This window comes from Virgibacillus sp. AGTR (assembly GCF_016919725.2).
Taxonomy (GTDB): domain Bacteria; phylum Bacillota; class Bacilli; order Bacillales; family Amphibacillaceae; genus Virgibacillus; species Virgibacillus salarius.
Map to the genome: position 1 here is coordinate 1 of NZ_JAJERH010000007.1, position 115343 is coordinate 115343.

Below are 115343 nucleotides of genomic sequence, written 5' to 3' on the forward strand. Positions count from 1 at the left end.
AATGATAAAAACAAAGAAATTATTGTTAAAACTACTGATATTAATAGAGTAAAAATTAAAAAGTCACCGGATAAATTTAATTCATCAACTATTATATTCTGGAGCAAATTCATATTAAGTATTAAAAGTCAAAACTTCCTTTTACATTAATACTTCTAGTATTTGTAGATGGAGTACGGATGGCAATATAATATGTACCACTAGGTCCACTTAGTATAAAACTACCACTTGTTTTCCTCCCACCACCATAACTTTTTGTCCAATATTGTTTACCATTACTAGCATTAATAAATCCCAATTGTATTTTTTGTGATGAGGGCTTCCATGTAATTACACCAACCTTTACTTTTTGATTTTTTGACATTTTATACTTGTTTTTAGATTTAACATGTTTATTTATACCAAGAGAAGAATGTCTAACCGTAAAATTTAAAAATGGTGATATTTTGTCAATAGATTCTTCTTCAGTAGATTGATCCTTTTCATACACAAGTTCAGCAACAAAATCTTCTGAATCCATATTCGAAATTGAACTTTCCTCTGCACTTGCAGTACCCACATGAAATAAAAACATAAAAAACAGACTAAACACCATTACAAAATACTTCTTAACCATTGTTACAGCTCCTTTTTAAGCATTACGTTTTACCTATCACTAGTAATTTAAAGATATAACCTATGAATAATTAACTGTGATTATTCTATTATAATAGCTATATTTACTTTTTACTACATGCATGTAGTAAAAATATATTCATTTAGCTTAATTTAAATATGCTTTAAAAAAGTATGGTGTAGTTTTAATAAATAATCTAGACAGTCTTTAAATTTAGAATTAATTTATTAACGATTTATTAGCATCTTTTAAAAATATATTCGTTTTAACCTACGCTAAATTCATTCTTTTCGGATAGTTAATATTTACAATGAATCACTACGATGGTATAGTGATAATTGTACTACATAATTGTAGTTCATAATTTATTTTTGTAATTGCACGTCTTTTTAATTACAAAATGAATGTTGATAACTAGTAAAAGGAGGATAGTTAATAAGGAAACTTTAAACGAATGCTGATTTGGAAAAAGAAAATCATAGGTTTAAAGATTCCCGTAATTTTATTTATATTTATGTACAGGGGGGTTTTAATTTTGAAAAAATCACTCAATTCATTTTTAATTATTGGTTTATTATTAAGCCTAGTATCGCCTTTAAGCGTATTCGCATCTGATTTAACATCGGAAAATACAATGGAGAAAGATTATAAAGAATTGATGGGATTGATTGAGTCCTCAGAGAAAGAAAAATATAAAAAGGAAATGTCTAATTTAACTCAAGAAGAAATATATGAAAACTTTATAAAAATTGATCAAGAATATGATATTGGGGAGGAATTTTCACTAAAAGACCAAGCTTTTATTGAAATGTATGCAAAACCAGTTGATTCTTGGGAAATAACTCCGTTTAAATCAAAGAAAATTTTCTGGATCTAAGAGTCAAAATGGCGTAACCGTTAAAGTAAGTGGTACAATTAAAGATGACATTCAAAATGTTATTAATCAAAGCTTTGGAGCTTCTAACCTAAAAACTAGTACAACAAAAGGTGCTAGTAAAGTAAAGTCTGTAAAAACAACAGTTCATCATACTGCTTATGGTTTAATAGGAAGTGGAGGAGTTGGTAAAGTATATTCTGGAACTTTATCTACTTCTGGAAAAAATAGTACATTGACTGGAACTAAGAGATACACTGCAGTTGTTGCATATGCTTCAACATGGGCTACTGCTACTGTTAAGCATTCTGGCGGTACTTTTACAGTTACTCCAAAATAAAATAGTGGGAGGATAATCATGTTAAGTAGTTTTGGGATTATTGGATCTATTATTACATTTTCAGTTTTGGCTGGATTAATTTATTTGTTTAGAAGACTGATTAAAAGAGATAATAGGAGTATGATTGACCAAAAAGAGTAACTTAAAAGTTACTCTTTTTGATTAGGTATCATTATAATTATGATAAGAACTAATGTATCTTGCATAAAACCCCTCCTAAGTTCTATTTTTGGGTAGAAATTAGGGAATAAGAAATATTTAGGGGAATAAACTCATTATATAGTATAAAGTAAGGATAAGTGGCCAAGGATTTAGCCTAAATAAAGAGAATGGTTTATGACGGAGAAAAAAACGAAGTCTTTTTGTCGTGAAGAATCCCCCTGCTACACTTTTGAGGCCAGTCGGTGCACCCTTGTAGTTGCCGAAACTGCTACTGTTAGTGAAAATAACTCAGATTCTGTTTCAACATTTGCTAGTCATAGTGGAAAACCAGGTTCAAAATGGAAAACAAGTTATAAAGTTGACTTTTGGGGAGTTTATTTAGCGGCCAGAGCTAAAATAAATACTAGTTACACAGTCAACAAAGGTTCTATTAAGATAACTGACGTTACTAAAGCTGGCACAAAAGCAAATGCACCAACAACCATAGTAGTTGACTCTTTGAAAAAAGTCATTAATAATAAGAAAACAGTAAAAAGTCGAGGTTCATTTACTAAAGTAAATGGGATAGTTATTGGAGGTCAACCAATCGGGTTTAGCGATTCTTTTGATTTAACAACTACTTTAAAAATCACAAGTGCTACTAATTCAAAAGTGAAATGGACTTCTAGCTCTAAATCTTCAAAATAAAAGGAGTTATTTTTATGGGTGGTTTTGAACTCAATACGTTCTTTTCTCAAATAATATTTGTAGGGGTAGGGGCTTTAATAGTTTTTTTCCTATTTCGTTATTTGTTAACTAAAAAAAGAAAAAAAAAGAAAAGATAAAACTTCAACCCTTTGTGAGCAAATGTTGCTGGTAGATAGATAATACTAAAAAGAAGGCGACTTATGCAATGCATGTATAAGCCGCTTTCTTTGAGTATTAAAGAATATGATTTCTCGTATAAGTGATTTATTATAATTAATGATGTTTTACTTTATTCTATTCATTCGTCTTCTAAAACTATTTCACCATTTTCAACTTGTTTAAGAATTTCTTCCCAATCTTCTCTCGAGAATTTAGATTCATCAGATTTCTTGACTGAATTTATTTCATAATTACTCCCTTCTTCTTGTTCTTCTGTTGACTTGTCAATACCAGCTTTAAAAAGCACCACTTCTGATACTCTATTTATATTTTTGTGAATTAAGTTAGCACTTACAACACTACCGCTTCCGATAGCTATAAATATTATGAAGGATAGGAATACAATAGATTTACTAACCTTTTTTGCTTCTAATATTCTCAATAATCTTTTTCTTAAATTGACTTGACCTGTCGCAAAAAAAGTACCCAAAAGATATGGGTTTGTCTCTTGATTGGAACGGTAGATCATATTTAAAATGGTTTCACCATATTTTTTTCTCTCTCTGTGAGACATTTTTATCACGACATCTTCATCGCAGGAAAGTTCACTCCATTTATTGATTTCTTTTTGTAATATATAAACAAATGGGTTATACCAATGGAGTATGGTTGCGAGCAACGCAGCTCTCTTTACCCATAAATCTTTTCGCTTATAATGTATTAATTCATGCTTAATTATCATTTCTAACTCATCTGGTAGAATATCATGCATCGGTAATACAATAGTAGGCTTAAAAACACCAATAATTATGGGACTGATATTTAAACGACAAAATACGATTTCGACAGGAGAGTTTAGATTCATATTCTCCATCTGTTTGCGTAGAACATCGTATACAATATTTTCTTTTGGAACAGAAAAGCAACTCGCTTTAAGTTTTTTCGTGAATCGCATAAATATATATATAAATCTTAAACTACTAATCGTTACGCCAATAACCCAAACTACAACAACGACTTGAAAAAAAGCCGTTGTTAAAGATAAGACAGGTTGAAAAATAATAGATTGTTCTATATATTGAGTAGTCACATCTTCGCTGTTAATTACCGATAATAAATCTGACACTAGAAAGACTGGAACAAGAAAAAAGAATAAAGATAATTTTCTATTCCGATAATACCACTTTGATGAAAGAGTCCTTTTAGAAAGATATGTTATAAATAGTGAAAATAACAATACACTGCTTCCTGCTATAGATAGACCAATAATTATAGTTAGATATTCCACCATTATCAAACCTACTTATCATCAAACCATTTTTTGATTTCATCCAATTCTTCAGAATTAATATCGTCATCATAAAGTGTCGCTAAAAAATTTTTCACAGATCCTTTATACATCGTATTTAAAAAACCCTGTGCTTTCTTTTTTTCGTACATTTCAAACGATAATCTTGGGCTATAAACATTTGACCGTCCTTCTCTCTTTACAGCAAGCATCCCTTTATCTTCTAACCTAGAAAGAAAGGTTGCGATTGTTTGCCCTTTCCATTTTTTACCTTCTTTTACTAGAAAAACTTCCAATAATTCATTCGATTTAAAGGGACGATTTATTTTCCAAATTTCTTTCATTATTTTCATTTCCGTTTCAGATAGACTTTGGAAATCATTCAATTTATACACCTCGTATTAAATTGCATTTTACATTATAATTAATTACTACATCAATATAGTAACATGCTACTATATTATCTTTAATCTTGTCAATTTGCTATATTTCATAGTTTATAAGAGCTTAACTATAATATGATTATTCTGGATGCATAAAAAATGTAATTACTGCACCGATTGCTAATATTAAGCCACCCATTCCAAATGCATAAGAGTAATCTCCACTTATTGTTCGAAGGTACCCACCAAGGAATACACCTAATGCAGCAAATATTTGGTGAAGAAGCCAACTAAACCCTAGAATACTTCCCATTGCATTTTTACCAAATCGATCACCAATAATCCCCGTAACTAGTGGAATGATTGGCATTGATGAAACTCCATAAACAATTGAAAATACATATAACTGCCATATCCCCGGTGATATTGCTAGCCAAATAAATGCTATCAGGCGAATAATATAAAGCATAATCAACAAATTTTTCTTTCCAAAATTACGAGTTAATTGTCCTGTTACAAACATTGAAACTGCACTCGCAAAAGCAGCAATACCAAGTAATTGCCCCCCAAGTGAGGTATCCCCCCCTAGATCAACTGCGAAATTTGGAAGATGCATGGTTACTAAGTATAGTGTAAAACCACAAGAAGCAAATCCTAGGCTTGCAATCCAAAACTGACCACTTCTTAATGCCTCTGACAATTTTGCACTCTGAGGTGGTGAAAATATTGCCGTAGAATCTCCATCTGGCAATTGACCAACATCTTCTGGATTATTTTTAACTGCAAATAAAACTAAAGGCACGACAACAACCAGAATAATCATTCCAAGTACCACAAATGCAGAGCGGAAACCAGTGTTAGCAATTAGATAACCAGTTAAAGGTAATAGTAAAAGTTGACCAATGTTCATTCCCATTGAACTTCTTGAAAGCATTTTAGCCCGTTTCTTCACAAACCATCTTGATACTAATACTGAGTTGGCCATAGAACCACAGCCTGCAAAACCAATTGCGGTAAAAACCCCATAATAAATAAAGAATTGCCATACTTCAGTGATTGTTGCGGATAACAAAAATGCAATTCCCATTAACGCTGCACTACTAGCAATTACTGACTTAGGACCAAACCTATCAATCAATTTTCCCATAATCGGTTGGAAAATTCCCCAAGTTATCATATTGAGAGACACTGCTAAACTAAGTGTTGTTAAGTCCCATCCGTAGGTGTTATTCAGTGGAGCAAAAAATTGCCCTGCTGTCAGGTTTAGACCAAATGCTCCCATAAGTGTGATAAATGTAATCAGAATAACTCGATTACCCATAAAAGAATGTTGCAAAAAATCTCCTCCTATAAATGTATTAACCATTAAATTTCGGTTTTAATGGTTAATACAATATACAATTATAATTAACCTGTCAAGTATGCTACAATAGGTTAATATTAAAATAATTATAGAAATGAGGGATTATAATGGTTAGTGAAAGTAACTTCCCACTAATTTCTGGTTATCTATCTTTGGATTTGGTAAATACAGAAGTGGTTCGGAATGGAACCCGATATGATTTGTTGACAAAATCAGAAGATGTAATTAATTGGGTGAATACTTTACTAGAGGAGAATATTCTTCTAACTAAACAAATTTCAGATAATGTACAAGAGTGGTCTAGTCAGGTCTTACCAATCTTAAGAGAGATTCGCTCATTTTTGCGTAAGGGATATGAAAGTTTAGCCGATGGAGAAGATCTTTCTGAAGGGTGGATTAATTATCTGGAAACAGTTATTGAAAAGGCACCATTCACTTATAAGGTAGAAAATAATGAGTTAATACCTGTCCCCATTGGACAACCATCTAATGTTTTAATTTCGCTAGTAGCACTGGATGCTATTAAACTTTATACAAGCAATAAATTATCCTCTATACATCGTTGTGCGAATCCAAGTTGCGTTTTATTGTTTATCGATACTCGTGGAAGGCGAAAATGGTGTTCAATGAGAATATGCGGAAATCGTGAAAAAGTTACTCGCTTTCAAAGGCGACAAAAACAAGAATGAAAGTAATTATTCTAAAAGAAGACTTAAGATTAATATAATTGGAGTGACTTACGCAAAGGGCTATTAAAGGATATGATTATAATGAATCACAAATTAATCTGAACATATCCTAACTTTAAACTTAATCATGAGTAAGGAAAGCAATGTATCCACTGCCCGCTCAGAGGTCACCTATATTATTAACGCCTATACCATGTACTTCTTTTAAGCAATCATTAAAAAATAAAGTCAATACTTCCTTAAAGAGCCTCGTACAGAATATCTAGAGAAGAAATTCGCCATTCACCAACTTCGCCTTTCCGTTAAGTTGCAGTGATTGAATGAATAAAATAGTCCTTGAATCTCCACCTACTGGATAATGTATTGTTTATATTAGCAAGCAGCTAGCATTTGAAGCTAGAAGCTAACGTAAACGAGGAGGTTCTATGCATATGAGATTTTTTGAGATAGTCGTTATTGTCTTCAACCTTTTGCTGATCGGTTGGATTCTAGTTGCCAAGAAAAAGCCTGTGCCTTGGTTGCTTATTGGTTTCGGTGTTTCCGCCATTCTAATACTGATACATGGAGTTATTGAAGGCTGGCGCTGGCAGATGATTCCGGCTTATGTTATGACAGTAGTTCCGTTAGTGGCTGTAGCCGGTAGATTGCTGTTCAAATCCGAACAGTCTGCTGAGCGAGTGGTGACAAAAGCATCCCGCGTAAAACGAATAGCACTGATAACGTTAGCTGTAATCTATTCTTCCGTGGCCGTTGCGCTGCCGCTTATACTTCCGGTCTTCACCTTTGAGGAGCCGACAGGTCCGTACAAAATCGGCACCGTTACCTACGACTGGAAGGATCAGGCGCGGGATGAAACCTTCACGCCAGATCCGGGTGACAAGCGAGAGTTAATGGTGCAGATCTGGTATCCTGCAGATGCTCAAGCAGAAGGAGAAACAGAGCTCTATTTTTCTAACCCAGATGTGTTTGTGGAGGGGTATAGTAAGCTTCTGAATATGCCGAAACTGTTGTTTACGACGTTCGCTTATGTTAAAACACATGCCATTGAGAACGCGGCGATTTCCAATCGGGAGCCATCTTATCCGGTTCTTATTTTCTCGCATGGATTTAGTGGGCATAAGAATCAGAATACTTTTCAGATCGAGCATTTAGTGAGTCATGGATATATAGTGGTGGGCATAGATCATACGTACAGTAGTACAGCATCTGTTTTTGCTGATGGTCGTGTTGCAAACTTTGTGCCACAAGATACCGAATCAATCGCTTACTTGGATAAAGCGAATGAAGGCTGGGTAGCAGATGCCAAGTTTGTGCTGGATCAAGTAGAGAAGCTAGCCAATAATGATCCGGATCGTCGTTTTACGGGTCGCATGGATATGAGCAATGTAGGGATGTTTGGCCACTCTTTTGGAGGGGCGACAAGTGCACAGATGCTAATGTCGGATTCTAGAATAAAGGCTGCAATTAATATGGCATTTTATATGGAAAACAACGGATTCCAGCAGAAGGGATGAAAAAGCCCTTTATGATGATGAGTGCCGATGACTCCATAGAGGTGAAAAACACCGCAGATACAGTGTCTGTCCAAATTATAGAGGAAACGTTACCGCGGTATAAACATGTGGCTGTAGGTGGAAATTACTGGATGAAAATAAAAGACATGAAGCATATGGGCTTCTCTGATTTATATCTGTTTTCACCAATATATGAAAAACTGGAGGGGGTTGATGCCCGAAAGGCTCATCGGCTCATTAACGATTACACGCAGGATTTCTTCGATCATTATTTAAAGCAGCAGCCATTTAAGCTATTGGAGCAAAATATGGGTGAACACCAGGCGTTTGAGCTGGAAAAAGGCTAAATGGTACAGGTGAACAGCCAGGGGACGTTAGCCTTCAGGCTGTTCGCATGATTGATCTGACAGTTGCTCTAGCTTTAGCTGTAAGCTCTGATAAAGTACGAGATTACCTTTTGCAAGCAAATGAAATGAAGGACTTATAATGGAACATAGTGTATTGCAGCGTTCGAGCAGTGGCGCCCTCGTTTGCTGAACATATTCTGCAAAAGAACGGATAAAATCTTCCTTATTAAATGCTTGCTCTGTATTGACATAAAGCATAATCATATCCTCGACAATGGCCTGTACATAAGGACTGTCGGCAGCATGTTTTTTATCCACCGCATGATTCAATCGATATTGTATATTCTCAAGCTTTTTCATCCATGTGGCTACACTGTAACGAGGTTTATAACCTGTATGTAAGAAGAAAAACTCAATATTATTCAGTTCCTTGATAAATTGGGGATCGTTTATCAGCTCCTGAAGCTCATTCCAAGCGGCTGTTTGTTTTGCTGTTACCCTCGCTTGATTGACAATATATTTATTGAAAAAATATAACATTGGCTCCTTCCATTCTGAAGGAATCTCTGCAAAAATGTTCAAGGTTTCCACCTTCTCAGAAATGAACTGTTTTCGTTTCTCGATAGTTAATTCTTTTTCATGAACGAGGTCGTAAACATAACGCAGTGAATCCCCTTGGTGCTGCTTCGCCTGACGTAAAATCTCAATCATATTGGTGAGTGCGCTAGCCTGTGTCGAAAGCGATTCGATCTGCCAATCGAGTGCCTTTTCAACCGGCAATTCCCCAGAAATGAGCTGGCTTATTTCATCAATACTAAAATCAAGATAGCGCAAGGTAATCGTTAACTCTAAACGCCATATATCTTCTGCCGTATATAATCGATGTCCACCATCCGTATGACTCGTAGGCTTTATTAACCCAATTTCATCGTAATAACGGACGGTTCTGACCTTAGTTCCAATCATTTTCGCCACTTGCCCAATGGAAAACGTATCCGTCACAGCTTTAGAATCTAAAACCTTCTGAAAATCCATGCCGCTGTTTGCATGCACATGACTCACCTCCAATATCTTATTTTACGTTCTCCAGTTACTGGAGATTCAACCTGATTATACTACGTAAGCATGTCCCGGAAAGGGAGTTGCTTTGATAATACCATCATTGTATCCTTCCAAAGGGTGTGTCTTACAAATACTATTGTACTAGAAAAAATAGAATTGTACTGTACGATATACAACTATATACGGCCTTTTTCAAAACTAAACTGCCTTCCCCCTGTTCCATTCAGGGCAAAGGCAGTATAGGTGCGTTTTCTTGTCTCATATTACTAGGTTAGTTCATTACAATAGAGGGTTTTATTTGTTTAGTCCTTTGCAACAAGTGTCAGGATCGAATCTTTTTCTTTTACTTGATTTTCAGCTGTAGCATCGACCGTACTGTATTGGTTCGAGTTGGTGACAATGATTGGAGTTGTTACATCATAACCGGCCTCCTTGATTTTATTTATATCAAATGCTACTAAAACATCACCAATGTTCACTACATCTCCCTGTTGGATGTGAGAAGTGAAGTACTGCCCATCTAACTGTACGGTATCTATACCAACGTGGATCAATAGTTCAGCACCATTCTCCGAAACGATACCAATCGCATGCTTGGTTTTAAAGGCAACGGAGATGGTTCCATTAACTGGAGAAACAACCCGACCTGTCTGAGGCTTAATCGCAATCCCTTGACCCATTGCCTCTGAAGCGAAGGTAGGATCAGCTACATTGGTCAATGCAATTGCCTCTCCTTCCAATGGGCTAAAAATTTGCTCATCTACCGATTCTATATTATCGTCTTTTATAGCTGTGTTTGCTTCCTCAACAGTTTCTTCCACTGGATCATCAAAGCCTAGCATATAGGTTAGCACGGCAGAGATTATGAAGGAAGCGGTAATTCCAAGAATTAAGGCGAAAAATCCTTCGCCACCTGGCCCGTAGAAGATCGGTAGGGTTAATAACCCTGGTGCACCGGAGGCAAATGCTTGTGTACCACCGTATCCGATAATTGCCCCACCAACGGCCCCACCGATAATGCCGGCGATAAAGGGTTTCTTCAATCGTAAGGTTACTCCGTAAACCGCAGGCTCGGTAATCCCGAATAATGCGGTAACCGTGGCTGAACCGGAAAGTGCTTTTAATTTTTTGTTTTTCGTTTTTAAGAATACCCCAAAGGCTGCTCCAGTTTGAGCGAATACCGAAGCGGTAGCTGCTGGTTTAATTCCATCCTGTCCGTAAACAGCGATGTTATTGATAAAGACAGGAACAAGTCCCCAGTGCACCCCAAAGATAACGAATAGTTGCCAGCCAGCCCCTAATGCTGCTCCTGCAAGTAATGGGCTAAAATTAAATCCAGCAAGTAGTGCGTCGGCAATCCCATTACCAATCGATACACCGATTGGTCCGAAGACAATTAAGGTAATTGGCACCATTACGACTAAAGAGATTAACGGTGTTAAAAAGTTTTTCACGCTTTGGTGAATATAGCGATTCGAGAGCTTTTCTACATAACTCATCATAATTACAGATAGAATAATCGGTATAACCGTTGATGAATAAGGCATCATCACGACAGGAATGCCGAAGAAATCGATAGCAGCATCCTGTGCTTCTAATTCTACAATGGTTGGATAGACAAGTGCGCCAGCTACTGTCAATGCGGTAAAAACATTCGCACCAAATTTACGTGCGGTGGTTACCGCTAATAGTAGTGGTAGGAAATAAAATAAGCTATCTGAAGCTGCATATAAAATCGTGTAGGTGCTTCCGGCTGGGTCTAACCAATTTAGGTTATCAGCAATTAATAGTAGCCCCTTCAAAATACCTGCTCCAGCCATTACGCCTAACAATGGTGCAAAAATACTAGAAATGACATCTACGACACGTCCGACAATATTCCCCTTTGATTCATTAGTGGAAGCATCTGTCGTTTTTTTATCATCTTCTAGAATATTAGAAATCGCACCAATTGCTTGGTACACTTCGGGCACGGTGTTTCCGATAACCACTTGGAATTGTCCACCGCTCTCCTTCACTGTAATAATACCCTCTGTATTTTCTAATTTGTCCTTATTAGGCTTCGAAGGATCCTGTAAGGTAAAGCGTAGACGCGTAGCACAATGAACAAGTGATTGTACATTATCCTCGCCGCCCACATGATGTATAATTTCTTTAGCTAATGCTTGGTTATCCATAGTAAACCTCCTCTAGGCGTTTGAGCGAAAAGAGTATGAAAAAAACCTAAGCCAATAGAAGAGCTAGAACATACTCGTGTTCCTCTTCCATGACTTAGGTTTTGCCTGCTTAATCAGTAACAATCCTAATCGCTTTTATGATTTATTTGTTAAGATATTTCATGATGACAGGGCTATCCATCTGGATTTTAACGGTTCACGACACGTTCGATATGAATCGTTAAATAAAGCATTTCTTCATTTGTCAGCTCGTGATTATATTGCCTTTTAATATAGCTTTTAATCTTCTCGGTGCATTTGGATGCTTCTTTATGCTTTTGCTTAATCATGATATATAAGTAATCATCATCATTTTTATAATGAGAACCATTAAATACACGTTGGGCAAAATATTTGAGGTGTGTAATAAAGCGTCCGTAGTTCAACGAATCTTCATTGAACTCCACATTAAAATGATATTTGACGATATTGATAATCTGTTGAATAAACTTCGTCGTGTTAAACGTATTTTCTGTGTCCTCATTCATATTTGCTTCAATAATATGAATGGCGATAAACGCTGCCTCATCCTCGGGCAGCTCGACATCAAACCGTTGATTAATGCGTGCTACTGCTCTTTTTCCAACCGCAAATTCATCCTTATACAACTGCTTAATTTCCCAAAGAATACCATTTTGTATGGTAATCCCTTGCTGATAACGCTCGATAGAAAAATGAATATGGTCTGGAAGGGATAAATAAATTTTTTCATTGAGCTCTGTATTCAAGGCTTCCTTAGCATCCTTAATGATCAGCTCAACCTCAGACATGAGCTCAGCCGGAATTTCTCGTAGCAATAGCTTAAAGTTATCAAAGGTTTGCTGATCCTTTAAGGTGAACACCTTTTCAATTTTATCCGCTTCGATTTCTTGACCAGCTTTCTTTTGAAATGCTAGCCCTCTTCCCATGACAACCAATTCCATGCCTTCTTCATCAAATGCACTGACAACATTGTTATTTAGTACTTTATGAATCTTCATTCGCTATCCTTCCTTCACATACAACGTTCGTGAAAAGTAAAAGAACCTAAGCCACTTTGAAATAAACCTAATACAGGTCTATAAAAGGTGACTTAGGTTTTGCCTGCTGACCAGTTACAACCCTAATCATCATATCTATAGTTATTAATAACTTACTAGTATTATAAGCCTATTTCTTTTCATACGTCAACGCTTTCATAAAAGAAAGAGCATACCAAAGTTCTTATTCGTTAAAATGCTAATCAAGTTGCTGACCATTAGATGAAATAACGCGTTTATACCAGTCAAAGCTCTTCTTTTTGATTCGCTTACCAGTACCATTTCCTTCATTGTCGCGATCGACATAAATATAGCCATATCGCTTTTTCATTTCTCCGGAAGAGGCACTGACAATATCGATAGGCCCCCAGTTTGTATAACCAATAATTGGTACGCCATCTTCGATCGCTTCAGCCATTTCGGCAATGTGTCTACGTAAATATGCAATACGGTAATCATCTTCAATCGTTCCAGCCTCAGTTACTTGGTCAATAGCACCTAAGCCATTTTCTACTACGAACAACGGTTTTTGATAGCGATCATACAATTGATTTGCGGTGATGCGAAATCCAACTGGGTCAATCGTCCAGCCCCATTCTGATTTAGATACATAAGGGTTCACTGCTGAACCGAATACGTTCCCGCTTGTCGCTTTTTTCATCACTTCTTTGTCAGAGCTGATCGTTCTACTGGAATAATAGCTAAATCCGATGTAATCGACTGTATGATTCTTGAGGATTTCAAGATCTCCAGGCTCCATCGCAATGTGAATGTTATTTTCGTTGAAGAAGCGGTTTGCATAGCCTGGATATTCCCCACGTGCTTGTACATCGATAAAGAAGAAGGATTCACGATCCTTATCCATCGCCAGCTTTACATCTTCTGGATTACAACTGTATGGATAGAACATCCCTGCTGCTAGCATACAGCCAATTTGTGCATCTGGAATGATTTCATGACATGCTTTTACTGCTAAGGCACTAGCCACTAATTGATGATGGGCTGCTTGATATTGAATTTGTTTTTGATTATCTCCTTCAGCGAAGACCAGTCCAGCACCGAGGAATGGAAGGTGAAGCAGCATGTTTATTTCATTAAAGGTCATCCAATATTTCACCTTGTCTTGGTAACGTTCGAACACCGTTTTTGCATAGCGTTCGAATAGGCTCACAAGCTCACGAGAGCGCCAGCTTCCATACGTATCAATTAAGTGAACAGGCACATCAAAGTGTGCAAGCGTTACGACTGGCTCTATATCATGCTTTCGTAGCTCGTCGAATAACGAATCATAGAATGCTAATCCTGCTTCATTTGGTGTTGCATCTTCTCCAGTTGGAAAGATCCGTGCCCAAGCAATTGACACACGTAGTGCTTTAAAGCCCATTTCTGCAAATAAAGCAATATCCTCTTTATAATTATGATAAAAATCAATCGCCTCATGAGCCGGATAGAACTCGCCAGCCAATGGTTGTAAGGAAGGAACATCCCCCTTCATGATTGCGCGACGACTATCTCCTGTCGGCAATAAATCAACAATGGTTAAGCCCTTATTATCTGTTTGATAAGCCCCTTCAGCTTGGTTTGCTGCAATTGCGCCACCCCATAAGAACCCATCTGGAAATGTATAATTTTCCATTATCTCTGCTCCTTTACGTTCCATATTTTCATAACGGCAATAAAAAAACCTGACGAATGCAAGGGACACAGCAATGGTGCTCCTTATTCGTCAGGTTATGCCCACTAAAGGTAACATTCCTTTTCGTTACGTATATGAATTACCTATAATCTAGCAGAAGCGATAATAGAAGTCAATTGGAATAGGTTACATCTATACCATCTGCTTTTGTTCTACAATATAAAAATCCGCTTTTCGTTCTTAATGGAACTTTTACGTAAAGCGGAGAAAGTCACATTTGTATTCTTTTTGCTTTTTTTCAACTACCAGTAATAACTCCTTCTTCAACCATTCCTCTAAACTCCATGGCTTTCCCGCCTCTTACATAAACACGTGGGACGCGTTTCCCCATTAAACAGGCTGTTTCATAATGAATAGTTCCCATTAAATCAGCAACCTCCTCCATGGCGACATAGCCTTCGCTAGGCTCACCAAAAATGGTAATCACATCCTCTAAGCTGACATTCTTATTAACCTCGGTAATATCAATCATTGATTGATCCATACAGATTCTGCCGACGATCGGTACGCGTTTTCCGTGGACGGTTACATCGCCACGATTGGATAGTAAGCGCGAAAAGCCATCTGCATAGCCAACGGGAATGGTTGCTATCTTACTTTCCCTTGTAGTCTGAAAGGTTAGTCCATAACTTATCAATTCATTGCGAGCTAATGTCTTGATATGGATAGGCTTGGTTTTGAAGCTCATGGCCTGGGTCAAGTTAATCTTTTCCTTGAGATGTTTCTCTGGATATAAACCATAAAGCCCAATACCGACACGTACCATGTCTAGATGCATAGCTGGATAGGCGATGGTTGCTGCGGTATTACAGCAGTGAATAATTGGAATATGGCGGTATTGCTTGAGAAATGAAATAACCAAACAAAATTGATGGAATTGCTTCTCTGTATAAGTTGGATCGGTATTATCTGCATCGGCAAAGTGTGTGAAGGCACCCTCCAGTATGACATAGTCGGATGTAGCTGCTTCGACTACTTGAATGGCTTTTTCTTTACTGTTCACACCAATTCGATTCATGCCACTTTCGATCTTTAAGTGAATACGTGCGGGCTTCTGCAGCACCTCTGCTTCATGCTTCACTTTCATAGCTGCTTCTTCTGTGAAAATTGTCAAGGTAATATCCAGCTCGATCGCTGTTCTCACACCAGCTGGGTGTGTATATCCAAGTACGAGAATAGGGAAATCAATTCCTGCTCGCCGCAACTGAATCGCCTCATCTAATAAGGCGACAGCGAGATAGTCAGCACCGGCTGCAATGGCTTCATTTGCAACTTCTACGGCTCCGTGCCCATAGCCATCTGCCTTGACGACAGCCATCAGTTTGGTTTGCTTGCCGATATGATTTCTAAAGGCGCTGACATTATTCTTAATCGCATCTAACGAAACTTCTGCCCATGTATCGCGGTAACTTCCAAGCTTCATTTTGCATCTCTCCTTAGGTGACTACCGATGTTGAATTTCTGCAATGAGGCAACGCACTTTTCGATCATACCTAATATAAAGTAAAACTTCAATCAGTTGGGGGGTATCCCCCCCCACGGATAGTTCGTACGACAAGGATATGACCTAAAGGCCCTAGAACCAATCGTACATTTACTGGCAGTTAGTTATATGTGAATAAAAGCACCCTTCATACCAAGGTAGAAGGGCACATAGCTGCTATTTACTTATGCGTCTTTCAATACATCTTCCGGTGATACGAAATCGTACCCAAGATCTGCTGCGACTGCTTCGTATGTTACTTTTCCATTCATCACATTGACACCGGAAAGGATTGCTGGATTATCCTGAATCGCTTTCACAGCGCCCTTCGATGCAATTTGTACAGCATATGGAACGGTTACGTTTGTCAAGCCAACCGTGGACGCACGTGGTACGGAACCAGGGATGTTGGCAACCGCATAATGGAGAACATCATGCTTTACATAGATTGGATCATCATGCGTGGTCGGGTGGTCCACTGTTTCAAAGTTACCTCCCTGATCGATGGCAACGTCAACAATCACAGAACCTGGCTGCATGGATTGAACCATTTTATCTGTTACTAATTTGGGAGCCTTTCTTCCTGGAATGAGCACAGAACCGATAACGAGATCCGATTCTTTCACCGCTTCTGCGATATTGTACGGATTTGACATTAATGTTTGGATGCTTGAACCAAAGATATCGTCTAGTTGACGAAGACGTACTGGGTTTAAGTCGATGATGGTTACTTCTGCACCAAAGCCAAGTGCAATTTTTGCAGCATTTGTCCCAACAACGCCCCCACCAATGACGGTTACTTTTCCGCGTTTTACCCCGGGAATTCCACCAAGGAGGATGCCTTTTCCGCCTTCCGATTTTTCAAGATATTGTGCGCCAATTTGTGTAGCCATTCGTCCAGCTACTTCGCTCATTGGTGTCAACAATGGCAATGTGCCGTTTGCTGTAATGGTTTCATAAGCGATGGCAGTTACTCCAGTTTCCACTAATGCTTTGGCTAGTTCTGGTTCTGCAGCCAAATGAAGGTATGTGAATAGAATAAGTCCTTTGCGGAAGTATTTGTATTCTGATGCAAGTGGTTCTTTTACCTTCATAATCATATCTGCTTTTTCCCAAACATCTGCAGCGTTAGCGATCATCTCTGCTCCAGCTTCTTGGTATTCCGCATCTGTAAAATTACTTCCCATACCTGCGTCTTTTTCGATATAGACGGTATGACCAGCATTTATTAAGTGAATCACCCCAGCGGGTGTCATAGCAACACGGTTCTCGTTGTTTTTAATTTCTTTTGGTACACCGATAATCATCATTATCCAACTCCTTCTCAATCAATCTGTTCTTGTATCATAACGTTTATGTAAAACGGTTTCATTATGAAAAAATATAAAAGGAAAAAACATGATTTGTGTAAATGCACAAATCATGCTTTTCGTATGCTTTCTATAATTAGATCAAGATAGGAATTTGCTTTTTGGTTTGGGTCTTTTAAATCAATGCCACTAACCTCTTTAATTCGCTTTAAGCGATAATTCATTGTATTGGGATGAATAAATAGCCTTTTGGCTGTGTTATAGACATTGCTATCACAGTGAAAATACATTTCTAATGTCGTTAGAAGGGAAGTCCCGTGAATTTGGTCATAAGCCCGTAGTTTTTCGATAAATGGGTTCTTGTATTGATTCATCTTCCGTGCAGCTGCTAATTGCTCGATAAATTGGTACACCCCTAAATCTTCGTAGAGTTTTACAGGAGCGATGGTATCTGGTAGCTTTTCTTGTAGTTTTAATACTTCTCTAGCCTGTTGGTAGGAGTTTTGGATCTGTTGCGCCGGTTGATAAACTAGTCCTGCTGCTGCAAATATGTCCGCTAAGTCTAGTTGTTGGCTAATTAGTGTAATGAAGTCGTCCATAAAGGCATACATCGTTTGCTTGTAATCGAATGCATCCTTTAGATGTACGAGCATAATAAAATCATTATTGTCAAAGAGACTTGTAATCACATGTAGCTTGACCTGCGATTCTGATAAGTAAAAGGCATGCTTTTCCATTTGTTCGGTTATTTCATCTGTAAAGCGAATAATGACAATCGCTTTATTACCATCCAAGTGCATATTGTATTTCTTTTCCCGTTGTTTAATAGCGTCCGTATCTTGCAAATCTCCACGCAACAGCTGCCAAAAGAAGTCTCGATATCCTTCTTCCAGCTTGCGATGGCGCTGTAGATCTTTGATGAAGAATTTCTTCACGTAAGCAGCCGCTTCTTTGAATAATATTAAATCCTCGTCTGTAAAGGCTTTGTCGGATGTGTGGGCCCACACAAATCCTAATATTTCATTTTGGTTGCGTACGGAAATAGCAACGCGATTGCCAAGACCAATCTCGTTAATTTTGGGAATGCGAACAGGATTATCACTGTCAATTAATTTTGGCATCACACCCTTTTTCCACAATGCATTTATTACCTTATCTGGGACCTTTCGGTTGATAATCGTGGAAATGCGGACTTGGTCGATATTGTCTTTATGTTTGCTGTAGGATACGACATGATGATTGGAATCTTCTATTGTAATTGGACATCCGAAGATATCTGCAATCTGGTCTGCAAGCTGATCGAGGGATGTTATCTTTTCCTTTAAGCTATTCAGTATATCTTTCTGTTGGGACATAGACCTTATTCCTCCGTGTATGGTTTGAACAAATAAACAAAATTTTATTCTATTATTTTAGTATATACACAAATCGATTTCATAGTGAAGATGTTATAGTAATCATGCAACACGATGGGAGGAAATACAATGAAAAAAATCCTGTTAATTGGAAGCGCTTTTATTGGGGTGATTGTTGGTGCAGGTTTCGCTTCTGGACAGGAAGTGCTACAATACTTTACTAGCTTCGGCCTGATGGGGATTATTGGGGGAGTTATTGCAACCGCTTTATTTGCGTATGTTGGGATGGCACTCGTCTGGGTCGGCAGTAAAATGAAAACGAATTCACACAAGGATGTTATTTATACAATAAGTGGGGAGACCATTTTTGGTCGCGTGATAGGGACAGTTATTGATTATATTCTTATTTTTACTCTATTTGGTGTTGGTGTGGTTATGTTGGCTGGGGCGGGTTCTAACTTAGCTCAACAATTTGGACTGCCAGCAATTTTAGGTACGATCCTTATGACAGTACTTGTCTTGGTACTTGGGATGATGAATGTGGACAAGGTTGTTTCTGTTATTGGTGGGATTACTCCTTTCTTAATTCTATTTATTGTGATGATTTCAGTCTATAGCTTTTTAACGATGGATGTGTCGTTCAGTTCCTTGGATGACTTAGCGAAGCAACAGCCGACAACATTGCCAAATTGGTTTATTGCAGGGGTGAATTATGCATCCTTCAATACAGCAGTAGGTGCATCGATGGCATTAGTAATGGGTGGTGCTGAAAAAGATAGAAGGGCAGCAGCTTTAGGAGGACTAGTTGGTGGCTTCGTGCTTGGATTACTTATTATTTTGAGTTATCTAGCCATCTTCTCTAAAATCGAGGAGGTTGGCGATATGGATATGCCAATGCTTGCGATTGTCAACGATATCTCGCCAATACTAGGTACAATTATGGCAATTGTGATCTTTGCTATGATATTTAATACAGCGATAAGTATGTTTTATTCGTTTGCTGCTCGCTTTACGAAAGTAGAGACAAGCAAGTTTAAAATCTTTTATACGATCATCCTACTCGTTGGATTTATCGTAAGTTTTATCGGGTTTACCGATCTAGTCTCTCTTTTCTATCCAACCATTGGATATATGGGACTTGTATTAATATTAGGTTTGATCTATGCGCCGATAAAACTTAAAAGAGAAGCGAAGCAAAAGCAAATAGAAGAAGCGTAAATAATGCAAAATGATGCAGGGTATCACAGGGTTGAAACACAGACCAACATCATAAAGTGAAACTTCAATCAGGGGTTCTGTTTATGGGGTATGTCTGCCAGTTATATAGAATAAATAGAATTTCGAATCTAGTCGGTGCAGCTTCAACGTTTTAGCACTCTAGTCCGCTTGTTACCTCCTTATAATTACCAAATAAAATTTAAATATTTCTTTAATAGTGGTAAACTAGAGAGTGGGTTAAATATTTCTAGGAAAGATTTGTAACGAGATACGTCTTGTTTGATGTATCATTCAACAAGAGCGATTACATCTTTTCTGTTGAAAATAGGGAGAATGAATGGGAATGAGCAAAAACTATACGAAAACAGATGTTATGTTAATTGGTGCAGGTATCATGAGTGCAACGTTAGGATCATTGTTGAAAGAATTGGTACCAGATTGGAACATTCGTGTGTTTGAAAAGCTGGAAAGAGCAGGAGAAGAGAGTTCAAACGTTTGGAATAATGCAGGTACGGGGCATGCTGCATTGTGCGAGCTGAACTATACGCATGAACAACCTGACGGCTCGATAGATATGACGAAAGCAATTAAAGTAAACGAGCAATTCCAGGTTTCAAAACAATTTTGGTCTTACCTTGTAAACAGTAATCTGATACGTAATCCAAAGGATTTTATTATGCCTTTGCCTCACATGAGTTTTGTGCAAGGGGAGAAGAACGTAGAATTTTTAAGAAAGCGCTACAAAACCATGTCAGATCATCCGTTGTTTCAGGATATGGAGTTTTCCGATGATCAGGAACAGCTTAAGAAGTGGATTCCACTCATGATGAAAGATAGGATAGCGGATGAACCAATTGCAGCAACAAAGATTGATTCTGGAACCGATGTCAATTTTGGAGAAATAACACGTAAAATGTTCGATCACTTAGAAAGTCAAGACGTTGAGGTGAACTATAGACATACGGTTGAGGACATTCAACGTTTGAGTGACGGTACATGGGAAGTAAAAGTCCATGACATCGATAATGGGAAAATCGAGTACCATACGACAGACTTTCTTTTTATCGGCGGTGGTGGAGGCAGTCTGCATTTACTGCAAAAAACCGGGATTCCTGAATCGAAGCATATTGGTGGCTTCCCTGTAAGTGGACTATTCATGGTATGTAATAACCAAGAGGTGATCGCACAGCATCATGCAAAAGTGTATGGTAAAGCTAAGGTAGGAGCTCCACCGATGTCTATGCCACACCTTGATACAAGATTTATCGACCATGAAAAATCATTGCTTTTCGGACCGTTCGCAGGCTTTTCACCGAAGTTCTTGAAAACGGGATCCATGCTAGACCTGTTAGCTTCGGTTAAAACAGATAATCTCGTGACAATGTCAGCGGCTGGTGTGAAAAATGCTTCCTTGACAAAATATTTGATTGAACAAGTGATATCTTCGAAAGAAAAGCGCATGGAAGAATTACGGGCATTTATTCCGGATGCTAAGAGTGAGGACTGGGGTCTAGTAGTAGCTGGGCAACGGGTGCAAGTGATCAAGGATACGGAGAATGGCAAAGGAACACTTCAATTTGGTACGGAGGTTGTCAGCTCTGCAGATGGCTCGATAGCTGCATTGCTAGGAGCTTCGCCAGGTGCGTCTACTGCGGTTCACGTCATGCTTGAGGTAATCGAAAAATGTTTCTCTCAACATGTAAAAGACTGGGAGCCAAAAATAAAAGAGATGATTCCTTCTTATGGTGTCTCACTAGCAGAAAATCCGGAGCTTCTTCAAGAGGTTCATACATCAACAGCACAGACACTTGGACTTGGTGAAAAAGAAAAGGTGCATAGTTAAGCTGGAACATCCATTCACATAAAGTGAAACTTCAATCAGTAGGGGGCTATGTTTATCCCCACTTATTCATATTGGCTGTGTATACTGGGATTCTGATAACAGGACAGCATTTAACGTAAACGCAGAACCTTTGATCTATGTTAAGATTAAAGGTTCTGCGTTTACATTGTAAGGGATGAGTTCTAAAACCATATTGTCAAGATTCTAGCAACTTTTTAATGAGTTCATAAGGTACAATTAAGATAGCATTCATTCATACAAGGCAAAGGGTGGAGCTGGAGAAGGATATCCCCCATTACAAAAGGAGAATTAGCAATGAATACATTTCCAATCATTGAAACGGAACGGCTTATTTTAAGGGAAGTAACAAATGAAGATGCACTAGCTATGTTTGACTACTTATCTGATCAAGACGTGGTCAAACATATGGGCTTGGAGCCATATAAAACACCAACCGAAGTTCTGGAGGAAATTAACTGGTATCAGTTAATACGAGAAGAAGGAACGGGAATTCGCTGGGGTATAACTCTAAAAAATATGGATACAGTTATCGGCAGCTGTGTTTTTTTGAACATGCATCCCAAGCATTATCGTGCAGAGGTAGGATTTGAGTTAAGTAAGCTGTATTGGGGAAAGGGCATTGCTAAAGAAGCACTAAAAGCTGTCCTAGACTATGGGTATAAGCATTTTGAACTGGAGCGAATTGAGGCTTTAATTGAACCTCTAAATCGTCCGTCCCAACGATTAGTGGAAAAACAGGGATTTATAAGGGAAGGCTTATTGCGACATTACGAATTTACATGTGGAAAGTTTGATGATTTGTATATGTATTCCATTCTGAAAGAATCGTTTTTTAAATCATGAGACAAACGAATGAGAAACAAATAAAAATGAGCGATAATTAGTTGAAATTAATTATCGCTCGTATTTTGATTAGAATCATTCATATAGTACCTGAAATAAGCGAGACTCCGGCGGGAACAGCACGAGTCCGAAGATCCACTTGGTAACGTGCTTTTCTTTACCAAGTTAGCTGAGGCCGTGCTCGCGGAAAGAGCGTATAGTTTCACGGTGCGGCGTGATAACATGATTATTCGTATTTTGAGGAAAGAAGTTGTGTTTTGTCTCAGCCGCTAATTTATTCCGGCTGATTATCTACGTTTCCGTTGTCTTGATAAAATGCTTTAAAGTTATTATAGTTGACCATGCTTACCATTCCATTGGAAGCGTGGTGTAGGTCGTGACAGTGAAACAACCAATTTCCTGGATTATCTGCTAGAAATGCTACCTCGTAAGTTTCTCCTGGTTTTACGTTTAACGTATCCTTCATAATAGGTGAATGGCTAAGTGGTTCTCCGTTCTTACTTAAAACTTGAAAAAAGTGTCCATGAAGATGCATGGGGTGCGTAGCTTTATCCATACTATTATTTGTTAAGGTAACCTTCACTTTATCCCCCTTATTTACTTTTAAAGGAGATACATCTGGGAAGGTCTTCCCATTAATTGTCCAAACCATGCCCATCTCAGCATCCATGTTCATCTGTGTAGCTAAATCCATTTCATATTCTACATCAAAGTTATCATTAATGGAGAATTGGGATTCCCTTTGTTTTCCAAGCTGGGTAATATCCACTGTATTGGTCGTTGTTTCATGCTTGTTATCCTGAACGTTTCTGTCCTCATATACAACATCTATTTTCATGGCCTGTGATGCTTCTGCCTCTCCATGACGGTCAATGGTAAAGTTACTACTGCCATCAGCTGTAAATTCAACGTCTATACGCTCTCCGGGGGCAATTTCAAACAACGATTTGTTTACGGATTGCGGTTTATTCACCTTTTGTCCATCTACATGAGTAATTTTGTAGTCTATTGGAATATGTATTTGATGAACCATGTACCCTGCATTTATGAAACGAAGCTTTACTAAATCCCCTTTTCTCACCTTTAGTGGTTTACTATTTTCATAGGATCTGCCGTTAATAGTAAAGATGTCATAGGAAGACATGTCATGTCCCATTCCTTTTCCATCCATCATTCCGCTCTTATTGTTCATGTCCATGTTATCGTGATCTGTATTATCTGTATTCTCTACTTGATAATTTCCAGATTCCCACTCATCGAGTACTAATGTATAATCTCGATCTATGTCAGCTTCTTCTTTAGGATCTGTAGGTTCTACAATGATCGTTCCATACAATCCCTTATCAAGCTGGTCTACGCCATTTTGATGGGAATGGTACCAATAGGTTCCGGGATCGTTTGCAACAAACTCATATGTGTAAGATTCACCTGGTAAAACAGCATCCTGTGTTATCCCTGGAATACCATCCTCTGTATTGGGTACAGGGATGCCATGCCAATGGATAGAAACCGGCTCCTGTAATTCGTTCGTTAGATTAACTTTAACGACTTCCCCTTCTTTGACACGTAGTTGTTCACCTGGAACAGTGTCATTATAGGTCCAAGCATTTATTGTATTTTCAGCAGTTAATTTCCATGTGGTCTCCATAGCTGTCAAATCGAATTCATTTACTTTCTTTCCGGTAAAATTCTCCTCTTTAACGTGTGCCGTATCCCCTTTTTCTTGATTCGCATTGGTTTCTGATCCCTGTTGCGAACACGCAGACAAAAAACTAATCAGTAAAATAGCAATAAGTAAGTGAGTGATTCTCAAAGTATCTCCTCCTTCTAGTTATCCGCATATAACTGCTAGTGAGACCCCACTTCAAGTAATAAAGTGAAATCAATATGGATAAGTGTGGGATCAATAAAACTTCCACTGATTGAAGCTTCACTCTATAAAGTCTAAAAAAAATGTGTGAAGAAACGATGCATAAAATCAAAATTTTCTGTGACAACTACGATTGATTTATTATCCTGCATATAACTGGCAGTAAGCCCCCACCTCAAGCAATAAAATGAAATCGAAATTGGTAAGCGGGGATCGACTGCCAGTAAATGTCCGATTAGTTGAACTTTATAGTGAATGAATAGCTTAACGATTCATATAATGAAGCAATAGGACAAGTTTGCGAGGAGAATGGAAAATGACAATTTCAATGTTTGTAACCATACTAGTTATTGCTTTACTTTCAACCTTCATTATCTGGAATACAATATATTATCGAAATAAGATTGCTGTGATGTCTGGGATGATGGTGGCAATGGCCCTTGGAATGAGTGCTGGATTAGCTATTGGTGTAATCATAGGAGCCTTTCTATCTGGGAATTTGTTTGATTCGACAGTGATTGGAATACTAGTAGGAATGGCTACTGGTTATTTGGCTGGTATGCCAATAAGCATGATGGCAGTAATTGATGGGGCTTTAGCGGGTATCATGGGAGGGATGATGGGAGCGATGCTAGGGGATATGATTGCTGCAGAAAACCAGGAGGCAATGATTCGAATCATAGTTGCATTGTTTGTAGGTACCATGCTCATTCTTTATTATTTAATCAAGCAAGAATCTACTACAAAAGCAAGTGGCTGGTTCCTCCATCCCTTAACACTTATTGTGATAAGTTCCCTATTTTTTATGGCGTATCAGCAATTAGGTCCGGTTATGCCTTATTCAGCCAATGATTATAACAATAGCTATAGCCAGCTTCAGGAAAAGCATCTACAGATAGAGGCTGATGAATATACGTTTTTGCCAAACCGAGCGACGGTAGCAGTTGGAGAAACAATAAATCTTGTCTTAGCTAACCGTGGGACGATGGAGCATCATTTAGTAATTATCGGATTGAAAGCACAGGGTACATCCTCTGCTCATCATCAGGAATCGAATTATTCGATTCAGCTGCATAGTGATGCGGGTGAGAATCAAGTTACTACATTTACCCCGCTTATACCAGGTACATATCGTTATATTTGCACGATCCCCGGACATAAAGAAGCGGGGATGGAAGGTGAGATAGAGGTGACACTATAAGAGAATTTGATAATTGTCATGAACGTTATACTTATTGTATGGTATGATCATATTAACTATAAAACTAATGTTGATAAGTGTGGGATCAACTGCGTAAATGTCGGTCATACCCTTGAGGTACGAACAATCCGTGGGAGCTAACAAAACTCCTGCAGATTGAAGTTTCACTTTATACGAAAATAAATTTAAATAAGTAAACGAAGCTTAAAAGAAAAGGAGAGGTTTGTTTGCAGAAGCTACTGTTATCCGTTACTGTAATCCTATTCCTTTTTGGTTGCTCCAATGAAGAAAGTAATGATCATACCAAAAATGAAAGCGTTGTATCTGAGGGTGTAGATGAAAATGCTTCTGAAACGCTCTCTTTCGAGGAGCAAATTCAAAAAGTAATAAAAGCAAATAGCTATAATCCCGAAGATATTGTCGATTATGATCTTAAACAAGACTACATTTATGTATTTTTGTATAATCCTACAAATGGATTAAGTCCAGCGATTTTAAAAAATGAAAAAGACAAGCTTGTTTGGATAAAGAGCTGGGATGCTATTCAAACAAGTTCCCTTAGCGCAGGGGATGCACCGATTGTTACTATCGTTCAACCAGAGGACGCCGATGTGAAAGATGTTAAAATCTTTGGCAAATCAGCAAGAATGACTAAGTTCACAATAGAAATTACGGAGGATTTTTCAAAAGAAGTCAAGTATTGGGTTTATTATTCAAAGCAACCTGACGAAGTCCTTGATAATATTACTGAAGACATTGAATATATGAAATGATAATTAATACGTCGCAAATTAAATAATAGATTGATAGTTAAGACGGATTAGTACTTTCTTAATGTTGTTAAACATGGGAAAAGTGTCTTGTTGTAAATTCACAATCCTGACGATTCCCCAAAAAGGTTTTCCTTTTTGGGCCTAATTATACTTTTATTTCATTCTTCTTTACATGCCCATGCATCAACATCCACTTTAAATGGAGGAGCGGCTAAAGCTACTACAAACACCATTGTTGTTCAAGGTAAATACTCCCCTAGGAATTCACCAATCATCTCTCTTCTTTTGCCTGCATCCATTTCTCCAACAATATAAAACACAAGTTTAGTGAGATCCTTTACATCCATATTTGCCTCTTGTAAATTAAGTTTTATATTTTGAAAAGCCAATTTTAACTGTTCTGAGGAATCTTCTGGTACATTCCCCTTAACGTCCATACCAAGTTGACCGGATAAAGTCAGCCACCTCATATTGCCTGTTGTTTCTATTTGATGGTTATATGGTGCTAACGGTTTATGAACGCTTTCAGGATTTCTAAATACTTTCATTTTAAATCCGCCTATTATTAATAGATTTTTAAATTATTGTATATTACTTTCTTTACTCAGAAAACATATGGCACTAAAGTATTATCCCTTTAAATTTATATCTAAAATTTGCTTATGCAATATTGGTTCTCCATATTCTCCTTCATATTGAGTACCCTCTTTTTTATGTAGTCAAATTTTAGTCATCGGCTTGAACAATCCGTCAACCTGTAGCTTTCACAACTGACTCCTTTTTTTACCAATATGCTGTAAGTTAATATCTCATCTGTTATCACTATTAGAACGTTAGGTAACAACCTTTGCATATGATACAATCTTACTTAGTAATAAATGGACGTTAGAGAGAAGCAGGCGATACTAGTGGATATCAAACTAACTCATAAAAAAATAGAAGAAATGTGCGGAACATCCTCCTTGAAAAAAGGAGTCTCTTTTTTTCGAGCAAATAAAGTGACCTTAAACACCTATACGGACAATTACTGTGAGGCAACAGTTACTGGTAACGAAGACTTTCAGGTATCCATCGAAAGAACAGATAAAAATGAAGTACATACAAGCTGTAGCTGTCCGTCGTTAGCCTCATTTTCAAAGAATTGTCAGCATATTGCCGCTGTCTTGCTGGCGATAGCTGATCGACAGCAGGAGAAGCAGGCGAATCTTTCGAACCAACAGCTAGCAGAAGGATTTATCAATATGTTTGATCAGCGTACTGCTAGGCCTAGTGGTAGACAACGGCATTTTGAAGATAGACAGGTGCTTTCTCTTGGCTTTAATTGTGAAATAATCTCAAATAGCAAAGGGCAGAGCATGATTGGTATTGGCATACAGTTAGGTGCGGAGCGAATACAACATGTTCGCGATTTTCTGTCGGCTGTGGGAGAAGGAAATCCCTATTTTCTACCTTCTTATGATCCAGAGCTTCATTGTTTTACCATTGATAAAGATGCAGTGCTGCAGCAGTTGATTCAGGTGATGACGGATGAGAATGTCTATGTAAGTACCGCACACATGCAAAGGGAGGATCTCTTACCGATTCCTACGACTGCTTGGCAACAATTGCTGCCATTACTTACCGGATTATCAGATGTAACACTTCATATGAATGGAAAAGCATTCGTAGGTCTGCGTATAGAAAGGGAGGCCCTGCCAATCCAATTTTCTGTGAAAGAAACGAATACTGGCGATGGTTTTCTGCTAGAAATAGACGGGCTTAATCGTGTAGAAATCCTAACTATATATCAAATGGTTCTGTTTGATCGCAGTTTCATGCCTTTGGATCGGGAGGATATGACGTATTTGGGAGAGCTTAAGCAAATGCTACATGCAACAAAAGCAAAGCATATATTGATCACTACTGAACAGGTTGCAGTATTTATGGAAAACGTCGTTCCTAGACTACGAAAATTAGGTTCCTTACATTTGTCTGCTAAATTATCATCTGTTCTAACCCAAACACCACTTCGTGGCAAGCTGTATTTGGATCGTGTAAAAAATAGACTATTGGCAAGTATCGAGTTTCATTATGAAAATATCGTGATTAATCCGTTAGAGAATCGTCCTATTCCAACGGGTACGATGATTATTAGGGATAGGGAGAAGGAGGAGGCTATCCTCCAATGGATGGAGGACAGTCAATTTGCTGTTACAGAAGAAGGATACTACCTGCATAATGAAGCACTCGAATATGAATTTTTATATCATAAACTCCCGAAGCTACAGAAGCTGGTCAACGTCTATGCGACGTCAGCGGTTCGAGCTCGGGTTATAAAGAGCCCTATTCCGCCAAGAATTAAAGTGAAGGCACATAAGGATAGGATGAATTGGCTGGAATTTAAGTTTGAAATTGAAGGTTTTCCGGAACAAGATATTCGCGATTTGTTAGCGACGCTTGAAGAAAAAAGAAAGTATTATCGGTTACGAGATGGTTCTCTACTCACGTTAGAAACAAGTGAATTTGAAGAAATACAGCGATTTTTACAGGCAGTTCCAAATCAGGATGATGATCTAGAAGCAGGACTACATGTACCAGTAACCAAAGGATTTGAACTATTGGATGCTGCTTCCGATATAGTCTTTACCTTAGAGGAATCGTTCCGGCAGTTTTTGAAGAGGATAGAGAATCCTGATCTAAATCAATATCCGATCCCAGCACGTTTACAGTCGGTGTTACGTGAATATCAAAAGTATGGATTTCGTTGGATGAAAACACTGTCCAGCTATGGATTTGGTGGGGTTTTGGCAGATGATATGGGGCTAGGGAAAACGATGCAAAGTATGACGTTTATACAGTCAGAGCTTAACACAATTCGAAAACGTGGTCTTCCCGTATTAATCATTTGTCCATCTTCGTTAACCTATAATTGGCTTCATGAATTGAATACGTTTACCCCGGAGATCCAAGCAGCTATTATCGATGGCAATCAAAAGACGCGCGTGGAAAAACGTAAACGGATTATGGGAATGGATGTTGTGATTACCTCGTATCCGCTTTTACGCAGAGATATACATTGGTTTGAGAAGCAGCTCTTTCACACTATATTTTTTGATGAAGCACAAGCGTTTAAGAATCCAGTGACGCAGACAGCTAGGGCGGTAAAGAAACTTCAGGCCGATTATCGTTTTGCTCTAACGGGAACACCAATGGAAAATAACCTAGAGGAATTATGGTCCATTTTTCACGTCGTCTTTCCTGTGCTTTTTCAGGGATTGAAGGACTTTCACAATCTAACGAGGAAACAGATTATCCGACGAATGCGCCCATTTTTACTTCGTAGAATAAAAAAAGATGTGTTAGCAGAGCTACCGGAAAAAATGGAGGCGATAGAATCTATAGAGTTGTTGCCTGATCAAAAAAGGCTTTATGCAGCTTACTTAGCGAAGCTGCGGCAGGATACCTTAAAGCACTTAGATAGAGATACATTACGGAAAAATCGTATCAAAATACTTGCCGGATTAACAAGGCTCCGTCAGATTTGCTGCCATCCAGGATTATTTGTTGAAGGCTATAAAGGTTCCTCAGCAAAATTAGAGCAGCTTAAACAGCTGATCAAAGAGTCAAGTCTTGCCGGTAGAAGGGTATTGATCTTTTCTCAGTTTACGAAAATGCTAGATCTGATAGGGAAAGAATTAGTATATCAAGGGATTCCTTATTTTTATCTAGATGGAGAGACGCCGTCAAAAGAACGAGTGGACCGATGTCGCCGGTTTAATATGGGAGAACGTGATTTCTTTCTTATCTCTATGAAAGCAGGGGGAACGGGTCTTAATTTAACAGGTGCTGATACAGTGATATTATATGATATGTGGTGGAATCCAGCAGTAGAACAGCAAGCTGCTGACCGCGCTCACCGCATGGGACAAGAGAATGTCGTGCAGGTGATTAAGCTAGTTTCAAAGGGTACCATTGAGGAAAAAATGAATGAACTACAAGCGAAGAAAAAGCATCTGATTGAAGAAATGATTGATCCCCAGAATAAATCAGCCTCATCCATTACTGAGGAAGATATTCGTGAGATACTGATGTTCTAGGAAATCAAGTATATAGGAACTTATTTGAGAACAAAAGCGCAAGCGCCCGATTAGAAATGTAACGACTGGAGCGCGGTGATAAAAGGAATCAAGGTGAGCTTGCGAACCGCTGATGACTTAGTTTAGGGCGATTCGTGAAGTAGACTAGTTTCTGGGTGCTGGCGCTGGACGTGGCTTAACACACGTCCATGTATCCACACGTGAAAATTTTATAAATTCCTAGGCTACAAAAAAAAGCTGGGACAAAACACAACTTCTTTGCTCAAAATACGAATAATCATGTTATCCATAGGAGTATTATCGCTCACCGTGAAACTATACGCGCTTTCAGCGGGCACGGCCTCAGCTAACTTGGTAAAGAAAAACACGTTACCACGTGGAGCTTCGGACTCATGCTGTTCCCGCCGGAGTCTCGCTTATTTCAGGTGCTAAATGAATGATTCTAATCAAAAAACGAACGATAATTAATTTCAACTAATTATCGTTCGTTTTAATTGTTTCTTTATTCGTTTGTCTCAGCCTCTTTGTTCCACCTAAGCTTTTTGAACGCTAGCAGCTTGCGGTCCGCGAGCACCTTGCTCAACATCAAAAGTAACTTTTTGACCTTCGTCTAAAGATTTAAACCCTTCACTTTGGATTGCAGAGAAGTGTACGAATACATCGTCATTACCTTCGCGCTCGATAAAACCAAACCCTTTTTCTGCGTTAAACCATTTAACAATACCTTGTTCCATTATGTTGCCTCCTAGTGCGTTCTCGCACATTATATTACTATCCTTGCCCAAAGCGAATCTCAAGACGAAAAGTGATTACTCATGCTATCCTTTACACCGAACAAAAATAATTAAATCTTATTATATCATTTGATTATTAAAAAAGCAATAGAGGAACTGATTTACCGTATTAAAAATTAGTAATGGGATAAGGGTTTTGAGGATTCATTGAAGAAAGAGATGAAATTACGATCAACCGAACCGATATTCATGTGCTATCATTTAAGCTCACAGGCAACAGGTTAGTTTGATGATGATATATTGCAATAGAAAAAGCTACTCCTCTTTTAAAGAAGTAGCTCGTTGTGGTGTTGGGCAATAAAGAGTTCGTTTTTGCTAATGTTTTGCCTTTGTTCCACCTATTCTTATTGCAAGTTAGTTCCTTGTTGAGGAACGGTTGTGTAGCTGTTTAGCATTTGGTTCATATCCTGTTGGCTTAGCTGAGGTACTTGGTAGTACCCATGCTTGTTTTGATAAAGGAATATTTCATAACTTAGCTCAATAAAGTTCGGAACGGTATCGGCGATTACACGGCGTAAGACCGGGTTGGTCATTTCCACCGCAGTCATCGCTAGTAGAGAAGTTAGGGATTTTGTTTGTCCTAGCATGTAAGCGGAAAGCCCTTGATCAGAAAGCTCATTAATTGAGGCGTTTGGTTTTTTAGGCTGCCCTGGCTTGATGCCATAGACGGTATTGTTGTTCTGCTCCATTTCGTATTGTTGTGTCGGGACTTGTGGATCTTGTCCTGTCTGGAACGCTTGTACAATTGTATTGTATGCTTGTGTAACAAATGTCGATTGGCGTTGTAGGATTTCCTTTAACTCCGGATCTTGAATGTGCTGATCGTACATTTGATATTGATCGAGCATGCTAATGATGCCAGCAATTACCTCATGTGCATCAAATAATTCATGTCCTCCATGGTTTTGCATCGGCTGATTTTGTGGCATGTTGCCGGGCTGCTGTTGATTTCCTTGTTGATTCATATTATTCATATTTTCCATCCTAATACCTCCTATGTTAATTTTGTCCATGCTTAGATTCTCCGATTTAGGAATTTTCATGTATAAATGTCATTTTTTCTTTTCGGTATATCCACCACATAAATTTTTTTCGAGTTGGAAACGATAAGATGAATACATAATAGAAGGTAGGATATGCCATGTTAGCATTTGAGCCTAATTGTTGGTCGGAGCATGATGTGTTGGAAACGGTGCTAGTATGTGCACCATCAATGGTAAGTATTCCAGATATAAAGACAGCTGAGGAAGTACAGTGGAGTGCGCCTGTTAATTATAAAAAAGCACATGAAAATTTTCTTGAATTGAAAGCAGCTTTACAAAATGCCGGCGTTCAGGTTATTGATTATTCAGCGTATTTAACTAAAGAGGATCAACAGCTAAGTGACCAACTCATCAATCGTTTTTTTGTGAGAGATTTAGCCTGTGTATTTGGGAATACCATTCTACCTGGAGAAGCAGGTACGTCGATGAGACGTCCAGAATATGTACAAGCACATGTATTAATGGACAAATGGTTTCCAAATTCCTTTAGAATGCATGAAAATAACTACATAAAAGCACTAGAGTATGGGGATGTGCTTTTGCTTAATCGAGATGCCGTTTGGATTAATGTTGGCATGCGGACAAGTATAGAAAGTGTGGAGCAGATAAAGCAGAGTATATTTGCTGCGGGTTTTTCTGAAATAGGAATTATTAGCTTACCAAGACGTACAGATACACTACATTTAGATATGAATTGCAATGTAGCTAGTAAGGATGTGGTCGTGTCCAAAAGCTTCGTTCGCCATTTTCCTATTCATGTTTGGACAGAGCGAGCATCAAGATATGAGATGCCAGAGCAATTCCTAAATCGTCATGGTTTTGAGGTTTACTGGCTTGAAGAATATAATACGATTCCTGATATTAATTTTCTTAATCTTAATCCAGAAACCATTCTTATTAGTAAGCAAGCACATAAACAAAGGTTAAGAAGTCATCCGAAATTACAAAGGAAGAACATCATCGAAATTGAAGTTACTGAGTTAGAAAAGGCTGGTGGAGGCATACGTTGCATGACGCTCCCCCTTCAACGGAAAAGCTCAATGTAATAATTTTATGGGGGGTGACGCTGTTGATGCGTAGAAGTAGGGGGAATATGAAGTGGTGGCAGCTGTCTCTGCTTGGCGTAGGCTGCACCATAGGAACGGGCTTTTTTCTTGGCTCCAGTATTGCGATCCAAAAAAGCGGCCCAGCTGTTTTAATTCCATTTATTTTGGCGGCAATAGGAACGTACATCGTGTATGATGCATTAGCAAAGATGTCTGTGGAGCATCCAGATAAGGGTTCGTTTCGCGCTTATGCCAGACGAGCCTTTGGGAGATGGGCCGGATTCAGTAATGGCTGGGTGTATTGCATATCTGAAATGTTGATTATGGGCAGTCAGCTCATTGCATTAGGCATCTTTACGCAATTCTGGTTTCCTAGCATACCCTTATGGTTGCTGGCTGCGATTTATTCGGTACTAGGGTTGCTTGTTATTCTAACTGGTATGAAAGGCTTTGAGAAGTTTGAGAACGTATTTGGCGTTATGAAGACAGCAGCTATTCTCATGTTTATTATTGTCGCCATTACGCTTATTATCCGGGGATCGATCGGTGAAGCAACGCTTCTTGAAAAAGATGGTAATTTCTTTTCCGAGGGTACCTTGGGAATGTGGAATGCTATGCTTTATGCGTTTTACGCTTTTGGAGGAATAGAGGTTATGGGTCTATTAGTTGTTGATTTAAAAGAGCCAAAGTCTGCGCCGAAAGCAGGCAGAATTATGATAATAGGACTTACATTTATTTATGTAATGTCGCTTGCACTTGCTTTGTCGCTAGTTTCCTGGCACAAAATAAACCCAGATGAAAGCCCGTTTATAACAGCGCTTTCCACTTTTCATGTCCCTTACGTAACAGACATATTAAATGGGATCTTAATCATTGCTGGTTTTTCAACAATGGTAGCAGCTCTTTATGCAGTAGTAACGATTTTAACATCCCTTGCAGAGGATCGCGATGCACCAGCACGGATCGCTAAAAAGGGGAAGTGGAAAATTCCGATACCAGCTTTTTTATTTACCGCAGCAGGTCTTTTTATTTCAACGATTATTGCAATTTTATTGCCAGAGAAAATCTTTGAATATGTGACGACTGCTGCTGGCTTAATGCTGATTTATAATTGGGTATTTATTTTAGCGACGTATACGAAGCTAATGCAGCCATCAGTGATGGATTGGATCAAAACAACAATAGGTATGCTACTCATTACTGTCACAGTTTTGGGCACCGTGATGGAGAAGGCAAGTAGGGTAGGGTTTATCGTGAGCTTGATTTTTCTGTTACTCATTGCCATTGCTGCTAGTATCATTCATAAACGAAGGCAATATTGAACCATGAGGACTAAAGTGTTTGCATCAAAAAAACGATCAACTAGCAAGAATGGTTCACATATGAAAGTGTCTCCGGAAACTATACTCTGCTTTCATCGGTCGGCTGGTGAGCCTTCTCATGGTGCGAGCTTTAGGGTTTCATCACAGCCTTTCCTTCTGCACTTCTCTACGTTTCCGGAGATAGCGTAGTTGATTGTTCGTCTTTAGAATGGAGCTTAAGGAATTATGTGTCCCTAACAGATTATCAATCTCTTTCGCGAAATTTCTGGTAGAATCTGTAACAGAATATGAAATAAAGCAAAAGATATAAATTATCGTGGCTGCTCGTATTAATATCATCAGACAAATAATACATTAAGAGAGCTTTTGCGTTGAATTGACTTTCACTGTATCTTCATATTTTATCTTTGTTGATAACCATATCAAAATAGCAGCCATAATCGTAAAGATAAGCAACGTATGGCCATTTTCTATACTCCAGCCAATCAAAAGAGATATTATCGCTCCACCAAAACTAGCAGCGGCTATAAATATACTCGTAACCTCATCAACATATTTCCCAATGATAATAGAGCTCAATGTCAAAACGATAGGGAATATCCCCGCAATACTGAATGCGATTAGGAAAATATTTACTAACTGTAGTAACGGGTATGCAATATAAGGAAAAAGATTCAAGAAAACGATCAATAACAAACAGCTTACAATTAGATAGTTTGAATAAGTAATCTTTTTACTCAAATTCCCGATAACTAATCTCCCTAATACAATCCCACTCCAGAAAACAGATACACTAATTAAGCTATAATTCTCAAAGCCTAGATTTATCATGATTACGGGTAAAAAATTCGCCAGGTTCGTTTCAATTCCTGCATATAAAAAAGCAAAACATGCAATTAAAAATAAAAATTTAAATTTTATCGGATGATGAATAAAGTGTTGAATAACTTTATTATTATCCGGTGCTATATGAAATTGATGTTTCAAGTCGTTTATTTCAAATTGATTTTTTGACAATAAGATAGACCATCCGACTAGCATTACTAGTAGTAGGGCAAAAAGAACGTAGAAAGGTAAGAACCAGTTTTCTATGTCTATAAAAATGTGTACCAAAATAGGGAAAGTAAATGCACCTAACCCGAAAAATACTTCTAATTTACTCATTTTTTCTACATTATCTTTGTGAGTTGCTATGATTAAAGAGCCTATTGTCGTTTCTAGAGTTCCAGCACCATACCCTAATAAAAACATCATGATACCAATATAGTACCAATCCTTTATAATAAAGAATCCGCTCAATACAAGGATTAAAACGATTAAACCAAACGTAATGACCTGAAGATGGTTATATCTTTTTACGATCATTGGAGATAGTATTACCCCATTTACAAAACCGAAAAACTGAAAAAATATAATAACAGATAGGTCATTTGCTGCAATGTTGAAATAATCTAATAAGTATGGTGTGAGGCTTCCTATACTTATATGAATTACACCAACTACGAAGTAAAACATACATCCGAAGATGAATATCCCTCTCACGGTATCACTCCTATTGAAAAAACAGGGACTTTTAAATCCCTGTTTTTTATTGGTTCAGGAAATTATAAAATTTGCCTGTGTGGATACATAGGCGCGTATTGAGCTGCGTCCAGTTCCAGCGCCCAGAAACGATGCGAATTCACGAAACCCCTAATCTAAATCAACATCGGCTCGCAAGCTCACTGTGATTCCTTTACCTTCGTTGATTCGCTCCAGTCCTACGTTTCGCTTGTGCTTTTGTTCTTTAACTCGTTACAAGCTCCTGATATTTGTTTGTTTTTTCCTTCTGGAAGAACATCTCTAATATTTCTTGAGAACGATATCCATCTGCAAAAGTTGGTATATCGACTAAAGGTTTCTGGTTTGCTTTGTTAATCCATGCAATTAACTCATTTCTAAATGAATCAGCCCACCCATAAAACTCAGTTGGAGGGTTGTATAGTAAAGTAGGTGGTACGGAATATTCTTCCTTGTCTATACCAGCTTTTAATTCATATACAAGAGGATTTTTGGTATGATATTTAAATTCCTTTTTATGACCAATAACCTCTATTCCAAAACCGCATTCTTCTATATCAGATATTTTCGAAGTAATTAAGTTAACAAAAACTTGGTTTTCCAGCTGTCCGAAGACTTCAGCATAATCATCTACGTGTACATGTTTATCTTCTTTTGTTTTAACATTTGTTTCTATTTTGACATTTACGGTTTCTTCTTTGAAGTTACTTTTAAATAAGTACCAAATTAAATCAATAAGGTGAATCCCCAGATCTCCTAGCGTTCCACTTGTTTTTTTACTATTAGCGTCGTCTCTCCAAGTATACTTTTTTCTCCTTAATGCACTGTTCTTTTTAAAATGAATTTTAATTGCTAGTACGTGCCCCAGTTCGTTACTGATAATTAGGCTTCTAAGGATGTTAACTATTTCTAAATAGCGGTAGTTAAAACCCATAACAGCTAAGGCGCTGTTTTGTTCTGCCGTTTTTCTCATTAGGTTCGCTTCTTCAATAGATATTGCCATGGGCTTTTCGCATAATACATGCTTATTTTCATACAATGCCTGTAATGTATGTTCCTTATGACAAAAGTTCGGAGATGCAACGATAATACCATCTACATCTTGCATCAGCTCAGCGTAATCAGGATATGATTTTCCACCGAAGCTTCTTACAAATTGTTCAGAATGATGATTATTTATGTCATGTACACCAACTAGTTCAACATCTTTAATAGTAGATAATGCTATTGCATGTGCTTTAGCTATACCTCCAGCCCCAACTATCCCGATTCTTTTCATCATTATTCCTCCTAATTATTTAACGTACTGTCAAAAGTTTCCTTATAAAAACGTACTGCTAATAAACGAGGTTATTTATGAGGTGACCCGCAATCCAATAAAAGGATGTAACTAATAGTACCTTCATGTAATGAACCCGTTCGTAAATCATTTCCAAAAATAGAAATCGATTAACGTCAAGACGCTGCCGTTTGCGTCTGTCATGTTGTTTTCATAAAACTTTTTACACTACCTTATTGAATAATTGATTTTAAAGCATTCATGATACCTTGAGAATATGGACCAGTAGATATATGCGTGTGATTATCCTTAGCCTCTTTAACTGCATTTTCTACTAAGTAACCATGTTTTACCGCTTTTAGCATTTTTAAGTCGTTTCCACTATCACCAAATGCAATAGCATATTCTGGATGTACTTTATATTTTTCTAACATAAACCTCACAATTTCATCCTTCCCAGTACCTGTTGGGATGAAATCTATATCGTAACTGTCTTCCGGATCCCCAGCAAGCGGGTTGCAACGGTTGATATTTACGTTAAGACCAAATTTCTTAACAACTTCTTTAATCTTTGATAAATTCCTCTTATCCATCTTTGTATCCATGGAAGATCGATAGTAAAAATTTTTTTTATAACGAGAACTTCCTAATTGGGTTTGTGGACTTAATTCAATGTCTTCCTTGTTTAATAGAGATATGATCTCATCAATATTTTTTTTGTTAAAGTTTGTTTGGTCGATGGTTGACTGCCAATCCAGATCCTGTAGAAGAAAATTATGGTCAAGAAAATAGGTGATTTCTGTTCCTAGATCACTAGCGATAAAATGAGGAAATGACCTGAATTTCCCTTTTTCCATTTTATGCAATACAGATTCCAAGCTGCTTCCTGTAACCCATCCAATTAATAGTAATCCTTGCTGGCTTTTCTCCTCTAAGTAATCTTCAAGTTCATACAATGCCTTTTGTCTTTCATTAGTCATTTCATGAGGGTAATATGTCTCATCAAAATCACTGAAAACAATGTATTTAGGAGAATCAACAGTCGGTAATAGTCTAAATCCCCCTTTACTACTTGATAACATGGTATAAACCTTCCAATACCAAGTTTTGCTCTTCTACGGCTAAGTCAGGATATAGTGGTAAATGCACTATCTCCCTATGTGCTAATTCTGTCTTAGGTAAATGCACTTCCTGATAATTTACTTTAACTAAATCCGTATCTTGTTTGTGTGCCAATACTGGATAGAATAAGTCAGTTTCAACATTGAATTTCTCTTTCATTGCTTTCATAACGTGATCCCTACGATCGTTTTTAATTTTGATCGGAAACAAGTGCCAAACGTTATCTCCATTTAATTCAGGAATTTCTATTAGTCCCTCATTCTGTAAGGTACTCAATTTAGTAATATATCTATTTGCCAACAAAAGTCGCTTAAAATTATTTAATGATAAATACTTGATTCTCTGTAATCCGATAGCTGCTTGTAAATTATCCATTTTTGAATTTAAACCGTAATCTATTGCTTTCACATTTTTTTTACCTGCTGCAAATCCATGATAGCTATATTGGATACATTTCTCAGCAAGTTCTTTATTGTCTGTGGCAATTGCTCCACCTTTTCCACATACTCCAATGTTTTTATAGGGATTAAAACTTAATGTGGTAATGTCTGCCTTTTCACCTAGATTAGCTATACCTATTGCTTGACATGCATCTTCAACGACCTTTAAGTTAAACTGATCAGCTATATTTCTAATAGAAAGCATATCTGCATGTTTGCCATAAATATGTACTGGCAAGATAAACTTCGTTTTACCCGTAATAGCTGATTCAATTCTATTGCTATCGATGCAATAAGTGTGCGGATGTATATCTACATATACTGGTACACCTCCAGTTGCAAGCACGGCATTCTCGGTGGCGGCGAAGCTATTAGCTGGCATTATAACTTCGTCTCCTTGCTTTAGACCGGATGCTAATAAGCTAATCATTAACGCATCTGTACCACTACTTGTTGCTATCACATACTTTTTTTGTAAGTAAGATGATAAGACGTCTTCAAATTCTGTTAAATATGGACCACTTGTATATTGTCCAGTCGGTAATACGTTTGATAAAGTTTCTAGAATATCATTTACCTCATCTTCAGATATCAGACGATTTACAGGCATGAATGGAACCTTATCTAGTGGTTCTGATTTATGATTCAAAATATCCTTTTCCAAATCAAAATCTTTTTCACTACAAAATGTTGCATGTAACTTCTGATTTACGATGCTATCTTGAATCTCAAAATGATCTCCTTGTAATTTACTACTTAGATTCTTTAATAACCACAAATTTGTGTCGCTTTTACCAGTAACTTGGACAATAGTTTTCAACAACTGCTCCCTCCCTATATAATATGATTAAGTCGTATTTATCCTAATATATGGAATCGATATCATGTCAACAACTTTTTTTAAGGAGGGAAATAATGGCTACAATAAATGAAATAGCTAGATTGTGTAATGTATCTAGAACCACGGTATCACGAGTACTGAATAATCAGCCTTATGTTTCCAAGGAAAAGCGTGAACAGATATTACATGTAATAAATCAGCTTGATTATACGCCAAGTGGTCTTGCTCGTAATTTTCGGGCCAAAAAGAACTATATTATTGCAATATCTATTCCGAGAATAGATCATCCCTTCTTTGCCCAATTAATCAAAGGTGCTGTCTCCTTTAATGCATTAGAGAAAAATTATAAAGTTCTTATCTTTCAAACTTTTTATAACAAAAAAATAGAATTAAAAGTCTTGGATTTACTAAAAAAGAAAGAGATTGATGGGGTAATTTTGTGTTCTTTAGAAAATAAATGGGGACTTATTGAACCTTATTTAAAAGAGGGTCCAATTTTATTGTGTAATGAGTATCACGATTCAGCTCCAATCCCAATTATAGGGTATGATGAATTTGATGCCTCCTATAAAGCAGTTAAATATTTAATCAAAAAGGGACATAGAAAAATTGGGTTTTGCTATGATCTGTCTTATAGTCAAGCGCAAAAAGAAAGAAAAGCAGGCTATTTAAAAGCTTTATCCGATTATGATCTTCCGTATGTAGATGAATGGTTTTTTGGTAAGGCATTTAATATTGAAGATGGCTTACGAATTTTTGAAGAGCTGATAAATGTAAAAGAAAAACCTACAGCTTTGTATACAGGGAATGATCAGGTTGCTGCAGGTGTTATTAAAAAAGCAATTTTATCCGGATACAAAGTCCCTGATGACTTAGCTGTTATTGGCTATGATAATCAGCTGATTTGTGAGGTTACAACTCCAACAATTACAACTATCGAAATACCAATAATAGAACTAGGTCAACAGGTTGTTTTAGAATTACTAAAACATATTGAAGAGGGTGTTGAACTGAAGCGTGAAGTTATGAAGCTTCCCACTAAACTAATCATAAGAGAATCAACATAATCATTCTAGGTTCACCTAACCATCCGTGGGAAAAATAAAACCCCCCACGGATGGAAGGTTCACTTTATTTAAAAAAACGTTGTAAGCTTGCTTTTCATACGTTGAAATGGACAATTGTTCGGGCTCGTGTCATCATCATTTAGAAAGTACTGCTTCCACTCATGGTTATCCTCTTGGCCATACCATTTGAGATCAGGATGCCCAGGAATGCCGTCATAGTCTGTGAGTCGCTTGCGGATAATGCTTTTCATTTTACGTCCAAAAGCAGTGGACTCGTTCATTTCTGCAAATACCCATCTTGGCTGAAAAGCCATGAGGAAAAAGGGGAAGTGGCGGCTTTTCCTTTGATGGTGAGCTGGTGTAGCACAAAAGGCAAAGTACGGCTCGCCATGAAAGCAAAATTCCCATTTATGATGAGCGGGATCTGTCGGAATATCCTTGGGCCATGCTGCTTCATCAAATGCTGTTACATGATTTAAAATGGACCAGAACAGCTCTCGATAATCCGCTTCCGCGTAACGATTTCTAATTTCCTTAGAGGTTTGAAAAAATACGGCTAACGATGTATAGTTTCCTGCATTTCGTGAACAATCGCTATACTCTCTTAAAGCATCAGCAAGCTGCTTTACAGTACTTTCTTTGTTTGGATCACCTGCAAAAAGAAATCGTAAATGATTAGCTAGAAACCCTTGACGTGCAGGGACACATGGATAGGTGTTTGTATCAGCAATCATGGAAGAGAAGGATTGAAAGGCTTCCTGTTGCCATTTCGGAAGTATTTCCAGCTGTTCATCTAGCTGCTGCTTATCATAAAGTAATCCCATTTGTTTTTCCTCCTTCTACCATACTGTATTATCGAAGGAGAAATTGGGTGCATGCCTATGCTAATTCGCTAAAAGAATATATGCTTGATACCCGAAATATAAACCAAACCCAATTAGAATGATGCCGGCAATCACCGATATGTAATTAAGGGTCTTTGATTGAAAAAACTTACGAAACGTACTTGCTAGCCCAGCCATAAACACGTCCCATATGAGGATTCCTAGAAATATGCCGCTACTAAATAGGAGAAGCTGCTGATTGCTATATTGGTCACTAGTCTTCGCTAATACTGCTCCGTAAATCCCCAACCAAAAAACGATATTTAGCGGATTAGAGATTGCCATAAAAAAGCCTGTCCTAAATGATTTTCCTTTTGTTGATGCAGCCAGCGCTTTATCTTCTCGTAAAGCTTTTCTAGCACTTAAAATACTTTCAATACCCGTATAGATTAAAATGAAGAAGCCAAATAACCAGAGAAAGGTTTTCATCAAGGGTGTAGTCAAAAACTGGGCAACACCAAAATAGATAAGCACCATAAATAGGAGGTCACCAAGCATTGCTCCCAAGCCGACGAGCCAAGCATGAAGAAAGCCATGATGTATTCCTTTATTTAATTGAGCAGCGTTAATAGGACCTACTGGAGCAGATAAAGATAGTCCAAGAAGTATATAGCTAAAAAAGGTGTTCATAAGTGGCTCCCCTCCCTATTTAAAAAATGCGGTTTACAATTTTTGGGTGGTATTATTTAATGAAAAGCTTGTTGTATAGCTATCGAGAAGTTCTTAATAGCTTATAATACTATTCTATTCCAAAATGAAGCTTGTACAACCTTTAATTACCAGAAAAGAAGAGTAAATGAAGAGTAACCATATATGAAATATTCCAGATCCATCAATGCTTCCATTAGTTTTTTCCTTTTTCTTCCTAAAAAACAACTTCGGTATCATACCGAAGCTGTATCTGTTCATATTTCATCAAATTTCTTTTATATCAAACGATATCACTTTATCTGTTTTTGGATTATAAACGACGGTCCCTCTAACGGTGATTTTATCCTGCGGTGCTTGTAACACATATTCATATACTTCCTCTGTTCGTGTTGCGGAAACCTCTGTTTTTCTTACCTTACTATACTCTGTTATTTGGTAATTAGGGTAAGCAGTTTGTGTTATTTCCAACAGATATTTCCCCCATTTTTCTTCATCTAATTCAGGAGAGGGTATAATGTCAATATGAATGACACCCATATTTACATTTGCTCCTAATGTTTCGAATGCTTTGCGATGAAGATTAATCCTATTTGGAGGATAGTTTGGAACCTGGTCAACGACCGTTACTAGAATTTCTCGTTGACCAGGTATGGATAGATTTCTTATTTTTAGCGTTTGTCCGCATTGGTAAGGAGAGTTTTCCCCTACCGCCGCCGTCATATACAGATTATCTGACCATGGAATACCACATTGTGTAATTTGTCCTCCATCCGTCCATGTAGCCTGCCCTCTAACTGGCTGCTGCCGATCTTGGTTATATGGGGGTGCGGTGTATATGTCGCTATAGCTATAATATGGAGCTTGTGTAAAAGGATAGGCTGGATGGGGACGTTTACTCTTATAGTGATCATTTGGATAATACATCTTTCTTCCTCCCCTCTAGACTCATGTACCGTTACTAACATATGAGTGATGAAGGTTGACCGGTGACATTCCCCTTTTGCCTAAATTAGTCTGATTATTCTTTACAACCCATTTCCTAAATCCATAACAGCTTTATAGTAGCGTCCTAGATACATAGTATCTTTACATGTATTATCTTGTTTCTCTTACTTTGACAAATCGATAAGCTACATAAATTAAATAGATAGGTGTTGCTACATAAAGTAAATATGGAAATCGGCCATGTGACTCGATATTCACTATAATTAATAATGCACCTAAAAAGACAGTCACAATAGTTCCGTAGCGAGGTAAAGGAATTTTTTTAAAGCTTGGAATTTTAATCGTACTAATCATTAAAAAACATAAAGCAGTAAAGACAACCGTTGTTACAATACTAGGAACTTCATTATTAAACAAGGTTAATAGTGCTAATATGCCGCCAGCAGCGGTGATTGGTACACCAGTGAAATGATTCATGGATTGTTGCTCAGATGTAATATTAAATCGTGCTAATCGGTATGCGCCGAATAAGGGAAATAATCCGGAAACTGCAAATCCTAGCATGCCATTATTAAAAAATACCGTATAGTATACTAAAAAGCATGGAGCTACACCAAAAGTTACTATATCGGCTAAAGAGTCTAATTCTTTACCTAATGAACTTTCAGCATGAAGCATTCTAGCGATCCGGCCATCCATGCTGTCTAGCATCATGCCGATAAGAACGAGAACAGCAGCATTTTTATATTGACCTGAAGCGGCATAACCAATGGATAGAAAGCCGCAATAAAGATTTCCTAGTGTAAAGATATTTGGTATTTGTTTCCTTATATTCATGATGTCCTCCTAATAAGTCTATCAATATAGTTGGGTGAATTTCGTCATGTAACTAGTCTTGTAGAATCTAAAAATCTGTATGTAACTAGTGAAAATATAGTTGATGGCCACTACAAGTCAATTACTTTCTGTGTGTGGCTTCGCGAGTTTCCACGTTGCTTCTACGGGGGCTTGTCTGAACGCGCTATACCGTAGGAATAACCGCCTATCGTTTGTATGTATGGAATGAGCGTCATTGCTCGTGCACGAATAATTGAAATTAATTCATTTAAAAACAGAATACAACGCGTTCCCCATTTACTTTGCTGTTAAAGAAAATTATACTATATTTTGTCGAAAGAGATTTACAAAGTTGCTTTATCCCGCATATAACTGGCAGTAAGATCCGCACTTCAAGCAATAAAGTGAAACAATAAGGGTAAGTGAGGATCAACTGCCAGTAAATGTCCGATTGGTTTAACTACCAATTCGTGGTGGATAAAGAAAACCCTACGGATGGAAGTTTTCACTTTATGGTATTGGAGGGACACACATTGTTAAAGGCACTACTTAAGCTACTTGTAGAACTAACCGGAAATCGATATATATCTAAGTTACTAATAGCTGTGACAACATCAAAATCTAGTCGAATGCTAATTCCTTTGTTTGTAAAAGTGTATCGGATTAATCTAGCAGAGATCAAGCTTCCACTTTCAGAATACCAGAGTCTTCATCATTTTTTTACTAGAGTACTGAAGCCGGGAAGTCGACCAATCGACAATCATGAAGGGGCTCTTGTCAGCCCAGTTGATGGTGTTATTCGTGCGTTTGGCTCGATAAGCGAGACAGAAACATATGAGGTGAAAGATAGGCAGATTTTATTAGAAGAAATGCTGGGAAGTAAAGAAAAAGCTAATCAATATAAGGACGGAAAGTATATCATTCTATATTTATCTCCGCAGCATTATCACAGAATTCATAGTCCAATCAAAGGGCATATTAAAGGGAACTGGACACTTGGAGGTAAATCCTATCCAGTAAATAGGATTGGTATAAAATATGGAAATCGCCCATTATCTACAAATTACCGCATCATTACAGAAATAGAAAGTAACAAGAAAAATATTGCAGTTGTTAAGGTTGGCGCTCTAAATGTAAATAGTATCCATCTTACCAATCAACATGAACAAGTAGAACCGGGAGAAGAGTTAGCTTATTTCTCATTTGGGTCCACCGTCATATTATTAATAGAAAACGACAACTTTCAGTTTGCAGAAGATGTATCAGCATGGCGTGAAATAAAATATGGAGAAAGTCTTGGGGTTATTGCTAACTAGCTTTCTCCCTTTTTTTCGCCCATCTTTTCCCATAAATATAAAGAATAATGATAAAAAGCATGATCCAGAATATTTTGGTGCTATGAAGAAAGACGTGCTTGATAACTTCCCAGTTATTACCTAAAATCATTCCTAAAAAAATAAATGTCGATACCCATATCATTGCACCAATATAAGCAAAAATAGAAAAATATAAATAGCGGTAGCTTGTTATACCTGCCATATAGGCGGTAATATGTCTAACCCCAGGGATGAAATAGCCGGTTAAAAGAAAAAATCCACCAAATTTTCTAAAGCTATGTTGCACCCATGTAATATTTTTTTCCGTTATATGTACTTTAGGACCAAATCGTTTAATAAACGGTAGCCCTAGTTTTTGCCCAAGAAAATAACTAATCGAGATACCTATGACAGACCCTAATATTGCTACAAGAAGTGATAAGGATAGTGACATACGACCTGCAAATACGCTGTAACCAACGTAAGTGAGTAAAAACTCATCAGGTATTGGTAACCCAATAATACCTAAGATAAGAACAATAAAGATCCCTATATAACCGTAATGTGCAACAAAGCTCCCTAAGTCTGACATGTCCATCCTCCATCTCTATTGGCTGTTTCAATTCATTAGCTGTCTATCTGTCTATTTATCCCACATATAACTGGTAGTAAGCCCCGGTTATGCAATAAAGTGAAACCAAAATGGATAAGTATGGATCAACTGCCCGTAAATGTCCGATTGGTTCCAAGGCCTTTAGATCATACTTCTGTGGTACAAACAATCGGTGAGGGATAAACAAAACTCCCCACGCATTGAAGTTTCACTTTATTTGATAATAATCGCTTAATTTCCATTATAGATTATAACATGGACTCTATCATACTTACTATGTTGAAATAGGATTGAATAGTATGAAAGATGGTGACGGTGGCTAATAATAACGGCGGTTTTGGACTAAACATCGCGGAGAGGATAGTTAGCCTTATCAACTATACTTTTTAATAAGTTTTTAATTAATTAGGTCAATAATAAGATGATAGGTGCTTAAAGAAGGTGTAATAAAAGCGTTCGATATTAAATATTTATACCTTCTAAAGGTAGTAAGGCATTTTAATGTTGTTTCAACCTCGATATGAACATTGCAAATGGAATAATGTTTACTAACCTCCATTAGAATACTAACTATGAAATTACATTAATCTATATGGAATAATCATCATTCCATCGTCTTCTAGCCATTCAGCAAAGAGAACATTTTCAAATTTATCTATCCCTTTGCTTAATAATTGATCGTTAAGCCAGTGCATGTCTTTGTTTATCTCTTCTAGATTTTCTTTAATCAATTTCCCATCAGAAATTAACGTTATAGGCAGATAAATGGTGAAAGCAGGGAGGTTGAAATCTTGTAAGGTTGTCTTTTGATATTTTGCTTTTTTTAATACACTAATAGAACCATTTGGTTCAATAAATGCAAATGATACTTCCCGAATGGAGAAGATTTCACTTTGACGGAGTAAACTTTGTAATTGGTTTATATTCATTCGACATTTTTTTAACTGCTGATAGTCAACTTGTCCATTTCGAATTACCATGGAAGGCTTACCTTCAAATAATTTTCTTAAAAATAGAGATTTTTGACCGATGTAATCAAGGAGAGATAGTAAACCTCCCCAAATAAGGATTGCTACAAAGATATGCAAGATAGGGACCCTTTCTTCATAAATTGCATTTCCCAACAACTCGCTTAGCACGATTGCAGAAATAAAGTGGAAGGGTGTAAACTGATCGATTAACTTTTTACCTAATATGCTGATAAAGACAAATAGAAATAAGAAACCTATCGCTAGCTTCATAGACATTTGAATGATTTCCACAGTTTATTCTCCCATCTATTGTTCCGTACTCATATATTCATAGTTTTACCAAGATTGTTTCGATACATACAGAAATATAAGATAAAAAGCTTTATCTCATCCGTTTATATGTTGCTTTATTTCAATATATGAAAAGGAAGGGGTGTCCAATGTTTTTAGCAAGCGTATGTAGAGTAGTTTCTATCGAGGCTACAAAATTTGCTGAAAAAAGCCGTACTCATTATGAATGAGCGCGGCTTAATTTGCTATGAATAACAAGGTAAATGGCAATACCAACGAAGCTGATGGATGTTCCTAAAAGGAGGTGAAGCGTTTCAGAAATATGAAAGGAATGCAAAACGGTATCTGGTAAGATTAGTAATGCTAGAATAATCAACATGGCCCACGTTTTTGCCCAATATGAAATAGCTAGTAGTAAGGCGAGTGTAAGGATTGCAGTAATTATCATACCAAGCATTTCTAGATGGATAACGGGTGTTTCTATTACTTCGTTTAAAAAGATTAAACCTATGTACAAACTAATTGGCAATAGGCCAAGTACGTAAAAAATGACATATTCGACTATTTTGGAAAGATTATGTGCAGCAATATATTTAAATGCTTGAAATACACAAATGATAAAAACAGTAGCAATACTTAAGTAACCAATGATTTCTAATAGAGAATAGGACACGCTCCCCTGAAACAGGTCATTCATGATAATAAAACCAAAGGAGCCAAAAACAATAATAACAATATACGTAAACCATTCCTGATAGTCTGTTAGCATTTCATCAGAGATTTGATCCATATATGCCTTAGGCGATTGCCCAACAATGTTATCAATTGACTTGCCATCTCGCTCTGCCTCGATGAGGTGCACTTGTAATTCCTCTACGATATCCTCAATTTCATCTGCGTTTTTTCCACTTGAGAATAAATAGATGCGTAAATCTTCTAAGAATCGTTTACTCTTTTTCGAAAGTACAATACGATTTGTATTCATTTCAACATCCCCTTTATGTAAATAAGCTTTATTTTGTCTCATCGCTCAGTACACGGTTTACGCTTGCTTGCAACGTTTGCCACCGCTCCATAAAATGTTGTAATTCGCTTTCACCTTTTTCTGTCAGTGAGTAATATTTTCTTCTTGGTCCAGCAGTTGATTTTTTTAAGGTTGAAGTTACTAGCTCTTCTTTTTGCATGCGCATAAGTAATGGATAGATCGTTCCTTCGCTAAATGAATGGAAGCCGTAGTCTTCAAGCTTTTCAGCTAGCTCATATCCATATACCTCTGTATCCTTAATAATTGCTAGCAGACAACCATCGAGAATACCTTTCATCATTTGAGTTGTAGACAATGGAGTAACACCTCTTTCTTTACCTTGTATTACAAGGTAATGCAAATATATGATTATTTACCTTGTAATGCAAGGTATTTGTTTTTGTAGTTAAAAAATAATGGGAAAGTGCATTACACAGTAGCCAGTGGAAGAGTAATTTTCATGTAAATGATATACTAGTGGAAGAAAGGAAGAGGTGGTTAACATGCAACGTTTAGTCTTTGAAAAGGCGTGGGACAAGACAATTGATTCACAGGATAGACAGGACCTCTTGAAAGCATTTGAAAAAGCAAATCAAGCAGATCATCCGGAACGGTTTATTCCATTTTGGCAAGCGCGTAATCACCGTGATGACCTTCTTATTACAGTAATCATTCAAAATCTAACGGACGATATTCTGACATTGGATGGTGTGCGTTTGACCTACGATGAAAAAGGTTATGCAATTGCTACCCATACCTTTTCAGATGCAAGGTTAACGCTTGAGCCTAGATGTAGTATGCCGTGGACATTTATTTTTCCTAAGTCTACGATACAACAAGAGCCTGAATTAGAGTCTGGTTATGTAAGAGAACGGAACTAAAGTAACTATTTCTTTAAACTAGAGGGGCCGGCTAGCCACTTCATATAGGAGGAAATGATGAAGAAGCGAACCTTAGTGATAAATCTTGATTTGGACGAAACACAGATAAACACAATAAAAGAAATAATACCAGAATGGAGGGTAGTGGCAGATAAACATCCTGAGAACGTATTGGAGCAATTATCAGAGGCGGAAGTGATTCTGCATTGGAAGAAAGCGATTGCCCCAACCATACTGGAGCAAAATACGAATTTGCAATGGGTACAAACATGGAGTGCAGGGGTGAACAGTCTTCCGCTTGCGACTTTAAAAGAAAGGAATATTGTAGTAACAAGTGCGAATGGTGTGCATGCTTATCCAATTTCAGAGACTATATTTGCTTTAATGCTTGGACTTACTCGTAAAATTCATACGTATGTTCGTCAGCAGCAAGCAAAGCTATGGCATCATGCTCACCTCAACCAAGAGATTCATGGCAAGACCATTGGAATCATCGGCGTTGGAGCAATCGGTTTAGAAACAGCTAAAATTGCAAAGGCATTTGGGATGCGTGTGCTTGGTGTACGACATTCCGGAAAGCCGACAGATGATGTGGAGCAGATGTATCGAGCTGATCAATTAGCTGAAGTTCTGCCGCAATGTGATTTTGTCGTAATAACCTTACCGTTAACCGAGGAGACGCAGCAGATGTTTGCAGCTCAGCAATTCCAACAGATGAAGGAAACCGCCATATTAATTAATATAGGACGTGGTCCAATTATTAATGAGCAGGATCTTGTCCATGCTCTGCAACAAAAGCAAATTGCTGGAGCGGGGCTGGATGTATTTACAACGGAGCCATTACCATCAGAAAGCCCACTTTGGTATATGGAAAACGTCATTATAACACCACATACAGCTGGTTCTACTGAGCATTATGCTAAGCGCGTCATCGATGATATTTTTTTGCCCAACTTACAGCGCTATGCCAAGGGAGAATTACCAAATATGAATGTTGTTAACCTGGAAAAAGGGTATTAATGTCGCCATCGTTTAGCAGCCGATTAAGAAGCAAAGGAATGATTTAATTGAATATATTATGGGATTTTGATGGTACATTAATAGATACATACCCTCGTTATACGGAATGTTTTAAGGAGGTATTACAGGACAAAGCGGATGAACACGAAATTTATCAACAATTAAAGATTTCATTTGGTCATGCTATTACCTATTTTAGGATGACAAGAGAACAAGAAGAAGAGGTGAGACGTCTCATAGATCATATCTCGCCCGAAGAAGTAAATCCTTTTAAGGGGTTAGAACATGTCTTGCAATTTGCTGATACCAATGTCATTATGACGCATAAGGATCGTAAAAATTTGCTACGTGTATTAAACTACCATGGTTTAGCGTCATATTTCACGGATATGGTGACGATCGATGATGGTTTTCCTCGTAAGCCGAATACTTCCTCATATGTTTATTTACATGAGAAATATCTGCTTGATTTAGCTGTAGGTGATCGCGAAATTGATCTGATCCCAGCAAAGAAACTAGGAATAAAAACATGCAGCTTCCAAAATCAATATATTTCAGCTGATTTCTACCTTACTAGTTATACTGATTTTTTTGAGGTTGTAAAATAGTCGTAGCACATACCCTCCTGAACGAATGGTGATATAACACCCGCCCGTTTAGATAAGTCTGTTGTACAAGGATTTATCCCACATATAACTGGCAGTAAGAACCACACTTCATGCAAGTGAAGCTAATATGGATAAGTGGGGAATCGACAGTAAATATCCGATTGGTTTAAAGGCCTTTAGGTCATACCCTTGTGGTACAAACAATCCGTTGGGGTCAACAAAACCCTTACGGATTGAATCTTCACTTTATTAACCAATAGGATGGATGGTTATAACTTTTCCATGGTTTAGCTTCTTATGGATGGAAATACATTATATACTTCCACCCGCACTGTTTGTGGAACTTGACTGTTTCCTTTTTTCAATTGCATTCACTCCCATGACTACAATGACGAGTTCTGCCATGCTTATATGGTTCGTGTGTTTAACTAGTTCATAAGCAGGGGAAGAAAAGAAATGATTCATTCGCTTAAACATAGCAATTTCATTACCCTTCGTATCGACAACAGTGAATGCTTTTGAGAAGGTAGGAGAAGTTATCATATAAGTCCCCCTGCCAGTAGTTTTGTAGCTATATTTTTTTGAGAATGAGAACCAGCTTGTTTTTAATACAATTCCGAAAGAAGTCTCCATCTTCTAGCGTGTGAAGGGCGTATCCCAACGGTAAGGGTGGTAAGTGGTGGGAGTAGTTCACTACACCAAGCACTTCGCATTGTGATCATATACCGTCCATTGATTAGAAAAGGACGCAAGCTTTCCTGAGGCTTGTTTGACTTGCTTGTCATCATATACGGCAACTCCAGAGCGAGAAAGCAGTCTTTAAATCAAGATAGCCTATCTCCTCATTATGCTTATTCTTCATAGTAGTATAGCCGGATGATAAAAAGTTATCGGAAATAAAAACATTATTGTTCTCCATAACTGTCACCTTCCATATCTAATGCTGGTTTACGTCCGGTATACCAAATAAACGCTCCCTTTGCCTGATCATAGGATAGATCATCTAATGTCTCCACATGGATTGGTTTCCCTCGGTTTGTTGTTGTAATGGTGGCAAGTCCTAAACGTTTTTTTAGTAGTGATTGAGATAAGTCAAATTCGATAATTTTTTCACGAGTTGTTATGACAGTAGTTAACGAAAAGCCACCGGAACGAATCTGTAGAAATTCCTCATGAATCAAAAAGCGTGTAAAATAGAAATCTAATATACGAGAAGTATATGTTAATACAAAGAGAATCGGCGAAATAATCCACCATTCAGGCTTCCAAATCATTAGTATTGCTGTAACAATTAACCAAAGCCACGGAATGCGACATAATCGTACGATAAGTGACTTCTTCGGTAAACGTTCCATTTCTGTTTTCACTTCAAAATCAGGAAGCAGCTCTTCGATTAGTGTAATCGCTCGTTTAGTTGGCAAGAATGGATACAAGGAATTAACCTCATCCCCGGAAAAATCAACTCCACCTGCGCTAATGAGCTTAACTTCTGCTAGATGTAGTATTCGTTTAAATAAGGATTGTTCGATATGGACAGCTTGCACGTTTTGTTTTCGTATCGAAAAATGCTGTTCATTGAGTATGCCCTTTCTAATATAAATACGGTTTTCATCAGAAGCTATTTCATATTTTCCATACTGAAGGTAGGTTCGTACTAATCCAAAGACTACAGCAGCAAGAATAACCAACATAATAACGATTGTTAACAATAGCCAAGAATGGATGAGGAAGTCGAAGGTCCCCTCAGCGAAGTCTGTCAGATCGTAAACCTCATTGATATTCTGAAAGACGGAAATGAGTAAAGGAATAAGCAATAAATAACTAAAGGACAACACGGAGGCCTTCAAAATATCATTCTTGCTTGGATTAAAATGGATCGTTCTTTTTTCATGATTAACCAAGTCCTCAGAGGACTCTATTCTCACACAATCTTTTTCTGCATCTTGTTGTTTAAATTGATCCAACGTATCTTCCATACGTTGTGCTTCTTTTATTGCTAGAGCGGTAAATGTAAATGAAGCATCATTACTTTCAGCCCCAGTTTCTAACGTTATGGACGTTAATTGAAACATGCGTAAATAAAATGGCGTATGTGATTGGACATTTTGGACACGTTGGTATGGAATAGTGTGGTGTTTTTTGGTAAATACGCCTTCCTCTATTTCAACAGCATCCTTTTTTAGCGTATAGGTTGTTTTCCACCATTTTAGAATAATAGAAAATAATGCGTAAACCAAATAAACGATAAATAGAATTCTGCCTATTTTCACCCACATAGCATCATTGGATAAGTTAATAATAAATAAAATAAAGAATATGAAGAATGTATTCTTTAGAGATTTAATATAGGAAACGGGTATCATCAGTGGATGCATTCGCTTGCTTAAATCCATTAGTATTCCACTTCCTTTATCCGCGCTAGTGTTGCAATTTGATTTCTTAGCGATGTTGCCTCTTGTTCGGATAGTGCAGGAATCTGGTGGGTGGACGCCATCGTCCCAATAGAAATCGTATACAAATTGTATTTTCGTAATAATGGACCTTGTTCCAATCCGACATACTGTACTTTGGTCATCGGAATCACTTGATTATGAATGTGCCATTTACCGTGCCGTAATTTTACATACGCTTCGTCTACCCCGTATCGCCAATATTTTTGTAGCAATACAGGCTCGAAAAAGATGGACCAGATCGCAGTGATAATATCTAAAGTAAGAACAATCCATAGGACATAAGTGACCCAATTATACCAGTCAAAATAATTATCAAGTATAAGTAGGATTATTGCTATCAGTATAAAGCTTATATGGATCATGCAATTAGAGATCCGCCAGACGCGAATGGCGTCTTTGGAAATGTGTTGATCAGGTTCTTTCATGTTTGCATACATATGTTTGTCACCTTCTATCATCGAAATAATAAAATTGCTTGTCTTTTATTACGAATATGATGTCCGATTTGTTTCAATAGATTTGCGAAAGACGGTAACCGCAAGATTGAGGACGATAAACAAGTGAATTTTTTGTTAAACTAGGAATAAGGTAGAAACGTGAAGGGAGTGAGCTTTCCATGATCGATCTTTCCTTTGAAGAAATGTGGGAGCGGATCGTCGCTTGTGATCGAATATATGATGGACAATTTTACACAGCTGTCAAGACCACAAAGATTTATTGTCGCCCATCTTGTAGATCGCGTAAGCCCAAAAAATGTAATGTAGAATTTTATGATCGAATGGATCAAGTAGAAGCGGCGGGATATAGGCCATGTAAAAGATGTCAGCCAGAGGTAGAGCACTCCCCGCATGTGGCACTTGTGCAGAGCGTTATCTCGTATTTGCTACAGCATTATAGGCAACGAATTGTCTTGCAGGATATTGCTGATCACATTGGTATGAGCTCCTTTTATTTAGAACGAGTGTTCAAAGAGGAAACATCGGAAACACCTCGCACGTATTTAGAAAAAATTCGGATGGATAAGGCGGCGTATTTATTAAAAAATACTGATTTGAAGAATTTGGAAATTTGTTATCGAGTAGGGTTTTATAGTCCATCTAATTTTTATAAAGTCTTTCGTAAACGTCAGCATTGTTCACCTAGTGAATATCGAGACGGCCTAATTCAGCAAGGAGGGGAACAATAAGAATGAAATGGTGCGATTGCCAAACATATATAGAAATAACCCCTCCGGAACATTTTAATTTTCATGAATGTTTGCTATTCCTTAACAGGTCAGATCAAGAGATTGTACATGTTATTCATGAGGAAGGTGTATATAAGCTGTTAAAAATAAACGATTCTATAATACTATGTCGCATTGTTTATAATGATCAGGTATTAGCCGTCCATTTTCCAATAGAGGTTCCTTCTACCGAAGAAAAGCGAGAGGTAGTGCGCTTTATTTGTGAATGGTTTGATTTAGATAGGAACGTAGAATTGTTTTATCAAGCTGCAGAACAGGATCAGTTGCTCAGCCGACTTACATTAACGTATCGGGGCTTACGCATGATTGGTATTCCCGATCTCTTTGAAGCATTAACCTGGGCAATTATTGGTCAGCAAATTAATTTAACCTTTGCTTACAAATTAAAAAGGCGATTTATAGAGAAGTATGGGGAATATATGACATTTAAGGGAAAAACGTTCTGGCTGTTTCCACAGCCAGAAAAGATTGCTATACTAACTGTCAAAGAGCTAAGAGCCCTGCAATTTTCTACTAGAAAGGCAGAATATGTTATCGGAGTTGCTAGGTTAATACGTGATGGTTATGTAACCAAGGATGACTTACAGGGAAAGGATTACGATACGATAAAGCAGGAGCTAGTAGCGATTAGAGGTATTGGGAATTGGACAGCCGACTATGTGTTGATGAAATGTTTTCGGAGAGCCAATGCATTACCAATCGCCGATGTCGGCTTGCACAATGCTCTAAAAATTCAGCTAGGCTTAGATAAAAAGCCATCAATAAAGGAAATTGAAGTAATAGCAACGAATTGGGAAGGCTGGCAGGCTTATGCTACCTTCTATCTTTGGAGGTCTTTATATGATGAACCTGTATAAAGTTGATTTTCCATCACCGATTGGTGTAATAGAGATTGCTGGAACAAAAGACACTGTTTATTCCGTGTTATTTGCTGATCGTGAAATTGTTGAATATGCTCGAACTTCGGATACGCCACAAGCTATTGAAATTTGCTATCAGCAGCTAGAGGAGTACTTTGCTGGAAAACGATTGGAATTCACGTTTCCTTATGAAGTGAGCGGAACAGCGTTTCAAAGAGAGGTATGGCAGGCATTGACGACCATTCCATATGCAAAGACGGCTAGTTATCGTGATATTGCACGGACTATCGGTAGAGAAAAGGCTGTTCGCGCAGTTGGAAGTGCCAATGGTAAAAATAAAATTAGTATTGCCATCCCATGTCATCGAATTATTGGAGCAAATGGGAAGCTAACAGGCTATGCTGGTGGTTTATGGCGGAAGGAATGGCTATTGGAGCATGAGCAACGAATCAGCTCTAGTGAAAAAATGGATTTGCTATCATGAGCAAAATAAAATTTTTTGGGTGTTATCAGAGTATATCCAACGTTTATTCGATGAACATATGGATAAAGGAAGGGTAAGGCGTTTATTTAACCCGCATATAAATTAGCAGTAAGACCTCATTTCAAGCAATAGGGTAAATTGCCAGTAAATGTCCGATGGATTTAAAGGCCTTAGATCATATCCTTATGGTACTAGCAATCAGTGGGGGTTTAACCAAAGCCTCCTACTAGCTAATTGCATTCATCATAAAATCAAATAGGTTGTTCCACGAAGTTGGTCATATACTTCTTGGCAATGCCCATTTGGCTAGTCCCACACTTTCCGTCTTTTGCATTATCACCTAAACCCAATAAAACGATAACGGAGTTCATTCAATATATTGTAAATTATTACGTCTCTACATCATAAATGTTCATGATAAAATGATATATGTAAAACCTTTGATACTATTGAAAGGGGCTGATATATATGCAAACCAGTTTGCTTGAAAAATCACCTCATGGTAGAGAGCGTATATCCCATGAGCTGTATGCCCTACTAGAAGAAATTGGTTCAAAGAAAAAAATGTATAAGGACTCCCATCTTTTTCATGAAGGAATGGAAGCTCATGAAATTTACCTGATTAAGTCTGGTCTGATTCAAATTAATAAGCTTACTGCAGACGGCAAGGAATTATCTCTTCGTATATGTAATCATGACGATATTGTAGGCGAGCTTACATTATTTAGTGAGAATGCTAGGTACTTTCTCAGCGCGAAGGTTGTGGAGTCTGGTGAGGTCGTAATCATTAATAAGGATAGATTGGAAAAAGAACTCCTCTCTAATGCTGCCTTAACACTTGAATTTATGAAGTGGTCGGGAAACCATATGCGGAAATTCCAATCTAAAATTAGAGATCTGCTCTTGAATGGCAAAAAAGGTGCATTATACTCTACGCTTATTCGTTTATCAAACAGCTATGGTGTAACTTGTTCTAATGGTATTCTTATTGACATGGCTTTTACTAATCAAGAGATGGCTTTGTTTTGCGCAGCAAGTAGGGAAAGCGTCAATCGGATGCTTAGTAGACTTAGGAAAATGGACATCATATCCATTAATAGTAGCGGAAAAATTCTCATAAAGGATATTCAGTTCCTAAGAGATGAAATTGGCTGTGAGGATTGTCCGATTGAAATATGCAACATTAACTAAATAGATGAGTGTTTTTAATGTTTATGGTAAGTGAGGACAACACCGAGTCGCTTCTGGAAAATTATATAGCACAGTATTACGCTAGTACAGGCTGATGAAGAATGGCATGCCTATTGCCTGTATTGGCGATCACACTGTGCTATTCTTTAATCAAAGTTATTAAGAAGCCAACTCATGAACGCCTCGATATGATTAAATATTGGATACGGATCGGAGCGTTGCTGTAATGGTAGTGATGTTATGACTGCCTGAATGTTTGTCATTTGATCCAAGAGGTGAAGGTCTTGTTCACTCCTAATGAAGACAATTTTGCTATAGTTCGCTTGCTTGTATCCTTCTATGATCAACAGCTCTATCCCCATCATTTGATAGATTTTCACTATTTGATCTACATATACAGGATTTTGATAAGATAATTGAAGCATACCATCTCCTTCCACTCCTGAGATAATTGCGCCTGCCTTTACGTGTTTTTCACTATCTTTGTTCTCCATTCCCAATGGATAACCACCATGGCCGTGATGTTTTAAGGAGGCTACTCGGAATCCTTGTTTGGAGAACGTTTTAATCATTCTGGATACAAGGGTTGTTTTTCCGCTGTTTTTATATCCGACAACTTGAATAATTTTCATATGAATCCTCCTCAACCACTGCTTACAGATGGGATGAAAGCAACCGTATCCCAGATTTTACTACGCCTTCGTTTCTAGCATATCCTTCGTTAATCGCTACATTGTTTGATCTAATCCGAGAGGATACATGTTCTTTAGTTTTTCTTTAAAATCTGTAATTGTTATTTGTCTAACCGTAAGCTTGATATTCCAAATAAAGGGTACGTTCCCTCTGCCCATTCTCGGACAGTACCAATAAATGTTGTTATTGCATCAGCTTTCCTTTTAACTAAGGCATCGACCTGAATTGGTTATTCTACAATATTAAAATAATACTTACATATCATCTAATAAAATTACCGAAATTTCACTACCCTGTTTGTATCCCCTTGTACCAGCAGGAAATTCGATAAATACATTGGCAGCCCCAAGCGAGGAGACAACGTTGGATTTATCCAACCCAATTGGTGTCGCGACTAACTTTCCTTGATGAAAAGTTAGACGGCCCCTGACAAATCTGTCAAACGGATTTGGTTTGGAGAAATCAGCACCCAATATTGCCGTTTCCTTTTTTAAAAGTGGATGAAAAGCATGGAGAAATTTTCGAATTGCCGGCCTTGTAAAAAGTTCAAAACCTACAAAACAGGCAGATGGATTCCCTGATAAACCAAATAACAGCTTGCCTGTTTTTTTTGCAACAGTTGTGACACTGCCAGGACGCATTCCCACTTTATTAAATAGAATTTCTGCTCCCAGTTCTTTATAGATATCCTGCATATAATCGTAATCTCCGACTGAAACACCACCGGTAGTTATTAAAATATCGACCTGATCCAATGCCTGTTTCACTTGCTCAAAGCATGCTGTGAAATGATCACTGAACTGACCAAAATAATAGGGTTCCCCTCCTGCACGTATTACTTGTGATTGAACCATATAAGCATTACTATTTCTAATTTTACCTGGCTGTATTTCTTCATCTAACTCTAATAGTTCACTACCAGTTGCGATAATTCCGACAGTTGGTTTTTTGCTTGTGGGAACATGCTTATAACCGAAGGTGGCTAATAAGGCAACTATTCCTGGACTGATATAGGTGCCTTTTTTAGCTAGAACCTCTCCAGATTTGGCATCCTCACCGGTAAAGGAAATATTCTCTCCTTGTTGTAGCCTTCGTTTAATTTGGATGTATCGTTTTTCACAAGCTTCATACTCTTTTACAGATTCAAACATAATAACGGCATCGCAACCATTGGGGACTTGCGCACCTGTCATGATTCGTACGGCTTGCATTTTGCCAACCTTCCCAGTAAACACGCTCCCGGCACCAATCTCTGCAATAACTTCATAGTTTTGAGGATTGGTACTAGCAGCAGCTTCTGTATCCTTAGAACGAACTGCAAACCCATCATAGGGCGAGCGATCAAAAGGAGGGATGGGATGATCAGCTACCAAATCGTCTCCAAGGAAATGTCCGTAGCTTTGATGGATAGGGATGTAATGGATACTTCCCTGGGGAGCATATTTGATCACACGTTTTAATGCTTCGTTCACTTTAATTGGTTTTCGACGTTCAACCATTTAATGTAACCTCCTAAACGATTAGTTTCTTATAGAAATTTTGTGCTTGTGTCATAGAATTCGTTCCATGAATGAGGCTCCTGCCATCTTTAAAAAAGACAATGCGTTAGAGTTCCTATTTCATGAAAAGCAAAAGGAATTTACCCCCTTACTAAATTGATAGCCTAATTGAATTGTTTTTGTACTAAGTTAAGAAAGTATAAAATCAGTGCAATGACTGCGTTAAGCCAAGTAGTTATTTTGAAATGTTTGTGTATATTGGCAATGCTCCGACTAATTACTTCGCTTTCGGCGGGCACGGCCTCAACTAACTTTGCAAAGAAGAACACGTTACAAAGTGGATTTTCGGCTCGCGCTAATCCCGCAGGAGTCTACGTAATTAGTCTCCGCTATGAGAATGTGCAACAATTCTTGTCATAAGTAATAGGTTGACTTTTTTTACAATGGGTAAAGTGAAAATCGTTATCCGTAAGTATAAAAACAGCTGTGTTACTTCATGCTAGCGTTGTAGAGCCTGATAATAGCGAAGGCCGGCTACTTCAACTCCTGTGGGAAATGTTTGACCTGAAGATCCACTTTTTTGAGCGGGTTTTGCTAAAAAAGTTAGCTGAAGGACAAACCCCACGGAAAGGGAAGTGGGCAGCCGGAGTGATTCCATAATAGCTACTAGAGGAAGCGTAAATCTGAGCATTTAGTGATAAGGACTGAGCGAATTTTGCTCAGTTTTTCTTATTTTTTCTTTTGTTATATTCATGAACTGGTTACCCCCGACGGATTGAAGTTTCACTTTATCCCGCATATAACTGGCAGTAAGTCTCCACTTTAGGTACTAAGAGTGAAACCAATAATAAAGTGCTTTTTGTATCTGTAATTTAAGTTAATCATAGCGCATTATGCGAAGTTGTGAAAAACATCACTCTATACTTATGGTATGTCACTGCTTTCTCTGTGAATTACTACAGGATAAATCTGTGATGTTTTTCACAGCCAATCATCAAGTAAATCGATATCGTAAAGATGTCGAGATCAACTTGGAGAAAGGGGAAATTATTCCTATGAAAAAGCCTGGTATACAGTTATCGATGCAAACATCTAGCCTAATTGTTGGATTTATGATCTGGGTTTTAATCTCATCTTTAATGCCTAGTATTCGGGAAGATATTGTTTTAACATCAGGTCAGGCTTCACTAGTAACTGCAATTCCTGTGATTCTTGGGTCTATATTACGTATTCCTATTGGATTTTATGCCAATCGATTTGGCGCACGATGGGTATTCATAGTTAGCTTTATCATCCTACTATTCCCTGTCTATTATTTGAGTATTGCAAGCTCCTTTACAGATTTATTAATAGGTGGATTACTTCTCGGGGTTAGTGGTGCTACATTTTCTATTGGGGTCACATCGCTACCTAAGTATTATCCAAAAGAAAAACATGGTTTTATTAATGGTATTTATGCGGTTGGGAATGCAGGTACGGCCATTACAACTTTTGCAGCGCCTGTTATCGCTCAGTCTCTGGGCTGGCAAAGCACTATTCGATTATATATCCTTTTAATAATCCTTTTTATTGGATTGAATTTTTTGTTTGGTGATAAACAGGAAACAAAGGTCAAAAATTCGATGTCTGAGCAAATAAAGGGTGTGTATCGTAATGCTACACTTTGGTTTTTAAGTCTGTTTTATTTTGTAACATTCGGTGCCTTTGTCGCTTTTACGGTATTTCTTCCAAACTTTTTAGTGAATAATTATCATTTAGATACAGTAGATGCGGGTTTGAGGACGGCTGGATTCATTGTGTTAGCCACGCTCTTTCGCCCTTTAGGCGGCTGGCTGGCAGACAAATTCAATGCGTATATTATGTTAATGATTACCTTTATCGGTATCGCATTTTCGGGGATTTTATTGTCCTTTTCCCCAGGAATTGGCTGGTACACCATAGGGTCTATTGCTGTTGCTATGAGCGTGGGTATTGGGAATGGAACCGTCTTTAAACTTGTTCCTTTATACTTCTCTAAACAAGCAGGTATTGTAAATGGCATCGTCTCTGCAATGGGGGGATTAGGTGGCTTTTTTCCGCCAATCATACTAACAGCTGTTTATACGATAACAGACCATTATTCTATCGGTTTTATGGCTTTATCTCAATTTGCATTCATATGTTTAGTGATCGTCCTGTTTTTATATTACCAAGATCAGATGAATATTGAACGGAAAATTATTGAAAGTACTGCAGAAGCAATTATTATAACCAATAAGGATGGTGTTATCCAAAACGTGAATCCTGCTTTTACTCGTGTTACCGGTTTTACAAAAGAAAATGTAATTGGCAAAAAACCAAGTATACTACATTCTGGAAAACAGGATGCTGCCTTTTATAAGAAAATGTGGGTCCATATCCATCAAAAGGGATTCTGGGAAGGAGAAATTTGGAACAAACGAAAAAATGGAGAAATATACAAGGAGTGGCTCAATATAAGTGCCGTTAAGAATAATGTTGGTGATGTTAAATATTATGTAGGCATGTTTAATGATCTGACAGAATTCAATCAGTCGAAATATAGAGATCATCATAGTTAATAAGTGATAATTTTGCTTTTTTGTAAAAGTGATTTCTATCACTGACTCTAGAAAGGAAATAGCTTACATTGGAGATAAGTTAGGTATTGGAGGTAATCATAATGAATACATTTACGAAAGATCACACACCAGCTCATATTGTAAAGATGTTCTCGAAGGCCAGTGACTTGTTTAAGGAGCATCAGATTGACTTTTGCTGTAACGGAGACCGCCCTCTTAAGGAAGCATTTGCTCAAAACAATCTTGATGGAGATGCGATTTTAAAGGAATTAAATACCAATTATCAAGGATGGCAGGCAAATGATTCTACTGTCGATTGGGGTACGTTCTCTATATCAGAACTAGTAGATCACATCGTTCATACACATCATGCCTATTTGTTAGAGGAACTCCCTGCATTAGGGGAATTTGTTACAAAGGTTTTTCGTCGACATGGAGCAGATCAACCACATTTAATAGAATTGCATCGATTATACAATCATTTCAAAGTAGAAATGGAGGAGCATACTTTAAAAGAAGAGAATGAACTTTTTCCTTTATTGAAGGAATACGAATTAAACCCGAATGAAAAGCTGTTACAGCAAATTTATGAGACAATTCATAAATTAGAAAAAGAGCATGACGTTGTTGGAGAAGACTTGAAGGAAATGCGGGCCATTACCGATGGATATCAACCTCCTGTGAATGCATGCGGTACGTATCAAATTACCTATGCTAGATTAGCTGAATTGGAAGATGATACATTCCAGCATGTTCATTTGGAGAATAATATCTTGTTTAAGCGAATATAAACGACACAAAAACCGAGAATGACATATCTTTTGTCGTTCTCGGTTTTTGGTAGTCTAGGAAATTAAAAAATTTGCCGATGTGGATAAATAAGCGCATGTTGAGCTGCGTCCGGCTTCAGATTACTCTGAAGCAAAGACGCTTTCCTGGATCTTCAGCTCGCGCTTTTCCTGTAAGGTGTGATTCGGATACATCGCACATAGAAAAAGATAAGCGCTCTTTTTACTATTTTATCGTTCCGCTTTTGCTATCTATTTTAGTTATGTATCCGATCCATGTGTTTCGTATTAGCTCCGTGGGTAAACAAATTCATTTAGGAAATAAGGCACAATGCTTCTATGAGATGCTTTTCTTTCCTCTACAAAATGCTTTATCTCTGTAAAAAATGCCTCATCTAGCAATGGATATTGCACTGTTCGAACTTGGTCTAAGATTGAGTTATGTTCAATTACTGCGTCAACACTTGCGATTAATTGATCAACAAGTTTTTTGCTTGGTGTGATTCCCATAACATCTTTATATATTTGTGCATCTTCTTCTATATCTAATACATGATATGGCAGCTTCATATCGATATGGATGCCATCAACAAGGTTTTCCGCGTATAATGCACGAACCTTTTGGTAATAAATTCCGCTAGTTGTTACAATTATTCTTCCACCAAAAAGTGCTCTCACTTGTTGCAATAGGTCACGCACTTCATCTAATGGGTTAATCAGAAATTCGCCTCCACTGAACATTATAGCATCGAATAAAAAGCCACTTTTCTTCAAATAGTCATATAAATCATTTGTGGTCTTATATTCTTTTGGTGTGTTAGCGATGATTTCCTCATAATTATGACAGCCCAAACAATGAAGGGGACAGCCTGACAATGAATGAATCAATAATGTGGTATGATTAGGCAAGTCAGTAAATGTGCGAATAAAGTTATTGTATAATTTCATTGTGATGTTATCACCGCTAATTAACGGTGGACAGCCTCCTTCAACGCAGCTTCTTTTAATCGTTTTCTCATCGCCCAATCGTATCTTCTCGCTTTTGACCAGAAGTTATATCTCCCTTCATAATATCCCTTATCATCTACATGGACGTTGTTTCTGGAGATCATTTTCAAATAACCAATAACTCTGCTGAAAGTTGCAATGTCTTTTGATTCACAGACGGGACAACGATGAATGTTCTTAGCATCTTCAGCAATGATTTTCTGACCGCAACTCATACAAGACGTAATCGTTGGTGTCAATGTAATATAATTAATCGGTTTTTCAAAAATTTTATCCAAGTATTTGGCTAAGGCTTCTGGTTTTACTTTTACTTCAAGAAAATGATGTAATACACTGCCGGATGTAGCATAGCCTTGGAATTCAGCACTGTTTTCTAATTGTTCTGCGAAATCATCTTCAGAAAATGGAGTCATACAGCCGCTAGTCAAGTAAGGATTATCTCCTTCACCTTGTACATAGATTTCACGATTATTTGCTTTTGCCCATTTAAGGTCATGGCGTGCAAGTTTAATGGCAGCATTTTCGGCAGGGGCATACTCAATTCCACATGCCACGTTATCTCTCACAATAAATTCATTTACAATCTCTGTCATGTATTGCATAATTTCGTGAGCAATCATTTTACCATTTTTATCTTTAATTCCATCCTTATAGCCTAAATTAATGAGACCTTCATTCATACCAGTAAGGGCGAATACATTAAAATAGTTTTTCAAGTTTTTATTAAAGGCGAAAAAAGTCGGATATAATTCTTTGTTTTGTTCAATCCACTTTCTCTTTTCCATGTGGGCTTCCTGCATAACTTCCATATACTCACGTATCTTCACTTTGACGAGATTCATATCATGTCCGAATTCCAAAAGCACCCTGTTCATGTTTAAATTGAGCACCTGTACAGCACCTGTGGAGCCTGTTGATGATCCGAAAACACCACCACCGGCTTTCGATAGTGTCTCTAAGTTGATTTGCAGCCTACAACAGAGACTCCTACTCACTTCTGGATCCTTTGCTTGAATGAGTGGATTTAATGCTTTGTAATATGGATCCTTAAATGGCTTTGTTTTAAAGTTCTCAAAATATACACCACCCCAATGATACATTTTATCCAGTAGTTCGATAAATAATGGGTTTTGGTAATCAAAATGATCATCAATTTGGACTGTCAATAATGGGAAAGTAAAAGGAATTCCATCACTGCCTGTTCCATTTTTCATTACATTAATAATTGCTTGGTTGATACGATCAAAGTAAGTTGCTGGTATATCCTTATACTGGATATTTCGTCCTTCACCACCGATAATGATATATTGTTCTTTTATTTCTTCAGAAGGTTTCCCAAACTCTAATGTAATATTAGAAAAACTACTTTGTGCCCCAGATCTAAGTGGCATATTTAGTTCCCAGATAAGACTTTGAAATAGCCCTACGAGTTCTTCATCTGTATACGTAATACTACGGCGCTCCTCATCAAACAAATAAGAAGCTGCAATGGTTGATAGTTGTGCTAACATAACTGCACCTGAGACTTGCTGTGATACTAGTGTAACAACATTACTAAAATGTCGTAATAAAGTTGACATCCGCTTAGTTGGTTTGGATGAGATCATATTTTTAGCCAGCGATGGTATACCTTTTGTAGCAATATCCTTACAGCTAATGGATACACAATATGGTGCAAGCTGTTTATCGTGTACATAGACAATTCCCTCATCATATAACTCTTTTATTTTTAATGGGAGAATATGATTAAAAAGAAATTCTTCCTCCGCATGATTGGTTAAATTATGCCTTAAAAGTGGTAAGGAATAAACATAATTACTGTTTTCGTGCCTAAGATAATCTGTTTGCTTGTTTTCTTGTTGCAATGTAAATTTGTCGATAATATCAATCGTATTTTGGAACATGCATAAACCTCTCCTTTAGACTTATGTATCTTGTTAATCTTCTATCATCCTAACACAATATATAGCGTTTGTTTGTGATTGAAGTCACTATATATTGATGTGATTATAGAAGCAACAGGTAAAAATGATCAAAGTCTTAAGCCCCCTACTGATTGAAGTTTCACTTTATTATGAGTGATTTTTAAATAATGTGATGAAAGTCATTGCTAAGTAGTATGAAAGATTATAGATTATTATCTATAGAATAGAGGTGGAAGCATGAAAAGGATTACGTTAGGCATTACGCTTATTCTTATTCTTATGATTATTACGGCGTGTTCCAATAAACAGAGTACAGGTCCATCTTCAGATAAGAAGGGAAATGTTGAGTTAACTGCCTCAGCAGCAGCAAGTTTGAGGGATGGAATGGAAGTTATTCAACATACCTATCAAGAAGCGCATCCAGAGGTGGATTTAAAAATTAATTTTGGAGGGTCTGGTTCTCTGCAACGTCAGATCTCTCAAGGAGCACCGGTGGATATTTTTTTCTCAGCAGCAGTAGATAAATTTGATCGATTAATCGATGAAGGAAAAATTGCAAAAGAAGATGGCGTAGATCTTCTTGGGAATGAACTTGTATTGGTTGTTCCCAAAATTAAAAGGTCTACTATTACAAGCTTTCAAGATCTTGTAAAGAAAGAAGTAGGTAAAATTTCCATAGGTATACCTGAATCCGTGCCAGCTGGGAATTATGCCAAGGAATCTTTAAAAGAGATGAATATATGGAAAGATATAGAATCAAAAATAGTTTATGCAAAAGACGTTCGGCAAGTATTGTCTTATGTTGAAACGGGTAATGTTGATGCTGGAATGGTATATAAAACAGATGCTATCGTTTCTAATAAAGTGAATATTGTCTCAAAAGCCAATTCAGAGACACATTCCCCTATTACTTATCCAATTGGAATCATCAAGACTTCAAAAGATAACAAAGCAGCAAAAGATTTTTATAATTATTTACAAACCAACAAGGCATTGAAGGTATTTGAGGAATATGGATTTACTACAAAATGAGGTAGTTATGCAAAAATTTTTGAGTCCAATATGGTTGTCTATAAAGGTGACGGCCATATCTGGTGTTGTAGTTATTTTAATCGGGACAATAGTAGGACGATTTTTGGCCAGAAAGACGTTTAAAGGAAAAGCATTATTAGAAACCATCATTATGCTTCCAATGGTTCTACCTCCCACGGTCGTCGGATTTTTGCTAATCATCCTATTTGGAAAGAATAGCATAGTTGGACAGGCTACTGAATGGCTGTTTAAGCAACCCCTTATATTTACATGGTGGGCTGCTGTTATAGCTTCTGCAGTTGTTGCCTTCCCACTTGTGTATCAGTCTGCCAAAACGGGCTTTCAAGGGATCGATCTTAGTATTGAGGAAGCAGCAAGGGTAGACGGAGCAAATGAATGGAAGATTTTCTTTCTGATTTCCATTCCGTTGGCTTTCCGCTCTCTGGTATCAGGGAGTATATTAAGCTTTGCGCGTGCCTTAGGCGAATTTGGCGCGACGTTAATGTTTGCTGGTAATATTCCAGGAGTAACACAGACCATTCCTATGGCAATTTATATAGCGCTTGATTCAGGGAATATCGAATTGGCATGGCTATGGGTGATCTCGATAGTTATCATCTCCTTTTACATGTTACTAATGGTCCGAATAAAACAAGAATAATGAGTGTAAAAGTAAAAAATGAGGCATGAGTTAAGCGGACCTGAGCCTCCTTAAGAATTTTATGGTAGGTTACTTTCAGAAAAGGATTTTATTCCCTTCATCTTTTAAGCTGACTTAACAGTTTAAAAGAAATCGCATCGTTAACTACCTGAATGTGGAGGGATTAATTGCCCATAAGAGCTCGATTAGTTTAACTAGCCATTGGTAGAGGCTCCCCCTCTGATGGATGTTGAATGTTAAGTTACTAGGATAACTAGTTCATATCTACGAATAATTATAAGTTGGTGTAAACATGACAAAATTATTGCTTAATATATGTGGAACTTTTTCACTCGGATTAGGGGTGTTAGGCATTGTTGTTCCAATTCTTCCAACAACCCCATTCCTTTTACTATCTGCAGCATGCTACGCTAAAGGTTCACTGAAATTGTATCATTGGCTATTGGCGAACAGGCTTTTTGGACCTTATATCCAAAATTATCGTTCAGGTAAAGGTATACCATTAAAAGTGAAAATAGTAAGCATTTTGTTCTTGTGGCTATCTCTTTCCTATAGCATTATTTTTATTATTCCATTAATTAGTATTAAGTTCATATTGCTACTGGTAGGGTTGTTCTTTACTGGAGTTATACTTAAACAAAAAACATATAGAAGTAGACTACATGGATCTGTTTAAATAGTTATAGTTGCTGCAAGTTGTTTATTTAAGAAATTTTTAGTGTCTATTTACCATAAAAAAACACTCTCCTTTAGCGATTTAGTGTACAAGCTGTTTGCGTAAAGGAGAGAGTCGTAGGCCTTAAAGATAGGCTTATAATGTTAATCCACCATCGACAACAACAATGGAGTCAGTCATATAGCTTGCTTTATCAGATGCTAAGAAGGTAACCATTTCGGCAAGCTCATTTGGTTCAGCATAACGCCCCATTCTCATATTTGATATTTCCTCAGGAACGTAACCATCTTTTTCGAACTGATCTGCAACACTAGCTGTTAGCGCTGTTTGTACACCACCTGGGCAAATACCATTGATTCGAATTCCTTTATTAGCATATTCTAATGCAGCACCTATCGTTAGACCAATGACGGCATGCTTGCTAGCAGAATAAACAGCCACACTGTGCTCTGGACGAACACCAGCTGTAGAAGCAGTATTAATGATCGAGCCACTTCCCTGTTTTTCCATTACCTTTAATACATATTGTAATCCGAGAAATACACCTTTTACATTAACCGACATAATGCGATCATACTCTGCTTCTTCTACCTTTGTAAAAGGAGCAAACTTTTGGATAATCCCTGCATTATTAAAAAATATATCAATACGTCCGTATACTTCCATAGCCTGATTAACATAATTCTGTACATCTTCGTTTTTGGAAACATCTGCTTGGACGAAAATACCTTCTCCACCCTGTTCTTGTACAAGTTTTAAGGTTTCATTCCCTGTTTCTTGGTTAAAGTCAACTAGTACAACCTTTGCACCGTGATTAGCTAGCTTTAGACTACTTGCTCTACCAATACCACTGCCAGCACCAGTAATTACAGCAACTTTGTGTGCTAATTCCATCCTTATTTCCCCCTTTAATAGATCTTCAACTATTATTTTAGACGATGTATATCATCAAAGATTGTATTTACGTAAGAAAAATAGTATTTTTCTCTTATAAAGACTAAAAATATAAGCGCTTACGTATGAAATGAGGAAGTAATTATGAAATCTTTAAAAGAGATGTGAAATATACGTGTCAGCTTATCTCGGAAGCCCACCAAATACCAGTGTATTATGTCAATGCAAACGGGGATCTTGAATACGAATTTACGAAAGCAGAACTACAAAAAAATCCATTTTATCGTCCAATAAAAGAACAATTAAGTATTTTCTGCGGTTCAGGTAACCTAGCGGATTCCCCTCTGTTTTTTTCCAATTCCTTCTTACATTTTTTTATGATCAAGGTTCATCAGGAGAATGTTTCTTTGGGAAAAATTATTGTTGGTCCTACCATAGAAACAGAAATGTCCGAAAAACAAATAACACAGATAATGGATCTTTTTAAAGGGTACGAAAATAAAAGAAACCTGATTGATTATTACAGAACTGTTGCTGTTATATCGAGGGAGCAATTATTAGTGATTAGCAAAGAAGTTTATTATATGATTTATCAAAAGCGATTAGAAAAAACATTGGTTAAACAACAAAATAGCATATTGGAACCAAAAGATATGCAAATAGAAAATGCAGATCTTGAGCTTTCGAAAGGTAGAAGGGATTTTATTTTTCATTCTAACTTTACTACGAGCGCGTATTATTGGAACATATAACTAATGGTCGCATTGACAAGCTAGCTGACGTCACCGATTACTCGATTGTCGGAGAAGCGGCGTTGGGTATTTTGTCTAAGCGAAGCCGATTACAAAGTGAGAAAAATTTAATGATAACAGCAATCGCACTTGTTTGCAGGGCTGCCATAAAGGGAGGACTAAATGAGGAAGCAGCTTTTACTTTAAGTGACTTCTATATCCAACAGCTTGAAGAATTAAGAAGCTTGCAAGAAATATTGAACTTAGTGAAAGAAGCTATATACGATTATACGAAACGCGTACACCAATTACATAAACAAAAACATTCTGCACCAATAACAGCTTGTCTGCACTATATTTATAACAATCTTTATAATGATATCTCGCTAGTGAATTTGTCTAGGCTTTGTCATTTAAGTTCAAATTACCTATCGTCAATGTTTAAAAAGGAAGTAGGGATGTCGATTCGTGCGTATATCCAGAAGCAGCGAATCGACGAAGCGAAAAAACTAATTATATTAACTACTTACGCCGTTTCTGACATAGCCAATTGGCTAAATTTTACAGACCAAAGTTATTTTGTTAAGGTTTTTAAAAAACATGGGATGACCCCTAAGCAATTTAAACATAATCATCCGGAAGGAGGGAGAAAATAGGGTGATATTTTATTAGTGCATAAGTCTTTGATCTGCCGCGAATCGATTTTATCGAGTTGGCAGCAGATCATTATTCACGAACAATCAATAATGGCATGTGTTCATGATGAGAACCTAATTTGAAACAGCTACACTTTCTTTAATACGGCTCTAAAGCAATTTAACTCCTGCCAAATTCTAGAAACAATCGCATCGTCAGGTTTAGATAAAGTATAGTGATCATAAAATGTTAGCCCGGTGATATCGATAATTTTAGTAAGTGTCTCGATGGAGATCGTCGGATAATCGAAGGTAAAGATCATTTGACCGTCGTCCTTTAATACGCGTTTAAGTTCTAAAAAGGATTTAATACTATCTTCTTGGCTTAGGTGCTCTAATACGGAGATGCAGAAGACCTTATCAAAAAGTTTATCCTCATAGGGAAGCTGGGTCAATGAACAGCATTGGATGTCTATATTTTGAAGAAAAGCATCTATCTCCTGTTGTTCCACGTTCCGCGGATAAGTTGACACTGCATCATGCAGGATGGCTTCTTTTGATAAAATGCGCTGGTCTATATCGCATGCATAGACGGATCGACATACGTTTGCCAAATAGAATTTTAATGGATGGGCAATCCCACATGCTGCATCTAGTACCGTATCTTTTTCATGAGCAAACTGTTTTACCCATTCATATTCATAAAATCTAGTTTCCCAAGTATTTGGCAGTGGGAAGATAAATTCGCGAGAGGAAGGATCAGTAATACGAAAAAATCGAGAGTGTGTATAATCCACTAGTCTAATTCTCCTTTATAACTTATGATCATTCGTTTCATCAGTATATGTAGGAGATAAAGAGATTGCTTTAGTAAAATGAAAAACAGGCTCTCGGAATTTCAAGGGGGGAGTGGTTGTATGAATATACATTTAAGAAGGAAAAACATGATTTTGTGAGAAAATACTAAGAAACACAATTACTTAAGAGAGGAGCAAAAACATTGGTGTCATTATCGCTAACACCTCAAGAAGAAAAGCAAATTCTTTATAATTTATATTCTCTCTATTTACATGATCTTTCTAGCTTTACAAATGATTTAGACATATCGGAAAATGGTTCATTTGCATATGATTCTTTTGATTTGATCTGGGAGACGGATGGCTTAGCACCATATTTCCTTAAAGACAGGGAAAAAATTGTTGGGTTCTTACTCCTATTAGAAAGGCCTTTTTTAAAGAAAGGATATGATTATAGTATTAATGATATTTTTATGTTAAGGAAGTTTAGAGGTAAAGGAATTACAATTTTGCTATTAAAGGAGCTGTTTAAGCAGAAAAGAGGGAAATACGTTGTAGCTGAATTAGCTAAGAATAAACCTGCTGTTTCATTTTGGAGAAAGGCTTATCAGAAGCTAAATATCAACTTTGAAGAAAAGAAGCAAGTGATTGATAATGAAATATGCTTCGTACAGACTTTTCGAGTTTAAGGAAGATTGTGATTGGAGTAATGTATAGTTATTATCCTATAGAATAGAAGGATTATGGAAGAAGATTTTATGCATAAGGATTCGTAGATTATGGTTATCTACGGAGAAGATGTAATTAACCATAGAATAATAGTTTTTAAGTTCTGGATGTTGTTTAGAAGAAATGGGAAACAAAAAATATATGCTTGCGATATATACTAATATAAATGGGTTATCAATACTGGTAACCTATTTATTTCTAATTCTAAAATTAGGGCAGCCAAAAAAACATTATTAAAATTGTAAAAGACGACATAATAGAGAAAATGCTATCTTTCCTAACAAAAACAAATAAACATAAAAACCAAATACTATTCCTCAGTAAATGTCCAATGGGTTCAAAGGCCATTAGGTTATACCCTTGTGGTATGAGCAATCAGTTGGGGATAAACAAAATCCCCTCTGATTGAAGTTTCACTTTATGTTATTGCTTTGTAAAGTAGTCAATGCCGACGCTGAAATATTCTGAAAGTAATTGTAATTTTTGGATACTAGGTATGCTATGGTTTGCTTCATAACGTTGAACTTGTCTGGTGCTAACGTTTAATACTTTAGCTAGATCCGTTTGTTTCAAATTGTTTTCTTCTCGGATGTTCTTCAATTTACTTCCAATATTCATAGATGTGTTCTCCTTTTTCGCATTGACGCGACATATAACGTCAGGTAAAATGTAAGCAATAAACGACATTATATGTCGTGTTGGGTTTGATTGTTTATATTTATCTATAAATATAGATGAGACAATCCAGACTTTCAATGAGTATGTTTAATTTTATTTCGGTAAGTGAGGAGGTAATTTTAAGTAATTATCTTAGATTGCAGCTAAAAATACACCTCAGGGGGATTGTAAAAATTGAATGTATTAAAATCAAGCAAATTTATTACAATTACAGTAATTCTCACATTAATTTTAAGCTTGCTTTATACCACTATTTTTTTAATCGATACTGCTAGTGCAAATGATTCTCCGAGATACAAAACGTTTTTTAGTTTAGACAGAGGTAATATTACATATGATGATGGCAGACCACCATCTATTGGCTATGTTGATCGAATAACAGAAAATAATCCACTTGGTGGTGCGATTCTGGGTACGCGCTTCAAAGTTGATGAAAATGGTGTTATTGTTTATTGCCTGAATTGGGATTTAGATTCTCCATTGTTAGAAAAGGATGGAGGAAACGAGTATAAGAAGACATCTGAACGTTTAACTAAAGAAGAATACACTGCTATGGTCTATGCATATGGCAACGACCAAGATATTACGAATGATTATACAATCAACGGGAAAAAGCTGACAGAAGATCAACGTTATTATGTTTCTCAAGTAGCGCTGTACATTGTCTCTCATGATATGAATAGTAAAAATATTACGATCGATTCTTTAATTAAACACACTCGTGGTGAGATAGATCATGAGATTTCTGAGGAATTATATAAAATTATTGAGAAACACGTGGATTATATTGAGAACAATTTACTTGATGTTCCAGCAGAAGAAGATTTACATATTAAACTTGAAGGGCAAGCAAACAAACTTGTACAGAATGGAACATATTTCGAATCAGATGTTTTACAGCTAAAAGTCAATAATCAAAATGCTAAAGTGGTTTTTACAAAGAAAAACCTTTACAACGCATATTTTGTTGATCTTGAAGGTAATACTGTAACGGATGATTATATATTAGATGGGAATGCGTTTAAGATTCGTTTGAACGCAAAGGATATTGAGGAAAAAGGGAAAATTGAACTAGCTTTTAAAGCTACTACAGATATTGAAAATGTCTATAAATATGAACCACGCTACCAAGATAGTGACAAGCGTGGACAGGGTGTAGATGGAGAAAAGCTACAACGAATAACATGGATGGAAACAGATACAAAGGAAGCTAATGTAAGTGTTTCTATCAATTATGACATTGTAAAGGGAGACCTTGTTATTCATAAAACGGATGTCGGGACAGGTGAATCACTTGAAGGAGCAACCTTTGAAATAAAGGATGAAAAAGGTAATATTGTCTCTACCATGACAACGAATAAACAAGGATTGGCAATAACAGAAGGTTTAACTTTCGGGAAATACACATACCAAGAGATAGAAGCGCCAGCTGGTTATGTGCTTGATGAAAATATATACGAGATTGCGGTCTTAGAAAACGGGGAAGTTACAGCTGAAATAACAAATGACATCATTCGTGGGAACTTTGAGCTAAACAAAGTAGATGAAAAGACTAATGAACCACTAGAAGGAGCAACGTTTGAAATTAAAGATGTAGAGGGGAATCATATTTCTACGGTAACAACGAATAAACAAGGATTAGCAATGGTGGAAGGCTTGCCTTTTGGGAAGTACACATATCAAGAAGTAGAAGCACCAGAGGGTTATGAAATTGACCAAACCGTTTACGAGTTTGCCATAGAAGAAACCGGCAAAACTGTAAACGTTACCATGAAGAACAATGCTAAGAAAGCAAGTACTAACGAACAGCAATCAAAAGAAGCTCCGAAAAAATTACCAAAAACAGGAGATAAAACGAACACGATAAATTATATGTTAGGTAGTCTTTTCCTAGCGGCAGCAGTTATACTCGCAAGGTTGGTACGTAAAAAAGAAAACAATGAATCAAATTAGGATATTCCAGCTGTATAAGAAGAGGGTTGGGGAGTAACTAAAACAGTCTAATGTAAAGCAAATAATGCATGATGCTATTTGGGGAATGTACGTAGACACTTTGAAATTGAAGAACGCTTTTTCTGCATGTGATGTATCGTTGCCGAAGCCTTCCTTGTCTTGCACGAGTATAGGCAACGACGAGACCTCATAGTGTCAGCACGAGAATGCTAACCCGCCCCCCAACGGAAAGCGAAGTAGCTTCGTTACACGAACCATCATTTATCCCACATATAACTGTCAGTAATCCCCCCACTTCAAGCAATATAGTGAAAGGGGGGGGGACTGCCAGTAAATGACCGATTGGTTCCAATTCCTTTAGGTCATACCCTTGTGGACCGAACAATCGGTGGGGGATAAACTAAACCACTACTGGTTGAAGTTGCACTTTATAGTTGTTTGCTCTTTGTTAGATTAAGATACGTTTGTCTCCGCCTTCTTTTAAGGAGTAGATCGAGCAAATGAAAAAGGTAACAGTTTTCATAATCATTTTATTTACTTTAATTGGTATAACTTTTTTTGTGTCTCCATATCTAAAAGAATACGTAATGAATAACAAAATTAATAAAGTAGTTGCAGAAATTAAAAAATCTGATAGTGAAACGTTGAAGGATAATAGGGAGAAGAAGCAAAAGGAAGAAGAAATTATTGACTTACCGTCTGAATATGATGTTTTAAAGAATATTAATTATACAGGGAACCCAGTTGCATATTTGTTCATTCCTTCTACCGAGTTAGAACTTCCCATTTTTAGTACAGTTAATAATAACAATCTTCTAATGGGAGCAGGCGAAATGAAGGAATATGATGATCTGGGAAAAGGTAATTATGCACTGGCAGGGCATCGAATGAAGGAAAAGGGCTTGTTATTTCATGATGTAGCTCGTTTGTCTATTCATGATGTAATATATGTAACCGATCTAGATAAAGTATATAAATATGTCATTAACCGTGTAAGAAAGGTCGATGAAAAAGATTACTTTATTATCGATGATAATGGAAAAGATGAAATTACACTGATCACTTGCGATATTCCGAGTAAACCAGAAAGTAGAGTTGTAGCTAGTGGAGATCTTGTTGAAGTGTTTTATTATGGAACTAAAGATTTAAAATCCGTTAGAAAATAAGACAAAGTAAGTGGGTTCAGCTCATGAAGAGGCTGCTCCATTATTGAGGTAGGGGAAGCATTTAGTAAGAAGAGGGCTGTCTTCTAGGACGGCCCTCTTTGAACTTGGTTATTATTGACCATACCATTGTTTGTTATTTTGAATTTGTGCATGGTGCTCTGGGTGCCAATAGTCGACGGAATATGCGTAATCATAGTTCATAATACAGCGTATTCCACTGCCCTGCGGGTCATGGCCTAGTCCATAGTTGTGGGAAAACTCATGCTGTGCAGCTTTTGAAGTGTTCGTTATTCCTTGATCTAAGTTAACACTATATGCTGTTCCTGGAGCTGAATTATATACGTATGCAATTCCTCCCGCATCAAAGTTTGCATCTTTAGTAAATCCAGTTACAAAATCATAAGGTTCGTTAGACCAGTCTCTTTGTAAATCCGCCAAAATTTGTTCGCTACTTCCACCTTGTGATGTCCAGCTTGCTACCGCTTGTACTTCAAAGTCAATTCCATGATCACGAATAAATGCATCATCTGTATTCTCTATAATTTGTTGGACACGATCTTGCCAATCGCTATAGGCTGCTCGGTACTCCTCATCGGCTACTGCAAGTACAGTTACTGTCTTTGTTGCCTGTGGTTGTAACTCTCCCCTCTCTTTATACTTGTTTGTAGAGGTAGTTTTCTTCGTTGTTTTGACCTTTTTCACATTACCGTTTTCATCTAATACGTTCACTTTAGTCGATTGTTCAATTTTGGCTGGCCCTTGTTCTGGTGCAAATTCTTTCGCTTTTGGTAGTGTTTCAATATAAGTAGATGTTGCTGCTGACTGATCATGGTGTTGATGCTGTTCAGCTAATCCTGTAGTGGGTATTGCCAAAAGTGTTAAGATAAGAATAAGTGCAATAGAAGAAATTCTTTTCATGTATATCCTCTCCCTTTTTGGTTGTTATTTTCTGATTTCGTGAAATATTCGTAATATCCTTCTAATTATTGTAAAAACAGGAATTATTACCTAAAAAATGGCTGTTTTTAGGTATAAGGACTAGAATAATAGTGGTAGTTTAATAGATAATTTTAGTAAATGAAACTAGTCTTGTAGTGCATATTGATTTACGTCATTATTACAATGATCGTGAAAAATTATATTGGGGAGATAAGCAGATGAATTTGTATAATACAATTAAAAATGAAAAAGAATATTGGCTTGTTGATCAAGTCAAACAGGAAGGTATATCCACAGAAGCTTATATGGAAATGTTTCAAAAGCTATTAGGAGAATGGCAGGAGGGAAACATTGGTTATATTTCCGTACTGATGGATGAAGTGCACGAGCAAGAATTAAAGCAGCTTGGCTTTACGAAAATCTCCACAATTGTCGAGTATACAAGAACGTTGGAGGACATTCCGATTTTAGATGGTGAGATACAAGCTTATTCGCTATCAGAGAGTAATATGAGTGATCAAGGTTTTGCTAGCCTTTATCAAGCTTGTCGGTCAGGTTCGGCGAATAAAAACAAACAGCAGACGATTGAACAGGTTATGCAATCTTTACACCATGAATTGGGAGCTCGTTGGCGTGATCACTGTTTTTATTTTACGTCTAATAATGAAAAACTTGGTATAGCTATTCCTCACATTGAGATGGGTACAGCTGATGAAGGGAGGATGTTTTACTTTGGTGTTGTACCAGAATGGAGGGGAAAAGGCTATGGTGCCAAACTACATCTTCATACTCTATCATTGTTAAAACTATTCCATGCTACGTATTATGTTGGCAGTACAGATGAAGCTAATACGAACATGATAGCAATCTTTAAACGAAATGGCTGTATGCTTAGAGATCGAAAAGGTATATATCGATTGGAGAATAAAATAAATGCAGAGTAGCATTGTTTTTAAGCAAAGGCTGCTACCTGGATTTGGATGGTTGATTAATCGAAGCTTATGCAAAGTGGGTAGTAATGATAGTAGAACATGCACCATCAGTGAGGGATGATCGAAATTACCTCACTGATGGAAGGTTCACGTATACGGCCATTTTTGTTTTAATGCTTCGATAAATGCTTCCACGTTTTTTTTGCTTTTCATGATTGGTGAATAAACGTAGGAGAATGTTCGATTGAAGGTTGTGTTGTTTAGTCGGAGAATAGCGAGTTGGTTCTGTTGAACATCTCGCTCTATTACGCTATGCGAAAGCAGCGATAGCCCCATTCCTTTGATAACACTTTCTTTAACCCCTTGATTACTACTTATTGTAAGTATCGATTTCGCTTTTACCCCATTTGAACGAATGACATGATTAAGGTATTCCCTTGTACCAGAGCCTTCTTCTCGGGTCACCCAGGCTTGATTATGCAGTTCCTTCATCGTAATGGTAGCTTTCTTTGCTAGTGGATGGTTGGTCGCAGCTAGAACATATAATTCATCCTGCATAAATGGATAAACAGAAAGCTCTTTATCATTCGTCTGCCCTTCAATTAAACCGATATCAACCTGGAATAGTCGTACTCGCTGGACAATTTCTTCTGTGTTGCCAATGACTACTTCGAGAGTAAGCTCAGGGTATTTATCTTGAAGCTCAACGAGTAAATCGGGAATGATATATTCTCCAATGGTGAAGCTGGCGCCAATTTTTAAATTGCCCTTAATAGTCTGGTGATGTTCCATGATATCCTGCTTTGTCTGTTCGTAGATTGTTAGAATTTGTTTAGCACGGTGGTATAGCACCTCTCCAGTGGGCGAAATTTGCATGGATTTAGGTGAACGTATGATTAATTCTGTACCGAACTCTTTCTCTAAATTTTTTATATGCAGGCTGACACTAGGTTGTGATATATGTAATTTCTCAGCTGTCTTCGTAAAATTCCTTTCCTCTACTAACGCGACATAGGTGCGCAATGCATCATAGTACAAGTTAAACTTCTCCCCTTATTATTAATATTACTAATAGTTATAATTATATATATGTATTTTACTAATAATAATACTTTCGGTAAAGTTTAAGTAGAAACCACTTAAAGGAAGTGTCGGTAATGGGGAAAGCAATTGGTAACCATCAGGCAGATAAGTATGCCTTTGTGAAAGGGGTAGGTATTACATTACTTATCGCTATTATTGCAAAGTATGTTGCTCAGCTACCATTCTTATCAATTATGGGACAGTTAGTTATCGCAATTATTATCGGAATGGTATGGAAAGCGACTATCGGTGTTCGGGAAAATTTACAGGCTGGGGTGACATTCTCGAATAAGAAATTATTGCGCTTTGGCATTATCTTATTAGGAATGCGGTTAAACTTAGCCGATATTTATAACGCGGGTATTGGCGTATTTCTAATTGCTGCTATATGTCTGGTAGTAACTTTATTTATTGTTTATGGGTTAACAAAATGGTTTGGTGTAGGCAAACGACTTGGAATCTTAACGGCATGTGGAACAGCTATTTGCGGTGCGGCTGCTGTTGTAGCTATCGCGCCACAAGTAAAAGCGAAGGATGATGAAACAGCAGTAGGTGCTGCCACTGTTGCTGTATTAGGAACGATTTTTACATTAATTTATACGGTTTTATATACAGCTTTACATTTATCACCAGCTGGTTACGGTGTATTCACTGGGGCAACACTGCATGAAGTAGCTCATGTGGTGGCAGCAGCTACGGCTGGAGGGAATGATGCCGTAGATTTAGCCGTTATTGTCAAATTAACACGGGTGGCATTACTAGTGCCAGTAGCTATCATCATTGGTTATCTCTTTCAGCGAGGTAGTGGGCAAACAGAAAGCAGGCTATCCATGTCTATCATTCCTTGGTTTATTATAGGATTTATTGCAATGAGCGGATTTAATACCCTTGGGATTGTATCCGAGGAGGTTGCAGGAGTAATTGTTAATATCGCTTACTTGCTTATTGCTATGGCAATGGCAGGTCTCGGTTTAAATGTCGATATAAAAACCTTCCGCAAATTAGGTATGAAATCATTTGCTGCGGGAATCATTGGTTCGGTTATTTTAGCTGTTTTAGGGTATACACTTGTAGTGTTATTCTCTATAAATTAAGCCAAATCGTTTTTTAATAATATAATGTGTGTAAATGTAATTATCATAGTTTTCGAATACCGATATAATATCGTTTGTCTAGCGATTTATATCGGTTATTTGAGTCTCTTAAAATTATCGTGAAGTGTTATTAAAAAAGTAGCAGTTACCATTTTTTATCCCCCTGTGGATATATTAAAACGCACCTGATTTCTATTATTAATGACCCTCATGGATTAAAGTATTATGTAGATATTTAGGATATAAATGGTTTTTTAGCAGTGAAAGGTATAAATGAGCTATTGCTTAAATACTATCTTTTTTATCTTGCTAAGTTGATTTGTAGGTATTAAGATTCATTTTCACACTTGGGTGACAGGAAATATTGACGGATGTTATTCGTTAGCGGAAGATATAAAAAAAGGGCTGAAAAAGGAGGTCTTTTTTTGAAAGCTATTCTCGTCGATGATGAACAGCTGGCATTAGATTTCCTAGAGCGGAAGCTTCATCAGATAGGTAATGTACAAATTATTGATAAATTCATTGATCCTCTTCAAGCAAAGAATTGCATTTTACGATCTCATGTCGATGTCGTCTTTTTAGATATTCATTTACCAGAGATAAATGGTTTGCAGCTAGCTGAGCAAATAATGGAAAGCAAGCCAAATATAACGATCGTTTTTGTAACCATCTATGATCAATATGCTGTACATGCTTTTGAAATTAACGCATTAGATTATGTTGTCAAACCTTTACAACTGGATCGATTACATAAAACTGTATCACGTATAAATGCACGTCTTGCTATGCCTCAACAGGAGTCTCCAGGCGAAAAGAGTAAGATTCAAGTAAATGTTTGTAGACAGCTAACAATTGTAAACGAAGCAGGTAAAGCTGAAACTTTAAGTTGGCGGACAGCCCGAGCACAAGAGCTATTTCTCTATTTATTGCAAAATAGAGAACAGCCTGTTCGGAAATCAGTCTTAATTGATCTATTTTGGAACGATTGTGATTTAGATAAAATATACCCCCTGTTGTATACGACGGTATATAATATGCGTAAAACGTTAAAAAGGTATAGCCACCATTTTTATATCCAGAGTACGAAAGAAGGGTATATTCTTCGTACAGAGGATGTAACAATTGATGTTGAGGAATGGGAAAGAAGGCTTAATTCAGCACAGCCGCTTATTTTGGAAGCGGTTGAAGAATATGAGGAGATTATGAATGTATACACAGGTGCCTATCTTCAGGAATATGATTATTGGTGGGCGGAGGCTGAACGACATCGACTTGAGCAAACTTGGCTTGATTTTTCGTTTCAATTAGCTGAACTTTATCAGAAAAAAGGAGATATAAAAAAAGCAATACATTGGTATACCAATATATGTAATCAACAGCCAGGTACGGAAGAAGCTTACGTAGCCTTAATGAAATTATATGCTATGGAGGGTAATCCTAAATTAGTTGACCAACAATTTGACCAGTTAAACAGGGATATGTTAGTTGAATTAAACATAACGCCAAGTCTTGAAACCATTCAATGGTACAATCATTGGAAGAAAGTTAGTAAGTAAATTTCTTGTATGCTATTGCTTAAAGGATTAATTATCGCTACTGATAGACGGATTACTGACAAAATGGTTGCGAGGTATTTAAACTTCTGTTCAGAACAATGTTGTATATAGTTATATAAGGATTAAATGAGCTTTATTAATCCTTCAGAATGATAAAAAATATTTGTTTTAATCTCTTCTTTACAGGCATTGGCGTTCTCTTCTAGTTGAGAAGAAAAAAATCGAATGATAGGGTGATATAGTGTAACGAATACGGCGCAAAAAACCTGATGTGATTGATCCAAATTACATCAGGTTTTTCTCATATATACAAGATAACCTAATACCATTATACAGTCGTATTCTACAAATTAATAAAGTGATCGAAATGGTCTGATTATCGATCCAATTGACTAATAGGAGACAAATCTCATTTACGGCTGAGTTTTCGGTACGCAGAAGCTTACGGTGGTTCCTTTATCTGGAATGCTTGTAATGTCTAATCCTTGTCCATACGCTTTGATTAATCGATGATTCGTATTAGCTAATCCAACCCCACTAGTGCTAAGGTGGTTATTAAGAATCTTGTCAGCCTTCCATTTTTCCATACCTATACCATCATCTGCAATAGTTACTTTAAAAAAAGCATCATGATTTATAAGTTGTATGCGAACATTACCACCCTGAGTCCGTTTTAGTATGCCATGATGGATCGCATTCTCAACGAGTGTTTGAATAGCCATTGGTGGTATCATCAGGCTATTGTTCTCCTCAAGATCCCAATCTACATTTATTCTGTCGCCAAATCGTTCCTTCTCTATATATAAATAGGAGCGAATCAAATCAAGCTCATCTGCTAACGGAATAGTTGTCTCTGTGTTTTTTCCATCAAAGCTTCTTTGTAAGTAATTTCCGAATTCATTAAGCAGGTGGATCATTCTTTTCGTATCAATTTCACTTAATGATGCAATCGTATTTAACGTATTAAATAAGAAGTGCGGCTGTATTTGCGCTTGTAACCATGCAGCTTCTATCTGAAGATGTTTTTTAATAGATGTTCTTAGGTTCGTTAAAGCTCGAACACGTGACTTTAGCTCTAAGGATTCTGCCGGCTTTATTACATAATCGTTTGCACCTGAAAGAAAGGCAGTGTGTATATCTTCTGATTCGTTACGTGCAGTAAGTAGTAGAATGGGTAATTCTGAAATAGAATATTGTTTACGGATATGTCTGGTCAATTCGTATCCAGACATATTTGGCATCATAACATCGGAAATGATTAAATCCCACTCCCGTTGGTGAAGCAACGTTAATGCCTCCTTTCCAGAATTTGCTGTCGAAATATAAAACTCTGAACTAAGCATTTTCGTTAAGATTTGTAAATTAATCGGGTCGTCATCGACGAGAATAATTCTTTGTTTATTATCCCCTTCCTCCTCTAAGGGAGAGAATTTAGGTGTTTCTGACTTTAAGTCTCCCAATGGTTTTAACGTATCTGAAGGGGAATGAATGGTTGTAGCAACTTCTGATTCTCCTTTTTTATGATCAGTATTTTTAGCTATTGGTAATGTGAAAGAAAATATAGAACCTTTACCAGGCGTAGACTCGACATGGATTGATCCGCCGTGTAGCTCAATTAGCTGTTTGCATATGCTTAACCCAAGTCCAATTCCTCCAATACCTGAATTCGTATCTGTGTTTTCCTGTTCATACGGTAGAAAGATTTTTTGTAACGTACGATTATCCATTCCCCGTCCTGTATCTGTTATATGAATAACTGCCATGTGATTCTTTCTACTCGCAGTGACGGTAATTGTCCCTTCATCTGAATATTTAACCGCATTGTGAAGCAGATTAAATAATATTTGGATCAAACGATTTTCATCAGCAAATACGTAAGGGAACGATTCTGGTATAACAACCTTAAAAGTTATTGGTTTCCGTTGGGTCATAAATTGGAGCATATCTACCACACCATTTGTAATAGTTTGTACATGAACGCGCTGTTTTTGTAATTGTACGTTTGGTTCCTTCAAACGTGTTATATCAAGGATGTCATTCAATGTGTAGGACATGCGACGACCTATCATAACTAATAGTTGTAAGTGTTCCTTGTCTTTTATGGAAAAAGAGCCTGAAGTTAGTATCGTTTCCGCGATGTTGATGATACCATGAAGTGGATTCCGTAATTCATGAGCTGCATTTGCTAAAAACTCATCTTTTATCTTATCCACCCTTTTTAATTCTATGGCTTGACGTTCATTTTGCTTCGCAATATGCAAATGGAGTCGAAATAGATAACAAGCAAATAAAATCACTGCAATGATGATATCAAACGGATAATAGGTTAACTCCAGCCATTTTCCCTTTATTGCTCCCCACACCGTACTATTAACCATACTTATTACTGATAATAATAAGTAGATGGCATCTCTTTTCCCGTTACGTATCGACTTCCAAATTAAAACGATTGTATATATATAAGGAATATAGCTTAGTTTTAATGTGATTCGTCCAATATAAAAAGTATATGGAAAAGGGGATACTAAAAGCACAATTGACAAAACACAGAATAATATTAAAATCCAACGTGAGAGTAGTACTTGTTTTGAGTTGAAAAGTACTTGCTTAATAAATAGAAGAGCAAAAAGATTTATATAAATATAAGGTATATAATTAAGCTTTATCGACCATTCATAATTTATTGGCAACCAATGAAGTAATAGCTTACTATCATCTAATAAGGTTGCAAACATGGAAGAAATAAGAACTAGAGAAAAATAAACTAACTCTGTTTTTCTATTTCCAATTATATAAAGAATAAATGCATATACACAGTGTAAAAGTAAAATAATGAAGGTCATAACTTCCAGGTTTTTTAAGGAATTCGTTTCATGATTAATCGCTTGTGCCGTTCCAAATTTGATAGGTTTTATGATTCCACCAGAATGATAGTCATAGTTTGCTACATGTATGATAATTTCCATAGTATTTGCTTCTGTTTGAAAGAAAGTGGAAAAGGGGAGTGATTCAGGTTTGTATTGGTTTGGATATTTTGCTGGCTTCCCCGAGCCTCCAATGAGTTTACCACTGATGTAAATGTCGAAAGCTGATGCAATTCGTTGTATTTGCACACCATAGAGTTTTTCTTTACTTTTAGGGAGTAAAACCTGTAGACGATATGTGCCGTAACCATATGGGGATCGCTTGTCTACACTATTTTGCGACTTTTCAGGAACAGTAATAAAATGGTTAACCGCTTTAGCACGTTTGTCAAAAGAGCTAGGGGTTAGAAATTGATTTGGATAAAATTCCCATTCTCCATCAAGGGTAATCAAATGATAATTCGTAAACTTCCAATTTTGAAAATCTATTACCCCATCCTTGGCATGTGGATGGTCTGGTGTTTTATGATAAGTAATCCAGATAATTCGAATACTGTTTAGCGTTAGGAGTAATAGACTAATGATTAGAAAAATCTTTCTATTGGTTAACGGGTTCATGTTTTTCATCCTCTAAAAATCAATGAATACATAATTTGTAATCAATGATTATGGTGGTAGATTTCATTTATTATACCGTCAATTGTTAAATTGATAATATTGAACATTGTTTCAAAAATTTGAATATAGTTACATCTACGATATAGAAACGCTTGTCATTGTAGAGAGCAATATATTACAATCAATAACTCTTATTCATGACATTTTTTGAAAATTTAATGACTTTATTTCGTTTGTTAATCCCAATTTTTTTATATGCATGACTTACATAATCCCTTATAGTCTTTTCACTTAAATGTAGCGTAATGGCAATTTCTTTATTGTTATACTCTTTGTATAAAAGATAGAGAATATCTAGCTCACGTAACGTAACAACTATTCCTCGCTGCAGTAACCTAAATTTCATTCTCTGTTTATCTTGTAATTGAATTATTTGAATATGATTCAGGATGAGCTTAGGTATCTCCCCGGATAAAATATAATGACTATGGTAGACATTTCGTATACTATTAATAAAATTTCTACTATTAATATTGTTTAGTATAAAACCATTGACCCCTTCTTCTAGTCCTCTAAGTACTAAGTCTTGATGACAATCTTGCATCATATAGATAATCTTAATATGATTAACTATACGTTTTAAAGCAATCGTTGTTTGGATAACATTGATATTCTTCACTTTAGTATTGAATATAATAACATCTGGTTTTCGTTCTTTTGCTGTTTTAAATAGTTGATTCTTATTAAGCGTTGTTCCCAATAATTTCATATCCGCTTCTTTTTCTATAATTAGTCTTAGACCGTTACTAAAAAATTTCATCATAATCAACATACAATATCCTAATCATTTGCAACATCTCCAAAAAGTGAAATATCAAGATAGATAATTAATTATTTCTATAAACTAAACATAAGGTATGTTTCTAAACATATTCTCTACATCTATTTTTTTACGAACAGTTTAGAATCAATGGTGGCAAAGTACGGAGGCATTGATATGAAGTTTAGGCTAGTAACTAAGAAATTACTTTAAATAAGGGGTGTTTGATGATATTGGGAATCAGCTAAGCTACAATATATCAACAGAAATAATAGGGAAAGATGATACCGAATATAAGACTTTAAAATATGAAATTAATTATAGTTCGTTTTTTTATTAAAATAATTAATATAGCACCTGAAATATGTGAGACTCCTTGAAAAAGAAGAACGCTTTTTCTGCGTGCGATGTATTGCTGCCGAAGCCTTCCTTATCTAACGGGAACAGCACGGCCTGAGCTAACTTGGTAACGTGTTTTTCTTTACCAAGTTAGCTCAGGCCGTGCCCGCGGAAAGCGAGTATATTTTCATGGTGCGGCGATGATACTCCTATCGATAACATGATTATTCGTATTTTGAGTAATGAAGTTGTGTTTTGACCCAGCCACTTATAAAACTCGAGACCTTACATGTCAAAAACGCTTTCGCTTTCTACTTTGCAGATGCGTACAGCATATGTACGATACCATTCATCCCTGCCTTTCCTTTGAGCAGCTTGGTGAACAGCATGTTGCTTCCAATGATGAATTGCCTCTAGCGAATTCCAATAGGATATCGTAATACCAAGTCCTTTCTCGCGAACGCTCTCAACCCCTAGAAAACCTTCTTGCTTAGCGGCTAATTCTACCATTTTTTCAGCCATTTTATTATAACCGTTATCATTCTCCGTACGTTTTGATGTGAAAATAGCTGCGTAATATGGTGGTTTAGGTGTTTTGGCTATATCAGACATGGACATACCTCCCAGATAGTTAATTACCTTATTATATGTTTATACACGGTTGAATAATAGCATAATAACAAATTTATCCCGCATATAACTGGCAGTAAGAACGCACTTTCAGAAATAAAGTGAAACCATAAGGATAAGTATGGTTTAAACTGCCAGTAAATGTCCGATTGGTTCACCTACCAATCCGTGGGGATAACCCACCCACGGATTGAAGTTTTACTTTATCCCGCATATAACTGGCAGTAAGAACGCACTTTCAGAAATAAAGTGAAACCATAAGGATAAGTATGGTTTAAACTGCCAGTAAATGTCCGATTGGTTCACCTACCAATCCGTGGGGATAACCCACCCACGGATTGAAGTTTTACTTTATCCCGCATATAACTGGCAGTAAGAACGCACTTTCAGAAATAAAGTGAAATCATAAGGATAAGTATGGTTTAAACTGCCAGTAAATGTCCGATTGGTTCACCTACCAATCCGTGGGGATAAACCACCCACGGATTGAATTTTCATTTACTGTTTGTTCTATTTAAAAAAAGTTCATGCTTAACGGAGACGCACGCCTGTACAGACAAAAAATAACAAGAAAGTAAGTTAGTCTATGGGAAATGATGGTGGGGAATCATTAGTGTTCCGGTAAATACTTCCTTTTGGCGACAACTGATTAGCAGTATAACAACGTGATATCTTACCAAGGCTTTTTCACCTAGGAGTCTACGTGTTGTTCCTCTACTAACATGAGACTGGTAAAGCACAAGCCGAATGATTCAAATAATAATAGTTCGGCTTGTGCTTTACCTAAAATACGTTTGTCGTAGCATCTCTACCACCACCAATATGGGCGGTATGGACCAAACCTCCTTATTCCATAGAATGGAAAACCAAATAGACCGAATGGCCCGAAGAAGGGAAACAATCGCTGGTCATTAGCGTCATTTCGATTTGTATCTTGATCAGGAGTAGGAATTAATAAATATAATTGATTGTCATCGAAACTGTGTAAAATACCTATATAGGTACTTCCGTCATTTACTTCAATCTGAATATATTGATATAACTGTTGTTTACAAAAATCCTTCATATCTACCTGTTGTTTTACGTTCCAGTTGTTCTCATGCATTGGCTGATAGTCAGCGTGGCTACTTTCCATATGATAATGCGAATGGTTCATCCCATCGACCTCCTTATGTTCACCCATATGTTATTCATCTGTGACGAAAAATGTGCAATTGTTTACAAATGGATGTTTGTCATATTTGTTCTTTAGCAATAGAGGTGGCCAAGCAGAGAACCTGCTGTTTGTGGAATCAATTGATAACAGTAGTGGGTTTCAATTGTGTTTTAATTTCACTGTTCCACAGCTTCATTTTTTCAAGAGCGTAACCATCTGATAGAATATCATTTGGCTTATTTCCTTTACCAATGACATAGTCGACAAATTCCATATCCATATATTGAAAAATATAATTGAATTGCTGAATAAGAGGTAATGCCGCCGTTTTGGGGTCTGGTTTTTCACCTGTGACAATAACATAGGCTTTTTTTCCACGGAATGCTTCCCAAAAATCAATTCGCTTATCCTTCATGTATTGACTCCAGCGATCGAAGAATATTTTCATTTGACCAGACATTCCAAACCAATATACTGGCGTAACAAAGAAGTACGTATCATACTTCAAGAATTCAAAAAAGAGCGCTTCATAATCATCATCTACTGTTTCAAATCCATCTTTATCATGTCGTTGGTCGATGATCGGATTTAGCTGTTTATCTAGTAAGAACACACGCTTATGTTCGATGCCGTCTAAAGCTTTATCTGTAAGGTAAGCTGTATTGCCGTCTTTCCTTGAACTACCTAAAAGTGTCATGATTTTCATCATTTTTCCTCTCCTTTGTAATGATGCTATAAATAGCATATACTAATTACATAATTCAGTAAAATAGATATATTTGAACATTTAGTTCAATAAAATTGATATAAAGGAAGAGAAGTATGGAACTACGTCAGCTTATTACGTTTAAAACGATTGTCGATGTTGGTGGATTTAAGAAAGCTGCAGAGACATTAGGATATGCGCAATCATCGATTACAGCACATATAAAGGATTTGGAAAAGGAATTGGGACATCCACTATTTGATCGTATGGGAAAAAAGGTCGTTCTCACACAGGCTGGAAAAAACTTTCTACCTTACGCAACAGAGATTATTCAACTTTACTCCAAATCCAAGGCTGCGATTCATGCTAGTAGTGAGCCAGCTGGTCCATTAACAATTGGTGCAAGTGAGTCTCTCATGATTTATTGGCTTCCAACGTTGATTATGACATTTCGAAAAAAATTTCCTAAAGTTGAATTAACGCTAAAATCACTTCAATATGACAACTTGGAAGGACAGCTGAAACGAGGAGATATAGATGTCGCTGTTTTAGTGGAGGAGAATAATTGGTCTCATGATGAATTAATTATTCATAAAATAGCGGAGGATAAGCTATCTTTAGTACAGCCCACAGATCATTGCTCTTCATCAACTGCTGAAACAATGCTCGTAACGGAATATGCTTGTAGTTGGCGGCCAATAATTGATCAGCATATAAAAGCGATCGGCAACAGCTCGGTTACCAAAGTGGAGCTACCAAGTATTGAAGCAATTAAACAATGTGTACTATGCGGCCTTGGTAATACAATGCTCCCTTATTTCACTATAAAAGATAAACTACAGGAAGGTAAACTCGTAGAAATGCCATCCTGTAGCCCATCGAATACAATTGGGATATATACAGCTATCCATAAGAATAAATGGCTATCGCCTAATCTACAAGCATTTTTGGAGTTGATTAGGGAGCAATTTTAGATATTGTAGTAGTTTTATCCCGTACATAACTGGCAGTAAGCTCCCCACTTCAAACAATAAAGTGAAACAAATTGGTAAGTAGCTGGCACTGACTGCCGGTAAATGTCCGATTGGTTCAAAGATCTTTTAGGTCATGCCCTTATTTCCACTGCTTGAAGTTTTACTTTATATAGTGGACTTTTGAACAATATACGGATCGTTAACGTCTACGTAAGTGTCCATTGTAATCATGACAACGATGACAAGCAGAATCGAACACGAAGTTAATTTTTTGGAAGTGTAAATCCAAGTAGATATAAAACAAGAGGACAAATGCATAGACAAATTTATAAACATTGGAATATAGTATTGTAGCGATATTGAGAGGGAGGTGTAAGCATTGAGGCAACCTAGACCAATGAAGCACCACCCAAGATTTTGTTTTCCGCGAGGGTATAGGTGGTGTGGTCCTGGCTGTAGCGGTCCTGGAGAGCCGATAAATGACGTTGATGCAGCCTGCAAAGCCCATGATGAATGCTATCAAAAATACGGAGATCCATGCAGATGTGATCGAGAATTTATGAAGCGTCTCCAATCTAAAATAGACCCAACGACAGAGAAAGGGAGACATGCTCGCACGTTATACAAATATATGCGACTACAAACGGCATTCACTTGTGGTTTTAAAAATCGCAGATAAGTACATGTTAAGCCATGAGATTCTAACTCATGGTTATTTTAATAAGTTAAGAAAGTATAAAATCAGTGCAATGACTGCGTTAAGCCAAGTAGTTATTTTGAAATGTTAGATGTATATTGGCAATGCTCCGACTAATTACTTCGCTTTCCGCGGGCACGGCCTCAACTAACTTTGCAAAGAAGAACACGTTGCAAAGTGGATTTTCAGCTCGCGCTAATCCCGCAGGAGTCTACGTAATTAGTCTCCGCTTTGAGAAGGTGCAACAATTCTTGTCATAAGTAATAGGTTGACTTTTTTTACAATGGGTAAAGTGAAAATCGCTATCCGTGAGTATAAAAGCAGCTGTGTTACTTCATGCTAGCGTTGTAGAGCCTGATAATAGCGAAGGCTTGCCACTTCAACTCCTGTGGGAAATGTTTGACCTGAAGATCCACTTTTTTGAGCGGGTTTTGCTAAAAAAGTTAGCTGAAGGACAAACCCCACGGAAAGGGAAGTGGGCAGCCGGAGTGGTGGTCAAGCAGTAGCTATTATTCCATAATAGCTACTAGAGGAAGCGTAAATCTGAGCATTTAGTGATAAGGACTGAGCGAATTTTGCTCAGTTTTTTTTATCCCACATATATCTGTCAGTAATTGTTCGATTGGTTCAAAGGCCTTTAATCATCTCCTTGTGGTACTAACAATCAGTGGGGAATAACAATACCCCCACTGATTGAAGTTTCACTTTATTGGATATGTATGTAATGATAAATAATATTAATTACATTAGATAGGTTAGTAAATAATGAGAATCAGACGTTTACAAAATCAGGTGGGTCTGGTTATAGAAGGCGCTAAAGTAGTGATTGCAGATAATGAGAAGAGTAACACATATGAGTGCAGTTACTAGGTTAGGTGTGTACAGAAAGCGCTGATCTCATATGTTCTAAATGTGAACATCAGCGATCTCTAAAGCAGAACCCTTTTTTCAGAGAAGTTTTATTTTATAATATAAAATTATTTGTATTTAAAGTATAATTACAGTACAAAGCTTTACTTAATTGTCTAGTAAAAAGGAAGGTAATTCATGACGGAAGAGAATATAACGCGGATACATATAGGAAATAAAGAATATATCTTAATTGGAACTGCCCATGTTTCTAAGCATAGTGCTGAACAGGTAAAGAATGTGATTGAAGCAGAAAAACCAGATGCTGTCTGTGTAGAATTAGATGAGCAGCGCTTCCAATCGGTTCAAGATGGTAATAGCTGGCGGGAAATGGATATATTTAAGGTAATTAAAGAAAAGAAGGCAACCTTATTATTAATGAATCTTGCGATATCTTCTTTTCAAAAACGAATGGCGAAACAGTTTGGTATTAATCCAGGTCAAGAAATGATTCAAGGCATTAAGTCTGCAGAGGAGAATGATGCAAAACTTGTGTTAGCAGATCGAAATATCCAGATTACCTTTTCGCGAATATGGCATAATATTGGATTAAAGGGAAAAGCAATATTATTAACGCAAGTGATAGCTAGTATCTTCAGTAGGGAGAGTATTTCCGAAGAAGAGTTAGAAAAAATGAAGACACAAGATACTATAAATACCATTTTGCAGGAGTTTACCGATACATTTCCTAAGTTAAAAGAGCCGTTAATCGATGAAAGGGATCAATATTTAGCGCAAAAAATTAAAGATGCCCCGGGTAATAAGGTCGTTGCTGTACTCGGCGCAGCTCATGTCCCAGGAATTAAAGAAGAGATTAAGCGGGAGCACAATTTGCAAAAACTAGCAGAAATTCCACCAAAGTCGAAGATTCCCAAGATTATTGGTTGGTCTATCCCTGTGCTTATTCTCGCTATCATTGCTTATACGTTTTTTGCGAATCCAGCAGCTGGGTGGGAACAAACGCTGAGCTGGGTGATTTGGAATGGAAGCTTGTCCGCAATTGGAGCTTTAATAGCATTTGGTCACCCGTTAACAATTCTTACTGCATTTTTGGTCGCTCCTCTTACTTCATTAAATCCATTGTTAGCAGCTGGTTGGTTTGCCGGCTTTGTTCAGGCCTATATTCGCAGGCCACATGTGCGGGATTTTGAAACACTTTCGGAGGATGTATTCACCGTTAAGGGCTTTTGGAGGAATAAAGTGACAAGAGTATTATTGATTGTGGTTCTTGCTAATTTAGGAAGCTCACTCGGGACTTTTATCGGTGGTGTAGATGTCATCCGTGTGTTTCTAGAGAACCTATAACAGCGTAATGCTGAAAAGGAGTTTGGGATCACAGTGGATAAGGAAGCACGTATTATCGATGATTTGATGGAGAAAATGATTAAAAAAGCAATGGAGCCAGGAGAAAAGCTCCCCTCAGAAAACCAGCTAGCAACTGCCTATCGTGTACCACGAATTACTGCCAGAAAAGCTCTTATGGTACTAGAAGAACGTGGTTATATATACTCTGTGCATGGGAAAGGACGTTTTTTAAAGGAGGCACCTATTCCCATTCAGCTACATTTAACGGGGAAGGTAAGCTTTACAGATAAAATGAGGCAAGCTGGCTACAATCTAACAACAAAGAATGCGTTTTGTAAGAAAATCGATTATGAAGAGAAAATATTCAAGATACTAAAGGCAACCAACCGAGATACCGTTTATCAAATAGGTAGACTTCGCTTGATTGATGATGAACCAATTGCCATTCACCAATCCTTTGTAAACGAGTTGAAGTTCCCGCAAATTGCTGAAGATGGCCCTAAGATTAAGTCGATGTTTTCTTATTATCGAGAATTAGGCTATACACAATTTACGAGTAATCAAACATTGCTTAGTATTACGTTCCCTACTTTTTCTGAGCAGCAATTATTATCTTGTAGCAGTATGGTACCACTTATTATCGTGGAAAGTGACTGCTTGGATGTAGAGACAGGGGATGTCCTCGAGTATACGAAAATACTCTACCGGAGTGATAAATTTAAATACGATATTACGATGCAATAGGAACTAGTAACACTCCTTATTTATAGGATAGCCAATAAAAAACTAGATTCGTTTTACTTTACCTCTTTAGATAAACCAATATCTAAAGAGGTATTTTTATCCCATCTATTACTGGCAGTAAGACCCCCACTTTCAATTACTAATGAAATGGGAGATCGCCTGCCAGTAAATGTCTGATTGGTTCAAAGCAAAGACCTCTAGGTCATACCCTTGTGGTACTAACAATCAGAGGGTAATAAACAAAACCCCTACTGATTGAAGGTTCGGGATTTTTAAAATATGTCGTCTTACACATACGATAGGATGGTGAAAATGGATGAAAAACAGGAAAGTAAAGGTACGCTTTCGATGAAAGAGAAAGCAGTTTCGTTTTTACGACTCGTAGCATCAGGGAAAGTCAGGAAAGCGTATAGTAGTCACGTCGGTCCAGGCTTTTGCCATCACCCCCCTTATTTTCGTGGTGATGCTCATTCACTTATGTTAGCAATGGAGGAAAATGCAGCAGAGAATCCTGACAAGCTATTTGAGGCCAAACGTATTATTGGAGATAGCGAATTCGTTGCGGTTCATTCACTTGTCAAACAAAACAAGGATGACCTTGGAGGTGTTGTTGTTCATATTTTCCGTTTCCAGGATGACAAGATTGTTGAATTGTGGGATGTGGGTCAACCCATTCCAGAGGATTCCCCTAATGAGAATGGGGTGTTTTAAACTCCTGAAAATGTGTATACCAAACGCTCTTTTCATCAATTCGGTCTCCTATAATTCGGTAATCTTAAATAGAATTTAGCAAAGATATCTTTAAAAATAAAAACCAGCTAAACCTTCTTCTGTGAAGATAGCTGTTTTTTTGATGTGTGAAATTGTATATACGAAACATGCCGGGATTAAATATTAAAAATTTAAAATATTGTAAATTTAGTGTAAATTAACAGCGATACGTCTTGTTTTTTATGTATAGCTCGTAGATAATGTGATTGTAATAAAACACCTTAACATTTAAATATAACTTATTTGAAATAAATTTACTACCTAAGGTTTTTATTTTTAAATTATATGTAATATTCAGATAATAAGTTATGGCTAATTTAGGAGGGCTCCATATGAAAATAATCTTAAAGAATATTTCCATGAAATTTGATGATGTAATTGCTGTAGACAAGCTTAATGTAACGATGGAGGAAGGTAGCCTAGTTTCTTTGCTAGGACCAAGTGGATGTGGAAAAAGTACTACCTTGTTCATGTTGGCTGGATTATACCAGCCTACTTCTGGCCAATTATTTTTTGGTGATCAGCTCGTCAATAACATCCCACCAGAAAAAAGAGAAATTGGTATGGTTTTTCAAAATTATGCACTATACCCACATATGACGGTGCTTAAAAATATTATGTTTCCTCTAAAAATGGAAAAGGTGCCAAAGAAGATTGCTATGGAAAAAGCTCGTGATATGGCGTCGCTCGTACATATAGATCACTTATTAGATCGAAAGCCTGGCCAATTGTCAGGAGGACAGCAGCAGCGCGTTGCCATCGCTCGTGCACTTGTAAAAAAACCGAAGTTACTCTTGTTGGACGAGCCATTATCTAATTTAGATGCTCGACTAAGGTTGGAAATGCGTGAAGAGATTAAACGTATTCAACAAGCCACAGGTATTACGACCATTTTTGTGACACATGATCAGGAAGAGGCGTTAAGCATTTCAGATAAAATTCTCTTGATGAAGAATGGCAGATTTCAACAGTTTAGTGGGCCACAAGATATTTATGATCATCCTAAAAACGAATTTGTCGCACAATTTCTCGGGAATCCACCTATTAATCTTTTACCAGCAACTCTCAGTGGAGATAGGTATACCGTTCAGCTCACGGAAACGGGAGAAGTTATTCAACTTCCATACCCAGTTTCAAAGGAAGTTAAGTGGAATGAATTATTGCTCGTTGGTATTCGACCTGAGGATTTATATATAGAAGTCGATGAAAACAAGCAGGGTATTGGAGGAAAGGTGCTTATAGTCGAACGAATTGGTAGGGATAACTTGGTAAGTTTCCTTATAGGTGAACGAAAGGTAAGAGCAATCGTTCCGCTGGATGCCTCCATTACACAAGGACAGCGGGTTAAATTCGGATTACATCCAAATCGCTTTCATATTTTTAGAGAAACAGATGGAGAGAATCTATTAACAGGAAAATCGCTTATAACCAGCCATCAGCATAGTGAGGAGGAAGTAGTTTGAATGAAAGTCCTACTATAAGAAAAACAATAAAAGCATTTTTCTATCTGCTTCCAGCATTGGCGGTGCTTATCGTATTTAACTTATATCCGATTATAAAGTCTTTTATCATGAGCTTTTATACGGATTACGACTATTTTAAAGACGAGGTATATGCTCGTGGGTTCGACAATTATCAGTATATCCTTCAAGATGATGAATTTTGGCGCTCTATGTATAACACGTTGATATATGTGATAGGGGTAGTACCGATTTCCATTCTATTATCATTAGGTATTGCTGTGATGCTAAACCAGAACATCCGTCTCAGAGGATTGTTCCGAACCATTTATTTTGTTCCGTTTGTTACCTCCGTTGTTGCAGTATCTATTGTTTGGCGATGGATTTTCCATACAGAATACGGCGTTTTGAATTATTTCTTAAGCTTTATTGGAATTGACGCGATTGAATGGCTAACAGATCCGCAGTGGGCAATGCCTTCATTAATTATTCTTGCAATTTGGAAGGGGCTCGGCTATAACATTATTATTTTTCTAGCAGGACTGCAAAATGTGAACAAGCAGTATTATTTAGCAGCACAGATAGATGGTGCTTCTAAATGGGAGAGATTTAAAAATATTACAGTACCACTAATCTCCCCGACGACCTTTTTTATTTCTATTATCTCGATTATCAATGCATTCAAGGTGTTTGATGAAGTGTTTGCACTGTTTGGCGGGCAGCCAGGTCCTGCTGGTAGTGCTCAAACCATTGTGTATTACATCTTCAATAGATTTTATGGGGATTGGGACTTTGGCGTTGCTTCTGCTGCCGCGTATATGTTGTTTTTGGTAATCTTTATCTTTACCTTAATCCAGCTATATGTTGGGAAGAAAAAGGTAAATTATTAATAGGGAGGATGCGAAGAAATGGTAAAGAAAGAAGCGATGTCTAAAGGATTTATTTATCTGTTACTAACGCTAGGTGCTTTATTAATGCTCCTTCCATTCGTCTGGATGATTAGTACTTCATTAAAGGCCTCTAATGAAGTTATGATTATGCCTCCACAATGGATTCCTGGAGATTTCCAGTGGGAGAATTATTCGAAAGCTTTTGAGGTTGCCCCGTTTGCGCGCTATGCCTTTAATAGTTTTTTTGTATTGATTGCAAGTACGCTAGGTGAATTAATAACGACCATTTTGGCAGCCTATGCTTTTTCGAGAGTTCAATTTTATGGGAAAAATATCATTTTTGCCATACTACTAGGAACCATGATGGTTCCAGGAGAAGTACTATTGACACCAAATTTTGTTACGTTGGTAAACCTAGGTTGGATTGATCAATATGAAGCTTTAATTGTTCCATGGCTTGCAAGTATATTTTCGATTTTTTTATTACGTCAGTTCTTTCTTGGAATTCCCCAAGAACTTTCCTATGCTGCCAAAATTGACGGTTGCAGTGATTTCAAGTTTCTTTGGACAATCATGGTACCACTTGCAAAGCCTGCGCTAATAACCATTGTAATACTAAAAGCAATTGGTAGCTGGAACGCATTCCTTTGGCCATTAATTGTGACTAATTCAGAGGAAATGCGGACACTTCCAGTAGGCTTGACTGCTTTCAGTACAGAAACAGGTACTGTCTATGAATTATTAATGGCTGCTTCGACTATGATTATTCTGCCGATGATCATTTTATATATTATTTTGCAAAAGTACATTATTGAAGGGGTAGCAAAGGCTGGTTTAAAAGGATAAGTTCGACTATCGGTGTGATGGAACCTCGAGCTTTACGTTCTAAAGCAGGGGCGGGTAGGTAGGTGCTAATTGTTCAACTTACTTCTGTTAGAGGAATCAATGCTCTACAGAGTGACGTTTTTACAATATAAAATACATAATGATGGAGGGTATAATATGAAAAAGTTTTTATTCGTTTTGCTTGTAGGTCTAATCGCAATTAGCTTAGTAGCATGTGGGAATGCTGAGAAACCAAATGAGGACAAGAAAAAAGAAACGGCTTCTGTTCCAGAAGAGCTAACAGGTCCAGTAGAAATTGAATTTTGGCATGCTATGACAGGTGGTCTAGAGGAGACGTTAAAAACAATGACAGATGAATTTAATCAGTCTCAGGATAATATTACGGTAAAGCTTGTTAGCCAAGGATCGTACGATGATTTGTCAAAAAAATTAATGGCTTCTGCTAAAGCAGAAAACGCGCCCGTCATGGCACAGGCTTATGAAGACTGGATGACGCAGTACATTGAGAATGATTTAATCACTGACCTAACACCATATATGGAACATAAGCAGCATGGTTGGTCTAAAAATGAATTAAACGATATTGTTTCGGTTTTCCGTGAAGCGAATACATGGGAGGACAAGATGTATGGTGTCCCATTTAATAAGAGTACTGAAGTTCTTTACTACAATACAGACATGCTAACAGAAAAGAATCTAGAGATACCAGCAACCTGGGAAGGTTATCAGGCTGCAGCAAAAGCACTTACAACGAATAAAGACGGTAAGCAAGTGGTTGGATTAGGCTTTGAGAATTCAATAGGGCTATCCTTCCCAACGTATGTGCGCCAAGCAGGAGGCAAAACAATCGATGGTGCAGTGGATGAAGTAACCTTCAATACTCCAGAAGCCAAAACAGCGCTTGAATTTTTAAATGGGATGATTGCAGAAGGTACTGCCAGGCTTGCTGGAGAAGATGGTTATATGTCGAGTCCATTTGGTCGGGGAGACGTTGCAATGTATGTAGGATCATCAGCTGGAATATCCTTTGTTGGTGCTGAAGCGGAAGGAAAGATCAACTGGTCTGTAGCACCATTACCTAAAGGTAAAGCAGCAGCAACGGCTTTTCAGGGTACCAATTTAGCTATATTTAATTCTGCAACCGACGAAGAAAAGCTTGCTGCTTGGGAGTATATGAAGTTTCTAACAAGTACGGAACAGACTGTTTTTTGGGCAAAATCCACTGGTTATGTGCCAGTACGTACGTCTGCATTAGAGACGGATGAATGGAAAAAGTATGTAGAGGAAAATCCAGCCTATGGAGTAGCAGCTTCCCAATTTGATGCTGGCTACTATGATCCCCATATCAAAGGGAAGTCTGGTATAAATGAAGCTTTGAATAAGGAGATCCAATCCGTATTATTACAAGAAAAGTCAATTGAAGATGGACTAAAGGACTTGCAAAAATCGGCACAGGATGCTGTAGATAAAGCAAATTAGTAGGTTTAAGCAAAAAGTGGAAACATTAAAAGTATATGGGCAAGGTAGGAGCTGAACAGCCTCCTCCTTGAAATTATAAGAAGGTAGGCGAGTAGGTTGAAAGAAGCATGTAATCACACAAAAATCCGCTTTTGGGGAGGACTGCGTACGATTGGCGGTACAATTGTATCCATTGAATACAAAGAGAGTCGTGTAATTTTTGATTTTGGTTTAATCTTTAGTCCAGATACCAGTATGTTGGATGAGAAAATAAAAGAGCGATCAAGCAAGATCGTGAAGGATTACCTGAAACTCGGATTGATACCACCGATAGATGGTATCTATCAGGCTGAAGATCTCGAGGGATTAGCTGATCCTCTTCCAGAAGAACGGGACGCAAGGCATACAGCTGTGATTGTTTCTCATTTACATTTGGATCATATGGGAGGCGTGGGTATGCTGTCACCACAAATTCCTGTCTATTTCACAGAGGACTCCTTGAAATTGTATCGGTCATTGGAAGTAGTAGGGGAAGCCGTAAAGGGGCATAAACCAAGCCTTCGTGCTTGTACATATAATGAGACGTTTCAAATTGGCGAGATTTGTATTACGCCAATTCGGGTTGATCATGATGTCATAGGTGCCTGTGGTTTTCATGTGCAGACACCAGATGGAGCCGTATTTTACACCGGTGATTTTCGTCTTCATGGAAAAAATCCTCAATGGATGGAAACCGCGATCGAAAAAGTGAAGGACCGAGGCTTTGATGTACTCATCATGGAAGGAACAACATTACGGGGAATCGAAGAAAGGAAACAGCCAATTATTGCTGATCGAGCATTGCCTACGAGCTTAGTAAAGGAAGCTAGTATTGCTGGTCATATGATGGAAATCTTACAGGAGACAACCGGTCTCGGGTTATTTAATATCTATCACCGCAATATTGAACGTTTAAAAACAATGCTGGAAGTTGCCAATCTAGCTAAGCGAAAGCTTGTGTTTGAATTAGAAACAGCATATATAGCTGAACAATTTCTCGGCAAAAGGAATTTTTCAGTATATCTTCCAGCAAATACGAAGCATGAGAGCATCATAGGGACATTACCTGGTTGGAAGGAGGATTTAATGAGTCGCTATGAAACAGTGGATGCAAGCGTTATTAACAGAAATCCATCGGCGTATTTATTACAAATGAGTTATGAAAATTCATTAGAGCTATTTGATTTACATGTGAGTCAAGGAGTGTATCTTCACTCTAACGGTACACCTTTAGGAGATTACGATCCGGCTTATCATCATCTGATAAATTTATTGAATATGCTTGGTGTGCCAAGATTTTTAGCAGGTACTGGAGGGCATGCCATTCCGCAGCATTTAAAGTATATATTGGAGAGGTTGAACCCAAAAACATTGATCCCGTTACATAGTTTTCATCCCGAACGACTCATTCCAGACCATGGTCGGCTAGTAATGCCTGAATATGGGGTAACGTATGTATTGAAAAATAATGAACTCTATAAATCTAACGGTTGAGACCGGGAATAGCATTAGTATTTCCGGTCTTTTTGTTTGTCTCGTTTTATCCCACATCTAACTGGCAGTTAGACCTCATCTAATTTGAAGCTTCACTTTATGTGAAAATAGTATCCTTTGGTATGCTGTTTTGTTATATGGACTAAAGGTCATCTGTCTTCGTTCGTTTACATGATAAAGGATTCCTTTACAAATTCTTTACGATATTTTAAAACACAGCAACTTGGCAACAAGTTACGATGGGTTTGTAAAGGAGGGTGCATGAAATGAAGAGGCGCAGAAGAACCGAAATTCTTATTCAAGATGATACAACATTGGCAAAGCAGCTCGCAGAAGGCCTTTTACAGAACTATACTTATCGGGAAATTGTCGCTCCGCACTACGGATTAACGATGGTTAAGATGCGAGAGTCGGCTAAGAACTCCTTATTCTATATTGGCGAAGTACTTGTAACAGAAGCAAAAGTAGAAATCAATCAGCATGTCGGCATTGGTGTTGTCCAGGGAATGGAAGACGAATTAGCATTACAGCTTGCCATTATCGATGCTGCTTACAATGCCAATTTACCGCAAACGAAGGAATGGCATGATTTACTTCTACAGGCAGAGGCCGAAATAACGATGAAAAAAGCTAAAAAACAGGCAGAACTATTTGAAACAAAGGTAAACTTTGAAACGATGGACAATTGAGTTGAAGCTAATAGGGAAGTCTCAAAAGGTACAGGTAGACACAACGACTAGAAGATACCAGACTCCTGGGAAAGAGTTATCGTACGGAACGAGTAGTTGTTGACCGGTAGCAATCAGTGGCGGATAAACAAAACCCATACTGATTGAAGTTTCAGTTTATTAAAAATAGGGGATTAGGGGAGATTGTATGGCTATAGATCAAGTGCATGATTTACAGCAAGTATATAGGAAGATCTTGTATAGTATGTCTCGACCTGGTGACATTTCAATTCTTCGAGAACAGGCAGAGCAGGTGGATTATCAATTACCATGTTATGATGCTACTTTACTTAGCGCAATGGCTTTATTAGATGGAGAGGTTTCCTTTCATCTTATATCAGAAAAACAGCAGCAGGTTGGCGGAAAAATATCGGAATATACCTTAGCAAAGCAAGCACCTGCTGATAAGGCAGATTATATTATCGTTTTACAGGATGCAACGGAGCTATCCATCTTACAGGCGATCTATCAGTGTAAAATAGGTGATTTAATTGATCCCCAAAATTCCAGCACGTGGATCATCGAAACACCAAAACTTTCGAATACGGCTGAATTGAAATTAATGGGACCCGGTATTAAAAATGAGGTCAAGCTGTTTACGGGCATTTATACAAAAGCATGGCAAGCTCGTAAGGAACGAATAAATGAGTACCCCTTAGGCATCGATCTGATTATAACAGATGCGCAGGCACATATCGTTTGTATCCCTAGAACGACTACAGTTGAAATTACGGGGGTGGAATAAATGGGGTATGTAGCAGTTAAAGGTGGAACAAAGGCGATTGAGGCTTCGATTAAACGATTAACCTATGAGCGTTTAAAGGAAAGTGAGATTATTGAGGTTAAAACGATAATGGCAACAATGCGATCCCTAGTGGATCAAGTTATGTCGGAGAGTAGCTTGTATTCTCCCTTTCTAGCAGCATTATCCATCAAACAGGCTGAGGGAAGTATGGAAGAGGCCGTTTTTATTATGCGAGCACATCGATCAACCTTGCCTAGACTATATTACAGTCAAACCGTAGAATCGGAGTCAATGTTTGTTGAGCGTCGTATCTCTGCAAGCTTTAAAGATATTCCTGGGGGGCAATTGCTAGGAGCAACCACAGATTATACACATCGATTATTGGATTTTTCTTTATTGGATGAGCGTGTTAAGCAGAATGAAGAATGGGTAAAGGCTTATGAACTGGAGCTTGCAAACATAAAAGCTACGGATAAGGTTAGCTATTTCCCTAAAGTGGTGGAATATCTAAGAAAAGAAGGGTTATTTGATACCTATGAGGCTGATGATACGAAACCGGTTGATATCACGAAGGAAAACCTTCCATTCCCTGCTCCAAGAAGTGCAAGGCTGCAAGTATTAACTCGTGGTCAAACAGGAGCGGTAACTGCATTGGGATATGCATCTTTACGGGGATATGGGCAAGTACATCCAACCGTTGGAGAAGTACGTGTGGGCGCACTACCTGTCTATGTTGACCAGCCGAATGGTACAGGACAGAATCATGAAGATCCATATTATATTGGGGAAATTAAAGTTTCGGAAGTGGAGTCGTTTGTACCAGTATCAACGAAAAACCAAAAGAATGAAGCGGAATTGGAATTTGAAATCGGATATGGTGTTTGCTATGGCCAAAATGAAACGAAGGCAATTGCAATGAGTATTTTAGATCAATGCTTGGAGCATCCTGAATCCAATTTTCCTACACATGATGAAGAGTTTGTACTGCTACATATTGACTCTGTTGAGTCTACTGGTTTCATTTCACATTTGAAGCTACCACATTATGTGACCTTTCAGTCTAAGCTGGATAGTGTTCGTGAAGTGAAAAAGGAGGGGAAAGAGTAATGAAAACAATGACACACTTTGCCTTTTTCGATGAAGGTTCTAAAAAGGAGATTCGTCGCGCCACGTTAAAAGCAGTCGCTATTCCAGGCTATCAAGTCCCTTTTGCTTCGAGAGAAATGCCGATAGCAAGAGGCTGGGGGACAGGAGGACTTCAGCTTACCCTATCCTTAATCGGCAAGACAGATATCGTAAAAGTAATTGATCAGGGGGCTGATGAATCCGTAAACGCTGTTAGCATTAAGAAGTTGGTGCAACAAACAACCAATGTAGCACTAACGGAGAACACAGAAGCAGCATCACTTATACAATCAAGGCACCGAATCCCGGAAGTACCATTAACGAAGGAGCAAATACTTGTATTGCAAGTACCAACTCCAGAACCACTTCGACAAGTGGAAGCTAGTGAATATATAACCAAAAGATTACATGCGGAAGATGAATATAGTGGAGTATGGCTGCTTTTGTTTGAACAAATTATGAAGTACGGAAAGACAGCAACAGGGGCGGATCATCCGGTTTATGTGAATGGGCGTTATGTAATGGCCCCTAGCCCAATTCCGAGGTTTGATAATCAGAAATTGCATTATTCTGAAGCTCTTATTCTTCTGGGTGCAGGGAGAGAGAAGAAAATTTATGCTGTCCCGCCATATACAGATGTAAATTCACTTGCGTTTGAGGATTATCCTTTTACAGTGGAATCCTTTGCCGATCATACATGTTATTTATGCGGTGCTGATGATGTGTTTCTCGATGAGCTAATCGATGAAACTTCTGGTAAGAGCTATTATCAATGTAATGATACAAGCTATTGTGTCGATCGGTTAAATTCACTGAAGGAAAAGGAGGCTGCACCCACTCATGCATGAACAACCAATCTTATGCGTTCGGAATTTAAATAAACAATTCGGTGGTGGTTGTCAGGATTGTAGAGAAACGTCCACTCGAAAACTAGAGAGAAATTATTGCTCCACATGTGGGACGGTATATGCTTGCCAGGATATATCCTTGGAATTATTCCCTGGTGAAATCCTTGGGATTGTAGGAGAAAGTGGCAGTGGAAAATCTACGATGATGCAGTGCTTATATTTTGATGAGCCAGTTACTTCCGGAGATGCATATATTCATGATGTTGAATTGGAAGGGCAGAATGTATTTAATCTGTCTTCACAAAAGAAACGATATATTCGTAATCATAAATACGGAATGGTCTATCAAAATCCGGTAAAAGGATTAAAAATGAATTTTTCTACCATGGGTAATATTGCAGAAAAACAAATTGCTGCAGGTAATCGTAACGTTACAACGATGGAGAGGACGGGTAGTGAGTTGTTAGAAAATGTCCATATCCCATTGTTTCGAGCGAAGGAGGAGCCACGTAATTTTTCCGGTGGTATGCAGCAGCGTGTTCAAATTGCAAAAGCACTTTCGAATAATCCGCCCATTCTATTTCTCGATGAAGTTACAACAGGTCTTGATTTGTCCGTTCAAGCAAATGTATTGGACTTGATTAAGAGGATTCAAAGAGAATCTGGAATTAGTATGATCGTTGTATCGCACGATCTAGCAGTTATTCGAATGCTGGCAGATCGCACAATTGTCATGCTGAACGGAGCCATCATTGAACAAGGGCTAACAGATCAGATTATGGAAGATCCACAACATGCGTACACGCAACGATTGGTTTACTCATTATTATAGGAGGGATAGCTACGGTGTATATTATTCATAATGGAAAAGTGATTACAGAAGAAACGATTTTAGAAGGATATGCTGTTGTTGTGGAAGGTGATCATATCCAAGCGATTATTCCTGAAGAAAGCATTAATGAATATAAAGCTGCAGACCACATAAACGCAAATGGTGGGTATATTTCACCTGGATTTATTGATATTCATTCTGATTATATTGAGACAATTGCTTCTCCACGGCCAACGAGTATGATGGATTTCCATATTAGCTTACGTGAGGCCGAAAAAATACTAATTAGTCATGGAATAACGACGATGTTCCACTCGCTTTCCTTCTATCGTGAGGATGTATTTACACATAAGCCAATGCGTTATCCAGAGAATGTGCAGCGCATGGTAGATGCTATTGCAGCTACTCATAATGAGCTTCATTTAATCCGCCATCGACTGCATGCGCGGTTTGAGATTGATAATGTTTCAGAAGTTGATCGACTGATTCAAAATATAAACGATGATAAAGTCCATTTATTGTCTTTTATGGATCATACACCTGGGCAAGGACAGTATCGTGATTTAGAGGTATACAGACAAACCCTTCAGGGATATCGTGCATTATCAGATGATGATGTACAGACAATTATTTTAGAACGTCAAAATATGAAATGCTTGTCGATCGATCAAATAAAAGAAATAGCTGACATAGCTTTAGCAAAGGGAATAGCTGTAGCCTCGCATGATGACGATAATGTGGAGAAGCTGGATTTAGTAGCTTCATTTGGAACCACAATTAGCGAATTTCCAATAACCCTTGATATTGCCAAAAAGGCTAGAGAATTAGGGCTAAAGACAATTGCTGGAGCTCCTAATGTAATGCTTGGAGGTTCTCATTCTGGCAATCTATCTGCTGCTGAGGCAATTGCTGAAAACAGTATTGATATTCTTTGTAGTGACTATTATCCAGCAGCATTATTACATGCCATCTTTACATTAAGTGAGTCGTACAGCAATGATTTACACGAGATGTTTATGAAAGTCACGCTTAATCCTGCTAAAGCCGTACGCATGGATGGAGAGATCGGCTCTATTAAGGCTGGAAAGAAAGCAGACATTATCATCATTGAACGGATGGATGATGGGTATCCAATGCTGACAGCTACGATGGTAAATGGAGCGTTAATTACAACGACAAACTACCGTACCAATTAAAGACGTAGGAGTAAGGAGGAATGAGCCGATGGCATTATTAGAGGTTAAGAATTTCGGTAAGCAATTTACGATTCATCATCTGGGGAAAACGATGCAAGCTGTGGAGAACATTCATTTTTCTTTGGATAAAGGTGAATTTATAGGGATTGTTGGCAAAAGTGGGAGTGGCAAATCTACTATTTTAAAAAGTATCTACCGAACCTATCTGCCCGATACTGGAAATATAGTATATGATTCAAATCGGTTCGGAAAGATTGATTTAGCGAAGGTAACGGAGAGAGAAATGCTGTATTTGCGAAAGCATGAAATCGGCTATGTATCTCAGTTTTTGAATGTCATGCCTCGTACAACATCTAGACAGCTCATAGAAAAAGCGTTACTAGAAATGGAGGAACCAGCAACTATTGCCAAGACTGAGGCTGAGAAAGCATTAAAGCATTTTGAATTGGATCGAAAATTATGGGATGCGTATCCCAATACGTTTTCAGGCGGAGAGAAGCTTCGATTAAATATTGCAATCGCAACAGTGAAGAAACCAAGGTTACTGCTACTTGATGAACCTACTGCAAGTTTAGATCAGCAATCAAAAGTGAAGGTACGTGAGATTATCGAGAAACTAAAAGCAGATGGTACTACATTAGTCGGTATTTTTCATGATATCGAATTTATGGATGGGCTTTGCGATAAGGTGTACGATATGAAATCTAGTCCTGTACCTCTACAGGAGGAAGGTGTTCTATGTGAAGGCTGATCTCCATGTTCATAGTACATACTCCGATGGGGCAGATTCTGTTTATGAAGTTCTACAAAAAGCAGCTAATCATGGGGTCAATTACGTAAGCTTTGTGGATCATGACAGTACGATGGGGCTGGGGGAAAAACAAGTGCTTGGTGCCGAACTAGGGATAAAAGTGATTCCTGGAATAGAAATATCAGCATATGATTTTAAGCGTAAACGAAAGGTTCATATCCTTGGTTATCATTACCATGAACAGGCTAAACATATTGAAGCACTTTGTCGGCCTGTACGAGAAAGGCGTAGAAAACATACTCTTTGGCAAATCGAGCAACTAAAGCGTGTAGGCTATCGATTGGATCAACAAGCTATTATTTCGTCGGCTCTACCTAGTCTAACAGTTTATAAACAACATGTTATGAATTATTTAACAAAATCTGCTTACACTTCTGAAGCATATCAACAACTATATCAAAGTCTGTTTAAAGGTAATGGACCTGCTTCTGGAGATATTGAGTATGTGGATGCGTTTGATGCGGTGAAAGCCATTGTAGCAGATGGTGGGCTTGCAGTAGTTGCACATCCCGGCCAACTTCATTCGTATGATATCATTCCTGAACTAGTCGAGGTTGGGTTAGGTGGCATTGAAAGGAATCATCCAGATCATACGAAAGTAGATCATCAACATGTGGAAGAACTAGCTAACACATATCAACTCATAATGACAGGTGGAACAGATTATCACGGTGCATTTGGTACTCCAATCACTGTAGGATCTATCGTTAGTCCTCAGATTCCGATTGAACGAACGGTTAATTATTAAGGGTATGTAAACAAGCTTAAATAATAGTTAAAAAAATGTAAATATAAACTATTTTTAGATTATTTATGTTTCAATGATATAGGACAAATCAATAGAATCGTGAATGCTATCCCCCTGTTTCGTCTATTGGCTTGTCAGATAATCTATGGATGAGGAGCGTTAAGGATGAAAAAAACAATAACGAGGATTGCTGTTTTGCTTTTATTAGCTATTGCTGCGGTTGGTTGCTCGACAGGTAATGCCAACGGAGAGGCTGAAGTTGATGATGTGATTGATATTGTTTGGTATCCAAATGAATCTGGTGAGGATTTGAAATCATCTCGTGATGAAATTGGTAAGGTAATTGCAGACGCAACCGGAAAAGAAGTAGAGCATCACTTAACGACAGATTATGCCATTGCTATTGAGACTTTGGTGAATAATAATGCAGATGTTGCCTTCATGGGGGCACAGGGATACATTGAGGCCAATAAAAGTAATGACGCTATTCAACCTTTAGTTGTTCCTACAGGCCCATCAGGAACATTAGATGATGCGGTATACCATAGCTGGTTAGCGGTAAACATTGATGATCAGGAGAATTACAAAAAGGATGGAGAATTTTCACTTGATACCATTGCTGACAAAAAGTTTTCCTTTGTATCAAACAGTTCTACCTCAGGATTTAAAGTACCTTCTTCAAGTATATTAGCACATTTCACTGAACAGGATGAATATGCAGATTTAACGGAAGAAGATCTAATGGAAGCTGGTCCACTGTTCTCTCAAGTATTGTTTGGGAATTCTCATCAGGGATCTGCGGTGAATTTATTATCGGGTAATGCAGATGTTGCTGCATTTTGTGATACATGTGTAGAAAATTACGTGGAGGTTGCGGAAGGTGAAGAAAATACAGTAGGTTCTGTTTATCGCGTGAAGGACGATGCTGCAGAACCATTTAATAAGGTAACAGATAGCGAATTTACACTAATGAGTGTAACCCCAGTATTAAATGCGCCCTTTGCTGCAAATATGGATACGTTAGGTGAAGAAGATTATAAAAAATTACAAGAGGTTCTAACCTCAGATGAAGTTGCGAATAACCAAGGAATTTTTGTACCAGAGGATTCGGAAGACTCCGCATTATTCTTCAAATCCGATAAGGAACGATTCGCGCCAGTAGAGGATGCTTGGTTTGATCCAATACGTGAAATTTCGAAGTAAGATTGGTGGATAGATGATGGTTGAAAGAGTATGCACCTTTTTCTGGGCATACTCTTCATTTTACAAATGGAAGGGAGAAGCTATCATGTCATTGTTGCAAGTAGTTGGTCTTGGGAAATCGTACGATACAGAAACAAAGGTATTAGAGAATGTGAATTTTGATATAGAAGCTGGTGAGTTTGTATCCATCATTGGTCCTTCAGGAGCTGGAAAATCAACATTGCTTCGATGTATCAATCGGATGGTGACAATTAGTGAAGGAAATGTCCTATTCGATGGTGCTAATGTGGGAACTCTTGGAAAGAAACAGTTACGACGACTACGGACAAATATTGGGATGGTATTTCAACATTATAATTTAGTACCTCGTTTAACCGTAATTGAAAATGTCCTTCACGGGCGTTTTGGATATAAAACAACATTGCAGGGGGTCTTAGGTAGATTCACGGAACAAGAAAAAAAGCGTGCCTTTTATCTTCTGCAAAAGCTAGGCATTGAAGAGCATGCTTATAAGCGCTGTGACCAACTAAGTGGAGGGCAGCAGCAACGAGTGGGAATCGCCCGCGCGCTTATTCAAGATCCAAAGCTTGTACTATGTGATGAACCAATAGCTTCACTTGATCCGAATGCTTCCAAGGTTATTATGGACCATCTGAAATCAATTACTTCCGAGCTGGGTATTACCTGTATGGTGAATTTGCATCAAGTGGAAGTAGCTCAACAATATTCGGATCGCATTATTGGTCTAAATCAAGGGAAAGTTGTATTCGACGGTTCCAATCACCAATTAACAGATGATCGAATTAATCGTATTTATGGAACACAAACAAGAGAATTAATTACGGTGTGAGGAGAAATCGACTGTGAATCAAAAAGTGATGCAAAAACGAAAATGGCAATCTACTTTGTTTCTATTAATTATTATAGCTGTCACGTATCTTTCAGCTGTCATAACTAACTTTAATTTTGTGGATGGCTTAGCCGCTTTTCCTGCCGCTATCGGCTGGATCATCTCCAATTTGTTAATTACACAAGAGTCATTGGAACGACTGCCAACCATTCTAGAAAAGCTAAACGAGACTGTATTCATGTCTATTGCAGCAACCACAACAGCTGCAGTTATATCGATATTTTTAGGATTAATGGGATCTAAAACAACAAGCTTGAACGGAATATTAAGTGTAGTGGCTCGATTCATTGCAGCTGTTTCAAGAAATATCCCCGTTGTTGCATGGGCGCTGATTTTGCTTCTGTCATTTGGACAAAATTCGGTAACGGGTTATTTAGCTTTGTTTGTCGGGACGGTCGGTTTCTTAACTCGAGCTTTTATCGAATCCATTGATGAAGCTAGTCAAAGCTCTGTTGAAGCATTGACGGCTACTGGAGCGACGTATTTTCATATTGTCAATAAAGCGGTCATTCCACAATGCTTGCCTCAGATGATTAGCTGGATTCTATTCATGATCGAAACCAATATTAGAAGTGCAACACTGGTAGGTATTCTAACTGGTACGGGAATAGGCTATACCTTTGATATGTATTATAAGTCGATGAACTACAATGCGGTAGCGCTTGTGACATTTAGTATTGTCATCGCAGTGATCATCATTGAACTAATCTCAAATTATATACGGAAGGTGATTTTGTAATGGAAACTATAACAAAGCCAACGTATATGAAGCGAAAAAAAGATGGCAGTATTTCTCTTAAATCTGGTAGTAAGTCAGAGCGAGTAATGCGCTGGACAATAATTTTATTTATTCTATTGACGATTGTAGGCTTTCTATTCTTTGATTATACGGGTCTGCATCTAACTACTGCCATTACAGAGACGGCATATAATTTGAAAGTAATGTTTCTAGAGCCTGCCTTAAATCACTTTAGTTGGGGAGAAGCACTTTATCAAATAGGGATTACACTTGGGTTAGCAGTTCTTTCAACCGTGCTTGGAGCAGTTATTGCTCTCTTTCTTTCGTTGATGGCGGCTACAAATCTGTCCAAAGAGTGGATTTCTAAAATTGTTCGGATTATCGTTGCCTTTATTCGAGCAGTGCCCACCGTTCTCTGGGTCTTGATTTTTGCAATTGCAGCAGGATTAGGTAGTGAAGCTGCGGTCCTTGGTATGCTCTTTCATTCCATTGCTTATCTTGTAAAAGCTTTTTCAGAAGCATTTGAAGAAGTAGATAAAGGAATACTGGAAGCATTGCGAGCTACCGGGTCGAATTGGTGGCATGTAGTAATGCATGGTGTGCTTCCTTCCACATTTACATATTTATTATCATGGACGTTTTTACGTTTTGAAATTAACTTTTCAGTTGCTGTAGCGATGGGAGCTGCTGCTGGTGCAGGTGGTATTGGGTTTGAGTTATTTATGGCCTCCGGTTTTTATTTTGACTTGAGTGAGGTTGGATTTATTACGTATGCTATTCTTCTCATAGCCATTATTTTAGAAGTATTATCGACGCGGCTGAAAAAAAGATATTTTCCTGCTTCTGTACGTCACTAAATAATTTTAATGTAGCATCATCAAGCTTGGCGGTCTTCCAAAATGGGAATGACTGCCGAGCTTTTTTTGTTTTAGCCTAGGAAATGCCCAAGTGGATAAATATGGGCGTGTTGAACCGCGTCCATCACCAGCGCCCAGAAACGGTGCGACTTCACGAATCGCCCTAATCTAAGTCATTTCGGCTCGTAAGCTCACCGTGATTTCCTTATCTCCGTTGACTCGCTCTAAACGCTACGTTTCTATTCGGGCGTTTGCGCTTTTGTTCAATGATCCATCTGACTTTTCCGGGCATCTTTTTGTATCACCCGGATAAAAGCGTTGAACAAAAGCGTATTAGCTATAGATATAGAGTTTCTAAATCGATAAGTTAGAATAAAACATGCATTTGTCGGTGTGTATCTTACAAATAATCTGAATAAAAAGTTAAGCTATAAAATAATGGAACTGACGTAAAATTGATATTAATTGGTATTTAGAATTCAACTCCCTTTATCGGAATAAATAATCATATAATTACAGTTCCATATGCTTAATTTGAATTACCTTGTTCTCTTAACTTATGTCTTAAAGGCCTGTAAAGTAAAATTCCCACAGCAATAAACAATACTGCTGTCAGGTTTAGTAAAAGAACTGTACCAATAAAATTAAAAATGGTTGCTAAAGCCATTCCGGCTAAAGTAGCCAAGGCTATCATTGTATTATACGAGCCAAAAACACGACTTAGGTAATCTTCAGGAACATGCTCCTGAAGTAATGTTTCTAACCTTACACTAAATATGATATTAGGCACTCCTAGTAGAACATTTAGGATTAAAACGATTAACAGATACGGTAAATTGAACATGAAAAGAAACATAATTCCAGTAAGCAACAAACTGATCATAATAAGTGGAAATGGGTTTACCTTTTTATTTAATTTTAACAATAAATAGCCACCTATTAATCCACCGACTCCTTCAGCTGATTCTATCCAACCAAATTCAACTGAACTTTCACCCATTACATCTAATACATAGGGTACAAATAGGACATTGATCATACCTTGAGCAAGCCAAGTAATAGATGACATCCAGAAAATGACTAGAAATAATTGATTTTTTCGAACGATTTTAATACCCTTCCACCAGTCATTCCAAAACTTTAACCATTTTACCATTAGTGTCGATTTTTCTTTGGATTCTGCTTGTTTAACAACTGATAATGTGATTAATGATATAAGGATGCTTGAGATGATGTATGATAATATATCAATTGCAATTGATATATGAAGTCCACCGATACCTAGTAATGCACCACCTAAAGAAGGGCCAACAAGACGGATAATATTGTCACTTACAATTGTGATTGAATTAGCATCAACGATGTGCTCTCGTTCTACAATATCTACCATCAATGAACGGTGAGCTGGCATAAATACAGTGCCAATCATGTTTTGAATAAAAACAATCAAAAAAAAGACCCAGAGGTGATCGGCAGGAATGACAAATAAGCCACACAATATGATCCCACGAATTAAATCCGTAAAGACCAATGTCCATTTTTTATTTAATCTCTCAACAATAGTCCCTGCAATGGAACCAAAGAAAAGTCGTGGAATCATCTGAGTTATAAACATCGTACCAGTTGCGATAGTTGATCCTGTCAGATTATGTATGTATAGAGGCAAAACAATTAATAAAATCCAATCACCCAACGCCGAAGTTTGGCGGGCAGCCCAAATGAACAGGAAATTCTTTTGACGAAGTAAGTGTGTAACCACAATACATCACCTCGCTTTCATAAGATAAATTATTAATATTTTAGGGAAACTTTTACGTTTAAGAAGAATATTAGTGTTAAATACTAAAATGTGCTACGAAGTTTAACCAAGGTACTTTTGTGAAGAGCAAAATAATGTTAGTTAAGCTTAGTGCCCCAATCATATAAAAACCTCCTTATCTATATGATAGGAGGTAGTATATGAATCAGTGACCTATGCAATGTTTCCAAGCCTCGGCCTGTAACGCTTTCCCCTTTTTATCAAAACGCCAAAAAGTAGGAATTAATACCGTATGGGTTAAAGTCTGTCTAGGAGTTATATTAAATGACAATGTTCGTGACTCTTCTTCCAAACTTTCAACTAACATCTCATTAGGTGAAAGTTGAAATTCACGATGTACAATACAAAGACCAAAAATATCTTCCAGACCAAGTTCTATTAATGTACTAGAAAATTCATTGAGAAAATCATAACTATTCCTAAGTGTTAGTTCATTATTGATTGATTCCTCTGTTAATGTATTAACTTTAACAAATTCTAGGGGATGCCAAAGAAGATTCCCATTTTTATTTTTAGATAGCTTCCATGTAAAAGGAATAACTTCATCATTATTAAGATTGGATAATGGTTTTATTACGGAACTATTGTCTCTGACTTCCTTAACTAATTGTTCTCCATCTCTAACACGAAAATGTCTATGAGCCATTGTAATACCAACTACATCTGTAAGTCCATGGCGATGGACTACTTCTCCAAGTTTTAGTAAATACTCTTCTGCTCCTTTATCCCAAAAACGTTTTCTAGCGATGTCTAATTCATTTAAATTGTCGAATACTGTGCTGTCATAATTTGTTAACATAGTCTACTGAATTTTTAAATTAGTCAAACATCATGCAAATAATAGCAAAGTTACTTTAAATAGTCAATGTTTAATTATAATTTTGACAACAAAATATTATGTGATTTACTACATTATTTTAAATCTCAAAGTAATTTATTAATTTATACGAATTAAAAATATAGCTCCTTTACAGGCATAATATTAGACAAGAAAAGGTTTTAACTTACCGGCATCATAAAAAACAATTAAGCATAGGCTATAGTAATCAGACACTGGATGGAGGAATAACATGGATATTCTTAGCAAAATGAAGCAGCATCGCGAAGAAGAACAGCTTCTGAAGTGGGAAGGGACGTTCGCGGAATATCTGGAGATCATTAAAGAAAGGCCAGAGGTGGCTCAAACTGCTCATTCACGGATTTATAATATGATTAAGTGCTCTGGTTTAACTGAAAAAGACGGTAAGAAGATGTATGATTTTTTTGGTGAAGAGATTTTCGGGCTTGAAGAAGCGATTGAAAGATTGGTAGAAGAGTATTTTCATCCTGCAGCTAAACGTCTAGATGTACGTAAGCGTATTTTATTATTAATGGGGCCTGTAAGTGGTGGGAAATCGACTATCGTTACTATGTTAAAGCGTGGCTTAGAAAGCTATTCTCGAACCGATGAAGGAGCTGTCTATGCCATTAAAGATTGCCCTATGCATGAAGATCCACTACATTTAATACCACATCATTTAAGGGATGAATTTGCAGAGGAGTATGGGATACGTATTGAGGGCAGTTTATCTCCGCTAAATACGATGCGATTAGAGAAGGAATATGATGGAAAGATTGAAGACGTACGTGTGGAACGCATTTTTCTTTCTGAAGATAAACGGGTAGGGATTGGTACGTTTAGTCCGTCTGATCCGAAATCACAGGATATAGCTGATTTAACTGGTAGTATTGATTTTTCCACAATTGCCGAATATGGTTCCGAATCAGATCCTCGTGCCTATCGGTTCGACGGGGAATTAAATAAGGCCAATCGAGGAATGATGGAATTTCAAGAAATGTTGAAGTGTGATGAGAAGTTCTTATGGCATTTACTATCACTTACACAGGAGGGAAATTTTAAAGCGGGCAGGTTTGCGTTAATTAGTGCAGATGAATTAATTGTTGCGCATACGAATGAAGCAGAGTACCGCTCATTTATTTCAAATAAAAAGAACGAAGCATTGCATTCTCGAATTATTGTGATGCCAATACCGTATAATCTGCAAGTTACGCAGGAAGAAAGAATCTATAAAAAGATGATTAAGGAAAGTGATATGGCACATGTGCATATTGCTCCACATGCTTTAAAAGTAGCGGCTATCTTCTCTATTCTGACTCGCTTGGAGGATTCTAATAAACAAGGAGTTGATATCGTAAAAAAGATGCGGCTGTATGACGGCGAGAGTGTTGAAGGCTTTAATCAGATGGATGTAGAGGAATTGAAGAAGGAATCTCCAGTGGAGGGGATGAATGGCATTGATCCACGTTATGTGATTAATCGCATTTCTTCGGCAATCATTCGTAAAGAGGTACCAGCAATCAATGCTCTTGATGTTTTACGTTCCCTAAAGGAAGGGTTAAGCCAGCATGCTTCTATATCTCAAGAAGATAAAGAAACATATATGAATTATATTTCCATTGCCAGGAAAGAGTATGACGAGATCGCCAAGAAAGAAGTTCAGAAGGCGTTTGTGTATTCCTATGAGGAATCAGCTAAGACATTAATGGATAATTATTTGGATAATGTAGAGGCATATTGTAATAAGAATAAGCTGCGTGATCCGCTCACTGGGGAAGAAATGAATCCGGATGAGAAGCTAATGCGGTCGATTGAAGAACAAATTGGTATATCAGAAAATGCAAAGAAAGCGTTTCGTGAGGAGATTCTTATTAGGATTTCTGCATTTGCTAGGAAAGGAAAACGCTTTGACTATAATTCACATGAACGTTTACGTGAAGCAATTCAGAAAAAGCTGTTTGCGGATTTGAAAGATGTTG

The 115343-nt window shown here is 37.4% G+C and carries 107 protein-coding genes and 2 pseudogenes (1 of these 109 running past the window's edge); 61 read left to right on the forward strand and 48 right to left on the reverse strand.

Translation table 11 applies throughout. The annotated features are described in order from the left end of the window. Positions 1–121: 121 nt before the first annotated feature. Complete coding sequence (locus JUJ52_RS04995; RefSeq protein WP_205389314.1) at positions 122–616, reverse strand: hypothetical protein; 495 nt, start codon at positions 614–616, stop codon at positions 122–124. Positions 617–1151: 535 nt separating this feature from the next. Here JUJ52_RS04995 and JUJ52_RS05000 point away from each other — a divergent pair. Continuing rightward, the gene (locus JUJ52_RS05000) at positions 1152–1493 is read left to right on the forward strand and encodes a hypothetical protein (protein ID WP_228088840.1); all 342 of its coding nucleotides are present in this window, start codon (positions 1152–1154) and stop codon (positions 1491–1493) included. 156 nt (positions 1494–1649) lie between these two features. Here the strand turns inward: JUJ52_RS05000 and JUJ52_RS05005 are convergent, their stop codons facing one another. Then, positions 1650–1850 carry a hypothetical protein gene (locus JUJ52_RS05005; protein WP_228088841.1) on the reverse strand — a complete coding sequence of 67 codons (201 nt, stop codon included), beginning with the start codon at positions 1848–1850 and terminating at the stop codon, positions 1650–1652. Between the two features lie 316 nt (positions 1851–2166). Here JUJ52_RS05005 and JUJ52_RS05010 point away from each other — a divergent pair, with 316 nt between their 5' ends. Then, positions 2167–2679, forward strand: a complete 513-nt coding sequence (locus JUJ52_RS05010; protein WP_228088842.1) for a hypothetical protein — start codon at positions 2167–2169, stop codon at positions 2677–2679. Positions 2680–2693: 14 nt separating this feature from the next. Beyond that, positions 2694–2816: a hypothetical protein gene (locus JUJ52_RS23320; RefSeq protein WP_255637474.1), complete on the forward strand. Its 123-nt coding sequence runs from the start codon at positions 2694–2696 to the stop codon at positions 2814–2816. Positions 2817–2977: 161 nt separating this feature from the next. Here the strand turns inward: JUJ52_RS23320 and JUJ52_RS05015 are convergent, their stop codons facing one another. From JUJ52_RS05015 to JUJ52_RS05025, 3 genes are all read right to left on the reverse strand, one after another. Further along, positions 2978–4129, reverse strand: coding sequence for a M56 family metallopeptidase (locus tag JUJ52_RS05015; RefSeq protein ID WP_166529966.1), 1152 nt, complete (start codon positions 4127–4129; stop codon positions 2978–2980). A gap of 8 nt (positions 4130–4137) precedes the next feature. Continuing rightward, entirely contained in the window at positions 4138–4512 is a 375-nt protein-coding gene (locus tag JUJ52_RS05020; protein WP_026682378.1) for a BlaI/MecI/CopY family transcriptional regulator, read from the reverse strand. 136 nt (positions 4513–4648) lie between these two features. After that, positions 4649–5845, reverse strand: a complete 1197-nt coding sequence (locus JUJ52_RS05025) for an MFS transporter (RefSeq protein ID WP_205389310.1) — start codon at positions 5843–5845, stop codon at positions 4649–4651. Between the two features lie 134 nt (positions 5846–5979). Between JUJ52_RS05025 and JUJ52_RS05030 the strand changes: the two genes are divergently transcribed. The 3 genes from JUJ52_RS05030 (at position 5980) to JUJ52_RS05040 (ending at position 8422) form a co-directional block, all read left to right on the forward strand. Then, positions 5980–6561 (forward strand): CGNR zinc finger domain-containing protein, encoded by a 582-nt coding sequence (locus JUJ52_RS05030; protein ID WP_026682376.1) that lies wholly within the window; start codon positions 5980–5982, stop codon positions 6559–6561. A 431-nt stretch (positions 6562–6992) separates the two neighbouring features. Beyond that, positions 6993–8075 carry an alpha/beta hydrolase family protein gene (locus JUJ52_RS05035; protein WP_226983583.1) on the forward strand — a complete coding sequence of 361 codons (1083 nt, stop codon included), beginning with the start codon at positions 6993–6995 and terminating at the stop codon, positions 8073–8075. After that, positions 8072–8422 (forward strand): hypothetical protein, encoded by a 351-nt coding sequence (locus tag JUJ52_RS05040; protein ID WP_226983582.1) that lies wholly within the window; start codon positions 8072–8074, stop codon positions 8420–8422. Before JUJ52_RS05035 ends, JUJ52_RS05040 begins: the two co-directional genes overlap by 4 nt. A 27-nt stretch (positions 8423–8449) precedes the next feature. Here the strand turns inward: JUJ52_RS05040 and JUJ52_RS05045 are convergent, their stop codons facing one another. The 7 genes from JUJ52_RS05045 to JUJ52_RS05075 all read right to left on the reverse strand — a co-directional run bounded on the left by JUJ52_RS05045 (position 8450) and on the right by JUJ52_RS05075 (position 18563). Continuing rightward, on the reverse strand, positions 8450–9475 hold the full coding sequence (locus JUJ52_RS05045) for a MerR family transcriptional regulator (protein WP_228088843.1): 1026 nt from the start codon (positions 9473–9475) through the stop codon (positions 8450–8452). 311 nt (positions 9476–9786) lie between these two features. Next, positions 9787–11661, reverse strand: coding sequence for a beta-glucoside-specific PTS transporter subunit IIABC (locus tag JUJ52_RS05050; RefSeq protein ID WP_205389306.1), 1875 nt, complete (start codon positions 11659–11661; stop codon positions 9787–9789). Positions 11662–11849: 188 nt separating this feature from the next. Further along, the gene (gene licT / locus JUJ52_RS05055; RefSeq protein WP_205389305.1) at positions 11850–12680 is read right to left on the reverse strand and encodes a BglG family transcription antiterminator LicT; all 831 of its coding nucleotides are present in this window, start codon (positions 12678–12680) and stop codon (positions 11850–11852) included. A 238-nt stretch (positions 12681–12918) separates the two neighbouring features. Then, entirely contained in the window at positions 12919–14355 is a 1437-nt protein-coding gene (gene ascB, locus JUJ52_RS05060) for a 6-phospho-beta-glucosidase (RefSeq protein ID WP_205389301.1), read from the reverse strand. Between the two features lie 298 nt (positions 14356–14653). Beyond that, complete coding sequence (gene alr / locus JUJ52_RS05065) at positions 14654–15838, reverse strand: alanine racemase (protein ID WP_121604151.1); 1185 nt, start codon at positions 15836–15838, stop codon at positions 14654–14656. Between the two features lie 245 nt (positions 15839–16083). Then, the gene (gene ald / locus JUJ52_RS05070) at positions 16084–17205 is read right to left on the reverse strand and encodes an alanine dehydrogenase (protein WP_026682369.1); all 1122 of its coding nucleotides are present in this window, start codon (positions 17203–17205) and stop codon (positions 16084–16086) included. A gap of 113 nt (positions 17206–17318) precedes the next feature. Beyond that, entirely contained in the window at positions 17319–18563 is a 1245-nt protein-coding gene (locus tag JUJ52_RS05075) for a PucR family transcriptional regulator (RefSeq protein ID WP_205389299.1), read from the reverse strand. A 129-nt stretch (positions 18564–18692) separates the two neighbouring features. On the opposite strand from JUJ52_RS05075, the gene JUJ52_RS05080 reads away from it, so the two are divergent. The 3 genes from JUJ52_RS05080 to JUJ52_RS05090 all read left to right on the forward strand — a co-directional run bounded on the left by JUJ52_RS05080 (position 18693) and on the right by JUJ52_RS05090 (position 22488). Continuing rightward, positions 18693–19781 (forward strand): YkvI family membrane protein, encoded by a 1089-nt coding sequence (locus JUJ52_RS05080; protein ID WP_026682367.1) that lies wholly within the window; start codon positions 18693–18695, stop codon positions 19779–19781. A 343-nt stretch (positions 19782–20124) separates the two neighbouring features. Then, positions 20125–21624: a malate dehydrogenase (quinone) gene (mqo, locus tag JUJ52_RS05085; protein ID WP_205389296.1), complete on the forward strand. Its 1500-nt coding sequence runs from the start codon at positions 20125–20127 to the stop codon at positions 21622–21624. Positions 21625–21939: 315 nt separating this feature from the next. Next, positions 21940–22488: a GNAT family N-acetyltransferase gene (locus tag JUJ52_RS05090; RefSeq protein ID WP_205389295.1), complete on the forward strand. Its 549-nt coding sequence runs from the start codon at positions 21940–21942 to the stop codon at positions 22486–22488. Between the two features lie 274 nt (positions 22489–22762). On the opposite strand, the gene JUJ52_RS05095 is transcribed toward JUJ52_RS05090, so the two are convergent. Beyond that, the gene (locus JUJ52_RS05095; RefSeq protein WP_205389294.1) at positions 22763–24301 is read right to left on the reverse strand and encodes a multicopper oxidase family protein; all 1539 of its coding nucleotides are present in this window, start codon (positions 24299–24301) and stop codon (positions 22763–22765) included. 373 nt (positions 24302–24674) lie between these two features. Here JUJ52_RS05095 and JUJ52_RS05100 point away from each other — a divergent pair, with 373 nt between their 5' ends. Together JUJ52_RS05100 and JUJ52_RS05105 are read left to right on the forward strand one after the other, a co-directional pair. Continuing rightward, positions 24675–25559: a cupredoxin domain-containing protein gene (locus tag JUJ52_RS05100; protein WP_205389293.1), complete on the forward strand. Its 885-nt coding sequence runs from the start codon at positions 24675–24677 to the stop codon at positions 25557–25559. A gap of 227 nt (positions 25560–25786) precedes the next feature. Continuing rightward, positions 25787–26332 (forward strand): hypothetical protein, encoded by a 546-nt coding sequence (locus tag JUJ52_RS05105; RefSeq protein ID WP_205389292.1) that lies wholly within the window; start codon positions 25787–25789, stop codon positions 26330–26332. 158 nt (positions 26333–26490) lie between these two features. Here JUJ52_RS05105 and JUJ52_RS05110 read toward each other — a convergent pair. After that, a pseudogene (locus JUJ52_RS05110) lies at positions 26491–26880 on the reverse strand (RidA family protein). A 360-nt stretch (positions 26881–27240) separates the two neighbouring features. Between JUJ52_RS05110 and JUJ52_RS05115 the strand changes: the two are divergent. Beyond that, on the forward strand, positions 27241–30408 hold the full coding sequence (locus tag JUJ52_RS05115) for a DEAD/DEAH box helicase (RefSeq protein WP_205389291.1): 3168 nt from the start codon (positions 27241–27243) through the stop codon (positions 30406–30408). 533 nt (positions 30409–30941) lie between these two features. Here the strand turns inward: JUJ52_RS05115 and JUJ52_RS05120 are convergent. Further along, entirely contained in the window at positions 30942–31142 is a 201-nt protein-coding gene (locus JUJ52_RS05120; RefSeq protein WP_026682360.1) for a cold-shock protein, read from the reverse strand. A 404-nt stretch (positions 31143–31546) separates the two neighbouring features. Then, positions 31547–32215, reverse strand: a complete 669-nt coding sequence (locus JUJ52_RS05125; protein ID WP_374488065.1) for a spore coat protein — start codon at positions 32213–32215, stop codon at positions 31547–31549. 128 nt (positions 32216–32343) lie between these two features. Between JUJ52_RS05125 and JUJ52_RS05130 the strand changes: the two genes are divergently transcribed. Then, positions 32344–33291, forward strand: a complete 948-nt coding sequence (locus JUJ52_RS05130) for an arginine deiminase family protein (RefSeq protein WP_026682358.1) — start codon at positions 32344–32346, stop codon at positions 33289–33291. Between the two features lie 26 nt (positions 33292–33317). Continuing rightward, positions 33318–34613: an amino acid permease gene (locus JUJ52_RS05135; RefSeq protein ID WP_205389290.1), complete on the forward strand. Its 1296-nt coding sequence runs from the start codon at positions 33318–33320 to the stop codon at positions 34611–34613. A gap of 354 nt (positions 34614–34967) precedes the next feature. Here JUJ52_RS05135 and JUJ52_RS05140 read toward each other — a convergent pair whose 3' ends face one another. The 4 genes from JUJ52_RS05140 to JUJ52_RS05155 form a co-directional block, all read right to left on the reverse strand. After that, entirely contained in the window at positions 34968–36128 is a 1161-nt protein-coding gene (locus tag JUJ52_RS05140) for an MFS transporter (protein WP_205389714.1), read from the reverse strand. Positions 36129–36399: 271 nt separating this feature from the next. Then, positions 36400–37452, reverse strand: a complete 1053-nt coding sequence (locus JUJ52_RS05145) for a Gfo/Idh/MocA family protein (RefSeq protein ID WP_205389288.1) — start codon at positions 37450–37452, stop codon at positions 36400–36402. A 233-nt stretch (positions 37453–37685) separates the two neighbouring features. Further along, the gene (locus tag JUJ52_RS05150) at positions 37686–38534 is read right to left on the reverse strand and encodes an HAD-IIB family hydrolase (protein WP_205389286.1); all 849 of its coding nucleotides are present in this window, start codon (positions 38532–38534) and stop codon (positions 37686–37688) included. Further along, entirely contained in the window at positions 38521–39834 is a 1314-nt protein-coding gene (locus JUJ52_RS05155) for a DegT/DnrJ/EryC1/StrS family aminotransferase (RefSeq protein WP_026682353.1), read from the reverse strand. Before JUJ52_RS05155 ends, JUJ52_RS05150 begins: the two co-directional genes overlap by 14 nt. Before the next feature lie 95 nt (positions 39835–39929). Here JUJ52_RS05155 and JUJ52_RS05160 point away from each other — a divergent pair, with 95 nt between their 5' ends. Further along, the gene (locus JUJ52_RS05160) at positions 39930–40922 is read left to right on the forward strand and encodes a LacI family DNA-binding transcriptional regulator (RefSeq protein WP_166529977.1); all 993 of its coding nucleotides are present in this window, start codon (positions 39930–39932) and stop codon (positions 40920–40922) included. Between the two features lie 68 nt (positions 40923–40990). Here the strand turns inward: JUJ52_RS05160 and JUJ52_RS05165 are convergent, their stop codons facing one another. From JUJ52_RS05165 to pssA, 4 genes are all read right to left on the reverse strand, one after another. Beyond that, complete coding sequence (locus JUJ52_RS05165; protein ID WP_026682352.1) at positions 40991–41746, reverse strand: YqcI/YcgG family protein; 756 nt, start codon at positions 41744–41746, stop codon at positions 40991–40993. Between the two features lie 60 nt (positions 41747–41806). Then, positions 41807–42436 (reverse strand): LysE family translocator, encoded by a 630-nt coding sequence (locus JUJ52_RS05170; RefSeq protein ID WP_166529979.1) that lies wholly within the window; start codon positions 42434–42436, stop codon positions 41807–41809. A gap of 285 nt (positions 42437–42721) precedes the next feature. Continuing rightward, positions 42722–43381, reverse strand: a complete 660-nt coding sequence (locus tag JUJ52_RS05175; RefSeq protein WP_205389285.1) for a DUF3889 domain-containing protein — start codon at positions 43379–43381, stop codon at positions 42722–42724. Between the two features lie 171 nt (positions 43382–43552). Further along, complete coding sequence (gene pssA / locus JUJ52_RS05180) at positions 43553–44239, reverse strand: CDP-diacylglycerol--serine O-phosphatidyltransferase (protein WP_026682349.1); 687 nt, start codon at positions 44237–44239, stop codon at positions 43553–43555. Positions 44240–44772: 533 nt separating this feature from the next. Here pssA and JUJ52_RS05185 point away from each other — a divergent pair. Then, a complete protein-coding gene (locus JUJ52_RS05185) occupies positions 44773–45555 on the forward strand; it encodes a phosphatidylserine decarboxylase (protein WP_205389713.1) in 783 nt (260 codons plus the stop codon). Here JUJ52_RS05185 and JUJ52_RS05190 read toward each other — a convergent pair. The 4 genes from JUJ52_RS05190 to JUJ52_RS05205 form a co-directional block, all read right to left on the reverse strand. Continuing rightward, positions 45548–46147, reverse strand: coding sequence for a DedA family protein (locus tag JUJ52_RS05190; RefSeq protein WP_308036003.1), 600 nt, complete (start codon positions 46145–46147; stop codon positions 45548–45550). The two genes, JUJ52_RS05185 and JUJ52_RS05190, sit on opposite strands and share 8 nt — an antisense overlap. A 599-nt stretch (positions 46148–46746) precedes the next feature. After that, on the reverse strand, positions 46747–47430 hold the full coding sequence (locus JUJ52_RS05195; protein WP_228088844.1) for a YetF domain-containing protein: 684 nt from the start codon (positions 47428–47430) through the stop codon (positions 46747–46749). A gap of 220 nt (positions 47431–47650) precedes the next feature. Next, the gene (locus JUJ52_RS05200) at positions 47651–48415 is read right to left on the reverse strand and encodes an HAAS domain-containing protein (protein ID WP_121604128.1); all 765 of its coding nucleotides are present in this window, start codon (positions 48413–48415) and stop codon (positions 47651–47653) included. Positions 48416–48443: 28 nt separating this feature from the next. Further along, positions 48444–48755: a PadR family transcriptional regulator gene (locus JUJ52_RS05205; RefSeq protein WP_205389712.1), complete on the reverse strand. Its 312-nt coding sequence runs from the start codon at positions 48753–48755 to the stop codon at positions 48444–48446. Positions 48756–48957: 202 nt separating this feature from the next. On the opposite strand from JUJ52_RS05205, the gene JUJ52_RS05210 reads away from it, so the two are divergent. The 3 genes from JUJ52_RS05210 to JUJ52_RS05220 are packed head-to-tail and all read left to right on the forward strand — an operon-like array spanning position 48958 to position 50963. Next, the gene (locus tag JUJ52_RS05210) at positions 48958–49335 is read left to right on the forward strand and encodes an SLAP domain-containing protein (protein ID WP_121604127.1); all 378 of its coding nucleotides are present in this window, start codon (positions 48958–48960) and stop codon (positions 49333–49335) included. Positions 49336–49392: 57 nt separating this feature from the next. Beyond that, positions 49393–50355, forward strand: a complete 963-nt coding sequence (locus tag JUJ52_RS05215) for a D-2-hydroxyacid dehydrogenase (protein ID WP_205389284.1) — start codon at positions 49393–49395, stop codon at positions 50353–50355. 47 nt (positions 50356–50402) lie between these two features. Then, positions 50403–50963 (forward strand): HAD hydrolase-like protein, encoded by a 561-nt coding sequence (locus JUJ52_RS05220; RefSeq protein WP_205389283.1) that lies wholly within the window; start codon positions 50403–50405, stop codon positions 50961–50963. Positions 50964–51275: 312 nt separating this feature from the next. On the opposite strand, the gene JUJ52_RS05225 is transcribed toward JUJ52_RS05220, so the two are convergent. The 3 genes from JUJ52_RS05225 to JUJ52_RS05235 form a co-directional block, all read right to left on the reverse strand. Then, entirely contained in the window at positions 51276–51506 is a 231-nt protein-coding gene (locus JUJ52_RS05225) for a hypothetical protein (RefSeq protein WP_205389282.1), read from the reverse strand. A 362-nt stretch (positions 51507–51868) separates the two neighbouring features. Then, positions 51869–53356 carry a PH domain-containing protein gene (locus tag JUJ52_RS05230; protein WP_121604124.1) on the reverse strand — a complete coding sequence of 496 codons (1488 nt, stop codon included), beginning with the start codon at positions 53354–53356 and terminating at the stop codon, positions 51869–51871. Continuing rightward, positions 53356–53853 carry a PH domain-containing protein gene (locus tag JUJ52_RS05235; RefSeq protein WP_121604123.1) on the reverse strand — a complete coding sequence of 166 codons (498 nt, stop codon included), beginning with the start codon at positions 53851–53853 and terminating at the stop codon, positions 53356–53358. Before JUJ52_RS05235 ends, JUJ52_RS05230 begins: the two co-directional genes overlap by 1 nt. A gap of 179 nt (positions 53854–54032) precedes the next feature. Between JUJ52_RS05235 and JUJ52_RS05240 the strand changes: the two genes are divergently transcribed. From JUJ52_RS05240 to JUJ52_RS05255, 4 genes are all read left to right on the forward strand, one after another. Further along, positions 54033–54602 (forward strand): bifunctional transcriptional activator/DNA repair enzyme AdaA, encoded by a 570-nt coding sequence (locus JUJ52_RS05240; RefSeq protein ID WP_226983577.1) that lies wholly within the window; start codon positions 54033–54035, stop codon positions 54600–54602. 2 nt (positions 54603–54604) lie between these two features. Next, on the forward strand, positions 54605–55519 hold the full coding sequence (locus JUJ52_RS05245; protein ID WP_205389281.1) for a DNA-3-methyladenine glycosylase family protein: 915 nt from the start codon (positions 54605–54607) through the stop codon (positions 55517–55519). Beyond that, positions 55503–56006, forward strand: a complete 504-nt coding sequence (locus JUJ52_RS05250; RefSeq protein WP_205389280.1) for a methylated-DNA--[protein]-cysteine S-methyltransferase — start codon at positions 55503–55505, stop codon at positions 56004–56006. The genes JUJ52_RS05245 and JUJ52_RS05250 overlap by 17 nt, the downstream gene beginning before the upstream one ends. A gap of 468 nt (positions 56007–56474) precedes the next feature. After that, entirely contained in the window at positions 56475–57197 is a 723-nt protein-coding gene (locus tag JUJ52_RS05255) for a Crp/Fnr family transcriptional regulator (RefSeq protein ID WP_121604121.1), read from the forward strand. A 146-nt stretch (positions 57198–57343) separates the two neighbouring features. Here JUJ52_RS05255 and mobB read toward each other — a convergent pair whose 3' ends face one another. The 3 genes and pseudogenes from mobB to JUJ52_RS05270 all read right to left on the reverse strand — a co-directional run bounded on the left by mobB (position 57344) and on the right by JUJ52_RS05270 (position 59389). Continuing rightward, entirely contained in the window at positions 57344–57829 is a 486-nt protein-coding gene (mobB, locus tag JUJ52_RS05260) for a molybdopterin-guanine dinucleotide biosynthesis protein B (protein ID WP_205389278.1), read from the reverse strand. A gap of 175 nt (positions 57830–58004) precedes the next feature. Beyond that, a pseudogene (locus tag JUJ52_RS23510) lies at positions 58005–58116 on the reverse strand (molybdenum cofactor biosynthesis protein MoaE); the annotation flags it as partial. A 28-nt stretch (positions 58117–58144) separates the two neighbouring features. Then, positions 58145–59389, reverse strand: coding sequence for a molybdopterin molybdotransferase MoeA (locus tag JUJ52_RS05270; protein ID WP_205389276.1), 1245 nt, complete (start codon positions 59387–59389; stop codon positions 58145–58147). Positions 59390–59875: 486 nt separating this feature from the next. On the opposite strand from JUJ52_RS05270, the gene JUJ52_RS05275 reads away from it, so the two are divergent. The 3 genes from JUJ52_RS05275 (at position 59876) to ric (ending at position 62759) form a co-directional block, all read left to right on the forward strand. Continuing rightward, the gene (locus JUJ52_RS05275) at positions 59876–60049 is read left to right on the forward strand and encodes a hypothetical protein (RefSeq protein WP_205389274.1); all 174 of its coding nucleotides are present in this window, start codon (positions 59876–59878) and stop codon (positions 60047–60049) included. Between the two features lie 395 nt (positions 60050–60444). Continuing rightward, on the forward strand, positions 60445–61968 hold the full coding sequence (locus JUJ52_RS05280) for a nitrate/nitrite transporter (RefSeq protein ID WP_121605809.1): 1524 nt from the start codon (positions 60445–60447) through the stop codon (positions 61966–61968). 101 nt (positions 61969–62069) lie between these two features. Then, complete coding sequence (ric, locus tag JUJ52_RS05285; RefSeq protein WP_205389272.1) at positions 62070–62759, forward strand: iron-sulfur cluster repair di-iron protein; 690 nt, start codon at positions 62070–62072, stop codon at positions 62757–62759. 285 nt (positions 62760–63044) lie between these two features. Here the strand turns inward: ric and JUJ52_RS05290 are convergent, their stop codons facing one another. Both JUJ52_RS05290 and nrdD read right to left on the reverse strand, forming a co-directional pair. Beyond that, positions 63045–63704 (reverse strand): 4Fe-4S cluster-binding domain-containing protein, encoded by a 660-nt coding sequence (locus JUJ52_RS05290; protein WP_026682335.1) that lies wholly within the window; start codon positions 63702–63704, stop codon positions 63045–63047. Positions 63705–63724: 20 nt separating this feature from the next. Further along, positions 63725–65668, reverse strand: a complete 1944-nt coding sequence (nrdD, locus tag JUJ52_RS05295) for an anaerobic ribonucleoside-triphosphate reductase (protein WP_121604117.1) — start codon at positions 65666–65668, stop codon at positions 63725–63727. A 258-nt stretch (positions 65669–65926) separates the two neighbouring features. Between nrdD and modA the strand changes: the two genes are divergently transcribed. The 3 genes from modA to JUJ52_RS05310 all read left to right on the forward strand — a co-directional run bounded on the left by modA (position 65927) and on the right by JUJ52_RS05310 (position 68058). Continuing rightward, a complete protein-coding gene (gene modA / locus JUJ52_RS05300; RefSeq protein ID WP_205389270.1) occupies positions 65927–66721 on the forward strand; it encodes a molybdate ABC transporter substrate-binding protein in 795 nt (264 codons plus the stop codon). Continuing rightward, complete coding sequence (gene modB, locus JUJ52_RS05305; RefSeq protein ID WP_205389269.1) at positions 66702–67382, forward strand: molybdate ABC transporter permease subunit; 681 nt, start codon at positions 66702–66704, stop codon at positions 67380–67382. Before modA ends, modB begins: the two co-directional genes overlap by 20 nt. 292 nt (positions 67383–67674) lie before the next feature. Then, the gene (locus JUJ52_RS05310) at positions 67675–68058 is read left to right on the forward strand and encodes a YbaN family protein (RefSeq protein WP_205389267.1); all 384 of its coding nucleotides are present in this window, start codon (positions 67675–67677) and stop codon (positions 68056–68058) included. Between the two features lie 135 nt (positions 68059–68193). On the opposite strand, the gene JUJ52_RS05315 is transcribed toward JUJ52_RS05310, so the two are convergent. Next, positions 68194–68952 carry an SDR family NAD(P)-dependent oxidoreductase gene (locus JUJ52_RS05315; RefSeq protein WP_228088845.1) on the reverse strand — a complete coding sequence of 253 codons (759 nt, stop codon included), beginning with the start codon at positions 68950–68952 and terminating at the stop codon, positions 68194–68196. A 407-nt stretch (positions 68953–69359) separates the two neighbouring features. On the opposite strand from JUJ52_RS05315, the gene JUJ52_RS05320 reads away from it, so the two are divergent. Beyond that, positions 69360–69704, forward strand: coding sequence for a hypothetical protein (locus JUJ52_RS05320; RefSeq protein ID WP_226983576.1), 345 nt, complete (start codon positions 69360–69362; stop codon positions 69702–69704). Next, positions 69692–70339, forward strand: coding sequence for an AraC family transcriptional regulator (locus JUJ52_RS05325; RefSeq protein ID WP_226983575.1), 648 nt, complete (start codon positions 69692–69694; stop codon positions 70337–70339). The genes JUJ52_RS05320 and JUJ52_RS05325 overlap by 13 nt, the downstream gene beginning before the upstream one ends. Positions 70340–70467: 128 nt before the next feature. On the opposite strand, the gene JUJ52_RS05330 is transcribed toward JUJ52_RS05325, so the two are convergent. Then, positions 70468–71115 carry a class I SAM-dependent methyltransferase gene (locus tag JUJ52_RS05330; protein ID WP_121604113.1) on the reverse strand — a complete coding sequence of 216 codons (648 nt, stop codon included), beginning with the start codon at positions 71113–71115 and terminating at the stop codon, positions 70468–70470. Between the two features lie 203 nt (positions 71116–71318). On the opposite strand from JUJ52_RS05330, the gene JUJ52_RS05335 reads away from it, so the two are divergent. Beyond that, positions 71319–71804 (forward strand): GNAT family N-acetyltransferase, encoded by a 486-nt coding sequence (locus tag JUJ52_RS05335; protein ID WP_205389265.1) that lies wholly within the window; start codon positions 71319–71321, stop codon positions 71802–71804. Between the two features lie 463 nt (positions 71805–72267). Here the strand turns inward: JUJ52_RS05335 and JUJ52_RS05340 are convergent, their stop codons facing one another. Next, positions 72268–72462, reverse strand: a complete 195-nt coding sequence (locus tag JUJ52_RS05340) for a helix-turn-helix domain-containing protein (RefSeq protein WP_162986324.1) — start codon at positions 72460–72462, stop codon at positions 72268–72270. Positions 72463–72696: 234 nt separating this feature from the next. Here JUJ52_RS05340 and JUJ52_RS05345 point away from each other — a divergent pair, with 234 nt between their 5' ends. Together JUJ52_RS05345 and JUJ52_RS05350 are read left to right on the forward strand one after the other, a co-directional pair. After that, entirely contained in the window at positions 72697–74475 is a 1779-nt protein-coding gene (locus JUJ52_RS05345; RefSeq protein WP_121604110.1) for an LPXTG cell wall anchor domain-containing protein, read from the forward strand. A gap of 500 nt (positions 74476–74975) precedes the next feature. Next, positions 74976–75641, forward strand: coding sequence for a class A sortase (locus JUJ52_RS05350; RefSeq protein ID WP_205389260.1), 666 nt, complete (start codon positions 74976–74978; stop codon positions 75639–75641). Positions 75642–75752: 111 nt separating this feature from the next. Here the strand turns inward: JUJ52_RS05350 and JUJ52_RS05355 are convergent, their stop codons facing one another. Then, entirely contained in the window at positions 75753–76559 is an 807-nt protein-coding gene (locus JUJ52_RS05355; protein ID WP_121604108.1) for a zinc-dependent metalloprotease, read from the reverse strand. A 239-nt stretch (positions 76560–76798) separates the two neighbouring features. Here JUJ52_RS05355 and JUJ52_RS05360 point away from each other — a divergent pair, with 239 nt between their 5' ends. Further along, complete coding sequence (locus JUJ52_RS05360) at positions 76799–77524, forward strand: GNAT family N-acetyltransferase (RefSeq protein ID WP_205389252.1); 726 nt, start codon at positions 76799–76801, stop codon at positions 77522–77524. A 135-nt stretch (positions 77525–77659) separates the two neighbouring features. Here JUJ52_RS05360 and JUJ52_RS05365 read toward each other — a convergent pair whose 3' ends face one another. Next, positions 77660–78550, reverse strand: a complete 891-nt coding sequence (locus tag JUJ52_RS05365) for a LysR family transcriptional regulator (RefSeq protein WP_026682323.1) — start codon at positions 78548–78550, stop codon at positions 77660–77662. Between the two features lie 119 nt (positions 78551–78669). On the opposite strand from JUJ52_RS05365, the gene JUJ52_RS05370 reads away from it, so the two are divergent. Together JUJ52_RS05370 and JUJ52_RS05375 are read left to right on the forward strand one after the other, a co-directional pair. Continuing rightward, positions 78670–79689 (forward strand): YeiH family protein, encoded by a 1020-nt coding sequence (locus JUJ52_RS05370; protein WP_121604106.1) that lies wholly within the window; start codon positions 78670–78672, stop codon positions 79687–79689. A 425-nt stretch (positions 79690–80114) separates the two neighbouring features. Further along, entirely contained in the window at positions 80115–81245 is a 1131-nt protein-coding gene (locus tag JUJ52_RS05375; protein WP_162986323.1) for a response regulator, read from the forward strand. Between the two features lie 413 nt (positions 81246–81658). Here the strand turns inward: JUJ52_RS05375 and JUJ52_RS05380 are convergent, their stop codons facing one another. From JUJ52_RS05380 to JUJ52_RS05400, 5 genes are all read right to left on the reverse strand, one after another. Next, complete coding sequence (locus tag JUJ52_RS05380) at positions 81659–84727, reverse strand: hybrid sensor histidine kinase/response regulator (protein WP_205389250.1); 3069 nt, start codon at positions 84725–84727, stop codon at positions 81659–81661. Between the two features lie 181 nt (positions 84728–84908). Continuing rightward, entirely contained in the window at positions 84909–85487 is a 579-nt protein-coding gene (locus tag JUJ52_RS05385) for a response regulator transcription factor (RefSeq protein ID WP_228088846.1), read from the reverse strand. A 684-nt stretch (positions 85488–86171) separates the two neighbouring features. Continuing rightward, a complete protein-coding gene (locus tag JUJ52_RS05390) occupies positions 86172–86498 on the reverse strand; it encodes an antibiotic biosynthesis monooxygenase family protein (RefSeq protein ID WP_121604102.1) in 327 nt (108 codons plus the stop codon). Between the two features lie 826 nt (positions 86499–87324). Beyond that, on the reverse strand, positions 87325–87672 hold the full coding sequence (locus JUJ52_RS05395; protein WP_121604101.1) for a hypothetical protein: 348 nt from the start codon (positions 87670–87672) through the stop codon (positions 87325–87327). A 136-nt stretch (positions 87673–87808) separates the two neighbouring features. Then, the gene (locus JUJ52_RS05400; RefSeq protein ID WP_226983574.1) at positions 87809–88381 is read right to left on the reverse strand and encodes a flavodoxin family protein; all 573 of its coding nucleotides are present in this window, start codon (positions 88379–88381) and stop codon (positions 87809–87811) included. A gap of 113 nt (positions 88382–88494) precedes the next feature. Here JUJ52_RS05400 and JUJ52_RS05405 point away from each other — a divergent pair, with 113 nt between their 5' ends. From JUJ52_RS05405 to phnE (JUJ52_RS05515), 23 genes are all read left to right on the forward strand, one after another. Continuing rightward, positions 88495–89352: a LysR family transcriptional regulator gene (locus JUJ52_RS05405; RefSeq protein WP_026681989.1), complete on the forward strand. Its 858-nt coding sequence runs from the start codon at positions 88495–88497 to the stop codon at positions 89350–89352. A gap of 379 nt (positions 89353–89731) precedes the next feature. Further along, a complete protein-coding gene (locus JUJ52_RS05410; protein WP_308036004.1) occupies positions 89732–90031 on the forward strand; it encodes a phospholipase in 300 nt (99 codons plus the stop codon). 326 nt (positions 90032–90357) lie between these two features. Continuing rightward, entirely contained in the window at positions 90358–90555 is a 198-nt protein-coding gene (locus tag JUJ52_RS05415) for a hypothetical protein (protein ID WP_121603995.1), read from the forward strand. A 541-nt stretch (positions 90556–91096) separates the two neighbouring features. Beyond that, positions 91097–92263, forward strand: a complete 1167-nt coding sequence (locus JUJ52_RS05420) for a TraB/GumN family protein (protein ID WP_121604100.1) — start codon at positions 91097–91099, stop codon at positions 92261–92263. A gap of 33 nt (positions 92264–92296) precedes the next feature. Further along, a complete protein-coding gene (locus JUJ52_RS05425; protein ID WP_308036005.1) occupies positions 92297–93007 on the forward strand; it encodes a GntR family transcriptional regulator in 711 nt (236 codons plus the stop codon). A 312-nt stretch (positions 93008–93319) separates the two neighbouring features. Further along, positions 93320–93718 (forward strand): nuclear transport factor 2 family protein, encoded by a 399-nt coding sequence (locus tag JUJ52_RS05430; RefSeq protein ID WP_026681891.1) that lies wholly within the window; start codon positions 93320–93322, stop codon positions 93716–93718. A gap of 392 nt (positions 93719–94110) precedes the next feature. Then, positions 94111–95241, forward strand: a complete 1131-nt coding sequence (locus tag JUJ52_RS05435) for an ABC transporter ATP-binding protein (protein WP_205389248.1) — start codon at positions 94111–94113, stop codon at positions 95239–95241. Continuing rightward, the gene (locus tag JUJ52_RS05440; RefSeq protein ID WP_205389247.1) at positions 95238–96128 is read left to right on the forward strand and encodes a carbohydrate ABC transporter permease; all 891 of its coding nucleotides are present in this window, start codon (positions 95238–95240) and stop codon (positions 96126–96128) included. Before JUJ52_RS05435 ends, JUJ52_RS05440 begins: the two co-directional genes overlap by 4 nt. 18 nt (positions 96129–96146) lie before the next feature. Next, a complete protein-coding gene (locus JUJ52_RS05445) occupies positions 96147–96974 on the forward strand; it encodes a carbohydrate ABC transporter permease (RefSeq protein WP_026681889.1) in 828 nt (275 codons plus the stop codon). Between the two features lie 156 nt (positions 96975–97130). Continuing rightward, positions 97131–98453 (forward strand): ABC transporter substrate-binding protein, encoded by a 1323-nt coding sequence (locus JUJ52_RS05450; RefSeq protein WP_205389245.1) that lies wholly within the window; start codon positions 97131–97133, stop codon positions 98451–98453. Between the two features lie 96 nt (positions 98454–98549). Further along, positions 98550–99965, forward strand: a complete 1416-nt coding sequence (locus JUJ52_RS05455; protein ID WP_205389243.1) for an MBL fold metallo-hydrolase — start codon at positions 98550–98552, stop codon at positions 99963–99965. A 266-nt stretch (positions 99966–100231) separates the two neighbouring features. Continuing rightward, entirely contained in the window at positions 100232–100654 is a 423-nt protein-coding gene (phnG, locus tag JUJ52_RS05460) for a phosphonate C-P lyase system protein PhnG (RefSeq protein ID WP_026681886.1), read from the forward strand. Positions 100655–100841: 187 nt separating this feature from the next. After that, positions 100842–101438: a phosphonate C-P lyase system protein PhnH gene (gene phnH / locus JUJ52_RS05465; RefSeq protein ID WP_026681885.1), complete on the forward strand. Its 597-nt coding sequence runs from the start codon at positions 100842–100844 to the stop codon at positions 101436–101438. After that, positions 101439–102545 (forward strand): carbon-phosphorus lyase complex subunit PhnI, encoded by a 1107-nt coding sequence (locus tag JUJ52_RS05470; RefSeq protein ID WP_205389233.1) that lies wholly within the window; start codon positions 101439–101441, stop codon positions 102543–102545. Further along, complete coding sequence (locus tag JUJ52_RS05475; RefSeq protein ID WP_205389231.1) at positions 102545–103411, forward strand: alpha-D-ribose 1-methylphosphonate 5-phosphate C-P-lyase PhnJ; 867 nt, start codon at positions 102545–102547, stop codon at positions 103409–103411. Before JUJ52_RS05470 ends, JUJ52_RS05475 begins: the two co-directional genes overlap by 1 nt. After that, complete coding sequence (locus tag JUJ52_RS05480; RefSeq protein WP_205389229.1) at positions 103404–104243, forward strand: ATP-binding cassette domain-containing protein; 840 nt, start codon at positions 103404–103406, stop codon at positions 104241–104243. Before JUJ52_RS05475 ends, JUJ52_RS05480 begins: the two co-directional genes overlap by 8 nt. Positions 104244–104257: 14 nt before the next feature. Further along, positions 104258–105439 carry a phosphonate metabolism protein PhnM gene (gene phnM, locus JUJ52_RS05485; protein WP_026681881.1) on the forward strand — a complete coding sequence of 394 codons (1182 nt, stop codon included), beginning with the start codon at positions 104258–104260 and terminating at the stop codon, positions 105437–105439. A 28-nt stretch (positions 105440–105467) separates the two neighbouring features. Further along, positions 105468–106190 (forward strand): phosphonate C-P lyase system protein PhnL, encoded by a 723-nt coding sequence (gene phnL / locus JUJ52_RS05490; RefSeq protein WP_205389220.1) that lies wholly within the window; start codon positions 105468–105470, stop codon positions 106188–106190. Further along, entirely contained in the window at positions 106180–106998 is an 819-nt protein-coding gene (locus JUJ52_RS05495; protein ID WP_026681879.1) for a PHP domain-containing protein, read from the forward strand. Before phnL ends, JUJ52_RS05495 begins: the two co-directional genes overlap by 11 nt. 165 nt (positions 106999–107163) lie before the next feature. Beyond that, positions 107164–108201 (forward strand): PhnD/SsuA/transferrin family substrate-binding protein, encoded by a 1038-nt coding sequence (locus tag JUJ52_RS05500; RefSeq protein WP_026681878.1) that lies wholly within the window; start codon positions 107164–107166, stop codon positions 108199–108201. An 85-nt stretch (positions 108202–108286) separates the two neighbouring features. After that, complete coding sequence (gene phnC / locus JUJ52_RS05505) at positions 108287–109051, forward strand: phosphonate ABC transporter ATP-binding protein (protein ID WP_026681877.1); 765 nt, start codon at positions 108287–108289, stop codon at positions 109049–109051. A 13-nt stretch (positions 109052–109064) separates the two neighbouring features. Continuing rightward, positions 109065–109850, forward strand: coding sequence for a phosphonate ABC transporter, permease protein PhnE (gene phnE / locus JUJ52_RS05510; RefSeq protein ID WP_026681876.1), 786 nt, complete (start codon positions 109065–109067; stop codon positions 109848–109850). Continuing rightward, entirely contained in the window at positions 109850–110707 is an 858-nt protein-coding gene (phnE, locus tag JUJ52_RS05515) for a phosphonate ABC transporter, permease protein PhnE (RefSeq protein WP_026681875.1), read from the forward strand. The genes phnE (JUJ52_RS05510) and phnE (JUJ52_RS05515) overlap by 1 nt, the downstream gene beginning before the upstream one ends. Before the next feature lie 529 nt (positions 110708–111236). Here the strand turns inward: phnE (JUJ52_RS05515) and JUJ52_RS05520 are convergent. Continuing rightward, complete coding sequence (locus tag JUJ52_RS05520) at positions 111237–112466, reverse strand: MFS transporter (RefSeq protein WP_026681874.1); 1230 nt, start codon at positions 112464–112466, stop codon at positions 111237–111239. Between the two features lie 205 nt (positions 112467–112671). After that, a complete protein-coding gene (locus JUJ52_RS05525; protein ID WP_121604083.1) occupies positions 112672–113325 on the reverse strand; it encodes a hypothetical protein in 654 nt (217 codons plus the stop codon). Between the two features lie 271 nt (positions 113326–113596). Here JUJ52_RS05525 and JUJ52_RS05530 point away from each other — a divergent pair, with 271 nt between their 5' ends. Then, a protein-coding gene (locus JUJ52_RS05530; protein ID WP_121604082.1) for a PrkA family serine protein kinase crosses the window boundary here: on the forward strand, positions 113597–115343 show its 5' portion. The gene runs 149 nt beyond the window's last position; 1747 of the gene's 1896 nt are visible here — the first part of the coding sequence; the start codon lies at positions 113597–113599; its stop codon lies off the right edge, out of view.

Bases quoted from the DNA above. Each gene is read 5' to 3' on its own strand.
- JUJ52_RS05100 (WP_205389293.1), top strand. From the start codon at position 24,675: ATGACAATTTCAATGTTTGTAACCATACTAGTTATTGCTTTACTTTCA.
- JUJ52_RS05250 (WP_205389280.1), top strand. From the start codon at position 55,503: ATGATGAACCTGTATAAAGTTGATTTTCCATCACCGATTGGTGTAATA.
- JUJ52_RS05135 (WP_205389290.1), top strand. From the start codon at position 33,318: ATGCGTAGAAGTAGGGGGAATATGAAGTGGTGGCAGCTGTCTCTGCTT.
- JUJ52_RS05245 (WP_205389281.1), top strand. From the start codon at position 54,605: ATGAAATGGTGCGATTGCCAAACATATATAGAAATAACCCCTCCGGAA.
- JUJ52_RS23320 (WP_255637474.1), top strand. From the start codon at position 2,694: ATGGGTGGTTTTGAACTCAATACGTTCTTTTCTCAAATAATATTTGTA.
- JUJ52_RS05125 (WP_374488065.1), bottom strand. From the start codon at position 32,215: ATGGACAAAATTAACATAGGAGGTATTAGGATGGAAAATATGAATAAT.
- alr (WP_121604151.1), bottom strand. From the start codon at position 15,838: ATGAAGCTTGGAAGTTACCGCGATACATGGGCAGAAGTTTCGTTAGAT.
- JUJ52_RS05270 (WP_205389276.1), bottom strand. From the start codon at position 59,389: ATGGTTGAACGTCGAAAACCAATTAAAGTGAACGAAGCATTAAAACGT.
- JUJ52_RS05350 (WP_205389260.1), top strand. From the start codon at position 74,976: ATGAAAAAGGTAACAGTTTTCATAATCATTTTATTTACTTTAATTGGT.
- JUJ52_RS05165 (WP_026682352.1), bottom strand. From the start codon at position 41,746: ATGGGATTACTTTATGATAAGCAGCAGCTAGATGAACAGCTGGAAATA.
- JUJ52_RS05470 (WP_205389233.1), top strand. From the start codon at position 101,439: ATGGGGTATGTAGCAGTTAAAGGTGGAACAAAGGCGATTGAGGCTTCG.
- JUJ52_RS05170 (WP_166529979.1), bottom strand. From the start codon at position 42,436: ATGAACACCTTTTTTAGCTATATACTTCTTGGACTATCTTTATCTGCT.
- JUJ52_RS05290 (WP_026682335.1), bottom strand. From the start codon at position 63,704: ATGAAATTATACAATAACTTTATTCGCACATTTACTGACTTGCCTAAT.
- JUJ52_RS05205 (WP_205389712.1), bottom strand. From the start codon at position 48,755: ATGATGAAAGGTATTCTCGATGGTTGTCTGCTAGCAATTATTAAGGAT.
- phnE (WP_026681875.1), top strand. From the start codon at position 109,850: ATGGAAACTATAACAAAGCCAACGTATATGAAGCGAAAAAAAGATGGC.
- JUJ52_RS05405 (WP_026681989.1), top strand. From the start codon at position 88,495: ATGGAACTACGTCAGCTTATTACGTTTAAAACGATTGTCGATGTTGGT.
- JUJ52_RS05035 (WP_226983583.1), top strand. From the start codon at position 6,993: ATGAGATTTTTTGAGATAGTCGTTATTGTCTTCAACCTTTTGCTGATC.
- JUJ52_RS04995 (WP_205389314.1), bottom strand. From the start codon at position 616: ATGGTTAAGAAGTATTTTGTAATGGTGTTTAGTCTGTTTTTTATGTTT.
- JUJ52_RS05215 (WP_205389284.1), top strand. From the start codon at position 49,393: ATGAAGAAGCGAACCTTAGTGATAAATCTTGATTTGGACGAAACACAG.
- modB (WP_205389269.1), top strand. From the start codon at position 66,702: ATGGATTTACTACAAAATGAGGTAGTTATGCAAAAATTTTTGAGTCCA.
- phnC (WP_026681877.1), top strand. From the start codon at position 108,287: ATGTCATTGTTGCAAGTAGTTGGTCTTGGGAAATCGTACGATACAGAA.
- nrdD (WP_121604117.1), bottom strand. From the start codon at position 65,668: ATGTTCCAAAATACGATTGATATTATCGACAAATTTACATTGCAACAA.
- JUJ52_RS05355 (WP_121604108.1), bottom strand. From the start codon at position 76,559: ATGAAAAGAATTTCTTCTATTGCACTTATTCTTATCTTAACACTTTTG.
- JUJ52_RS05390 (WP_121604102.1), bottom strand. From the start codon at position 86,498: ATGTCTGATATAGCCAAAACACCTAAACCACCATATTACGCAGCTATT.
- JUJ52_RS05500 (WP_026681878.1), top strand. From the start codon at position 107,164: ATGAAAAAAACAATAACGAGGATTGCTGTTTTGCTTTTATTAGCTATT.
- JUJ52_RS05050 (WP_205389306.1), bottom strand. From the start codon at position 11,661: ATGGATAACCAAGCATTAGCTAAAGAAATTATACATCATGTGGGCGGC.
- JUJ52_RS05075 (WP_205389299.1), bottom strand. From the start codon at position 18,563: ATGTCCCAACAGAAAGATATACTGAATAGCTTAAAGGAAAAGATAACA.
- JUJ52_RS05450 (WP_205389245.1), top strand. From the start codon at position 97,131: ATGAAAAAGTTTTTATTCGTTTTGCTTGTAGGTCTAATCGCAATTAGC.
- phnL (WP_205389220.1), top strand. From the start codon at position 105,468: ATGGCATTATTAGAGGTTAAGAATTTCGGTAAGCAATTTACGATTCAT.
- modA (WP_205389270.1), top strand. From the start codon at position 65,927: ATGAAAAGGATTACGTTAGGCATTACGCTTATTCTTATTCTTATGATT.
- licT (WP_205389305.1), bottom strand. From the start codon at position 12,680: ATGAAGATTCATAAAGTACTAAATAACAATGTTGTCAGTGCATTTGAT.
- JUJ52_RS05150 (WP_205389286.1), bottom strand. From the start codon at position 38,534: ATGTTATCAAGTAGTAAAGGGGGATTTAGACTATTACCGACTGTTGAT.
- JUJ52_RS05080 (WP_026682367.1), top strand. From the start codon at position 18,693: ATGAAAAAAATCCTGTTAATTGGAAGCGCTTTTATTGGGGTGATTGTT.
- JUJ52_RS05120 (WP_026682360.1), bottom strand. From the start codon at position 31,142: ATGGAACAAGGTATTGTTAAATGGTTTAACGCAGAAAAAGGGTTTGGT.
- JUJ52_RS05210 (WP_121604127.1), top strand. From the start codon at position 48,958: ATGCAACGTTTAGTCTTTGAAAAGGCGTGGGACAAGACAATTGATTCA.
- JUJ52_RS05360 (WP_205389252.1), top strand. From the start codon at position 76,799: ATGAATTTGTATAATACAATTAAAAATGAAAAAGAATATTGGCTTGTT.
- JUJ52_RS05310 (WP_205389267.1), top strand. From the start codon at position 67,675: ATGACAAAATTATTGCTTAATATATGTGGAACTTTTTCACTCGGATTA.
- JUJ52_RS05480 (WP_205389229.1), top strand. From the start codon at position 103,404: ATGCATGAACAACCAATCTTATGCGTTCGGAATTTAAATAAACAATTC.
- JUJ52_RS05140 (WP_205389714.1), bottom strand. From the start codon at position 36,128: ATGTTTTACTTCGTAGTTGGTGTAATTCATATAAGTATAGGAAGCCTC.
- JUJ52_RS05145 (WP_205389288.1), bottom strand. From the start codon at position 37,452: ATGAAAAGAATCGGGATAGTTGGGGCTGGAGGTATAGCTAAAGCACAT.
- JUJ52_RS05090 (WP_205389295.1), top strand. From the start codon at position 21,940: ATGAATACATTTCCAATCATTGAAACGGAACGGCTTATTTTAAGGGAA.
- phnG (WP_026681886.1), top strand. From the start codon at position 100,232: ATGAAGAGGCGCAGAAGAACCGAAATTCTTATTCAAGATGATACAACA.
- JUJ52_RS05430 (WP_026681891.1), top strand. From the start codon at position 93,320: ATGGATGAAAAACAGGAAAGTAAAGGTACGCTTTCGATGAAAGAGAAA.
- JUJ52_RS05420 (WP_121604100.1), top strand. From the start codon at position 91,097: ATGACGGAAGAGAATATAACGCGGATACATATAGGAAATAAAGAATAT.
- JUJ52_RS05230 (WP_121604124.1), bottom strand. From the start codon at position 53,356: ATGGATTTAAGCAAGCGAATGCATCCACTGATGATACCCGTTTCCTAT.
- JUJ52_RS05445 (WP_026681889.1), top strand. From the start codon at position 96,147: ATGGTAAAGAAAGAAGCGATGTCTAAAGGATTTATTTATCTGTTACTA.
- JUJ52_RS05395 (WP_121604101.1), bottom strand. From the start codon at position 87,672: ATGAACCATTCGCATTATCATATGGAAAGTAGCCACGCTGACTATCAG.
- mobB (WP_205389278.1), bottom strand. From the start codon at position 57,829: ATGAAAATTATTCAAGTTGTCGGATATAAAAACAGCGGAAAAACAACC.
- ascB (WP_205389301.1), bottom strand. From the start codon at position 14,355: ATGGAAAATTATACATTTCCAGATGGGTTCTTATGGGGTGGCGCAATT.
- JUJ52_RS05315 (WP_228088845.1), bottom strand. From the start codon at position 68,952: ATGGAATTAGCACACAAAGTTGCTGTAATTACTGGTGCTGGCAGTGGT.
- JUJ52_RS05015 (WP_166529966.1), bottom strand. From the start codon at position 4,129: ATGGTGGAATATCTAACTATAATTATTGGTCTATCTATAGCAGGAAGC.
- JUJ52_RS05160 (WP_166529977.1), top strand. From the start codon at position 39,930: ATGGCTACAATAAATGAAATAGCTAGATTGTGTAATGTATCTAGAACC.
- ric (WP_205389272.1), top strand. From the start codon at position 62,070: ATGAATACATTTACGAAAGATCACACACCAGCTCATATTGTAAAGATG.
- JUJ52_RS05190 (WP_308036003.1), bottom strand. From the start codon at position 46,147: ATGTCAGACTTAGGGAGCTTTGTTGCACATTACGGTTATATAGGGATC.
- JUJ52_RS05240 (WP_226983577.1), top strand. From the start codon at position 54,033: ATGATCGATCTTTCCTTTGAAGAAATGTGGGAGCGGATCGTCGCTTGT.
- JUJ52_RS05380 (WP_205389250.1), bottom strand. From the start codon at position 84,727: ATGAACCCGTTAACCAATAGAAAGATTTTTCTAATCATTAGTCTATTA.
- JUJ52_RS05280 (WP_121605809.1), top strand. From the start codon at position 60,445: ATGAAAAAGCCTGGTATACAGTTATCGATGCAAACATCTAGCCTAATT.
- JUJ52_RS05370 (WP_121604106.1), top strand. From the start codon at position 78,670: ATGGGGAAAGCAATTGGTAACCATCAGGCAGATAAGTATGCCTTTGTG.
- JUJ52_RS05400 (WP_226983574.1), bottom strand. From the start codon at position 88,381: ATGATGAAAATCATGACACTTTTAGGTAGTTCAAGGAAAGACGGCAAT.
- ald (WP_026682369.1), bottom strand. From the start codon at position 17,205: ATGATTATCGGTGTACCAAAAGAAATTAAAAACAACGAGAACCGTGTT.
- JUJ52_RS05235 (WP_121604123.1), bottom strand. From the start codon at position 53,853: ATGTATGCAAACATGAAAGAACCTGATCAACACATTTCCAAAGACGCC.
- JUJ52_RS05340 (WP_162986324.1), bottom strand. From the start codon at position 72,462: ATGAATATTGGAAGTAAATTGAAGAACATCCGAGAAGAAAACAATTTG.
- JUJ52_RS05030 (WP_026682376.1), top strand. From the start codon at position 5,980: ATGGTTAGTGAAAGTAACTTCCCACTAATTTCTGGTTATCTATCTTTG.
- JUJ52_RS05225 (WP_205389282.1), bottom strand. From the start codon at position 51,506: ATGATAACTTCTCCTACCTTCTCAAAAGCATTCACTGTTGTCGATACG.
- JUJ52_RS05010 (WP_228088842.1), top strand. From the start codon at position 2,167: ATGACGGAGAAAAAAACGAAGTCTTTTTGTCGTGAAGAATCCCCCTGC.
- JUJ52_RS05525 (WP_121604083.1), bottom strand. From the start codon at position 113,325: ATGTTAACAAATTATGACAGCACAGTATTCGACAATTTAAATGAATTA.
- JUJ52_RS05435 (WP_205389248.1), top strand. From the start codon at position 94,111: ATGAAAATAATCTTAAAGAATATTTCCATGAAATTTGATGATGTAATT.
- phnH (WP_026681885.1), top strand. From the start codon at position 100,842: ATGGCTATAGATCAAGTGCATGATTTACAGCAAGTATATAGGAAGATC.
- JUJ52_RS05200 (WP_121604128.1), bottom strand. From the start codon at position 48,415: ATGAATACAAATCGTATTGTACTTTCGAAAAAGAGTAAACGATTCTTA.
- JUJ52_RS05475 (WP_205389231.1), top strand. From the start codon at position 102,545: ATGAAAACAATGACACACTTTGCCTTTTTCGATGAAGGTTCTAAAAAG.
- JUJ52_RS05255 (WP_121604121.1), top strand. From the start codon at position 56,475: ATGCAAACCAGTTTGCTTGAAAAATCACCTCATGGTAGAGAGCGTATA.
- JUJ52_RS05005 (WP_228088841.1), bottom strand. From the start codon at position 1,850: ATGATTATCCTCCCACTATTTTATTTTGGAGTAACTGTAAAAGTACCG.
- JUJ52_RS05130 (WP_026682358.1), top strand. From the start codon at position 32,344: ATGTTAGCATTTGAGCCTAATTGTTGGTCGGAGCATGATGTGTTGGAA.
- JUJ52_RS05040 (WP_226983582.1), top strand. From the start codon at position 8,072: ATGAAAAAGCCCTTTATGATGATGAGTGCCGATGACTCCATAGAGGTG.
- pssA (WP_026682349.1), bottom strand. From the start codon at position 44,239: ATGAATATAAGGAAACAAATACCAAATATCTTTACACTAGGAAATCTT.
- mqo (WP_205389296.1), top strand. From the start codon at position 20,125: ATGAGCAAAAACTATACGAAAACAGATGTTATGTTAATTGGTGCAGGT.
- JUJ52_RS05175 (WP_205389285.1), bottom strand. From the start codon at position 43,381: ATGTATTATCCAAATGATCACTATAAGAGTAAACGTCCCCATCCAGCC.